Source organism: Rhodococcus sp. IEGM1339, from assembly GCF_050321925.1.
In the GTDB taxonomy this organism is placed as follows: domain Bacteria; phylum Actinomycetota; class Actinomycetes; order Mycobacteriales; family Mycobacteriaceae; genus Rhodococcus; species Rhodococcus pyridinivorans.
Genome location: NZ_JBNQFT010000004.1, coordinates 229,566 through 325,140, shown reverse-complemented (window position 1 = coordinate 325,140; position 95,575 = coordinate 229,566). Strand labels below are relative to the sequence as shown.

The window sequence follows — 95,575 nt, the reverse complement described above, 5'->3', positions numbered from 1 at the left end:
GACCCGCCCACCAGACCCATCCTGCGCCCACCGAGCCGAGACCGTCACGCCCATCAAGGAGTCAGACCAACCGGTCCACGAGATCCATAGTGAAGAGCCTCTTTGCCGTCACCGGCGTCCCGATGAACAAGAGACTCGAACCAGTTTCCGTCCATAACTTCGCGAAGGAACGATTCGTTAATTACGTCCGACATTCCGAGAGCAGCCGCCAAGATATGAACCCCGAGCCGTGGCGGGATCGCATTGCCGATCTGTTGCGATATATCGCTTCCTGACCAGGGGAAATTCATGGGAAAAGTTTGAAGGCGGCCGGCCTCAGCCATCGTGAAGCGATTTATCTCTGCGCCATCTCCACCGATAAGCCGATTCCGCGAGACCTTTCCAGTGACGGTGAATGCCGGTTCATCGGAGCTGCGACGACCTCGCGCTTTGGGATCCCCTCCCGTCCCATAATTGGAAACGACGGAGAACTCGTATCCTCTCGTTGAGGACAACGCATCACCCATCGTGTTCCAGGGCAAAAGATCGGAACAATCCTGGTCACGAACAGCACCCTTACGGTACGAGCGATGCGTAGCTGCAGGAAGACGCACGTCGCTGCCGTAGCGTGCCAACAAAATAGCGCGACGACGTGTCTGTGGGACACCGAACTCCTCGGTTCTCAAGACGCCGACCGCGACGGTATAACCGAGTCCCTCGAGCGCTTCACCCATGGCTTCCCAGACGGGCAACACCGCAGGAACCTGTTCAAGGACGACCGCTTCGTACGGACGTCCGTCTCTGTACGCACCGAGGGCCCAGCGCAGAGGTTCCAGAACAAGACCCGTGCGCTCATCGTCGAAGCTTGCAATATGGTCTTGGACATCTTCGCCAGCACTCATTGACTTAACCAACCGAAGCACACGTTCGAGTGCCATACGGCCCGCGCCTGTCCCGGCAACCGTGTACGTCTGACAGGGCGGACCCCCAGCTAGCACGTTTGCGTCAGGGAAGAGATGCGGCCCGAACTCGCGCACGTCACCCTCACGTGTGTCCAAGCCCGCAGCGCGTCGCGTCGCGCACGCGTTTGGGTCCCACTCAATGCCCGTGACCGGCACACCCAGCCAGTGTGCGGCCACGTCGAGCCCGCCGGGACCCGCAAACAGATCAATGATTCGGGGGTTCATCACTCGGACGGAGGTGGACGCATGCTTCATAGGGCGAAAGTCTATTGGGAAGGTCCGACAGAGATCTGGCAGCCTTGCGAGCTACAACTGATTCTTACTCGGGCGGGCGTGAGCACATCCCTCCAACGCCGCTCGTGCTGCCCCGAACGAGCCTTCGTGCTGCCCTCGAAGAGCATGGAGATTCGCCCGAGCTCGTCTGTCGCACGGGAAGAACAGTAACTTCACGGGATACAAGCCCCTTATCCGAGGTCAAGCATGGACGGAAGGAACCAGAAGGCCCGTGGAGGGATCCGCCCCGCGTAACTCGGACAGATCGAAGCGCATCTAATGTCCAGACGGAGACTCCACAGCTCAGGCAACGAGTACGGACGGAGTCGATCCCTACGCGCGATGCAAGACTCGACTCCCGCGAACAGTGCCGCAGACCTCGATCTCATCCCTCGTCGTATGCGGCCCACACGGGCTGGGTTAGAGCTACGAACACGAATCGGCGTTCTTCCGTCGCCCGGGGATGGACGAGGCAGCGAGTGGCGGACCGATATCATTTCCTTCGACGCTACTACGAACGGCAGCGTTGATCGTGACAACGCGCATGTCCTGGGGGGCGAATGGCAACCGACGAGATCTCTGACGAGCAGATCGAGCAGCTCTACGAGGTGTTCCTCAAGTTCACCGAGTCGATGACTCCCCATGACGCCGTGAAGAACCTGAGGTTGTTCCACGCGGACGAAGCAGTGATCAAGCTGGTGCGTGAGAAGCATGAGGCCGAGAGCCTTCGGATTCGTGAACTCGACGAGCCGCCGTCCGTGTTCCTCCACGGACGCCCCACTTGGTACACGGGTCCGGACATGGACAAGGACAAAAATTGGCCTGCCCTTCTCGGGTCCATGCGGAAAAAGGACTTCGGGGAAGAGAATATCCGATCGGTTGACGAGTCGTCGACCAAGGTTGTCGCCCTGCTCGACCACCCGAAGCAGGACGAATTTCGGACTCGGGGGCTCGTGGTCGGCTTCGTTCAGTCCGGCAAGACAACCAACTTCACCGCCGTGATGGCCAAGGCTGCCGACCGGGGTTACAAGTTGTTCATCGTGTTGTCGGGCATCCACAACGCGTTGCGCCGCCAGACTCAGATTCGGCTTGTCAAGGACCTTGTCGACTCGAACCCGGGACAATGGCACCAGGTCACCAGCGAGACGCAAGACTTCGTCCCGCCGCCGAATCCGAAAGCGTTCTTCGCCGCCAAGGGGCAGTGTCTACTGCTGGTTGTCAAGAAGAACCCGGTGGTCCTCCGCAAGCTCAGCACATGGCTCGGCTCGGCTGGGGAGTATCTAGAGAAGTGTCCGACGTTGATCATCGACGATGAGGCCGACCAGTCGACGGTCGCTACCCCAAAGATCAACCCGCTGCTGTTCGACGTCCTGAACAAGTTTCCGCAGGTCGGATATATCGGGTACACGGCGACGCCGTTCGCCAATCTGCTCATCGACCCGTCTGTCGAGGAGGATTTCTATCCTCGCGATTTCATCGTCAACCTGCCCCAGCCGGACGGGTATCACGGTACCGAGGTGCTCTTCGGTCGTGAGCTCCTCGCCGGTGAGGACCCTGAGGACCTTCCGGGGGGCTGGGACATGATCCGGGAGGTCACGGAGGACGAAGTCGACGACCTCAAGCCGAAGAACAAGAAGGAAGCGGTCTACTTCGAACCGGCCATCACTCACTCCCTCCATGCTGCGGTGGAGTGGTTCTGGCTGGCGACGGCGGCTCGCAGGGTTCGCGGTGGTGGCAACCCCCACTCGACCATGCTCGTGCACACGACGACCGAAACGCGCGTGCACGATGCATTCAAGGAGCCGCTTCTCAATCTCCGTGCTCGGACACTGGCGCGGTTGGACGCTGGCGACACGGCGTACATCGAGCACCTGCGTTCGACATGGGATCAGGAGACAGCTCGTGTTCCAGCGAGCGACTTCGGAGAGGAGAAGGTGCCGTTCGAGCAGGCGCTCGGCGAGCTCCGAGACGTCGTCCGAGATACCCGCGTCATCATCGACAACTACCGCAGTAAAGACCGTCTGAACTATGAAGCTGGCCCGGTAACGGCGATCGCCGTCGGCGGCAGCACCCTCTCCCGGGGTCTCACCCTTGAGGGGCTGGTCTCGAGCTTGTTCGTCCGCGCGGTTTCCGCCTACGACACGCTGCTGCAGATGGGCCGATGGTTCGGGTACCGGAACCACTACGCGGATCTGCCTCGGATATGGATGACCGACGAGCTCGCCGGATGGTTCAGACACCTCGCAACAGTTGAGGCGGACATGCGGCAAGACATCAACCGCTACATGACATCCAACGAAACCCCGTTGACTTTCGCCGTCCGTCTTCGCTCCCACCCGAAGCTGAGCATCACCTCCAAGGCGAAGATGACGAGCGCGGTCCTCGCCCACGCCGCGTATGGCGGACAACTCGTGGAGTCGCGTTTCTTCGACGTCTCCGACACAGGGCGTGAGTGGCTGGCCGGCAACGCAACAGCCGCCCGGACCCTCGTGGCGGCTGCCGCCAAAGACGGTGTCCGCCACGAGGCCGTCAGGAAGCAGACGGCGCTTTTCACTGACGTTCCTTACGACGACGTCATCAACTTTCTTCGCGCCTACGAATTCCATCCGGAGTCGTCGGACGGCGACCGCGATCGTCTCGTCAGCTACATCACCAAACGGGTCCGGGCCGGGGCCCTGCTGCGCTGGAGCGTCGCAGTAATCGGAAACGGGCGGGACGAGACCAAACCTTGCGACATGAGTGGCGGGGTCTGCGTACGAATGGTCAAGCGCGCCCGATTGGGGCAGAAGGACCAGGTCCTCGGTGGTGTCGCCGATATCAAGACCCTGAGCAGCCGGCGCGACGAGACTATCGATCTCGTTCTCGACGGCCCGGTGCCAGCGACGCACAAAGAGATCCTCGAGCTGCGCCAGAAGCAACGCCCCGATCAGGGCCTCCTGCTGATCTACCCGATCGAACCCGAGTCCGACACCGGCGACAAGGTCGGTCGTCGCCCGCTCGCCGCGCCGACTGACGACGTCGTGGTGGGTGTCACCATTCTGTTCCCCGAGCCCCGCCCCGGGAGCAGAGATTCCGACGTCGAGTACTGGAGTGCCGACTTGTCCAATGTCGTGGTCGAGATGGAAGACGACTCCGTGCTCGAGCAGGACGACGAATCCTGATGACTGTCAATGGTCCGCAGCTCCAGCACCTCTGGACCGCAGTGTCCGCGCAGCCGGCTACGAAGGCGTTCCGGACAGCCGAGATCGGCGTTGACTCCATCCGCGGCCCATTGCTCGCCGCGGTTGACCGCTCAGGCCGACGCGCGCTGCTCGTTCCGATCCTGACGAAACAGACCCTGCAAGAGGACCTCGACGGTCAGGCGGTTGTCCTGCGCAGGCGGACGTTGGAGGACGAGCAGAGCTATCGCACGTACGCGTGCCTGGAGTTGGTCGACGCAAATCAGGCTGATCTGTTCACCGCGTTGTGTGTCGAGATCATCGAGCGGGTCGCCGCGCACCCGGACAAGGCCGTGGCCGCGCTTCGGAAAGTGCTTTCCGACTGGAAAGCTCTCCTCGCCGGTGCCCGCGAGACGCTCTCGCCGTCCGCCTTGGCCGGGCTGTTCGGTGAGCTGTATGTGCTGCGCGAAATGCTCGGGCAGGACCCGGGCGCAGTCACCTTCTGGACCGGCCCGCAGCGGACTGCACAGGACTTCCATCTCGGCGTCGACGCCGTCGAGGTCAAGACTACGGTGGCCGCAGAGGGACGTCGGGTGCAGATCAACGGCGCCACCCAACTCGAGCTCGCAACGCCGGGACGGCTGATCCTCAGATGGTTCCGACTCCGAACGGGCCAGGGCATCTCGGTACCCGCACTCATCGACGAGATCATGGAACTGTCGGACGACCCGCCCGGATTCAAGAAGCTCCTGCAAGAGTACGGCTATCGCGAACCCGAGCGTGAAATCTACGCGCGGCAGTTATTCGAGGTCCTCGAACACCGTGCCTACGAGATCGGACCGGCCTTTCCCCGGATCGTTGCAGCCAGCTTCGTAGGACACGCAGTGCCCACCGGCGTCGAAGACATTGTCTATGTTGTGGATCTGGATTGCGCCCCTGCGGCCGCGGCTCGTCTCGACAGCGAAGAACTCGCACAGTTTATGAGGCAATCGTGACGACACCGCAGTGGTGGTCCCAGCCCTTTCCTCCAACCGGCGCGATTGCGTCGGAGGGCATCCGCAATCAGCTCGGCCGCCCACCGGTGGACCCGCTGACGGTATTTGTCCGGGAGACCGCCCAGAACTCCTGGGATGCACGGCTACCCGGAGTGCCGACCACCTACCGGCTCGAGCTGACGACTGTGTCACCGACTCACCGGCCTGCCTGGGAGCGGTTGTTAACTCCGCCCGCGCAAGCACAGCCCTTTCTTCCGGTCCGTCAGGCCTTGCGGGCCCCGACCCTCAGACTGCTGTCGGTAGTGGACCGGGGCACCAAAGGCCTCGGCGGACCAACCCGTGCGGATGAGCTCGCGCGAGACCGTCGGGATTGGGTCTCATTCGTGCTTAATGTCGGCGAGAAACGCGATACCACCCAGGGCGGTGGCACATACGGCTACGGCAAGGCGGTGCTTTATCGACTCTCACAAGTCGGGACGATTCTGGTCTACACCCGGACCGAGATTCCCGGCGTCGGGCTGACCTCTCGGCTCATCGGCATCGCGCTCGGCGACTCCTACGACAGCCGTGAGCGCGCCGACGCGCATGCCCGCCCGTACACCGGGCGCCACTGGTGGGGCGACGTCCAGGGAGAGCATGTCGAACCTCTGGTCGGCAACCACGCGGACAGCATTGCGCGGATGCTAGGACTACGTCCCTTCGCCGAGCACGAGTCGGGCACCACTTTGGTCGTCCTCGACCCGGATCTCGAGGATCTCGACGACATCGATTCCGCGGCACAACACCTCGCCGACACCATCGCCTGGCAACTGTGGCCGATCATGCTCCCGGAGCGGGGTGACCACCGCCTGATCCCGGAAGTCGTCGCAGGCGGACGGACGTACACTGTGCCCGATCCGGCGAAGACCTATCCCCTGCGGATGTTCGTCTCCGCGTACCGCCGTCTAGCATCCGATCGTGGGGTGGCATTGGAATGCAAGAGCCCCCGCAAATTATTGGGCCGCCTCGCGCTCGAAAGAGCCGTTGTTGTTCCACTGTCTCCCGATTCGGTGCCGTTGGCCGCCAGCTACGCGGGCGTGGACGGGGACCCCCATCATGTCTGTCTGATGCGCTCGCCCGAGCTGGTCGTCCAGTACTACACAGGCCCCGAACCCGGGTCGGTGAACAAGGCATACGCGGGCGTCTTCCGAGCCGATGACGAGCTTGATCAAGTGTATGCCGCTGCCGAGCCACCGACGCACGACCACTGGGTACATGAGCAGCTGACCGGCCACTCCAAAACCTTTGTGAAGGTCACCTTCACCAGGATCAGAGAACAACTGTCAGCGTTTCGGACTCCGGCAACGACGACAACTGCAACCACTAATGGAGTCGCGTTAGGCGCCGCGAGCAACTTCCTCGGCGGTATCGTCGCGGCAGCGTTCGCCACCGAACCCGACGGATCGAACGCTGGCAGTAACGGTGGCGGGATCGGCGCCCGGGGTGCCTCCGGCACCGGTCGAGCAGGTCGGTCGTCACAGAATCCTCGGGATCGCGTCCGTGTCGGCGCTGTCGGTGAGCCCCGTGCTGAGGAGCGCGACGGTGGTGTCGTCGTTATCCAACGTTTTGCCGTAACCGGCCCCGGCCCCGTTCGCCTCCATGCGCGCCTCGCCGTAGTCACATGGGAAGGCCGCGAGGACGACGCACCGGCCAGAGCAGCTCACCCTACTGTTCGCTGCTGGGTCACGCCGACCGGCGAGGAGCACGCCACGAGCTGCATCGTCGATAGCCCAGCCGAGGTCGACCTCGTTGTCGATCCCGTGCCGGACACGGTGACCGACATCGCCGTCGTCGGTTCCACTGTCGGGGAGGGTGCTAAGTGAGTCGCGCGTTTCCGTTCATGCGTCCGCCGGCGGACGTCGTCGTTGCGGGACTGTGGTCACGCGTAGTCACCGACGGCACCGAGGAACTTCCCCGGGAACTGCCGGACTGGGATTACGACACCGTCCTCTCGATTCGCCGGCCGATGCAGGTCGACGGGTTACGCGCACGCCGACTCAGTGGACTCACCGACGATGCCGAACTCGACCTGACCGTCCGCTGGGCGGCGTCGAACTCCGCGCTGCGAGGGAGAGCGTGGCGCACCGGGGTGCCGCCACTCGATGGGGTCGAGTTAAACATCGAGTTCGACCTTGACGGCGATGAGCTCGGTGGCATCCTCGAGCTCATCACCGTCCTCACCCTGCGTCGGTCCACCGACGGCGCCTCTACGGCTGCGGCCCGCCGCCCAGGCAGTGTGCTGTGGAACGATAAGTTCTCGATCCAGTTGCAGGGTGACGCGAACTTATTCCCACTCGCGATCGCCGACTTCCATGACCTGCCCTACCCGACCAAGGCCGGCTGGTACCTCGAGGTCGGCGAGGACCTCGAGGCCGCCGCACTCGGATCCATCCTTCTTCTCGCCAACGAGCGGCGAGAGCTTGTAGTCAACGCCCTCGCGGTCGCGGGCTCGCCCACTGACGCCGACCGCCGAGTTCTTTCCACGCTGCGCACCGATGTCCAGCGCACCCTGATCGAGCGAGCACTCACGCACGAAGACTTCGACGACGACGTCGACTACCCGACAGGGTCACTGGGCGCCCTGCTCACAGCCATCCTCCGCACGACCTTCCCGGCTTTCACTCTGGAAGCGCTGCGGCGCGAAAGGAATTACGAACCGGCGTTGTTCACAACCCGTATCCAAGACGCAACGAATTTCTTGGCGGGGCCATGACCAGTGTGCTTTATCCGCGTCTCATCGACGGAGCGGCCCGCGAGCTGCACCAACAATACACTCACGCGGACCTCGACCAGTTGCAAGACCGTGCCGCGTTCGCTCACCGGTCCGCGGTGTTCGCAGCGACAGGTGGGCGACGGGTGACCGAGGACGAGCTTCGAGATCTTAGAAATCGCATCGTCAAGGCTGCCGAGAACGCCGGATTCCCAGGCGAGGGACGCCGTGCGGATCGCGCGAGTTTCGACCTGGAAGTCGCCCAGCTCCTTCACGAGAGATCCGGGTTGGTGGCAGCCGAGGCGTCCGTTCGTTCGATCTGGGCGTTCCTCGCTCTCGTTTTACTTCCCGACATCTCATATTGGCGCTACCCCAGCCCGCCGCCAGACCGAGTCATCGGCACGGACATCACGCGGCACGTCTGGGGACGACTCTGGTGGCGTGCACATCTTTTGGCTCTGCCCCAGCAAGTGGAACGCTATCGACTCCTCGACGTATTCGGTGAAGCCGCATTCGACCAGATCTTTGCCCGACGAAAATCACTCGGCGGCAGCCGTGCGCTTGTTCGGACACTCGCCGAGGTCTGGCCCAGTACCGACCGCGGGGGAGTGAATGACCGTCAGCTCCTCCGCGATGTGCTCAAGCGACTCCTCCGGACGAGCGTGGTCATCGAGTTCGAAGCGCTCGACGAAGACGAACTACGACGACAGGTCTCCGAGGCAGCGGCCGAAACGGTGGCTATCCTCTCCGAGGACGGGTCCCTATCCGAAAGCCACCGTGCTCGTATCGACTAGGACGTGTCCCGCGAAGACCCGGAGTTCGGCTACCGGTTTCTGGTCGACGAAGCAGGTCCGGATCGGCAGATTTGACGCCGTCGACTTCGGGACAACCATGACCACACCAGCCGCACAAGCTCCGTGACGCTATCTGTCGTCTGTTCGTGCAGCAGTACCCTACGTCACAGTGGCTGAATCAACGCCTCTCCTATTCTCCGCGCCATTAAAGGTGGAACTGCATTTCCAACTTGACGCCCTCGTGATGTCAAACTCCCTTCGAATCGAAAGCGTCGCGAGAAGGTCTGCAGGCACGCAGCCTCACGTAGCGAAATTGCACGGTCTTGCTCCGGGTGCCCAAACCGTCCGTTAGAGTACGATAAACAACGAGTCGTGAGTCCGGTAGCCGGACGGTCCCACCACATCCGACCATATGCATCAGTATGCCCACCGTGTACTACATGGCAGTCGGGAACAAGCGACGAGTCCCAGTCACGCCGATCCCCGCCCTCTGGCGTCGCCTGAATACGTATCTGGTTCGCCTCGGATAGCTTCATTGCTGCATGGTCAGGATCGCGCTCATCAACCTCGCCCGCACGGATCGGAGGCAGATTTCCAATTGCTTGCCGAACCGTTCTAGCCCTTCTCTTCCCCACCGCGTGAGTCGGCGGCGGGAGAACCGGATAGCCAATCCTGGAGGCTACAATCACTAACCGCCGACGTTCTTGCGGAACACCGTACTCCAATGCGCGTAGTACCCCAACTTCAAATGAGTACCCCTGGGATGAGATGCTCTTAAGGAACTCCTCCAAAGGCCCCTTCTGAACTGGGGATTGAAGACCCGGGACGTTCTCCACGACAATGAGATGCGGGCGGAGATGGGTCACAAATCTCTGAAATTCTCCCAACAGATTTCGCCGAGGGTCATTCAGAGAACGATGACCATTCTGACGCGAGAACGGCTGGCAGGGCGCACATCCAGAAAAAAGTGTAATTGCTTCACTGGGGATCAATTCAGCCACCTGTTCAGTTGTCACCGTTTTGATGTCCGCTTCAATAAACGAGGAACCCCGGAAGTTCCTACGAAACGTAGCAGCTGCGTCATGGTCGGAGTCGATCCCAGCAACGATATTCATACCGGCAGTTTTAAAGCCAGCGCTAGTTCCTCCACATCCGGAAAAAAAATCAATTACCGACACTTCACTAGCTCTCACGCTACAACCCCCCGTTGAAAATTATCGACAATTTTCCTGATACCTTTTAAAACTTCATTTTCATGCGTTAACGAATTTAGATCAATTCTCTGGAGTACGAAGATCTCGTCCCCACTCGGTTCGGCTCCTAGTCTTTCTTGAGCCATGGAGCGCCAAGCGTTCTTGTAGTCGGACTCACAGCTACGCCCTAGCTCCTTCCAAATAAATTCTTCTGGCGTTATACATGGAAGGAAGTCGACGTAAAGTCGACGCCATTCGAGGGCGCGTTCCACCGCCGCGGCCCTATTCTGCGCAGAGTCTGTCTCACCCTCACCATAAGGTAACTTTGGTTTGGTGCTGTTGAGCGATCTTTGCAGTTCAGCCTCACGTTCACTTAAAGGTATGTCGTTTGACGGTCGAGGATTTTCACATTGTTGATCCCCGTCCAGCAGGAGTAGCAGATTGCGCCTACCTTCATGTGCCCACATCGGGAGGTAGTGAGACCATAGTGTTTGAGCGCCACCTGGTATAAACCGTATATCAACAGAACTCGCGATGGAGGTTCCATCCAACGCCTTTTCGACGAGCGCCCGAGCTAATTTATCCTCCACAATTACTGTTGGGCGCTCATAGGACGCGCCTATAGTTTCGAAAGCCACACGCGGCGATGACGATTGTGTTGGGATGTCAACGGTGCCATCATCGTCTCGGATTGTAAGGACTTTAATTGCGTTAGGAGGCAAGTCTCGGATCATGTCCGGAGAATGCGTCGCGTATATAATTTGGTGCTTCAGGATCTTTGCGGCGAAAGAAAAAAAATTCAACGGCGGTTCTCTGCGCGGCAGGATGCAATGATATCTCAGGCTCGTCCAGCAATATTAGCGATCCCGGGGGAGCGGAGAGCACGCGATTGACGAGCATAACGGCAGCGAACTCGCCAGAACCTGCGAACGCTTCGGAATATGAGAGATCATTAGATCGCAGCAACACAGTCCAACCGCCCGACGGCCGAAAGTACCTGTGTTCGATTATTCGAATTGAGCTGTAAGACCGTCCGAGCAGCCTTTCAACCCATTTCTTCTTATCATCTTCAATCTCTTGCACAGGCCTCATGATACGTTCAATGCCGTAGTAGTCGTCACTGCTCAGCTTCAAGGAAACCGCTCTTGCCAATCTCAGCGATCTCCGACGTATCTTATCTTTACGCTCCCGCAAACCCTGGAGAACGCTCATTTTCGCGCTTCCCGCGCTTTCCGCTTGATAGAAGAACCAATCAAATGCTGAAATTTGGTTACGGAAATCTATATACTCGACGTTTTTCTTAATTGCATTCCAGCGGGTCTTCGACCCGTCTGGTGGAGGATTTTTCTCGAAAGGGTACCTTTCCATATTGTCTGGTGGCATCAACAAAGGCCTGCTGGGCTCAAACAAATCTGGGTCAATTTCTTTGGTTGACCTCGCGCTTCGAATTCGTCCGATTCTGGTCTTTACGACTTCCACTTCAGGAATACTCGATTGGGACCGTCGCCCGTAGATGAATCGGTGCCTTTCATCTGAGGAAATCTCGTCCATCGCAGTCCCGAACCAATAATTCCCAAGGTCATTTCCGTGTGGAGCACCTTGCAGTGCCCGCAAAATCGCGGTCTTATTACAACCATTCGGACCAATTATCGCAGTTACCGGGTAATCAAATTCGATCCGAAGGTCTGTTGCGAGATTTTTGAACACCGGAAATCGAATGTGGTGGATACTAGGTTCGAATATTCCATTGTCCCACATGGACTGAAGCTTCTTGTGGTCCGCTGTGCTCATCTCCGCCCCCAATGTGAGTCCGACCTACTCGTGGTAGCCCGTCCTAGTTATCGTCTCCACCTCGATCTGAGGATAGAGGGTGTAGCACTTTGCTTGCCGGACAGGGTGTCTGCGTACCGGGTGCCCTGGATCACGGGACCAAACGACACAGCTCGCACTCGAGTTCGTTCAGCAGGGATTCGGTTCTGTCAGTTTCACAACGGAAAGCACGGCGTCGCCGTCACCGATCGGGACCCCAACCCCTGGGGTCTGTCCAACAACGACCCAGTTCGCGTCGAGTACCTGGTTCCGGCCCTTACCGGTCGCGTCGGTACTAGGCGAGTAAAGGATCCCAAGTTCTTGAATGAGGTTCTGCGCATCCTGATGATTCATACACATTACGTTCGGCATCGGCACCGTCGACACAACAGATACGGCCGACGACGTGGTGGTTGACGGTGCGACCACGGGAGCTGGAGTCATCGCGGTAGTCGACGAGCTTGCTGGCGATGTCGTCGACGGAGCTACGGACGCAGACGTCTGGGTTGTTGTGAACGGCTGGGTGACCGAGGCACCGGTTTCCGATTCCCAGCTACAAGCCGGCGGGCCTACTACCAACGCAGCAGCCACCAACACGGTTCCTGCAACGCGACCACGAGCACCGAGGCTCCACGACATCATCTATCCCCTTCGGAATACCGGTACTACGAACCGGTCGAAAGAGGGATCGTCGCGAGCAACTATGTCGTTACGGAAACTGAAATTCGACTCAAGATTCTCGGTTGCACAGGAGAACTACACCCGACCTGTCGAGTGCAAGCGTTGCTTCACACCCACACCCCCCGCTGTGCCAAAGTCCATCTCACCGGATCCAAGCACCGGAACGGTGAGATCCCGTTGTGGTGCAGCCGATCCCCCACCGGCGACTCCCCTAGCGCCGAAACCGCAAAGAACCTACTGTTCAGCGCCGCGCCGGTATGCGGTTGATCCACCGCCATCACCATCGACTTCGCTTCCAGCTTGTCCAGCAGGCTCCGCACCTCCTCGTGCAGCAACCGCCCGTCCATCTCGTTGTACGGCGCGTACTGCAGGCTCGGGTCGCGGGAGAACGCCGCGCCCGGGTGTCCCATGATCTCGCTCCAGTCGCTGCCCTCGACGTTGTGGAGTGCTTGCAGCGCATCGAACTTCGACAACACCACCGCAAGGTTCGGTGCTTCGTCTCCGATGATCGACAGCACCGTCCTCAGCACCGACCGCGGGTCGCCCCCCACCCGTTCCTGCACGGGGACGAGGTCGTGCAGCTGCTCGCGCACCGATTCGACGCGCAGCGGATCGAACATGAACACCACGCCGTCGGCGTGCGCGAAGAATCGCATGTGCTGAACATGCACGTTGTTCGGGTTCTCGAGGTCCTCCCCCGCGACATCCCGCAGGACAAGGAACTGGCGTCGCCCGTTCCACATGCCGAGCGAGAAGATCAGCGGCTCGCGCTGATACTGGTTGCTCGTGTGCGCAGCCGGCGTGGGTTCGAGGATGCCGCGTTCCACGTACAGCGGCTTCTCGTACAACTCCCGGTACACCATCTCGGTCTCGGAGGTCACCGGCTCCACAACGCAGTTGAGGCGTTCACCGAGCAGTTGCAGCGCTTTGACGAGAACCGCGATGTAGACGGTCTTTCCGGTCGCACGGGCACCGGCCATGGCGATACAGGTGGTCTGGGCGCCTCGCAGCCCCACGGGCAACTTGTAATGGCACGTCGGGCACGCCTCCACGGCCGGGCCGCCGGCCTTCTCCTCGACCACGTCCATATCAGGTGCCCAGTCGTCACCCGCTGCGGCCGGCCGGTCGAGGTACACGACCTTGCCGGATCGCACCGGAGTGCCCTGGTACGCCGTTGCGACGGGATCGGGCTCCACTTCCGCCGGGGCGGTCGGCACCCACGCTGTTCGTTCGGCCGGAAGTTCGGTGAAGCACCGAGGGCATTTCGTCATCAGTTCGTACCTTCTTGCTGGGCACCGCTGGGCAATCCCGCCACCAGTGACTTCACCGTTCGAAACAGATCCTGTGGGTCGTCCAACCAACCGCGGTTCGCACGACCCGCACCGGCCGACACCACGCCTTCGTCCCCCGCGACCTGCTGCACCGATCCGTTCCCGGCCTGCAGGACGATCGGACGACGTCGAACGCCCGGCACAGGACCGAGCGCATGGTCCGCCGGTACGTCGTCGGTGATCGTGAATACCACGGTGGGTTCCGTGTACGACGAGCGATCGACGATGGCCGACCGGAATCCGATTCCCAGCCCGGCCGCATCGAGGGCGGACTGCACCGACTGCGCCGCGCCCCGCAACTCACCGATCGGCACCGGAGTCGCTCGGTGCCCGATCAAATTGACATGGAGTTCTTCTCGTCGTCCGATCACCGCGGCGATACCGGTCAGCAGGTCGACGACGTCGCGCACACTGCCGTCCTCGATGTGCGGCAGCATCGACATCGTGGTGTCGATGTCCACCTCGATCCGCACCTGCCTGCTCTCCGGCAAACGGTCGACGCCGAGGGCCCCGCGCGCAGCAGAGCGCGCCCGGGCACCGAGTTCGTTCAGCGGAACGTCCACAGCGGTCTTGCGGGCGTGAACAGCAAGGCGATCGCCGGCGGGTGCGATGGTTGCAAGTTCGACGTGGTGGAGTCCCGAGACGTCGAGTGGCGTCAGCTCTGCACGGTCCGGGTCCGAAGTGGCCGTATCGACCGCGACGGTCGCCTGCAGCACGGTGCCCTGCGGGAATCCGCGCTCATGACCGGGCATCGCCACGACGACGACCTCGGTGTCGACGCGCGGCAACACGAGGAAGCCCGGTTTGGGATGCAGTGCCGCCGGGACCTCTCCCCCGTCGGACGTGATCGCGCGAACCACCACAGGCACGTCGAGCGCGGTGACGGTGACCGCGAGTGGTTGCCTCGGCAACTCCACGCGGCCGGCCCCATCGAGTACGTAACCCGGCATCAGATCGATCCTCTCGGTCGGGAAGCTTCACGTTCGGCGTCGGCCAGCCGCCGGTCGAACCACCACACGACGAATGCTGCGTAGGCGTCGCACAACCGGTCGGCATCACGGTGTCCGTCTGCCAGGAATTGGGAACGGAGGGCCGCCTTGACGCGGGCGGGAGAGCCGAACCGCGACATCGGGAACAGGGACGACACCACGTCGTCGAGCAATCCTCGACTCTCCGAACCGGTTCCGATGACGAATCTTTTCAGAAGAGCCGGCGATTCGACCGCGACAGGCACACTCGACGATTGCGGAGAACTCAACACAGCGTTGGCAACCAGCCAATCCGGCTCCACAGCACCCGAATCCACGAGTTCCGCGAGGGCGTTCACGACGTACTCCGGCTCCGCGGCTACGGCGTCGGCCAGTGCGTCGACGTGGTCGGGCGGGAAGTCCGCAAGGGTCGACGCGTGACGAGACGAGCGGGCCAGCGCTCCCACCGTCAAGACCGCGATCCGAGCGAGAAGATCCGCCGCGAGGCGCGGTCCCCAGCACCTGCGGTAGTCGTCGAGCACCGGCGCACCGTGGGTCTGCCACGCATGGTCGAAGACGTAGCCGGTGACGTCTCTCCAATTTTCTCGCCGCCGGATCGCTGCCCAGCTCACTGCCAGCTCATCGACGGCGGGATTCCGACGCCACAACCCGGCCTGGTCGCCGCATCCGATCACGTGGCGGGCCAGCACATCGACATCTGTACTCCACCGCTCCCCGACCACCAGATTCATCAGGTAGCGCGGCGCGACAACCCTCGGATACGCCTCGACCATCCGTCGCCACTGACCTGCGGTCCAATTCAGTGCCGCGACAACCTGGTCCAATCCCTCGACCGGCGCCGATCCATCGTTGATCTCCGAGAAGGCCCGCCACACCGCTATCGTCGCGAGCTCGCTGCGCACTCGGTTGCCTTCGGCGGTGAGGGCGAAGACCCCCTCGGCGACCAGAATGCACACCGGACGTGCCACCACGGACAGGTCGTGAGCGAGTTCGTCGAACGGCGGCTGTTCTTCGAGGCTGCTCATGAGCCACCGGAAGACGGAAGGATCCAGCCGCCTCCCGAGCGGACGCGAGAAGAAGTCCAGGTGGGTCACCACAGCCGGTTGCAGGTAGTCGACGCTGGGCGTCTCACCCACGCGACCGACCTCCGCGACCACAGCGGACCCGGCAGCCGGATCACACAGAATGGGGACGACGCCGAGTTCGAGGATCTCGAACACCAGCTCGGCGCCGCGCGCACCGACGAGGTCGGCGCGCAGGATCGCGTCGAGTACTCGTAGTGCCTCGACGACAGCGTTCGTGTGCCCAAAACCGCTGTGCGTCCGCGCGCGGAGGTCGAGGAGCCGCTGTTCGGCGTCCGCGGCCAGGTCGGGGGTTCGGACGCAGTGCTCGAAGAGTGCGCGACGACTCGGATCGGCATGAGAAAGCCATGCGTGGTCGTCGAATGCTCGGTGCGCGAAGATCCTGGTCGCAAGTTCACGTACCGGTGCGGCAAGGGCGTCGTCCGTGACCCACCGGCCGAGTGCGTGTACTGCGTCTTCTGCGGTTTCGCCCAGGCCGGGGTCGACGACGTCGAAGATCAGCGAGGCAAGGTCCGTCCCGAGGACACCGGCCGGACTCTGCTCGAGCAGAACGGTTGTCGCTTCATCGAGCGCGTCGTGCAGTTCGCCGTCGGCAACCACCGCCATTGCGAGCGGCCACATCGGTGCGAGACCGTCGTCACCGACTTCCCGTGCGATCTCGTCCTGACGGGCGAGCGCCCGACGCGCGACGTCGGCATCGACGAGCACCGTCTGCGCGAGAAGCGACCACGGCCCGACCGGAACGAGGTCGCCGTTCGCGACGCAGTGGGGTTCACCGTCGAGCTCACCGAGGTCGGGTGATTCGAGTTCGCCGAACACGACGCACCCCGGCGTGTCACCGGGAAGGTCGTCGAGCGGGACGGCGATCAGGTGTGCGCCACCGGCGACGGCGTCGTCCACCGCGTGTAACCGGTCGAAGGTGGACCAGCCGAATCTGCGGCAGGTGCCGGGCGACATGAAGTGCGAGACGGCGGCGATCCAGTGCGCTGCCCTGTCGGTGTCCCGGCAGCCGAGCACCACCGGAGGTCCGCCTGCAAGGGCCCTTCCTACCGCGTCGAGCAGCACGCTGAAGATGCCGATACGCCAGGTGGACGGCTCGAGAAGGAAGTCCAGCACCGCATCACGCGAGGTGAGGTCAGTCGGCGCGGGTTCGACGGAACCGAGGTTGGACGTCGCCACCTCGTCGGCACCGTAGGGGGTGAGCCATCCCGGCGAACGCCACCGTTCGATAGCGCGGATCAACGACGATCCGCGCGGAGACCGATCGATCATGCTGTGCACGAAGACGTTTCCCGGACGTCCCGAGGCATCGGCGCCGGCCGGAACCGTGTGCCAGTAAAGGCCCGTCTTGCCCGGTCCTTTCGCATACATCAGTCGACGAGGCCGCTCGCGAAGCTCCTCGACGCTCGGGAACCTCGGCACCGGCGGGATCGCCTCGAACCTCGTGACGATGCCGGTACGCAGGAGTTCTTTCTCATCGCGGTCGAGGTCGCCACTGATGTCCTTGACCTGCCATCCGCCGCTCGCGGTGCCCGGGCGGTCGAAGGAGGTGTAGGTGAGCTGGCCGAACCGCGGGCGTTCGGCGTCCTCTGCGGTCATGTCATTGCACCTGGTCGCCGATCGGGAGCCGCTCGATCAGATCGAGGTTGATCTGTTCGACGGGCGGATCGAGCAACGCGATGGTGCGTGCCTTCTCCGGCCGCACGTCCGCGAATACGCGGATGAATCCCGACTTGTCGCTGACGTCGACGAGCCACGGCTGACCCCAATCGCTCCGGAGACCGCCGGGCTGGAAGTTGCGTGCGCCCGGCTCGGTGCCGCTCCCTCCTCGGATCTCCAGTGGCTGGCCGTCCCGCGCACTCAGTGGCAGTCGGGTCCGGTTGTGGATCACGACGAACGTTGGGGCGCTGGGCAGTTCGAACTGGGAGGCGAGGCGAATGGCCAGCACCAGACCGCCCGGAGTATGACGCGCTTCGACGGTGTACTGGATACGGAGAAGCCCCGGATAGACGACGCTGGCCGGCTGACCGACGATTCGTTCACCCGCGGTGTAGGCAATGGCCACCACGTGCACGGCACAGCCTTGCTCCGGAAGCTGATCGGCGAGGTGCAGCCCGCCGTCCCGCTCGTACTGCGATCGGGAAATTTCCGCGACCGGACGCTGTTCGACGGCGTGCTCCGCGGGTACCTCGGACGCGCTCACGTAGACGGATACGGAGGCCGCCCCGGCAGGCCACGGGAACGTCACGACCTGTTCGGTGCAGCGCTCGACGATCCGGACATCCTTCAGCGCGGCCAACGGGCGAGTCGCGATGACGGTCCGCCCCACCTGAACCTGTCCGTCGAGAACCGTGACGGGAGTGAAATAGGCGCGGACCCATCCGCGGGGCCACGACACGGTGGCCATGCTGTGCCTGCCGTCGTCTCCGACCACGACCGGGTGCACGAGTCGCGCAGACGCCGGTAATCCGCCCGAGACATCGAGCGCGGTGGCGTCCAGGAGCTCCCGGTCGATTCCCGCCCTGGGCGCGGATTCGGTGCGGTAGATGACCACGGCGCCGATTTCGGGCGGTGTCCATCGCAGATCGAACCGGAGGTCGTCGTCGTGTCCGTAGGTTGCGACCTCCAGATCGGTTACCGGTTCGAGGACTGCGGAAACCAGCACTTCCGCCTGTGCCGCCGGAGACAGCCGGGTATGGCCGTCCACCTCGATCTCGCAGATCGCGCGGAACAGGTAGCGATGCCCGCGCTGCGCGTCCCGGTCGACGAAACCACCGAAGTTGGGCTGGTCGGCAAGGATTCGGTGACGCGGATCGTTGGTCACCGGTGAACGTCCGTCGAGCGGAATCCGCAGCACCCGCACCCGGGACACCCCGGGCCACACCGACCATTCGCCGATGACCGTGCCGTCGTCCTCGATGACGACGAAATCCTGGACGGCGCTCAGTAGTTGGCCTTCGGCGACGAGGACGGGCTGCCGGGCTGCGGCGTCCCGGTCGTTGCTTCCGATGTGCGCCCACACCTGCAGGTAACGCACGGCAGCTGCGGACGGCGCGGTATCGACGATCATCGTGCCGCGCGTGACACCGACGAGACGCCCTGCCTCCGGTTTGTAGGAGCGATGGGTCTCCCCCGACACCACCCGGTACAGGACGGTCGAGCCGGTCCGCTCGGGTAACCCTGCCCATTCGAGTCGGTGCCCGCCGCCGGGTTCGGGAGTGATCGTGACGGGGCCGGGTACGACCTCCGACTCACCGTGCAGATATTCGCAGAAGTCTTCGGTACTCAGATCGACCAGGAATTCGCTACCGGGGAGCGGCTCGGGCGGCGCCGGCTCGGGGTCGGCCGCCGACGACGCAGGTTCGGTGGTTCCGACGGGCGCCTCCGCGAGCGCGGACGTGAGCGCCCCGACCAGCCCTCCCACCAGTGGTTTAGCGTGGCGGGGCAACATCGGCTCGATCTCGCCCACCGTACGTCGATCGGACCGGACGATCTGCTGCAGATGCGTGTCCTTGATCAGCCCCGGACGCAAGCGGCCCTCGTCGATCTCCTGCTGCCGCCACAGCTTCAGCGCTTCGAACACACCTTCCGGCACGGAATCCTCGCTCTCAGAAGTTGATGCCGTCGACGGCGGGGGCGACGTACGAGCCCGTCCCGGGCCGCTGGGCGGGAAGTTCCTCACGTTGCGCCGGACGCATCGCGAAGTCCGGAACTTCCGGGAGATCGAAGGGCGCACTCGTCGACGTAGTGGGACCTGCAAGATCCTCGGCAGAGATGCCCTCGGTGTACTGGGTGGTGACCGCGACGAGGCCGCATCCCACCCGGTTGATCGTCGGGATCTCGCCGACCACGGCGGACGCTCCCCGCATGGTCGCGGTGTCGCTGAATGCCGTTCGGTCGAGGAACCCACCCTCGGTCGGTCGGCCGACGCCGGCGAGGAACTCGTCGACTCCGGCGCGTCGCACGTTGCCGTCCACACGGAATTCGATGACGTCGAGCAGGTCTCGTGCAAGATTGGTGCGCGGGCCGGTCAGTTCGCCCATGGCGCGCTGCCAGATCACGGCGGCGCCGGTGGACTGCACCTGTCCGCGGTAGAACATCAGCGACCAGTCGTCGAGCGGTGATCCGGAGCCGGCACCCACCTTGGTGGCCAGCAGGCTCGGTTCGCGTTCGACGTCACGTGCCGATCCACCGAGTGCGGCACCTGCTCCACCCGAGACCGTGTCCCACGGTTCGGTCAACCAGCCGACGGTGAACAGATCCTGGCGCAGCTGATCCGCGACCCGCGCGATCTTGCCGTCGTCGGGATTTCCCGACCCGATCGCACTGTGCCGGGGCAGGCCCCACTCGACTCGCCGGTGGATGGTGAGCACATGCTCGGGCACACCGAGTGGCCGTGCGAGGAAGGCGCCGAGTGCGCGACTCCACGACAGGTACTGACGGTATGCGCCGGTCAGTACCTCGATCTCCCGAAGAGCAGCACGAAGATTCACGCGGTCGGCGTCGTGGGCGGCGGTGGCCGCTTCACGTTCGGCGAGCATATTCTCCAGATGCTGTTGCGAGCGTTGACAGATGAAGGTGACGGCCACGCCCCACCCGAGGACGCAGAGCGCGATGATCGGACCGCCCCACCACCACGAGATGACTTCCTTCCACGCCAGCACGCCGGCGACACCCCCGATCAGCACGCTGATGAGCGTGGCGATGTGCACGCGCCGGAACATGCGCTTCTGTACGTCGGCCGCTTCTTCGGCGGGATCGCGCAGGGTTTCCATGCTCTTCATCCGGGTGAGCAGCGTGCTCGCCTCCGCGATATCGGCGCTGAGACGAGCGGTGAGCATCGATCCGAAGGCAACGGCATAACTGTGGCGGGTCCGCCCCGCCCACGCCTTCACCGCCGCACCGGTCCGGCGCGCGTCCAGGCCGATCACCGGATCGTGCTCCAGTGCCTGCAAGCCTGTGCGGAACTCCTCGATGCCGAGGATGTCCGCGGCCTCGGCGATGTGGGTTTTGGAGGTGGCCGAGACGACGCCCGGAATGTCGGTGAAGTCGTCGCCCGGGCCGGGAACGATGTCCGCGGCCGACCGCAGCACCGCGCGGTGAGCCCCGACCTGCACCGGCGGCAGCCCCGCCGACCTCTCCGAAGCATCCGCCAGGGTGAGGGCACCACGCACGTAGTCCCGCCAGAGTGCCGAGAGGTCCGGAGCAGGCTGAGACGTTCCCTTGCCTTCGTCGAGTGCGGCCCCGATCTGACGTGACGCCGCTTCGTACGCGGTCCACGACACGCGATTTCCGTCGCCGTCGACGCCTCCGACCACCACGCTGAAGGCGGCGGGTGAGGACCCGAACAGCGCCCGCTGCGCTGCGTTGGCTATGGACGTCGAGGCCCGGAACACCACGCGGTCGAACAGAACGGACGGTGCGTTCTTGAGCACCGCAAGCAGGAACCGCCCGGTCATCTTCAGCGCATCGAACAGCGAGATCGCTCGCTGTTCGCGTTTCGGCGGAGCAGTGACCCGCGCGCTGGTCAGCAGATGTCCGTGCTTCTTCCACACGGCGTGCGCCATCTGCCGCGTGGCACCGGGAACGTCGTCGACGTAGAGGACGGCGGTGCCCGCATCGCGCGGCAGGGGCAGTTGACCGTCGAACTCGAGCAGTTCGGCATGCAGTCGATGTTCGGCGTGCGAGGTGTCGAGGCGTCGGTAGAACGATCGCACCACCCGGAGGGGATTACCCGGAAGCACGGGTTCGTCGTCGAACGGAGCGTGGTCGACGTCGGTCCACAGACCGGTGATGCCGGCAATCACCGGACCCGCCTGGCGTCCCACGTCCACCGGATCGGTCGTCGACACCAGGGATTCGTGTCCCATGCCGGGACCGCGCGAGTCCTCGGGCGCGACCAGCAGGTTGTGCCAGCCGGCGAGTGCCGCGGTGGCTGTGCTCGACTGATCGTCGGCAGGTCGCCGGAGCAGCACCCGCATGCGCACGCACCGCGCACCACCGGAGTTCGACGACAACAGTTCTGCGAGCATCGTTTCCGTGGCCAGACGGACCGGCACCGCATCCGCGCCACTCGGTACGAGAACGCACAGGCGCACCAGGTCGTAGTGGCGCGATGCGAGTACGTCCTGAAGGGTGATGGCGTGATCGACGCCGCGCTCGATCTCCGCTGCCGGGATCTGTGCGCCCGGTCCACCGACGTCGCTGTCCTCCAGCCACACGAACGACCCCACGAGGTCCGCGGCCGACAGATCGCGCAGTACGTCCCGCACGCCCCGGGCCGGACCCGGCGACGCGACGAACACCGTCAGTACGTCGTTGCCCTGATTGCTCATGTCAGAACTGCCCCATGTCCGGGATGCGGAAGGTCTGCGCCGGAGTGGTGGGTGCGTTCATCGTCGGAGCGGGTTCGGCGTGGTCCGGTCGCTCGGCGCGCATCTTGCACTCTTCGACAAGGTCGATGAGCTCACCGGCAGCCCAGTACACATCCTCCGCGATGTCGCGGAAAATCGGTGTCTGCGAAGCCTGGTCGCGCACGGTGATCGTGGAGAACACCCCACCGCCGGTCGCGCCGGCGCGGCCCGGAGCCACATAGTGCTGACCGGTGAGGTCGCGCACGGTGGTGAGCCACGAGATCGCGTGCTTCGCGCGGGCATCGATCGAGACGTCGGGGCCGGTGTCCGCGACCTGCGACTGCCATCCCGTGCCGGTGTCGCCGGTGCGCAGCCAGTCGGTGAGCACCCCCTTCGCCGACACCTCGAGGATGCCGCTCGCAGGCTTCTCCGCCGAGGCGTCGTAGATTGCGCGCAACGCGCGGTAGGGAGCCATCGAACTCATCACCGGCGACTCGTGCGAACGCGCCATCGCCAGCAGAACCGATTCGAGGACAGCGGGAAGCCAGTCGTTGTTCGCGAGGAAACGCGCCGGCGGAGTGAGCAGCGGGTTCGGGAAGTCGAGCCAGGTCGACGACGATCCGTCCCACACCCGCACGGGCTCGTTGTACGGCTCGGCCGGAAGACGCAGACGACCGGTGACGAGACCGAGGAACCACCCGGCGGTCATGGCGCGTCGTTCGCTCTCGTGCATCGGCAACGACGCGACGAGCGGCCGAGCGCGACGCCACTGCCAGAACGCTTCCTGCTGCGCAGGAGTGGAGTCGGCCCACTGTTTGGCAGCCGGGACGACGACGGAATCGTAGGCCAGCGGCGAATAGTTCGGGTACGAACCGAAGATGTCGATGCGGGTGAGCTTGTCCTCTTCGGTCAGCAACCGGTCGAACGCAGACCGCGTCTCGTGATCGATCATCGGGTTCTTCTGCAGCACCTGCGACAACGCATCGGCGACAGGAAGATTCAAGAACGGAATCGACGAGAACTTGTACCGGTACTCCACCTGCTGACCCGGATGCAACGCTTCCAGCGCCTGCTGGTTCACGCTGGCGAGCGGACGGGCGAGCGAGAGCGCCTCGACGAACTTGATCTGGAGACGATGACGCCGCTCTTCCAGGGCGTACTCGGGCACCGAGACATCCTCGATGTGCTCGCGCATCGACACCCGGCAGAAGCGGTCGAACGACTCCCCCGTCCTCGCGACGAACTGTCGCGCCCGCTCGAGCAGCTCCGAAGGCCGGACGTGCACGTCGTAACGTGCCGCGGACGGCACGAGGGGTTCCCGGGTGGTCGGATCGAACGGGAACGCGCGGCTGCGCCACGCCGACGTCCGCTCGAGCACCGGACGTTCCTCCCCTGGCGGGAGGCTGCCGTCGATGGTGGTCCAGATGCCGGTGACCACGTCCACCACGGCCCGTCGCACAGCGGTTTCGAACGGCGGGGTCCCCATGACGTCCGAGGTCACTGCCATCGGCAGATCGTTCCGGTACTGATCCATGAAGTCGGCCGACGGCGTCAGCATCACCTCGTTGTTCGCTTCTGCGAAACGCTTGGGAACACGGTCGCTCTTGTCCGCCGGCCACGCCCCGTACTGATCCGCGGACAGGCGCGCGAGACCCACATCGCTGGCCGGCTTGTTGCGGTCCTTGCGAAGCGCGGTCTGAGAATCGTTGAGCGCGTCCAGAAGCGGCTTGAGGATCTCCGGCACGAGCGCAGCCGCAACGTCGGATACCTTGCTGGACAACGAGGCATAGAGCTGCCGGTAGACGTTCTGACTGCAACTCGCGATGACCCGTTCGAGGATGTCGGCGTCGCTCTCGATGTTGCCCTTGAGCGCGGCGAGCATCTGCGCGGTGTCCGCGGACTGCGCGGTGATGTCTTCAGGGGCGTGTCGCGACAGTTCTTCGGCGCCGGCCCGGATCTGGTCCTTGAGCAGCACCGACAACCGGTTGGCCAGCGTCGTCGCGTACGGCAGGCCGAGGTCCGCGACGGCCTTCGCGATCGTCTGTTCGATGCGCTGCGCCAGCCCACGATGCCACTGGAAGGCGTGTCCGAGGGCGTGCTGGTCCGCCGAGTTCACGAGGGCCTGGCGCCTCATACCCAGCGCCCGGCGGATCTCGGGAACCCACTGCGCCGCGCTCAGACCGCTACCCGACGGAAGATACGGGCGCAGTTCGGCTTCCACGATCTGGCGGGCCATGCGCTGCCCGTCCTCGGACGAGAGCACCCCGGTCGTCAACCACGGGCCGACGCCGGCCTGCGCACCACGCGGATCCGCCTGCACCACAGGCAGTCCCATGTTCTCGAGCAAGGCCTGCCATTGGCTGTCGAGTGTCGCGTTGACCTGGTCCTCGTCCGACGAGACGTCCCCCGGGTTGCGGTGGCCGTCGAGGAGGCGATCCACGGTGCTGCGGGCGAGCCGCTGAGCGGAGTACTCGGCGTAGCGGTCGCGTCCCATGCTGAGACTGGAGAAGCCGTAGGTGCCCCAGGGCAGATTGTCCCATTGGCCACCCCAACCCATGTTCTCGCGCTGCCCCGAGAGGCCGGCGCCGTTGGTGAGGTCGTACTGGACGAACTGGCGGGTCGCCGCGCCGCTCATCATCATTCCCGCGAGACCACGGGCGAGACCGCGGTAGATCGCCTTCTGCGAACCGTCGCCGAAGGGTGCGCCCTCGACTCCGACTCGACGGCCGACGGGGAACACGCGCGCGAACGGCACCTTCTCGCCCTCGCCGGCCTGCTGACCGAGGGCGCGCAGGATCTCCACGTCGTGCTCACGTGCGGAGCCGAGCTGGCTCGCGACGATCTCCCCGAGCATCGCGAGCGCGTTGGCGCGCACGCCGGTGGTCGCGCTGCGGCCGAGACCGTCGAAAATGTCCGGGGTCACCATGAACACGCCCATCAGGCGCGGGTCGAGCTTCGGGATCAGGGTCAGCAGGCGGCACACGTCCAGGGCCATCGACGCGCCGGCGCCACCGGCCATCGACGAAACCACCAGAACGATGGGCGACTCCTCCTGCTCGAAGCTTCCGCTGCCGGGGATGTTCAATGCCGACATCTCGGTGGCCGTCTGCACGGTGAACAGCTGGTCCCATGCCTGCTGCAGCGTGTCGCGGATGCCGCCGGCCTTGCTGAGGGTGATCATGCGGCCGAGGGCCCGGTACTGTCCCGCACCCGAACCGATCGGAACCGTCACGGCCGACGGATCGCGCGGGGCCCAGGCCGCGATCTCGTGCAAACTGTTTCGCGCGCCGAGCTGATTGCTCAGTGCGTTGTCGAGGACCGCGTACGAATCGCCCTGCGGCCCACTGCCGAAGTAGCGCCACCCTGGTCGCGCACGTTGCCGAGACCGTCCGGGCCGGCCTCGGGGGCGGTCGGCACGTCGACGCTGACGAACTGCCATCCGCCGGGGATCTTGTCGATCCCGGCAGCGGCGAGGTCGGACCGGAGCTGATCCATCATGTACGCGAGGGTGACGGCACCGGATCCGCCGCAGCCCACTATCAGAAATCGCCTCATTGCGGTCCTTCCAAGAAATGCGAGAAAAGTGTCGTCTCGGGGCCGTCAGGCACCGGGCGGGCGGAACGGGTCGAAGGGTTGACCAGGGGCGCTCGACGGCGGTGGGCCGGACGGGCCGCCACCGAACGGCGGGGGTGCACCGAAGGTCGGCGCCCCGAACGGATCGAACGGCGAGGCAGCAGGCGCACCTCCGGCGACGGGCTGCGGTTGGGCCGGGTTCTGTGGCGTGCTGTCCGTAGGCGCCGATCGTGCACGCAGGCCGTCGACGAGGCCGCGGGCCCGACGACCGGCGTCGTCGACGAGACCCATCACCCGCTCGTTCGTGGCAGTCGCTCCCACGAGCAGCAACAGGGTCGCCTGGTCGGCGGGACCTTCGGGATCGTGCAGCAGAACCCAATTGTTGTGTACGGCCAGTGGCAGCCGGGCATCGCCGGTCCGACGGTCCGTACCGGGATTCGCCCCGGATGCCCCGAGCATTCCCGGCGCGCGCACGAGCACATAGCCCGCGCCCACAGGTGAGGCACCCATCTTCGTTTCGAGCCGAGCGCCGTCCACGTCGAGTGTGCGAGCAGGCTTGCCGAGATCGCGCACGATCTCCTGCAGATCGTTGTCGCGCAAGGCGAACGGTCGCCCGTCACGCAGCAGACCCGCATCGGAGATCGTCACGGCGAAGCTCTGGGTCTTGAGAGTCTCGGCGGGAATGCGCGAGGCCCACCACTTGAGTGCATAGAGGATCGCGAACGGAATGCCGACACCCAGCAGGAACACCGCCAGGAAGCCCAGCAGGAAACGTGCGCTGTCGAGAGGCTTGAGCAGGTCGGCCGTGAACGGCACATCGACGGGCATCGCACGGTCGGGCTCGCCTTCGGGGGCGATCATCAGACGGACCGCACCGTTGAAGGCACCGTTGCCCGCTTCGGAGACAGCGAGTTCGAGGGGCAGGGTGCCGCTCGTCCCTTCCTCGATGGTGAGGCAGTTCTCCGGCGAAGTTGCTCCGCCGACAGTGAGTGCGGTATTTCCGACGCCATCGGGAATTGCATCGATACGAACAGGCGAGGCAGGGTCGACCCACACGCACCCGGGCCCCTGGATCACGAGCTCGCCGGGGAAGGTACCGGCACCTTCCACCTGCCCGAAGTCGATCCGGCCGGGCACCGTCGGGTAGCCGATCGGCGGAGCAAGGTTCAGCGGCACGTCCACGTACTGCGGCGTGAGGTCGGTGCCGGGAGCGATCACAGAGCCCGACTCGTCGGTGGCGTCCGCGGTGGTCACTTCGAGGACGAGACGCAGTGTCGCCTCACCGGGCGCGACGTTCGTCAGGTCCAGCTCGATCGGTTCACCATCGCGTCCTTGGACACCCCGGACGCCAACGTGTGATCCACCTGCGCCGCGTCGGTGAGCGACACGCCCAGGTACGCGGATCCGAGAAGCTCGGACGGATCGATCTCCTCGCGGTCGGAGTCGACGATTCCCAGTCGGACCGCGGACGTGACCTCACCGGCGTGGATGGCGGTGACGTCCTGGCCGAGCAGCGCCGGGAACAGGTTTCCGGAGATGTGGATGTTCGACTTGGAGCGGGCAGCCGGCTCGGACCCGTCGGGGTCGACGAACACGAGAGCCCACATGCCCTGCCACTCGCTGGCGGCGTTCTCCGGCTGCTCCATCGTGAACGACACCGAGCGATCGGAGAGCCAGCGGTAATCGACCGCGACGCCGTCGACCGACGAACCGGACTCTGCTGAGGCGTAGGCCATGGGAAGCTCTTCGCCACTCGGGCTGACGAGCGTCGGCACCAGACCTTCGGCATCGGCGAATCCGAGAACCGTGACGGAGCCGATGGAGTCGTCGAGCACGAAGCGGTGCTGCGCCTCCTCGCACACCTCGTAGGCGCAGACGCCCGTCTCGTTCTCGAGCGGAGCCTGACCGGGGCTGCTGAAGGCGTCGAAGGCGAACAGCAGATCGTCGATGTTCTGCGCGAGGTAGAAGTCGCCCGGCGTGGGCTCGGTGCGCGCACCACACGCTTGACCTGCCACGGGCTCGCCTGTCGCGATGGAGCGCATCAGGTCGAAGTCGGCGGCCTGCGCCGTGCCGTTGGCGAGGCCCACCGCGAATGTCGCGATACCGGACGACCGCAGCTGGTCGGCGACGCCTGCGGGTCGGCAGATCGACTCGCCTGCCGCGCCGACGACCTGAGCGACACCTTCGTCGGTGGACAGCGAAAGACCCGGCGCATAGGGCTTTTCCCCATCGCGAGCCGTGAAGTCGAGTTTGCCGTCGGAGAACCAGGCAATGGCCTGGCACGACGTGGAGCCTCCGGACGAGTGCTCCGCCAGTGCGCCTCGGGCGCCGTCGAGCGCGAGCCAGTAGTCGGTGTCGAGCCCGGACGTACGTGAACGGAACGCATCGACCTCGGATTGCAGTCCGCCCAGCGTTCCGGGCTCCAGGCGGGTCCACGGCGCATGCATCGTGAACTCGGAGGAGAAGCCCGCCACGGCAACGTCGAGCGCGACACCGGCGGACGCGCCGAAAGAAGCAAGCTGGCCGAGAAGGTAATTCGCAGCCTCCACGCGGGCGGCGTCAGGGTCCGACTGCTGCAGGCTGCCCGACTCGTCGATCATCAGGAGCAGGTCACCCTCACGCTGCGACGCCAAGCAGCCCCCGAAGTCGGCCACCGCGGTCTCACGTGGTTGAGCAGACGCTGTCGGTGCGATCAGCAGGCAGCCGAGGAGAACGATGATGACGGTTGCAAGCTTCTTCACAGTCGACCGAACCAATCCGCAATCTGCCATGCGCCGAGGAGCACTCCCGCCGCCGCGCATGCGACGGTTACCCAATAGATGACCTGTGCCGCTTTCGACGGCTGATAGACCGGAAGGGCACGTTGCTTCGTGTCCGCGATCATGTACGTCGCGAGGAGCAGAGCGGCGATCGGTCCGGCGAGGGCCCAGCCTGCGACAGCGAAACCCGCGGAGCCGAGCGCGAGTGCGATGATCGCCAGAACCAAGCCCGCGACGGCGACCGCGCACGCCGCGACGACGCGCCCGACGGGGGTCTTGCCCTGCGAGAATCCGGACGAACGCACCGGTTGTTCGGAAGCGAACACATCGGTCGACGCGAACGCCGGCGAGGACGCTCCCGGCCCGAACGGGTCCGGGTGGGAACCGAAGGTCGGAGCGCTCCCCCATGCAGGTCCGCTCGGGGTCGTCGATGGTGTGTCTATCCCGTCTCGCGAACTCGAGTACTCGCTGAAATCGAACGGGTCGGACGGTGACTGCACAGGCTTCTCTCGGGGGCTAGCTTCGGACCGATTCCTGGGCGAGCGCATCCCGGCAGGTATCGGCGTTATTGATCCTTCAATCGGGGGACGCCCACAGCCTGTTACGAGTACCAATGGGATCGTTACCCCAACGTAATATCGTCCGCAGTTGGTCTCGCCGAGGCAGAGGATTTGGTCCCTACAGGTACTGAGATCCGACTGGTCCAACCTTCCTCGGAATCGTCGGTCCATGCCATACAGACGGAGCGGTGGTTGATTTGTCCGGGTCGAGTGGCACACTGTGCCGACCACACGAAGGAGAGTCCATGGTCCTACCTCTGATTCCGGCCGCGCTGATCGCCATCGGTGCCGTGACGGGCGGCGGCGGCGTCGCACTCAGCGGCAAAGGCATCGCCGACCGCAAGAAGGCCGCGGACCAACTGCGCAGGGCCCACGAGCAGTACACCAAGCGCCGCGACGCGATCGTAGAACGCGTCGAGAAGACCAACACCCAACTCGAAGCGCTGGGCGGGCAGCAGCAACAGGCGTTGACCGACGTTGTCATCCGCATGGCGGAGTTCTTGCGTCGACACGAGAAGCAGGTACGGGAGAACGAGCGGCTGCTGGCCGACGGTCTCCAGGCCGGCATCACGCAGGTCGACGGCCCGAACGGCCTCGACCTGAATCTGGGCGGTTGGCTCGGTGGAGCCATGGCATCGGTTGCGACCGGTGTCGGCACCGCATCCGCAGTATCGGCTGCCGCCACCAGCTTCGGTGTCGCAAGCACAGGGGCCGCCATATCCGGTCTCTCGGGAGCAGCCGCGCAGAGCGCCGCAATGGCATGGCTCGGTGGAGGCGCGCTGTCCGCCGGTGGTGGCGGTGTGGCACTCGGCGCGGCAGCGCTGAATGTGGTGACGATCGGCCCCGCTCTCCTTATCAGCGGATTCGTCATCAAGGGGCAAGGCCAGAAGGCACTCACCGAAGCAGCCGAGTTCCAAGCCAAGATCGACATTGCGAATGCCGAATTGGGCACCACCGACACTCTCCTGACCGCCGTCGACCACCGCATCGACGAATTGCGCTCCGTGCTCGGCGCACTGACCGTCAAAGCAGTCGCAGCCCTGGACGTACTCGAGTCCGAGCCCTTCGATGCGCGCGTACATGCGTCGCGCTTCCAACAGGCAATCACGCTGTCGAAGGCAGTCCGGGACGTCGCCGCGACTCCCATCCTCGACGGAGACGGCGAGCTGACCGAGAACAGCGCGAATTTGACCGTGCGGTACCGCCCGATGACCGAAGGAGACAACCGTGGCGCCGAACAAGGCTGACCGGAAAGTGCACGAGGGCGAGGTATTGGGCTCGGTGAAACGCAATATTGCTGCGGTCGACGGTTTCGCAGCGCTCTCGCAGCTGGTCACCGCCGCGCAGGAATGCATCGAGATCCACGCCGTCGAACAAACGAAACGCACCCGACTGCATACATACGCAACCGCGGAAGTTCAGCGCATCAAGTCAGCCGAGTCGATCGTCAGGGACTACTTCGAGCAGTCCTTCGCCGAACGCCGCACAACCTTCGATGCCTTGTTCTCCCGACTGGATCAGGCACTGGAGCAAGAGAATTCACAGGTGATCAGTGAGGTCCTGCGAGGGATCGTCGACATCGCCAAGACCTCTCCCCTGGCCGACCTCGGTGATCTCGGACAGATTCGCGCGGCGCTCGACGATCCCGATCAGGTGTGGGATCTCTGATAGGCAGCGTTCACCCAGACCGATCCCCACCACGTCATCACAGAGTCGAGTACACCTGACCTGGACAACGACCCCATCCCCTCACCGGCCGACATCCGCACACTCTCTGCCGACATACGCGTTACCGCAGGTACGCCCGAGTCCGCCGAAATGCTCGTCGAGTTCGCGATCCCGAAGTTCGACGCCCTCGACCCGGCCGACATTCAAATGATCGAGCCGTAATTGGGAACACTGTCGAACTCCGCCACAGCCGATGCGCTTGAAGTCGTAAGAGATGAACTCGCAGAGTCGTTGCGGGCACGCCGGAAAGCGCGTGAGCATAAAGCCTCAAAGGCGAACCAGACCGACAAGATGAACCCGAAGGCGAAGCCGGATGCGTAGACATCCGCAAAACGTGACGCGGCACGGAGGTCCGTAGCAGTTACTGTCACATCGTGACCGCTCCCGCCACGCCTGATGCACCCGTCGAAGCAGTCGAACCGCGAGGCTACCTCTCCGTCTTCGGCCTCGACTTCGTCGGCCTCGTCGTGGCCCTGTTCTTCTTCGCGTGGAGCCTGAGCCCCTCCCTCATCCCCCGCGAGTGGTACTTCCAGGGTCTGATCAGTGGCGTGACGAGCATCGTCGGCTACGGCATCGGTGTGCTCATCGCCTTCCCCGCGCGGCGATGGATCGCTCCGCGGCTCACGTGGCGGCGAGGCCACACTGCTCGGCTCATCGCCGAGGTGCTGGTCGCTCTCGTCGCGGTGGGAACACTTGCGGGAAGTCTGCTCGCCGCGGCGGAATGGCAGAACGAGGTCCGCGCGCTCATGGGCATCGAGACCACGACGGGCTTCGCGTATCTGCGGACCGGTCTGGTGAGCGTCGCAATCTTTGCCGTGCTCCTCTACATCGCACGGGGCTTGCGGTGGGTCGGACGACGCTTCGCGGAGTTCCTCGCGACCCGCCTTCGTGTTCCGGTCGCCGCGGCAGGCATCCTCGCACCGGTGATCCTCGTGCTCGCGGTAGTCGTGTTCGTCGACCAGGTTTTGCTTGCGAGCAGTTCTGCGGCGGCACGTGTCGTCTTCGCCGACGACAACAACAGCACCGACCCAGGCGTGGAACAGCCACAGGTTCCCGAGCGGTCCGGCAGCCCGGCGTCGCCGTCGTCGTGGGAGAGCCTCGGTCGTCAGGGACGCACGTTCGTCGCCGGTGGGATGGACGCCGAGGAGCTGACCGAACTGAACGGCGCTCCCGCACTCGAACCCATACGGGTATACGCAGGGCTCGAAGCCGGCGGCACCACCGATGAGCAGGTGCAGCTGATCCTCGACGAACTCGACCGCACGAAAGCGTGGGAACGCGAGATCCTCGTGGTCGCCGGCACCACCGGCACCGGGTGGGTGAACCCGTTCGCCGCCGACTCGATCGAGATGATCTACAACGGCAACTCGGCAATCGCAGCGATCCAGTACTCGTTCCTGCCGAGCTGGATCTCCTTTCTCGTCGACGGCTCCGCTGCCAAGGCCGCCGGCAATGCACTGATCAACGGGGTTCACGAACGCTGGTCACAGCTGTCGGAAGACCAGCGCCCGAAGCTCGTGGTCTACGGCGAGAGCCTCGGCTCGCAATCCGCCGAAGCCGCCTTCGACGACCTCACCGACATGCGCAGCCAAATCGACGGCGCGCTGTTCGTCGGGCCTCCGAACTCGAACCAGCTGTGGCGCAGCATCGTCGACTATCGGGACCCCGGCAGCCCCGAAGTCCTGCCCGTCTACGAAGACGGCGTCGCAGTGCGGTTCGCCTCCGACCTGCAGACGCTCGAGGACCAGCAGGGAACGTGGGACGAACCTCGGGTCCTGTATCTGCAGCACGCGTCCGATCCAGTGGTGTGGTGGGGACCGGGACTGCTGTTCGAGCGACCCGATTGGCTCGCCGAACCTCCGGGTTCGGACCGAGCGCCGTCCATGCGGTGGTATCCGATCGTCACCTTCGCTCAGGTCGCGGCCGACATCATGGTCGGTACGTCGCCGCCCGTCGGCCACGGGCACAATTACGAGGACCTCATCCCCTATGGCTGGGCCGCAGTCACGTCACCCGAGGGGTGGACGTTTGCCGATACCCGACGGATCGCCGAGGCCGTCGACAACCTCAACGACGGCGAGTAACTCGAAGCAGGCCTATCGATCGCGGCCGGGTCCGATCATCAGCCTTCTCCCTCGATCGCTTCCGCGGCACTCCGCATGGCGGACTCGAACGCTTCCCGGTTCCCAGGGTGGTTGATACCCGGCGCAGATAGGGACGCTCCCTCGATGATCTCGGCTCCTGGCACGCGGAAACCGCAGCGCTTCCAGCCCGACTTGGCCGGCACCCCGAGTAGTACGACAGCCTTCAGCTTGGGCAACAGACTCAACAGCTGCATGTTGTAGGGCGTCGCCCGCCTCAGTTCTTCTGCATTCGGCACCGATCCCACAATGGGGAAAGGACAGATGTTCCACGCGACCAACGACGAACGGTCGATCCCCTCCTTGCTGCATGCCTCGAAGATCCGTGCAGCCACGGGTCGTCGTTGTCGAGGCTGAGGAAACGAGCTCCGGATCGGCTCGGGTCTGCGTCGGCTTCGGGTGCTTTCAACATCAGAAGTACCGAGGCCTCTGTTCCGCCAAATGTTGGATCGAGGTACGGCAAGTTCTCGACCTGCCGCTCGTTGCTGATCGTGTCGACCAGCCTGTTGATCGGTTCGACATGGGGCGCATAGATGTGAGCGGCCCGATCAGCACGGACGCTCGGCTGTCTCATCGCACGAGGAAAGCGCGGAATCTGCACCAGCGCAGGATAGGGGTCACCGAACTCACGACGGTGCTCGGCCGCCGTCAGACGCTCCAACCCTCTATTCGATTGCGGACTGCGCGATTGCTCTGTCGGACGCCCAGGTTGCATGAGCCATTCGAAACCCCAGCTTCGCAGTCAAGTCGGGGTATTTCGTGGCGAGACTGTTGTAGGCAGACTTCATCCTGACCGAGTGGATGAGGCGCGAGATCATCAAGATCTCGAAGGCCGCTGCTTCGAACCAATCGACATCGCGTGTATAGCCCACGACCGCTTTGGCACCCGTGGTCTTGCAGAAGTCCTGCAGCACGCCATCAGGTGCTGCGAGAACCTTGCACGCGGCGAAGTAGAGCACCTTGCCGCTGCACTTGCCCGACAGGATCGCGGCGAAGTCCTCCAACGAAATATCTTCCTCGCCGAGATAAAGTGTCTCCGAACTGCCGTGAAAACCGAAGTAGCACAGGTTGTATCCGGACATCCCCTTAGTTCTTCCGAGCCATCTGTTCAGGTGGAACTCCAGTTCAACCCTCGTCGCTACGTCTCGATGCACCAGACGTAATGTGCCGCTCAGTTCCAGCAGTCTCAGTACCGGCTCGATGCTCACCCTGCCTTCCATCCCATCGAACCACTCCCCCTCCAGACACAAGACGCCAGGCAATTTCTTCGCACTCACGGTTGCGAGCATGCCAAAGGCTCCACGCTCACGATCAGCTTTTCGACCGACTGCACATGCTGCCGACCGCGGCAAGCGGACAGCACGACACCCTCCTGATCGTCTGCTGGTTTCTGTATCACGGCTTCGCATTCCGGCACCTCACCATGCTCTTCTGAGCCCGCATAGATCCGCATACGAAAGATCCCAGAAGACAACGTCTTCGGGAATCTTTCGTTGCTCGCGGACTACTGACCGCTGAGGTTACTGACGCTGTCGAGCCCTGGCGCCGGCCCATCCACCCGGCCCGCCGCGATTCCACGGCGCTCCAGCTCCTCCCACAGCCCGGCCATGGCCGCGACCGGGTCGAGGTAGTACTCCGATTCCCGGACCCGCCAGAACTTCCAGCCGCTACGGTGCAGTTCACGCTCCCGCTCCAGATCGGCGTTCTGCCGGTCGGGGCTCGTGTGCCACTGCTCGTCGTCGCAGGCGACTGCCAGCTTGCCTGCCGCCCCGGTCACGACGAGATCGATGAAGTGTCCGTTCACCTCGACCCGCGGGTTCACGTGATAGCCGCGAGTAGCGATGTCCAGGAAGACGTCCTGTTGGAAGAGGCTGTCGAATGCCTCGTGCCGCTCGTCGCGCGTCACGCCGGCGGGCATCGGCTCGGCCGGGCGCGGGGACGTCGTCCGCATGTGGGTGAGCAGCGAGTACCGCAGGTCGGTGCGGCGCAGCGTGTCGATCGTCCTCGAGTGGAACAGCCACAGCTGGTCCTGGGCACGCGAGGCCGCCACGTTGAAGCGTCGCTGGTATTCGGTCCGGGTCAACGCCGCGATGTTCTGTTCGGGCGCGACGACCATCGACAGGAACACCACATTCCGTTCGTCGCCCTGGAAGTCCGGGGGCGTGCCGACGCGAAGCCTGCGTTCCTCCCACTGCTCCGGGGTGAGCCGGTCCAGCAGTTCGTTCTGGATGATGTCGACCTGCAGCTGCCCCTGCAGCACCACGACACCGAAGGTCTTGCCGTCGTAGGCCGGGTCCTCGACGCACTTCACGAGCGTGTCGACCAGGGCATGTGCCTCGGCGTAGTTCGTCAGCGTCGAGTTCTGGCCGGTGACGGCCCCGTCCTCGACGAGTGTGGTGCGTAGCGGCTGCAGACGATCGGAGCCGTACTGCCGCATGGGGACCAGCGGGTCGTCGGCGTAGAACTGGTCGCTGGACCACGCGATGATCTCCGGCATCGACCGGAAGTGCTCGCGCAACCGGACGATGCTGCCGAACCTCGACCGTAGCAACGAGAACAGACTCGACCGCGGAGTGAAGCTGTCGCGCAGGTAGTTCGGGATGTCGGGCAGATACGAATCGAGGCGGCTGAACACCCCGTCGAGCGCACCGAGCGACACCGCGCTCGGTGCACATTGCTTGTCGTCGCCGACGACGATCACGCGCGGCGCCAGCCACAACAGGAACAGGCTGCTGATGTCGGTCTGGCTCGCTTCGTCGACGATGACGACGTCGAACGAATTCTGTTCGGGCGGAATCGAAGCCAGCACCTGCTGCAGCGGCATCACCCAGGCCGGCACCGCCCCCTGCGCGACCTGCATGGCCTCGCGTGCCGCGGCCCGATAGCGCTCCGCGTAGCGGCCGGTGCCCTTACCGATGCTCGCGATGTGATCGCGGTACGAATGGAGCGCCTGCACCTGCTCGGCCGTGGTGCGGTCGAGACACGCGCTCCATGCCTTCTCCTCGACGAGTTCGGTCGTGAGTCGCGCGATGTCCTTCTCGAGTGCGTCGAGGTCGCGTTCGAACTGTCCGTCGTCGCTGCGCTCGTGGAAGCGTCGCACCCATTCGTCGGCGCGTCGCCACGCCCACGCCTCGTCGATGTCGGCGAGACGAACCGGCCAAGCCAGGCTCAACGGATTCTCCGCGAGAGCCTGAGCGAGTGCGGGTGCTGCGGTGGTCAGGCGCGCGTGGAGGGAGACGAGTTCCAGTTCCTCACGCTGCTCCCCCGCCGCCCGGTCCCACGCATCCAGGGCCGCGTTGATGGCGTCGAAGTCGGCGTCGTGGAAGGCGCGGGCCAGCGCGCGTCCTTCGGGCGACGCTCCCCCGGAGATCTGACTCCGCACGTACATGCCGATGGATTCGAGCCAGTTCTTACTCGCTTCGGCGGTGCCCGCGGCGGCGATGGTCCGTGCCGACTCGGCGGTGGACCGCGCCTGCTCGATGCTCGTGATCCGCGGCGCCCCCGGATGAACCTCGCGCAGTGCCGTTTCGACGTCGTGTACCCGCGCCACGAGATTGTCGACGATGGCACGGTCGCGGTCGAGGAACGCGAGGGTGCCGACCGCGCGGCTGCGCGACTCGTCGAGTTCGATGTCGATACCGAGGTCGCGGAGGACCACCCGCGCGACCCGGATCGCCTCGAGCGCACGAAGGTGTTCGGCGACGATGCGCGCCGTCTGGGCGGTGGTGGCGGCGACACCCTCGACGGTCGCGATCTCACCGAGCGCCTCGACGGCGGATTGCTCGTCGCTGCGCCGGAACCGGGTGAATCCGCTGCGCCACGTGTCGCCGGCCTCGAGCTTGCGGGCGAGCGCGTCGTACGCCTCGAAGGCCTGACGTCCCGTCACGGAGGTGTCCACCGAGCTGGCACCGACGATCCGGTCGGCCTCCTGCGCGGCCTGCACGAGCCTGGCGAGCTCGGCGGTCTTCCCCCACAGGTGCTGGGCCCGGCCCGACAGGACGTCGTCGGCGACGCGTTGGATTCGGGCGTCGAGCCGGTCCGCGTCCTCGAGGGCACCCTGCAGTTGCTCGCACAGGTCGCGGATGCGGCCGAGTGCTTCGAGCGATGCACCCTCGAGGACCCGCAACAGCCCCTGTGTCTCGCCGTTGGTCGTGCCGCTCGACGCCTGGGAGACGGCGGCGCACGCGTACTGCAGTTCCCTCTGGGTGGGCAGGGACAATTCGGGGAAGCGCTGCTGGCGACGGCGCGCGCGCTCGACGCTCGACCGCTGATGCAACGAGTGAAGGGTGACGAGTTCGTCGACCGTCAGCGGTGGGGTGTCGGTGAGCAGAGGCGCGGGCAACCACGCGTACTTGGATTCGTGCGCGCGGACCCGCCGGACGATCGACGCGGCCGTCCCCTCGTAGCCGGCGGCGACATCGGCGTGGGCCTCGGTCTCCTCCGCGCGCGCCTGCCGGATCTGTTCCATCAGCGTCGCGCGACGCTCGAGTGCGTCGTTGCGTTGCGTGGTGAGCTCGTCGATACGTTCCTGCGCGCGCCGAACGTTGAATTGTGCCTTGCGGATGGCGATTTCGCTGACACTGCGAGTGAGTTCGACCGTGCCGCCGTGCACCGGGTCGGTGACGGCCACGCACAGTTCCTGCAGCTCGGACGGGAGCTTCTCCCGGAGCACACGCAGCGCCTGCGCCTTCTCACTGGTGACCAGCACACGCTGCCCACGCGCGAGTAGCGCCGCGACGATGTTGGCGATGGTGTGGGTCTTGCCCGTACCCGGCGGACCCTCGACCACGACACCGCTGTCGCCGGCGAGCCGGTCGATGATGTCGCGCTGTTCCTCGTTCGCGGGCAGCGGCAGCAACTGCTCCCCGGTGAACTCGGTCGAGGGCGTGCCGATGCGGTCGAGCCATGCGACGCGGTCGGCCGGTTCGATCGCTTCGACGAGCTGCGCCAGCCCGAGCGGCACCGGGTTCGACTCGTGGGCAGCCGCCTCGGTCATGCGGCTGTAGTACTCGATGAGCGCGTGGGCGCCGCGCTTACGCAGCACGAGGACCGGCGACGGCGTCACGAACGCATCCGACGACGACGCTTCGTCCGCACGATCGACGACGTCGACCGGCACGGTGAGCGCACGCTCGGCCCAGCTCTTCAGGAACGCGCGGGCTGCGGGGTCGAGGGGCGACGCGACCTGGGTAACGAGCGCGTCGTGCAGTTCGCGGACACTCGTGGGGTCGAAGACCTCCAGTCCGGTGAGGAGCTGGACGTCCTCGAGCGACGGTCCGGCGCTGGGACTCAACCGGACCACGAGGTCACCGGAGTCGCCCTCTCGCTCGATAAGCGCGGTCTGCGTGATCAGGTGCGTGTGGACCCGCGCGCCCGCCACACCCTCGGACAGGTGCAGCAACCCGGACGCGACGACGAGCTCCAGCGATTCCGGCTGGTCCTCGAGGTCGAGCATCGCTCGCTGCAGGAAGCTGTACAGATGCGAGGCGGCCTGCCGCTCGCGGTCGACGACCGCCCACGTCCGCCAGTCCGTCAGCCAGGCGTCGAGACCGTCGATATCGATGGCCTGCGGGTCGAGTTCGGGCTCGACGGCGGACTCCGCGATGTCTCCGTGCACGTATTTCGCGAGTTCGGCGGGCGGACGCGGGGGCTCTTCGAGCTGAGCGCGACGCGCGCGCAGAATGATGTCGCCCGACGCGGCATGGGCCCGCAGACCGGCCCTGATGTTTCCCTCCTCGAGGGACATCACGGCGCGGTGTTTGTCGACGACGCGGACGGGTGCGCTGCGGGCCTTGACGAGCTCGGCCAGGAAGGCAAGCAGGCGCTGCACGCGATCCCTCAATTCGGGTTCGCGCTCGCCTGACCCCACTCGCACTCCACTCACCCTTGCGGACGTCCTTCCGCCCGTCGACGGAGACGGGCATGTCCACCTTAGAAGTCTTGGTCGACATACGCGTTTCCGGACCCGGACGACGCGCGCCGCCATTTCCGCCGAGTCTCGCCGTCAAGATGCTGACCTGCAGGAATGAGCGAGGTCGACGTGTCAAGGGATGGTGATCGTGCGCGAGGCGCTCGGAGCGTGGTTGGTCGTGCCGAGCTCCCGTGCCGTCTGCCGCGGCGGCACATGATCGAGCGCCCACCGCTCGACCAGCAGCGTGATCTTGGTGATCATCTCGGTGCGCAGACGCTGGAAGGAATCGTCCGGATCGGTCCCGACCCACCCGAGGAGCACCCACCATGCCCACGCGACCGCGCCGGCGTTGGCCACGAAGTCCGGGATCACCGGGATGCCGCGGCCGGTGAGCACGGCTTCGGCGTCGGGCGTCGTCGCGGAGTTCGCGGCCTCGATGACGACCCGCCCGGCGACCCGGCCGACGTTCTCCGCCGTGATGGCGTAAGAGATGGCGGCGGGGACGAAGATGTCGGCGGGAATGCCGATCACCGCGTCGCGGGGCAGTTGCTCGACGTGCGACGGGACGCGGGAGCGGTCGATCTCCCCGTACTCGTCGCGGAGGTCGAGCAGTGCCGGGATGTCCAGTCCGTCAGCGCAATACAGTGTTCCTGCGGCATCGGCGACGGCGGTCACGCGCATGCCCGCTTCGTGCAGATACCAGGCGGCGCCGCCACCCATCGTGCCGATTCCCTGGATCGCGACGGTGGTCTCGACCGGTGCCCAGCGGTATGCGTTCGCTGTGGCGATGCAGGCCTGCGCGACGCCGTAACCACCGATCACGTCACCCAGCAGGAAGCCGCCGTAGACCGGCGCGTTCAGGGAGGTGCGTACCCGCTCCAAGGTGATCGCCGGGTCTGCCGCACGGTTGATCGCGGCGTGGAAGGACTGGTGCAGTCCCAGCCGCTCGAAGACCTCGTCGAGGAGGTGCTGGGGAACGCCCAGGTCCTCGGCGGTGACCCAGTGCGCGTTCAACCAGGGACGCATCGCCTGGCAGAAGCGCTGCAGCACATCGACGGCACGGGGGTCCTTCGGGTCGAAGTCGATCCCGCCCTTCGCGCCGCCCACCGGCAGGTCGAACACCGCGGTCTTCGCGGCCATGCCGCGCGCCAGGTCCTCGACCTCCGACATCGTGCACCCGGCCCGCATGCGGGTGCCACCGGTCGCCAGATCGCCCACCAGGGTGTGGACGACGAGATAGCCGTGCGCACCTGTCATCGGGTCCGTCCAGGTGAGACGCAGGAAGGGTTCGTCCCTGCGGGTGTCCACCGCGTCGACGCGTGTTGCCATGGTGGTCATATGCGGTCCCCCGTTCGTCAGAGCCGTCACTACGTCGATTCGGCCGGTGACGCCAGCGTGCCCGGGGGCGGCGCGGGGCGTCCAGTTACGAAACTCGAAGGTCGGAGTTCACGATTTCTACACAACGCGAGCTCACAGCGGTTGCAGGTCCCCGGGCGCGCCCTACGCTGACGGCATGGAGTTGTCCCTGCGCCGGTTACGGATGCTTCGAGAACTGCATCGCCGAGGCACCGTCACGGCCGCCGCACTCGCCCTGCATTACACCACCTCGGCTGTCTCGCAACAGCTCACCCAACTCGAACGGGACGTCGGCGCAACGCTTTTCGAGCGAAGGGGACGTCGGGTCCAGTTGACGGAGGCGGGCGTGCTGCTCGCCGAACACGCCGAGGAGATCCTGCAGTCGGTGGAGCGCGCGACGACCGCGCTCGAACAGACCCGCGACGGGGTCACCGCGCGCCTGACCGCCGGGGTATGGGCCTCCGTCGCATCCACTCTGATCCCCAGCGCGCTGGCATTGCTGGCCACCGAGCATCCCGGCATCGAGGTCCGCACGCGAGAGCTCGCCCCCGAGGAGACCGCCGGCGCCGTCCGTGACGGATCGCTGGACTTCTCGTTCGTCATCGAATACTCCGGCTACCCGATGTTGTGGGATCCGGAGCTGACCAAGGTGGTGATCGCGGTCGAGCGACTGCACGCCGCGGTGCCGCCCGGGACGGTGCCGGCGGGCACCATCGCACTCGCCGACCTCGCCGAGCATCCGTGGGTATTGGCCGGCCCGAACTCGCACTTCGGCCGCGCGGTGAGCCTCGCGTGTCAACGTGCGGGGTTCGAGCCGAGGATCAACCACGAGGTCGGTGAGCAGGCGACGGCGCTGGCGATGGTCGCCGCGGGGCTGGGTGTCACGCTCGTCTCGGATCTCGGGCTGACGCTGAGCCCGCCCGGAGTCGAGGTGGTGGCGTTGACCGAGCCGCTCTTCCGCACCATCTCCATCGCGCATCGCGGGATGGCGTCGGAACGGCCCCCGCTGCGCCTCGTGATCGACGCGGTGCGCACCGCCGCAGCAGAACGGGGACTCGCGGCGCAGTAGCCACGAGCCCCCGTCTGCCGTCGTCTACTGCGCGAGCTGCTTGCGCAGCACGTACTTCAGGATTCCGCCGTGCTGGAAATACTCGGCCTCGGCCGGGGTGTCGATGCGCACTGTCGCGTCGAACTCCGTGTCCCCCGCCTTCACGTGCACGGTCTCGGGGATCTCGTCGCTGTCCGCCAGACCGGTGATGGTGAATTCTTCCTCCCCCGTCAGGCCGAGGCTCTGCGCCGACTCGCCCTCCGGGAACTGCAGCGGCAGCACGCCCATACCGATGAGGTTGGAGCGGTGGATGCGCTCGTACGACTGCGCGATCACCGCGCGCACACCCAGCAACAGTGTGCCCTTGGCGGCCCAGTCACGCGACGAGCCCGATCCGTACTCCGCGCCCGCGAGCACGACCAGCGGCGTGCCGTCCTCCGCATACTTCTGCGCGGCGTCGTAGATGCTCATCTGCGCGTCGCTCGGCAGGTAGCGGGTGACGCCGCCCTCGACGTCCGGCACCAGTTGGTTACGCAGTCGGATGTTGGCGAAGGTGCCGCGGATCATCACCTCGTGGTTGCCGCGTCGCGACCCGTAGGAGTTGAAGTCGGCCTGCTCGACGCCGTGCTCCTGCAGGTAGCGACCCGCGGGGCTGTCGCGTCGGATCGCACCGGCCGGCGAGATGTGGTCGGTGGTCACGGAGTCGCCGAGCAGCGCGAGTACCCGCGCGCCCTCGATGTCGCGCAGCGGCTCGGGTTCCGACGACATGTCCTCGAAGTAGGGAGGACGTCGCACGTAGGTCGACTCGTCCTTCCATTCGAACACCTCGCTGTCGGGCACGTCGAGATTCCGCCACGTCTCGTCACCGGTGTAGACGTCCTGGTAACCGGTCTCGAACATCTCCGCGCGCACCGCGTCGTCGATGACCTCCTGGATCTCCTGCGTGGTGGGCCAGATGTCGCGCAGGTAGACCTCGTTGCCCTCGCTGTCGGTGCCGAGCGGGTCATTGAAGAGGTCGACGAGCATCGACCCGGCCAGCGCATACGCGATCACCAGCGGCGGCGACGCGAGGAAATTCATCTTCGTCTGCGGATGGATGCGTCCCTCGAAGTTGCGGTTGCCCGACAGCACGGCCGAGACGTTGACGTCGTGCTCGTCGATCGCGGCCGCGATCTCGTCGGGAAGCGGGCCGGAATTGCCGATGCAGGTCGTGCAGCCGTAGCCGACGAGATTGAACCCCAGCTTGTCGAGGTACGGTGTCAGACCCGAACGTTCGTAGTAGTCGGTGACGATCCGCGACCCCGGAGCCAGCGTGGTCTTCACCCACGGCTTGCTCCGCAGCCCCTTTTCCACGGCCTTCTTGGCGAGCAGCGCCGCACCGATCATCACCGACGGGTTCGACGTGTTCGTGCACGATGTGATCGCCGCGATCACCACATGTCCGTTGTCGAGTTCGAACTCGTCGCCGTCCCCGACCCGCACCGGGACCTTCTTCGACGGCGGCGCCGAGGTGTCGGCGTCGTCGGGCACCGGGTCGCGCGGCTCGTCGCGGGAGTCCTCGCTGCGCACCGACACCGGGTCGCTGGCAGGGAATGATTCGAGCACGCCCTCGTCGACACCCGAGTCCTGGACGCGGGAGACGACGTCGGGCACTTCCTCACCGTTGAGCAGCGAGGTCACGGCCTTCGGCACGAGGGCGACGGGGATGCGGTCCTGCGGTCGCTTCGGGCCGGCGACGGACGGTCGCACCTTCGACAGATCCAGTTCGACGACCTCGCTGTAGTCGGGTTCGCGATCGGGGTCGTGCCACAGACCCTGTTCTTTCGCATACGCCTCGACGAGGCGGATCTGCCCCTCGTCGCGACCGGTGAGACGCAGGTAGTCGAGGGTCGCGTCGTCGATCGGGAAGATCGAGATCGTCGAGCCGTACTCGGGGCTCATGTTGCCGATGGTCGCGCGGTTGGCGAGCGGCACGTTGGCGACACCGGGACCGAAGAACTCGACGAACTTGCCGACCACGCCTGTCTTGCGGAGCATCTCGGCGACGGTGAGCACGAGGTCGGTCGCCGTGGTGCCCTCCTGCAGTTCGCCGGTGAGCTTGAAGCCGACGACCTGCGGGATCAACATCGACGCCGGCTGGCCCAGCATCGCCGCCTCGGCTTCGATGCCGCCGACACCCCAGCCGACGACACCGAGGCCGTTGATCATGGGGGTGTGCGAGTCGGTGCCGACGAGCGAATCGGGATAGGCGACGAGCCCGCCGTCCTCGTCCTCCCGCGTGAAGACGACGCGGGCCAGGTACTCGAGGTTCACCTGATGGCAGATGCCGGTGCCGGGCGGGACCACCTTGAAGTCGTCGAACGCTCCCTGCGCCCAGCGCAGCAGCTCATAACGCTCGCGGTTGCGCTGGAACTCGAGGTCGGTGTTGATCCGAAAGGCGTCCTCGGTGCCGAAGACGTCGGCGATCACCGAATGGTCGATGACCAGCTCGGTGGGGATCAGCGGGTTGATGCGCTTCGGGTCGCCACCCTGCTGGGTCATGGCGTCGCGCATGGCGACGAGGTCCACGACGCACGGCACGCCGGTGAAGTCCTGCATGAGAACGCGTGCCGGGGAGAACTGGATCTCAGGGTTGTGCGTCGACTTCGGATCCCAACCCGCGACGGCCTCGATCTGCTCCCGGGTGACCAGTCGCCCGTCCTCGGTGCGCAGCAGGTTCTCCAACAGGACCTTGAGGCTGTAGGGCAATCGCTCCGAGCCCGGGACCTTGTCGATGCGATAGATGCGATAGTCGGTGTCGTCGACCTCCAGGGTGTCGCGCGTGCCGAAACTGTCGTCACTCATGAACGTGCCTCCCGACTGCGATGTTTCCGGTGGTTACCCGAATGGGTAGCCCGTTCCGCCGTGCGGCAATCACATGGGTTCAGCTGGTGGTGCGTGCGACCTCGTCGGTGATGAGAGCGATGCCGTCGGGCGATTCCGTGACGCCGACCAGGACGGCCTGTGTGATGCCGTTGCCGAGTGCGACGAGGCGTAGGGCTTCCGTTCGCGCTTTGTCGGGTGGCATGCCCAGTTCTTCGAGGAGTCGCCGGGCCTCCTCTGTTGTGCCTCTTGTCGACTCTTCCAGGAACGCACGGATCCAGGGGTCGCTCGCGGACTTGGCGAGGTAGGCATACCAGACGGACACCCCGAGACGTCCGGCTTCGTCCGTCGGTACAGGTTGAGCGAGAAGCGCGACGAGCGCTGCCTTCGGATCGGATTCTGCTCGTTCGTAGCGCTTTTCGGCCTCGGCGACCATGAATTCGGCGCCCGTACGGATGAGGTGTTCCTTGGAATCGAAGTAGTGCTGGATACGGCCGATCGACACTCCCCCGGCGGCCGCCACCGCCTGGAAGGTCACGCCCTCGATTCCTCGCTCGTGGATGACCGCCCACAGCGCGTACACGATCTCCCTACGGCGTTGCGCATGGTCGACGACTCTCGGCATGATCCCACGATACAATATGAACATATTGCAACGTCGACGATCAGAGGCTCCCGATGACCCAGCGCACTCGATCGAACAGATTTCTTCGACGCGCCGGCACCGCGATACTCGCAGCCGTCGGCCTAGTTGCCTCCTATCAGTTCTTCGTCGGCGCGCCGGGAGTCGGCCACTTCCGCAGTGATTCCGGTCGGGCCGGTTACGTCGCTGCCCACGAGAGAGCGATGTCTGCACTGCCGCCACCTTCTGCAGTTCACGACGTTCCTACTCGGTTCGGCACGGTCCGCGTCTACGAATGGACGTCGCCTCGGACGGTCGACTCGGTGCCCGTCGTTCTCGTCCCGGGCCGCGCGTCGGGTGTGCCGATGTGGGGCGAGAACCTTCCGGGCTTCCTCCCCGAGCACCGCGTTCTCGCGTTCGATGCTCTCGGCGACGCAGGCTTGTCCGTCCAGGCGGCACCCCTGACCTCCACGGACGACCAGGCGCTGTGGATCGATGACACGCTCTCAGGTCTCGGAGTGGAGACCGCTCATGTCGTCGGACATTCCTTCGGCGGGGCGAGCGCAGCGTCCTACGCGAAGCAGTTCCCCGAGAAAGTCCGGTCGCTGACGCTGCTCGAGCCTGTGTTCACCTTCGGCTATCCCCCTGCCCGAATGTTGTTCTGGGCGTCGGTGTCGACACTGCCGGGCCTTCCGACCGATTGGCGGGACACGGCACTCGCGAAGGTCGGGGGTGTCGACGACTACGACTCCGATGACGCCATGGCGACGATGATCTCGGAGGGTTCGGAGCATTTCTCCGCCGCACTACCGACCCCGTCGCCCCTGAGCGACGACGAGCTTGCGGCTTTGGTTATGCCCACCTATGTCGCTATCGCGGAGCGTGATTCACTCGTCGGAAGCGAGAAAGCAGCCGATCGAGCACGGCAACTTGCTGATGCCGAGGTTCTGGTCTTTCCCGACACGACGCACTCGCTCCCCATGCAGGCAAAGGATCGACTGAACTCGGAACTACCCGAGTTCTGGCGCGGGGTCGAGCAGGGCTGACGCGGTAGCGGAGCGGTTGTGTTAGCGTCTGCCCGACAATCGATCGGGGGGTCGCATGGGCAGGTGGGGAATCGTCACGCTCGCAGCAGTCGCGGCAGTCGCGACGGCCTGCAGTCCGAGCGCCGCGGACGATGCCACAGGAGACGAGACGACGACGTCGACCACCCGCACCCCGCGCATCACCGATGACTCCGGTCGACCGCCCGTCACCTTCGACCCCTGCTACGACATCCCCGACGACGTCATGAACGCAGCTGGGTACGACGCGGCGAAGAAGGAAGTCGCGGACATGCCGATGGGGACGCATACCTTCCTCGGTTGCACATACAAGAAGGAAGATCTTGTCCCCGGAGTCAGGCGGGGGTACAGCCTGAACATCTTGTCGGGAAACGTCAGCCTCGACGAGGAGTTGAAGAAGAACGGGCATGTAGCAACCAGCGCGACCATCAACGGCCGATCCGCGCTACTCGAGGTGGATCCCGAAAACCGGGATGCATGCACTTATGTACTCCAAACGGACTTCGGCGTGGTCTTCGTCACAAGGCTGTACAACACAGACCATCCAGGGCCGGCGCCCCAGAGCGAATGGTGCGCGGGCATGGAGGAGTTCGTCGGCTCGATCGAACCGCACATCGCGAACTGAAGAGGGTGGTCATGTCGAGTTCCACCAGGCTCGAACCCAGCGTCATCGACGAACTCGTGAGGATATGCAACACAATGCTCACGGAGTTCGAAGACGCGCGAACGACCGCAGAATGGCTCACCAGAACCGAAGGTTTCGGCGACTTCGACTCAGCACAGCAGCTCGCGGCGGGGTACCGACGGAAGGCTGCAGGCACTCCGGAATCAGCGAAGGAGCGTGTCGAGCAATTCATCGACGCACTTATCCAGCTCCGCGACGCCTTCGCCACCGGCGGAGCAGCCTTCCTCGACACCGAATCCGACTGGGCCCGCCAACTCGCCATCACCGACCCCGACAGCGGAGCGGGAAACGGTCATCAGGGCGCGCAATAACGCGCACCTCTGACCATTTCGCGCTCCGGAGCAGTGCCCGGGACGGTTGTGTTAGCGTCTGCCCGACAATCGATCGGGGGGTCGCATGGGCAGGTGGGGAATCGTCGCGCTCGCAGCCCTGGCTGTCATGGGGACGGCGTGCAGTCCGGGTTCAGCGGATGATGTCGCTGTAAGCGACGAAACCGCCACCACGACAACCCGAACCCCGCGCATCACCGACGACTCCGGCCGACCGCCCGTCGCTTTCGATCCCTGCTACGACATACCCGACGATGTCGTGAACGCAGCGGGGTACGACGCGGCCCAGAAAGAAATCGCGGACATGCCGATGGGGACGTACACCTTCCTCGGCTGCACATACGACAACAGGGACCACATCCCAGGCGTGCGCCGTGGATACGGCCTCAACATCCTGGCTGGCAATGTCACTTTGGACGAGGAGTTCCAAAAGAATGCACATGTCGCCAGCCAGACAAGCATTAACGGCAGACCGGCGCTCCTAGAAGTAGACCCCGACGCACGAAACGGCTGCAAGTACGCCCTGCAGACAGATTTCGGAGTTGTACTCGTCACCCGAGTTCTCTACACCGACCACTCGGGCCCTGCACCTCAAATCGATTGGTGTGCAGGCATGGAAAACCTCGTCGCCTCGGTTGAACCCTTCATCGCGAACTGACATCGAACAGGACGAACATGCCGGAGTTCAGCAGGCTCGAGCCTCACGTCGTCGCAGAGATCCTAAGGATCTGCGAAACCATGCTGGATGAGTTCGACCAGTCGTACAAACACACTTTTAGGCTCACCGACGTCCACGGCTTCGGTGATTTCGACTCCGCTCAACAACTTGCTGCAGGCTATCGACGCAAAGCTGCAGGCACACCCGAGTCGGCCAGAGAACGGATGCAACAGTTCATCGACGCCCTCACCCAACTCCGCGACGCCTTCGCTACCGGCGGCGAAGCCTTCCTCGACACCGAATCCGACTGGGCCCGCCAACTCGCCGCCACCGACCCCGACAGCGGAGCGGGAAATAGTCATCAGAGCGGGCAATAACACGCGCCGATGACCATTTCGCGCTCTGCAGTGCTCTGTCGATCCCCACCCGCGCGACGAAGCAGAGATCAGTCGTCGACTTCCACCCCGTACCGGCGGGCGAGGGCTGCGAGGTCGTCGTCGTATCCTTGTCCCACCGCGCGCAGCCGCCACTTGTCGGCTCGGCGGTAGATCTCGGTGAGCACCATGGTGCGTTCGGTGGTGCCGACGTCGAGCACGAACGTCGCAGCGGTGCCGGTCTCACTGTCGACCGCGACCGATACCGCGCCGAGTTCGCCGAAGGTGCGGTTGCCGTCGATGGCCGCTGCGATGGCGATGCGTTCGCATTCGGCGGGAAGTTCCGCGAGGTCGACGCGGATGCAGTGCTCACTCGAACCGTCGATGGTCAGTTCGATGACGCCGTCGTCGTAGAGCGGATTGTTGTAGAAGACGAAGTCGTCGTCGGTGTCGACCTTCTCGTCGGCGCCGAGCAGGAAGGCGACGATGTCGAGATCGAATTCGTCGCCGACAGCTTCGGCCTTCCAGGCGACGTTCACGGCCCAGCGGTGACTGTCGGACGGCAGGTCGATCACTTCACCGCGGGACAGCACCGGCGCCGTGAGCCGTGACTCCACCCGCATGTGCGGGGGCATCACTCCGTTCTCCACTGCGGCATCGACGTCGTCGGGTCGCAGGACGGGCAGCTCACGTGCCGCGACCCGCGTCATCCGCTTGTCGGCCTCTCCTCCTTCGAGGACCAGCACGTCGGTGACGGTGGCCGTGAAGTTGAGGGCCGGGCGGGCACCGAGCTGGGTGAGACGCGAGCGCATCATGACGGCCTGCAGGTGCGTGCCGCCGAGCAGCAGTACCTTACGTCCGGTCCACAGCTTGGGCTTCTGCCCGGTCGGCGGCCGGACCGGGGGCACCACCGCGACCTGCGGTTCCGGTGGCGGGATGATGTCGACGACGGTCGCAACCTTCGATTCGCCCGGACTCACCCGCGTCAACAGCTCCTCGAGCTGCTGTTCGCTGATCACGGGAATGCCTTCGGCCATCGCCTTGCGGACCTTGGCGGTCTGCACGGTCGGGTCGTTGCACACCACGACGCTGGTCTGTTTGCTCGCGTTGTTCATCACGTCGAGTCCGGCGTCGGTCAGCCGGTTCGCGAGTGCGACCCGCGGAGTGACGGTGTGGCGCCGTCGAGAATTTTGGCCAGTTCACCGGCGATGTCCTCGAAGCGCGGCGACCCGGTGAGGCGCTCCCGCGTGAGGTTGTGGATGTGCACCGGTCCCGGGTCGCAGCCGGGGTCGACGAGGGTCGAGAACTCCTGCTCGACAGAGCCGTCCTCGCGCAACACGAGGGCGGCCACGCTCAGGACCCTGTGGGCGTTGGACCGCACACCCGAGGTTTCGACGTCGACCACCACCCATCGATGGTCGCGGGGCAACGTCACGGCGCCCTCCGCGGGTGCGTGCACTTCGATCACGTCATCCTCCGATCGCTTTCATCCCCCGACGAAAACCGACACGGTCGGACATTGTGGCCCTTGTTACCGACACTGTCGTCACCGCCCCGACATCGAGCCGATCCCGTAGGAGACGGTTGTCGTAGGCGTGTGCCACCATGGGCGCGATCGAAGCGAGAGGGAAGCTGTGTCGACTGCCGACCTGTACCGCCTGACGCGGCTGCGCGATCAGCACGCCGCGTGGACGCTGCTGCGCGCCGACCACGCCCCCGCAATCCTCGAGATGCTGGGACGACACTTCGATCGGGGAACCCGGCGACTTCCCGCCCCCGAACTGTTCGCCCGCCTCGACGCAGACCTGCAGGACCTCCGCGACCAGGGGTTCGACCTTCCACGCACCGCCCAGGCCTACTGCGCAGATTGGGTGCGCGCCGGATTTCTGCTCCGACGTGCCGATACGGGCTCGCGCGAAGAGACGCTGGAGCCGACCGAGTCCGCATTCGTCGCACTGAATTTCGTTGCGCAACTGACGACCGACACCAGTTCGATCACGGAATCACGACTGACAACCCTGTCGAGCCAGTTGCAGGCGCTGGCTCGCGATTCGGACCCACGGAGCGAAACCCGTCTGGCAACGCTGCGGGCCGAGCGCGACGCACTCGACCGGCAGATCGCAGCGGTGGAATCCGGCGACTTCCCTGTCCTCGATGGCCCACGGGCCGCGGAACGCGTGTCGGAGATCCTCGCGCTTGCCGGCGAGATCCCCGGGGATTTCGCACGAGTACGGGCCGAACTCGAAGGGCTCAATCGCGAGTTGCGCGCACGGATCCTCGACGACGAAGGCGACCGCGGCGACACTCTGGGCGAGGTCTTCCGAGGTGTCGACCTCATCGGCAGTTCCGATGCAGGACGCAGCTTCACCGGGTTCTACGACATGATCATCGATCCTGAACGGTCTGCACAGCTCGACGACTGGATCGAGGCGGTACTGACTCGTCCGTTCGCCCGAAGCCTGTCTCCCGAGCAACGTCATCGGTTCCGATCCTTGCTCACCGAGATGGAGGACGCAGGTGGCGAAGTGCATGCGACGATGACGTCGCTGTCACGCTCACTGCGGCATTTCGTGCAGTCCCGCCATTACGAGGAACATCGCCGATTGCAACGTCTGTTGCGCTCGGCGCAACAGCACGCTCTGCAGGTGGCACCCCACCGCAAGCCTTATGAACCGCTCGACCTCGACCTGGTGCGGATCGGCATGAGTATCGAATCGGTCGCGGCATTACAGTTGCACAATCCCGCAGACGATCTGGTGGCCGAACCGGTGGTGTCGCAGACGCCAGGTGAGGTCGACCTCGACGATCTGCGGCGCATCGTCCGCGAATCGGAAATCGACATGGACGAGCTGGTCGGTAGCATAGCGGCCACACTGCGCGTGCGCGGTAGCGCGACGATCGGCGAGGTCCTGCGCGAACATCCCGCAACCCAAGGGTTGGCAAGCGCCATCGGGCTTCTGGTTCTCGCCGTCGAGCACGGACACCGCGTGGAGGGCGATGAGGAGATTTGCTGGAGCTCCCCATCCGGCGTCGAACGGGTGGCCACGGTACGCCGGCATCTGTTCGATCCCACCGATCCTGCCTTCACCACCTTGGAACAGGACAGCCTATGACCGACACCACGACCGGGCTGTATCCCGGCGACACCGGCGAACTCGAACTCGACACCCGGCGCGCATTGGTCCAGCTCCTCAAGGGTCCGCTCATTACCGCCGGCAAGCATCCCGAGGTGTGGCGGACGGTGATCCGCGACGAGCGCGTGCTGCGTTCTCGGTTGGCCGATGTGTTTCTCGATCTCGTCGTCGACGAGGACGAACAGCTCGCATTCACCCGTCCCGCCGAAACCGGCGATCACAAGGCCCCCGCAGTGTTGCGCACCGAGCGATTGACATTCATGGACACCGTGATGCTGTTGTCGCTGCGGCAGCTGCTCCTCCGCGCACAACCCGGTGATCGGGTCATCGTCGATTTCGACGAAATGGCCGGGCAGCTCGAGATGTACCGTGCGGCCACGAGTACCGACCCGGCCGGTTTCCGGCGCAGGGTCAACGCTTCGTGGGAGAAGTTGAAGAAGTACAGCCTTCTCGCGTCGACGTCGACGGAGGGGCGGATGGAAGTCTCTCCGGTGTTGCGGCAGTTGTTCGATGCCGATCAGGTTGCTGCTGTGGAAGCGGAGTTCCGGCACATCGTCGCGGAGAGTCAGCCGTGACGGCCACCCCTCCCCACCCGTCCCAGTTCCGGCTTGCCCGCGTGCAGGTGGTGAATTGGGGAACCTTACACGGTCACCACGACATTCCGATTGCGCGCAAGGGTTTCCTGATCACCGGCGCGTCGGGATCCGGAAAATCCACTCTCCTCGATGCGATCTCCACGGTGCTCATGCCGGGCGGCAGTGTCCGATTCAACGCGGCCGCGCAGGAATCCGCGGCCGGTTCCGGGCGCAACTTCGTCAGTTACATCCGCGGTGCGTGGCGGCGCGAAGCCGATGTCGATACCGACTCCCTGACCGCTTCCTATCTACGTACGGGCGCCACCTGGAGTGCCGTCGCGCTCACCTACCGCACCGGCGACGGTGCCGCGCCCGTGACGCTCGTCAAGCTCATGCACCTGCGGCGTGGAGCCAACGCGAACAACGATGTCTCTCACCTGCATCTGATCTTCGATTTTGATTTCGACCTGATCGATCTCGAGCCGTTCGCCGGCCGCGGTATCGACACCCGGGGCATCCGAAAGCGTTGGCCCGGGGCTACTGTCAATCCCAGTTACACGGCGTTCGCTCGCGCCTTCCGCGCGAAGCTGGGCATTTCGTCGGAGGCGGCCCAACGGTTGTTGCACCGAACACTGTCGGCCAAGAGTCTGAACAGTCTCGATCAGTTGCTGCGCGACTACATGCTCGACGAACCCGACACCTTCGCGATGGCCGATCGCGCGACGTCCCAGTTCCGCGACCTGCGCGAGGCGCACCGTGTCGTCGTCGACGCGCGTCGGCAAGTCGAGGCACTCGATCCCCTTGTCGGTCTCGCGGAGGTTCGCCGCCGAGGCCTCCAGCAACAACGCGAACTACAGGAAGAGAACGACCACCTCGACGCCGTGCATGCCCGGATGACGGTGGATCTGCTGCGAGAGAAGCTCGACGAGGCCTACGCACAGATCGGACTGTTGCAGACTGCCGTCGACAAGACCTCGGTGGAAGCCGAGCGCGCGGCCGAGCGCACCCTCGATCTGCGGGTGCGGCTCGAAACCACCGACGGTGGACGGTTGTCCACTCTCAGGCTGCAACGCGACGCGGCGGAAGCCGACCTGACTCGGACCGTACAGTCACGGAGCAGGTTCGACACCGCCGTCGGATCGTGGGAAGCAGAGGCACCGACCACCGCTGAGGAGTTCGCGCATCTGCGAGCCCAGCTCGAAACGGAGTTGCGTGAGCTCGACGCGACAGTCGGTACACGCAGAAACGATGTGTACGAGGTGGTGCGAGCACTCGGCACACTGCGTTCCGAACACCGACAACTCATCGCCGACCGAGAGCTGCTCGCCCGGCGACGCTCCAATCTCGATCCCGCTCTACTGCGGATACGCGAACTGGTCTGCACCGCAGCTGGTCTCAGCGAAGACATGTTGCACTTCGCGGGCGAACTCCTCGAAGTGCGCTCCGAGCATGCCGAGTGGACCGGCCCCATCGAGCGCGTACTCGGCGGGCTTGCTCGCACGATGCTCGTACCCGACGAATATTATTCACGCGTTGCAGCAGTGGTCGACGCGCAGCATCTCGGCACCCGGTTGGTGTACCGCCGGGTGCGTACTCGTTCCGGCCGGCCTCCCACCCCGGCGAGCGGTGATGAATCGCTGGTTCGAAAACTGGACGTGCGGCCGGGACCGCTCGCAGCGTGGCTGCAGCACCATCTCGCCGAGCGTTTCGACTATGCGTGCGTGGCGACCGTCGACGACCTGCGAGGTGTGCCGCGCGGCGTGACCCGGGCCGGTCAGGTCAAGCACGGCGGCGAGCGGCACGAGAAGGACGACAGGTACCGCGTCGACGACCGCAGCCGATGGGTGCTCGGGTTCGACAACGAAACCAAGCTCTCCGATCTGCGTCGCCGCATCGGCGAGGTCGAATCCGAGATCGCCCGCCTGCAACGTCGGCAGGAGTTGCTCGAGCACGCAGAGTACACGGTACAGCAGCGTCGACACGCGGCGGAGATCATCCTCGACACGACCTGGGCCGACATCGACGTCGAAGCGGCCGAGGCAGCGGTTGGCGCGATCGAGCATCGACTCGAGGGATGGTTGCAGGGCAATGCCGAGTACGCCTCGCTCACGCTCGATCTTGCCCGTGCGGAAACCGAGGAGAAGGAGGCCCGCGCAGCGTATACCGCAGCCGGATCCGGTCTCGAACGCCACCGTGGCGATGTGGAGCACACTCGGCAGCGGCTTGCAGAAGTGGAAGCACACGCCGATTCGGCGGTTCCCGACGGGATCGACAAGCGCATCCGCGCACGCTTCGATGCTGCCGCACGTCGACCGACGAGCGAGAACATCGACCGGTTGCTGCATACCGTGGGACGAACCATCACGGACGAGCACCGTGCGGCGCTCACGAGAACCACGGACGCCGAGCGGCGCATCACCGCGATCCTCACCGCCTATCTCGCCGAATGGGAGTCACGACGCGCCGAGATGCGCTCCGACGCAGAGTACGTAGACGATGCTCTCGCGGTGCTCACTCGACTGCGCAACGACGGATTACCCGCATACGAGGACGAGTTCTTCCGGCTACTCAACGACCAATCGAGCCGCAACATCGGAGAGCTGGCCCGCGCGATCCGCAGGGCACCGGGCGAGATCCGTTCCCGTATCGAGCCGGTGAACGAATCGCTCCGGCGTTCTCCGTTCGACACCGACCGGACTCTGCGGATCGATGTGAAGGATCGGCGTTCGCCTGCCGCGGCCGATTTCCTCGCGGAACTGCAGCGCATTGTCAGCGGCTCGTTCAAGGAAGAGGACCGGGTCGCCGCCGAGCAACGGTTCGAACAGATGGAGCGGATCCTCGAACGCCTCGACTCGGGCGAACCCGCCGACCGGCGCTGGCGGCAGTTGGTACTGGACACCCGCCTGCACGTCGGCTTCATCGGAGTCGAGGTCGACGGGGAGGGCGTGGACGTCAATTTCCACGACTCCAGCTCCGGCCTGTCGGGTGGGCAGGCCCAGAAACTGGTGTTCTTCTGTCTCGCCGCCGCCCTGCGCTATCAGCTGGCGGCATCGGGGGAAGAGTTGCCGCGCTACGGCACGGTGATCCTCGACGAGGCATTCGACCGTGCAGATCCTGCGTACACGCGGCGAGCACTCGACGTGTTCACCCGATTCGGTTTCCATATGGTGCTCGCGACGCCGCTGAAGTTGCTGCAAACCCTCGACGATTACATTGATGGGGTGGCCGCGGTGAGCATCAGGGACAAGAAGTACTCGCAGCTGGCCTTGTTGCCGATCCGCAGCGCGGAGGAGCCCCGCGAGTGAGTACAGTGTGCGTGCCGCCGTCAGCCGTAAGTACCAGGGCAGAGACGGCCTACCGGAATCGTCGCAGCAAGTGGGTGGCCGATCCAATTGCAGCCGAATCCGATTCACTGTCGATTGCGTTGCACCCACCCTCGGAACGGCAGGTCGCGGAGGATCCCGACGCCGTGGTCGCATGGGTGCGCGCCTGGCAGGTGCACCGCGGAATCGGTCGCGTGCACTGGGAGACGCGGCGCTGGCCGAGCTTCGGCACGCAGGATGTGCCGGTGCGGGTCGTGTTTGCAGGTCCCGGTGAGATTGCCGCCGCGGCAGGCCGGATGTCCGAATGGCACAGGCTCACCGCCCGGCGGGTGCAGTTGGTGGAGATTCTGGCACCCGGTACCCCCGCGCTTGCCGACGCGATCGGCTCGACGCTTTCACGGTGGCTCGAACTCGGCGAAGCCGACTTCGTGCGCCTTGTCGGCGTGGTCCGGTGGCTGGCCGACCATCCGGCTTCGGACGTTTTCATTCGGCAGCTTCCGGTGCCCGGTGTGGATACCAAGTGGATTTCGCGGCATCGCGGACTGGTCGAGGTACTTCTCGAAGGCGCTGTGGGGAATCGTGACCTCGGTGTGCGTTCGGTGCCTCGATTGTGCGAAATTGCGGTTTGTGACCGCACCTTGCTACCCACGGCACCGCGACATTGTGCAGCGCCGCTGGACGAGCTCGCCGAGCTGCCGCTCCACCCGGAGCGCATACTGGTCCTCGAGAACAAAGAGGGCCTCCATGCGCTGCCTGATCTGCCGGGCACCGTGGCCGTACACGGCAGTGGTTACGCAGTGCACGAACTGGCCGCACTATCCTGGCTCGCCGACTCGGATGTCGTTTACTGGGGTGATCTCGACACGCACGGCTTCGTGATTCTCGACCGTTTCCGCGCTTACCTGCCTGACGTGCGCAGTTTCCTCATGGACCTCCACACCCTGGAAGCGTGGAGTGCTCTCGCGGTAGAGGAACCGTCCCCCAGCTCGCACGTGCCGATGCGACTGACGCCCGCGGAAAATGAGGTCTTCACGCGGTTGCGCGTGGAACGACTCCGCCTCGAGCAGGAGCGGATTCCGTGGCCGCACGTGATGGAGGAACTTGCCCGCGCCTTCACCGGCGCGATCGGACATGATCGAGACTCGACCAGGATGGATCCGACCGCGCTCGGAGAAGGAGTCTCATGACCGAACCGGCCCTCCGCTCACCCCTCGAGATCGTGGCGCGACTGACCGTCGAGGAGAGGGCGTCGCTCACCAGCGGCCTCGACTTCTGGCACACCGAACCGGTTGCGCGCGAGAACATCCCCTCGATCATGCTCACCGACGGGCCGCACGGTGTGCGGAAGCAGACCGCCGAGGGCGACCATCTCGGTCTGCACTCGTCCGTGCCCGCGACCTGCTTCCCGCCTGCCGTCGCGCTGGGGTGTTCCTTCGACCCGGAGTTGCTCGAGCGCGTCGGCGCGGCGTTGGGCGCGGAGGCCCGTGCACTGCAGGTCGGTGTCCTGCTCGGGCCCGGTATCAACATCAAGCGCTCCCCATTGTGCGGCCGGAACTTCGAGTACCTGTCGGAAGATCCGCTGCTCTCGGGTGTTCTGGGCGCTGCGCTCGTGCACGGCATGCAGTCGCAGGGTGTCGGTGCGTCACTCAAGCACTTCGCGGCGAACAACCAGGAGACCGACCGGATGCGGGTCTCCGCCGACGTCGACCCGCGGCCACTGCGGGAGATCTATCTGCGGGCCTTCGAGCGGGTCGTGCGCGACGCGCAGCCGTGGACGGTGATGTGCTCGTACAACCGGATCAACGGGGTGTACTCGTCCCGTAACCCGTGGCTGCTCACCGACGTCCTGCGCGGCGAGTGGGGTTTCGAGGGTCTGGTCGTGAGCGACTGGGGTGCTGTCGACGACCGCGTCGCGTCCCTCGCGGCAGGTCTGGATCTCGAGATGCCGTCCACAGGAGGTCGTACGGACGCCGAGATCGTCGCGGCGGTACGGGCGGGCACGGTCGACGAATCGGTCCTCGACACGGCAGCCGCGCGGGTGACCGAACTGGTGCAGAAGGCCGTCGCTGCGTCAGATCCCGGCGCGACCTTCGACGCCGATGCCCATCACGCCCTCGCACGCGAGGTGGCCGCGCAGAGCATCGTGCTGCTCCGCAACGAGAACGACCTGCTCCCCCTCGCCACCGACGCGAACATTGCGGTGATCGGCGAACTGGCCCGCACGCCGCGCTACCAGGGCGCCGGATCGTCCCGGATCGAACCGACGCGCCTCGACAACGCGCTCGACGAGATCCGGTCGCTGTCCGGTCGGGACGTTCCCTTCGCCGCCGGTTACGCTCTCGACGGATCGGACTCGGCCGAACTCGTCGATGAGGCAGTGAAGCGTGCCGCAGACGCCGATATCGCGGTCGTGTTCCTCGGTGTACCCGCCGAACTCGAATCCGAAGGTTTCGACCGCGACGACCTCGAACTCCCGCAACGTCAGACCGCGCTGCTCGATGCTGTGCTGACGGCGAACCCGAACGTCGTCGTCGTGTTGTCGAACGGCGGTGTCGTGCGGCTCAGCGGCTTCGCCGACCGTGTTCCGGCGATCGTGGAAGGGTGGCTGCTCGGGCAGGCCGGTGGCGGCGCCGTCGCCGACGTGCTCTACGGGCACGCGAATCCGAGCGGCCGCCTCGCGGAGACCGTCCCGATCCGGCTCGAGGACACCCCGGCGCACACGAACTTCCCGGGCGAACACGGCCACGTGCGGTACGGAGAAGGATTGTTCGTCGGATACCGCTCGTACGACGCGCGTCGCCTCGACGTGTCCTTCCCCTTCGGTCACGGCTTGTCGTACACGACGTTCGAATACTCCGATGCCGCTGTGGAATCCGACGGCGATCTCACGGTGCACGTCACCGTCACCAACACGGGTGGGCGTGCGGGCGCCGAGGTCGTGCAGGTGTACGCCGGTGCACCCGGTTCGTCCGTTGCTCGGGCGCCGCGAGAGTTGAAGGGCTTCACCAAGGTCCGTCTGGATTCCGGCGAATCGCAACGTGTGGCCGTGAGTATCCGACGCGACGACCTCGCCTACTGGGACACCCGCGTCGATTCCTGGGTGGTCGAAGGTGGCACGTACAGCATCGACATCGGTGCGTCGAGCCGCGACATCCGGCAGACGCTCACCGTCGACATGACGGGCGACGCGGTGCGAATTCCGCTGACGATGGAATCGTCTCTCGGAGAACTGTTCCAGAACCCCGCGGCCGCCGAGATCGTCCTGCAGGCGTTCGGTTCGCTCGGCGGCGAGGTCGGGGTCGACGAGAGTGTTCTGAAGATGGCAGCGTCGATGCCGCTCGGTCGCCTCGCCGGATTCGCTCCGGGGGTCGAGTCGGAGCAGATCCAGCAGCTTCTCGATGTGGTCAACCAGCAGGAGTGAAGGCAGAGCCGGTCACGAACCGGCGGTGAGGAGCACCTTCAACGCACCGGTTTCGCCGGCGCGAGAGAACACGTCGTAGGCCTGTTCGAACTCGTCGAGCGCGAACCGGTGCGTGATCATCGGCGACGTGTCGAGCTGACCACTGCTCACGAGACCGATCAGTGTGGGCGTCGAGTAGGTGTCGACCAGGCCGGTGGTGATCGTCAGGTTCTTGATCCAGATGTCCTCGAGGTGCAGGGTCGCAGGTTTGCCGTGCACGCCGATGTTCGCGACGTGTCCGCACGGCCGAGCGAGCGCGACCGCCTGTTCGAACGTCTCCGGATAGCCGACGGCCTCCATCGTGACGTCTGCGCCGAGACCGCCAGTGAGATCGCGAACGACCGTCGCGACGTCGTCGCGACCGCTGTTGACCACGATGTTCGCCCCGAATGCCTTCGCCGCGTCGAGCCGGCTGTCGGCGAGGTCGACGGCGACGATGCGGCTCGGACTGAACAGTCGTGCGGCGAGGATCGCAGCGAGCCCGATGGGGCCGGCTCCGATGACGACGACGACGTCGGCCGGTCGAAGACAGCCGTTGAGTACGCCGACCTCGTAGGAGGTGGGCAGAATGTCGGCGAGCATGAGCATCTGCTCGTCGCTCACGCCGTCGGGAATGCGGTGGGTCGAACTGTCGGCGTACGGAACTCGGACCAATTCGGCCTGGGTGCCGTCGATCAGGTGCCCGAGGATCCAGCCGCCGCCTCCGAGGCACTGCCCGTACCGGCTCTCGCGACAGAAGCGGCACGTACCGCACGCGGTGATACACGAGACGAGCACTCGGTCGCCGGGAGCGAGTGTCTGCACTCCGTCCCCCACCTCGACCACGGTGCCGACGGCCTCGTGGCCGAGGATCCGGCCGTCGGTCACCTCGGGCACATCCCCCCCGAGGATGTGCAGGTCGGTGCCGCAGATGGTGACCGCGTCGACCCGCACCACCGCGTCGGTACTGTCCTGGATGGTTGCGTCGGGAACGTCCTCCCAGGATCGCTTCCCCGGCCCGTGGAACACCAGTGCCTTCATGATCTGACCTCCGTACACGGATTCGGCCCTGTTCCAAGGATGACATGAGGGACACTGCGATCGGAATCGTTCGGAGGGGGTGAAAAATTCACCTCGACAGCGGGACATGTCCGGATTCGTGACACCACCACAGAGTCCCCTGCTCTTTCGGGGACCACCGATCCCGAAAGCAGACGATCGATGAAGACACTCGCAACCTCACTCGTGGCGGTGGTCGTACTGGCCGTCTCGGCGTGCAGTTCCGACACCACCGAGCCCGAATCCGCGACGCCCCCTGCCTCCTCCGAGGAGGCCGGGCCCGAGTATGTGGCGGAGGTGGAATCGACCGTCGACCGGTTGATGCGCGACAACGCCATTCCCGGCGCGGTGATACAGATCAGCTCCCCCGACCGCGGTGACTGGACCGGCACGTTCGGCACGTCCACCCTCGACACCGACGATCCGATCTCCGCCGACGATCATTTCCGGATCGGGAGCAACACGAAGACGATGACCGTCACCGCCATCCTGCAATTGGTGCAGGAAGGTCGCGTGTCGCTCGAGGACCCGATCTCGAAGTACATCGACGGTGTCCCGAACGGCGACACCATCACCATCGCGCAGCTCGCCGAGATGCGGAGCGGCCTGTACAGCTACACCTTCGACCCGGAGTTCAATGCGACACTGGACCGCGAACCCGAGAAGGTGTGGACGCAGGAGGAGTTGCTGCAGATCGCGTTCTCTCGGCCCGTGAACTTCCCGCCCGGGGAACAGTTCGAATACAGCAACACCAATACGGTGCTGCTCGGGCTCGTCATCGAGGAACTGACGGGCATGCCGGTGGCGGATGCGTTCGACGAGCGCATTTTCGCTCCACTCGAACTCGGGAACACCTCGTTCCCGGCGATCGAGGATTCCTCGATCCCGGATCCGCATCCGCGGGGCTACATGTTCGGCACCAACGTCTCCACCATCGATACCTTCGAATTGCCGGACGACCAGCAGGCCGCAGCGCTCGCCGGAACACTGAAGCCGAATGACGTGACCGACGACAATCCCTCCTGGGCGTGGACCGCGGGCGCCGCGATCTCCACCGTCGACGACATGACCACCTATGTGAAGGCACTGGTCGGCGGCGGTCTGCTCGATGAGCAGATGCAGAATACCCGGCTCGACAGCGTGCAGTCGGTGGGCGGGGGAACCGCCGGATACGGACTCGGCATGGCGCAGTTCGGTCCCCTGCTCGGGCACGACGGTCAGCTTCCCGGCTTCATGACCTTCATGGGACACGACCCCGACACCGACCTGACGATCGTCATCGCCACGAATCTGTCGACGGTGCCCTCGGGTGAAGGTTCGGCGCTGACCCTCGTCAAGGGCATCCTGCCGATCTTCTACGGCTCCGATTATCAGGCGCCGAGCGATCCGGCACGCGCTCCCGGAGCGGAGGAAAGCACTCCCGTGCCGACGCCGGGAGGCTGATCGTACCGGCGTCCGGTGGGCGAGCACGGCCGCGTCACGTGGTTGTCCACAGGCATTCGTGTTCTCCACAGACCGAGGCGATCGGAGTGCGACGGCCCCGGATCGGGTCCGGCCGTGCCCGATGATCGGTCCATGACCCGACAGGTGTGGACGAGGGCGATGCTCGCCGAGGCCGGCATATCGGATCGTGCGGTGCGCACACGACTCCGGCACGGCGAGCTCGTCAGGATCGCTCGCGGCACGTACATGACACGAGAGGACGTCGACGCCCTCGGCCCCGTGGGAGTTCACCTCGCCTGGGCACGCCTCGTCGGCTCTCGTCTCGACGCCGACGAGGCGCTCAGTCATGTGACGGCCGCGGTCGTCCACGGCCTCGACGTGTGGGACGCGCCGCTGGGACGGATCCACGTCACGCGCCCACCGACGCGCAGCTGCCGGGTGAGCGACGACCTGCACATCCACACCTCCGACCTGGACGGCGACGTAGTCGACGTGGACGGTCTGCGCGTCACGTCGCTCGCTCGTACCGTCGTCGACGTCGCACGCACGCTGTCGCGTCCGCGTGCTCTCGTCATCGGCGATTCGGCGTTGCGTGCGGATCCGACGGCGCATCTCGACCTGCCCCGGATCCTTGCTGCATGTCGAGGTAGGACCGGGATCGTCGCGGCGGAGTCGGTCGCGCGCCTCGTCGACGGCCGGAGCGAGAGTGTCGGGGAGTCGCTGTCGCGGCTGCACATGATCGAGGCCGGTCTACCGATGCCCGACCTGCAGCACGAGATCGTCGTTCGTGACGGACGCCGGTACCGCGTGGACTTCTTGTGGCGCGAACTCGGCATCGTCGGCGAGTTCGATGGTGCCGGAAAGTACACCGAGCGCCACGATCTGCTCGCTGAGAAGGAGCGCGAGGATGCGCTACGGGATCTCGGGCTGGAGGTGATCCGCTGGAACTGGGCGGAGCTGTCGCGATTCCACGTCGTCGTCGATCGGTTCGAGCGCGCACGTCGTCGGCAGCAGGCACGTCGGGCTGCTCTGGAGCGCGAAACGGTCATCGGCGCGCGCTACAACCCGCTCCGATGACCGCTTCGCGCTCCGCTATACCGTCTTCAGACCGAGCGAGTCGCGCAGGGTCGAGCCGGGATATTCGGTCCGGAACAGGCCGCGACGCTGCAGTTCCGGGACGACGAGGTCGACGAAGTCGTCGAGGGAATCCGGATAGGCGGGGCACATCAGATTGAAGCCGTCGCAGGCGCCCGCGGCGAACCATTCCTCGATGCTGTCGGCGACGGATTCGGGAGTACCGATCATCGTCGCGTGACCACCACCCGCGGCAAGGTATCCGAGCAGTTCACGCAAGGTGGGGCGGCGGGTCTCGATGATGCGCTGCACCGTCGCGTAGCGCCCCTGCGGCCCGGTGAACTCCTCAATGGGTGGCAGGTCGTCGACGGGAGCGTCGAGGTCGTGGCCGGTGTATTCCTGACCCGTGAACACGCCGAGCTGGGTGATGGCAGCATCGACGTCGAGGAGCGCATCGAGTTCCGCCTTCTTCGCCCACGCCTCCTCCTCGCTGCGACCGACGTAGGTGACGAGTCCGGGCAGGATGGCGACCGTACCGGGATCCCTGCCGGCCGCGGCGATCCGCGCGCGCAGGTCGGTGGCGTACTCGATCGCCGCGGTCATGTCCCACGCGACGGAGTAGACGGCCTCGGCGTGGCGGGCCGCCAGGTTGCGCCCGGTCTCCGACGCCCCCGCCTGGAACAGCACGGGTCGGCCTTGCGGGCACCGCGGCACGGTCAGGGGACCGTCGACGCGGAAGTGCTTGCCCCGGTGATGGATCGGACGGATCGCGGAGGAGTCCAGGAACCTGCCACCCGACCGGTCGACGAGAACACCGCCGTCATCCCAGGAATCCCACAGCGCACAGAGCACCTCGATGAACTCCTCGGCCCGCGCGTACCGTTCGGCGTGCGGTGGCAGGGAGTCGAATCCGTGGTTGCGGGCTTCCTCGTCGAACATCGAGGTGACGATGTTCGCGCCCACCCGTCCCCCGCTGATGTGGTCGAGCGAGGCGAGCATCCGCGCGGCGTGGAAGGGCGTGAAGAAACTCGCGGAGACGGTGGTGACGAGACCGATGCGCTCGGTCGCGCGCGCCATGGCCGCCAGTGCAGTGAGCGGTTCGAGGAACCAGGTGGTGCCCGCTGTGTACTTCGGGTTGACGCTGTGACCGTCGGCGAAGAACACCGCGTCGAGACATCCGCGTTCGGCGGTGCGTGCGAGTTCCTCGAAATACGTGATGTCGCCGATGCGTTCGGCCGCGGAGTCGGGATGCCGCCATGCCGACGAGTGGTGCCCGACGCCGTAGAGGAAGGCGTTGAGGTGGAGGGTGCGTGGTCCGGGCATCAGTTCATCACCAGTCCCCCGTCGACCACCAGGTTCTGTCCGGTGACGGCCCGCGACCAGTCGGATGAGAAGAACAGCACCGCGGCCGCGAAATCCTCGGGGGTGGTGACCTTCCGGAGCGGCGTCGACGACGCGATGAGGTCGAACACCGCTTCGGGGGTCGCCGACGATGCGTCGGTCGTGCGCAGCAGACCGCCGGAGACCATGTTGACGCGGATCCCGTCGGGGCCGAGGTCGGCGGCGAAGGTGCGGGTCAGCGACAGCAGCGCGGCCTTGGCGGCGGTGTAGTCGTGGTACGGGACCACCGGATGCTGGAACAGATTGGTGCCGATGTTGACGATGCTGCCGCCACCGGCCTCGCGCATGCCCGGCAGCGCTGCCTGGATGATGTTGACCGCGCCGCCGACGACGCCGTCGAACTGGGCTCCGAACCGGTCGTATCCGATCTCGTCGGCCTTGGGCCGGGCGTCGCCGTTGAAGGAGAAGTCGGGCAGGGCGTTGTTGACGACCGTGGTGACGGGACGCCCGAAGTGCTCGCGGGCCCGCGCGAACAGCGCTTCGACCTCGGCGCGGTCGGTGACATCGGCCTTCAGAGCGACGGCCCGCTCGGGTCCGATCTTGTCGGCCAGTTCGTGAGCGCCCTCGCCGCTGCGCCGGTAATCGAGGACGACGGCGGCTCCTTCGTCGGCGAACGCCTGCGCGATTCTGTGGCCGAGGCCGCGCCCGGCACCGGTGACGAGGACGACCTGGTTCTGCAATGACATCTTCTGTGCCTTCCCTGTGTGGTGAAGGGTGCGTGAGGGCGACAGACCTGTGGCCCGGCGCCGGCTCGGCATCCCTTCGCTCGCATAATCGAGATCAGGTTCGGCGGGTGTTCTCTCAGCCGTGTCCGGCACCCCGTGTCGAGTCCTGCGCACAGGTTACACCTCGGGATCTCGACCCCGTCGAGACCGTCGGCGTCGGCATTCATCGGATCGTCACATCACCGACCCGGGAGCTTAGCTCAGATCGGCGTTAAAATGAGCCTTTCCTGTCCCGACCCGCGAAAGGAGATTCCGACGCACACGCCGGCCCCCCACGACGCTCCCTACGTCTCCGTTTCCCAGCAGGTCGGAGACGCTCCGCCGCTCGGCCGTGCCACCGTCCGCGGCCCCGCGAGGCACGAGGAAGTGGTGTGGTTCGAGGATCGCTACGCCATCCCGATCACCACCACAACGCCCGACGAGGCTCGGATCGAGGACGTACTGCTCCTGCGCCGCGTCCTCGACCGGGCGCACATCGACTACCTGCTCGTCCGCGACGACGGCGACCGCCCGATCCTGGCGATCGACCGTGCCGACCGGAAGAGGCTGCGTGCCGCGCTCGCCGAGGGATGCGCCGACGAGCCGTTCTACTCGAAGGCTGTCGGCTCCAAGCGACGCCCGGTTCCGGTGTCGGACGGACGGCTCTCACGCGACAGGAAGGACCGCGTGTTCCGGCTGTTCCGCCCGCGCGTCGAACTGACCAGCGGGATGCGGTACGGCGCGTCGAACGGAGTCGACATCGAACTGTGGACCTACACCGACGACGAGGTGATCATGCCTCGCCCGAACGCCCTCACCCGCACGATCGCCCTGCGCGACGAGATGCGCCGGACGACGGTCGAGCGGTACGGACAACTGTGGCCCACGATCGAGGGCATGTTCGACCGCCACCCCGGCGACATCCCGTTCGAGATCGACCTCGTGTTCTCGTGGGTGGACGGGTCGTCGAAGTCGTTCCAGGCCGCGCGCGCGAAACTGATGCAGAACTACGTCGTCGGCGAAGGTGACGACTCGCCGGCGCGCTACCGGCAGATCAACGAACTCAAGTACGCCCTGCGTTCGGTCCACATGTACGCGCCGTGGGTGCGGCGGATCTTCGTCGCCACCGACTCGCCGCGACCGGCGTGGCTCGCCGACGATCCGCGTGTGACGTTCGTGCGGAGCGAGGAGTTCTTCGCCGACCCGTCGGCGCTGCCCACCTACAACTCGATGGCGGTCGAGTCGCAACTGCACCACATCCCGGGGCTGTCCGAGCACTTCCTGTACTCGAACGACGACATGTTCTTCGGTCGCCGGGTGAGCCCGAGCCTGTTCTTCTCCGGCGGGGGTGTCAGCAAGTTCATCGAGTGCGACGTGCGGATCGGGCTGGGTCGGAACGACCCGTCGCGCAGCGGATTCGAGAACTCCGCCCGCATGAACCGCAAGCTCCTGCAGGATCGCTTCGGGGTCACCATCACTCGGCATCTCGAACACACCCCGGTCCCGTTGCGCAGGTCGATCATGGCGGAGATGGAACGCGAGTTCGGGGACGAGTTCGCTGCGACGGCGGCGAGCCCGTTCCGGGCGGCCGACAACATCTCGGTGACGAACTCCTTCTACCACTACTACACGCTGCTGACCGGCCGCGCGGTGCAGCAGACCACGGCGAAGGTGGAGTACGTCGACACCACTGTGAAGTCCGGTCTGCGACATCTGGACACGATCCTGGCGCGCCGCAATCTCGACCTGTTCTGCCTCAACGACGGCAGCACGCCCGAGGTCGACCTGGAGCTGCGCACCGCGAAGGTCACGCAGTTCCTGGAGCGGTACTACCCGATCCCGGCACCCTGGGAGACCGGCCACCCGGGCCGACCGGACGTCGGTTAGATCCGAACGGTGAGGTCGGGGTTCTCGGGGATGCGGATGCCGGCTTCGGCCAGACGCCGCGCCGCGTCCTCGGCCGTGTGGGGCTGCCCGGCGGTGGCGTAACTTCCGCTGGGCACCACGGAGTGCACGATCGTGTCGGGATAGACGTGCACGAGGTTGAAACCCTGCGCGCCGTCGTGCCCGCGCTGCGAACCGACCGGGACGTTCAGGTCCTGCGTGTAGCAGGTCGACGAGGCGACGGACACCGGGATGCCCGCGAACGTGGCCGAGGTCGAGTAGTGCAGGTGACCGCCGAGGATGGCGCGGACATCGGTGCCGCGCAGCACTTCGGCGAGACCGGCCTGGTCGCGCAGTTCGACGAGGACAGCCATGTCGAACACGCTCGGCACGGGCGGATGATGCAGTGCGAGAACGGTACCGAACGGGACGGGTGTCGAGAGTTCGTCGGCGAGCCAGGCGAGCTGGTCGTCGGTCACCTCACCGTGGTGATGGCCCGGGACCGAGGTGTCGAGGCTGACGATCCGAAGTCCGCCCACGGTGTGGACGGCGTCGATCGGTGCGCCGAGAGGCGCTTCGTCGAGCAGCTCTTCACGGAAGGTCGCGCGGTCGTCGTGGTTGCCCATCGCCCACACGATCGCGGCGTCGAGCGCTGCGGCCAGTGGTTCGACGAGTCCGCGGAGCTTGCGGTAGGCGTCGGGCTGGCCGCGATCGGCGAGGTCGCCGGTGAACACCAGGGCGTCGGGTCGGACCCGGGAGGCACGGATGTCGTCGAGGATCAGGCCGAGGCGGGTGTCGGCGTCGACGGTGCCGTAGAGGAGTTCGTCTCCACCGACGAGGTGGGTGTCGGTGAGGTGGAGCAGCGTGTGCGAAGGTCTGGGGTATTCGGCAATTCGTTCAGGGGCCGGAGAACTGCCCATGATTTCTCACTTCCATTCGCCCGTTTCGGGGCACTTCGTCGCTTTCAACGGTAGCGAGTGTATTTCTACGGCTCCACGACTTCCGGCTCACATAGAGACCCCGAACCTGCGGCGAACAGTCCGTTACTACGTGGTGACCTGCGGAAACGAACAATCCGACCTTCATCGGTGATCTGAATCACAATTCTGATCGACAGGAGCACCGGTACCCAGCGCATCCCGCAGCACGGTGTCGATCTCGTCGCTCGGGTACATCGGGAGGGTGTGAGGGGTACCGGCGGTGAGGGTGCCATCCGAGCAGATCGTCGAGCAGGGAATCCACGAAGAGCTGGTGCGTCGCAGCGGCCGCTATGCGCGGTTCTGGGAGACGTCGGTCGGGGTGGCTTCATCGATCCGCGCACAGTGAGCGAACACGGATACTCGGCAGAACCTCGCCCGCCGAACCGTACTTCACCCCGCCTATAGCACGGGCGAAGTACGGTTCGGCGGGCGAACTGCTGTAGGGCACGGGTTCTCCACAGCGGAAGTATTCATCCACAGAATGCGCCTGTGGACTTTCTGCGGCGCTTCGGCACCCGCACGGGCTGCGACGATCGACTCATGGGCGATCCACCTATACTCACGACCGCGACACTGACGGAATCCGGCATGTCCGACAACGACATCCGCAGAGCAACCAGGGCCGGAGACCTCGTCCGCCTCGGACGCGGTATGTTCTTGCACCGATCGGACGTCGAGGCGCTCGGCGAGGTCGGGGTGCACCGGGTCCGGGCACGGCATCTCGGTCGGCAACTCTCCGCAGGATCGGTCCTGAGCCACGTCTCTGCGGCGTCCCTTCATGGGCTGGATCTGTGGAAGGCCTCGCTCGAACACGTACACGTCTCCAGGCCACCGCACCGGCACGGGCGGATGACGTCGCAGATCCATGTGCACCCGACCGAAGTCGGTGACGACGTCGTTCTCCTCGACGGCCTGCCGGTGACATCGGTCGCCCGGACGGTCGTCGACCTCGCCCGGACGTTGCCGAAAGATCAGGCCGTCGTCGTGGGTGACTCGGCTCTGCGACTGTATCCGGACGCCGCGGCGGACTTGCTCCGGGTGCTCGCCGGATCCGGACACAGGCACGGTCTCGCGAAGGCCCGCGCCGTCGTTCCGTTCCTGGACGGTCGGAGCGAGAGTGCAGGAGAGTCGCTGTCGCGTCTACGTATTGCGGAGGCGGGCCTCCCGCGGCCGATCCTCCAGTACGAGATCGTGGGTGGAAACGGTCGACGCTATCGCGTCGACTTCTTCTGGGAGAACGGCATCGTCGGAGAGTTCGACGGACGGATCAAGTATTCCGCTCCGCGCGACGTGTTCGACGAGAAGCTCCGGCAGGACGCGATCCGCGACGCGGGCTACGAGGTGGTGCGCTGGACCTGGGCGGAACTCGAGCGGTTCGACGTCGTGGCGGAGAGACTGCGGCAAGCTGCGCGTCGTGCTGCGAAGCTGACGCGGTGAACCGGGGCTCGCCCCGCGTGTTGCGGTGGCGAACCCCGGTTCGGCGCGCGAACTACACCGCAGCCGGCTGCTTCACGGGGACTACGACGGGCTCCGGCGCCGTGATCGCGGGAACCGGGCTGCGCACCAGCGCCACGGTCACGTACGCGACCAGCGAGACGAGGAAGCCGATGAAGGTCGTCCAGCCGTCGACGCTCGAGGTGACCAGAGAGTTCGGGATGTACAGCAGGGTGTTGTCGACGCCGTAGATCGTCGGGGTGAGGACGAAGAAGCCGGCGCGCACCGTGATACCGGCGATCGCTGCGGCAGCCACAGCGCGACCGTCACCGCGCGACCAGAACAGTCCGAGGATGAACGGCACTACCAGCGAGGCGAGCAGCAGGTCGAAGGTGAGGGTGAGCAGGATGCCGGTCTGCGGGACCCGCAGCGCGACGAGGGCACCGAAGGCAGCCATCGGCAGCATGAGCAGGCGGGTGGCCTTCATGACGTCCGACGACATCGCGGCGTTCTCGCCGCCTACGCGGAAGACGTTGCGCACCAGAACCGTCGCGGTGGACAGCAGCACACCACTGATCGTGGTCAGCGAAGCCGTCACCAGACCGGAGAGCACAAGGATCGACAACCACTGCGGCGTGTACTCGCCCAGCAGAACGTAGAGGATCGGGGCGTCGGCTGCGCTGTCACCGACGATCGACACGGCAGCAAGGGCCACGAAGGACAGCGGCACACACAGGACGAGAATGCCGGTCGCCGCAGAGAAGCAGGCGCGCTGCGCAGCGATCGGGGACTTGGCGGAGAACACGCGCTGCATCAGGTCGATCGCGACGAGGTTGCCGAGACCGAGAGCGACGATGGTGGCCCAGTTGACCGCGGCCCCCTGCGCCGGATCGGTGAGCTGTCCGAGATCGCCGATGCCGAGGCCGTCCCCGTGTGTGAAGCCGGGTCCGAAGGCCGTCCACACGAGGAGCGAGACGATGCCGACGGCCATGATCGCGAACTGGACCATGCCGGTGTAGACGCTGGCGAACATGCCGCCGGCCACCGTGTAGGCGAGCACGAACGGGATGATCACCAGCACCGCCGCCGTGTAGTTCAGGCCGAGGAAGTACTGGAGCAGGTAGCCCAGGGCGACGAGGTTGCCGGCGAGGAGGATGCCGAAGCTGCCGACCGTGAGCACGGACGCGGTGATCTCGGTGCCGCGGCCGAAGCGGCGGGCGAAGAACTCGGGCAGGGTCACGACGCCCGTCGCGCGTAGGCGCTTCGCGAAGAACAGTCCGACGAGCAGCACGCTCGATGCGACACCCAGCGGCATCGCCGCACCCGCCCAGAATCCGAATCCGGCCGCGAGGTCGGCGGAACCGAGGGTCGCGTTGGAATCGATGACCTGCGACATGAGCAGGACGGCAAGGACAGGGGCACCGAGCGAGCGACCTGCGAGAAGAAAGTTCCCGGCCTGTCCGCGGACCTTGCGGGTGGAGTAGAAGCCGGCCCCGAGGAGAACGACGAGGCACACGGCGACACCGGTGATGATCATGGCTGCTCCGTATGGAGAGGGTCAGACGGCAGGAGCGCTGCGTTGGGCTTCGCGTCCGAGCGAGTAGAGGGGGCGTGCATTGTCGGGAAGGGTGATCTCGCCCGCGGCGAGCCGCTTGCGGAGATAGGTGAAGCTCTGGGCCGTCTGGGCGAACAGGTGCTCGCCGGCAGTGACTCCGCCGTAGCGCGGTCCGTCGGCGTCGACGAACCTCTCCAGCGGGTCGACCCGGGTGTCGTGATCGACGTTGAAGAACAAGGGGAACGAGTAACGTTCCTCGGCAACCTTACGCACCCGATGTGACGTCGCTGTAAATACTCCGTTGGTCCAGATCTCCAGCAGGTCACCGATATTCAGGACGAAGGCATCCTCGCGGTAGGGCACGTCGATCCAGTCGCCGTCGGCGTTGAGGACCTCGAGTCCCGGTGCCGTGGGGAGCAGAAGAGTGAACACCTCGTAGTCGGTGTGGGCACCGATGCCGGGACGGTCCGAGGCGTCGGGATCGTAGGGATAGTGGATCATTCGAAGCTGAGCAGGTGGCGTGGTCACATAGCGGTCGAACCGATCCGCCGCCTCGCCGAGTGCTTCGGCAAAGGCACGCAACAACACACGTCCCAGAGCGAAGACGGATTCGTAGTACGCATTCACGGGCTCGTCGAAGTCCGGCAGGTCGGGCCACTGGTTCGGGCCGAGCAGCGGGTTGCCGGCGAGATATTCGGGATGATCGGACGGAAGGTCGATCGACAGGTCGAATGCTTCCTTGTGGTCCGGTGTGGCTCCGGCGAACACTTCCTCACCGGGCGGCACGTAGCCGCGGTGGTTGGTGGAATTGCCGATGTACACATCCATTTTCGCGTCGTCGGGAAGAGCGAAGAAGCGTTCGGCCGCGTCCTTCAATCCGCCGACGAGGATGGGGTCGACTCCGTGTCCGACGATCTGCGCGAAGCCGACTTCTCGCGCGGCGCGCCCGAGTTCGGCGACGACGGCGTCGCGTCCGGTTTCGTCGCCGGACACCAGCGCATGCACATCGACGATGGGAATACTCGTGAACGTCATGTGTCACTCCTCGGGGTCGGGTGGACGGAACGCCACCGACGGGTGATGGACGTTCCGTCGAATGTTGTGTCTCGGGTGCGGATCTCGTGACCGAAGACGGGGTGGAGATTGCGCCCGCTTCGGTACGGGAGGGTCGATGCGGAGATGGTCCACCGGCTGTCTTCGATGCGACCCACCGCGATCTCGCAGTCCAGCAACGCTCGGGCATCCGACACCGTCGCTGCGCCGAGGATCTGTTCGACGAGGGGTTCGGATCCGATCGCATGATCGCGACTCCGCCCGAATGCGAAGCACTCTCCGACCCGCACGAGCACTGCGGTCGCTCCGGTCTCGACGTCCTCGAGTAGGTACTCCTCGATGTCGGGCGAGACATCCGTGATGCGCCAGTGCTCGGTGTACTCCTCGAACACACCGTGTTCGACGAGGGTGTCGGTGTCGAGGGCCCCCAGGGTGCCGGCGTCGGGTGTCGGTCCGAGCGGGTGGAACGACACGGCCCGTTCCCATTCGACATGGTTGCTGCTGTCGAGCAGTCGGCCGGCGAATCCGTCCTGGCTCGCGAGAGCGACGAGGTCGTCGATCTCCATCTCGGCGAGAGTAGAGGCCGTCACCGTCGGCAGTGTCGCCGGTCGTCGCAGGTCGCAGTACAACCGCTCACCCTGCAGCCACGTGACGCGGGTGGTGGTGTCCGGGATTGCTCCCGGCCGAGCCAACAGTGTTCGCTCGAACCGGGTTCCCACCGGACGGATCCGTTCGGCGGCCGTCATACGCCGTCGGCCTTCCACCGCGCGCGTTCCTGGCCGAAGGCGACGGACTGCGTCGCCTGGAACCCGCTGATCGAAGCAGCGTTGTCCGCGAGGAACTTCCGGTGCTCGGTCAGGGAGAATGTGCCGTCGGTGATCTCCACTCCCCCACCGCGACCCGCAGCGAGATCCGCTCGCAGATCGAGCAGTTCGTCGGGATCGACGGGGTACCACGAGATGCGGTCGAAGAAGCGCAGCAGCCACGGGGTGCCGTCCTCGAACGGGCCGGCCGGCTGCGGGTGCCGGTGGTTCCACACCTGGGTGGTGCGGCCGACGAACTGGTAGCCGCCGGGGCCTTCCATGCCGTAGATGCACAGGTAGGCGCCGCCGATGCCGACGGCGTTCTCGGGGGTCCAGGTGCGCGCGGGGTTGTACTTGGTGGTGACGAGACGGTGCCGCGGGTCGAGCGGCGTCGCGACCGGGGCGCCGAGGTAGACGTCGCCGAGGCCGAGGACCATGTAGTCGGCGGCGAAGACCGTGTCGAAGACGTCGGCGACGGTGTCGAGGCCGTTCATGCGGCGGATGAACTCGATGTTCCACGGGCACCACGGGGCGTCGGAGCGCACGCCGTGCATGTAGCGCTGGATGGCCTCGCGGGTCGCCGGGTCGTCCCAGGACAGCGGGAGTCGTACCTGCCGGCTGGGGACTTCGAGTTCGTCGCTGTCGCCGATGGTGTCCTCGACCTCGCCGAGCAGGCCGAGCAGGGTCGGCACGGGCAGGACGTCGGGGTCGACCTTGACCTGCAGCGACCGGATTCCCGGGGTGAGTTCGAGCAGACCTGCAGGACGGTCGGCCTCGAGGCGCTGGTGCAGCGCGTGCACGCGGGCCCGCAGCGCCAGGTCGAGGGTCATGTCGCCGTACTCGATGAGGACGTTGTCGTCGCCGCTACGGCGGTAGGTGACGGCGGTGTGGCCGTCACGGCGGGTGAGCACTCCGTCGTCACCGTCGCCACCGGCCGAGGTGACCAGCGACAGTCCGGCGCGACGCGCGACGCCGAGTTCGCGGCGGGACGCGGTGTGCTGCGACTTCACGGGCACGAACCGGACCGTGTTGCCGGGAGCGAGTTGGCCGAGCTTCCAACGGTCGGCGGCCACGACGGTCACCGGGCACACGAACCCGCCGAGGCTGGGACCGTCGGGGCCGAGCAGGATCGGGGTGTCGCCGGTGAAGTCGAGTGCGCCGACGGAGTAGGCGTTGTCGTGGATGTTCGACGGGTGCAGGCCCGCCTCGCCACCGTCGGTGCGCGCCCATTCGGGCTTGGGGCCGATGAGCCGCACGCCGGTGCGGTCGGAGTTGAAGTGCACCTCGTAGTCGGTGGCGTAGAGGGCATCGATGTCGGCACGGGTGAAGAATTCCGGTGCGCCGTGCGGACCTTCGGTGACCGCGATCTCCCAGCGCGTGCTCAGTGCGGGCACGTGCTCGGACGGGACCGGGGCGCTCGCGCCGGGAGCGTTCTCCCCGACGACGAGGACGTCACCCTCGCGCAGTGTGCGCCCCTCGTGACCGCCGAACGTTCCGAGCGTGAAGGTCGCTGCGCTGCCCAGGAATTCGGGAACGTCGAGACCACCGCGAATGAGGACGTAGACGCGCAACCCCGGCCCGGAGACAGCTCCGACGTCGAGCAGGCCGCCCGCCGGGACGGTGACCGGGCGCCACTGCGGGACGGCGGCCCCGTCGACGCGCACGGTGACGGGCGCACCCGTCACGCACACCTCGGTTTCCTCCGTGAACCGCAGGGCAGGGCCGGCCATGGCGGTCTCGAGACCGGGGGTGCCCTCGTCGTTGCCGAGCGCGACGTTGCCGAGGCGGAACGACAGGTCGTCCATCGGGCCCGAGGGTGGCACACCGATCTGCCAGTAACCGGTGCGTCCGGGATAGTCCTGGACGGTCGTGAGCATTCCGGGACGTTCGACGGTGATCTTCGTGGTCATGACTACCTCATTCCCCGCGGGTGACGATCATGCGGACCGGCGTGGGGTCGAAGCCGTTGCACGGGTTGTTGATCTGAGGGCAGTTGGAGACGAGGACGAGCACGTCGCGCTCGGCGCGGATTGCGAGTCGCTTGCCGGGTGCGGACAGGCCGTCGACGATGCCGAGGGTGCCGTCGGCCTCGACCGGCACGTTCATGAAGAAGTTGATGTTGGAGACGAGGTCGCGCTTGCCCAGTCCCCACTTGGCGCCTTCGATGAGGAAGTTCTCGACGCAGGCGTGCTGGTGCTTGGTGTGGTGCCCGTAGCGGAGGGTGTTGGACTCCTGCGAGCAGGCACCGCCGACGGTGTCGTGGTTGCCCACCTCGTCGGCGACGAGCGTCATCAGCGGCTCACCGTCGGCGTCGCGTAACACCGAACCGGTGGAGAGGAAGAGGTTCTGCTGGGCGGCCACGGTGGCAGCGGCACTGTAGCGGCGGGTGTGGTCGGCGGCGTCGTAGACGAGGGTGTCGACCGCCTGGTTGCCGTGCAGGTCGACGATGGTGAGTACGTCGCCGGCGGCGACGACGGCCGACCACGGGCCGCGGAGTCCGACGATCTCGTCGAGGACGACGCGGCCGGGAACGAGGGCGAGGTCTGCGGTGTCGGCGGTGATGGTCATCGGTGGATCTCCGTTTCGGACGTGGCGGCGGCCCAAGCGTCGTCGGTGTTGAGCACGGCGCGCTGGCACTCGGGGTCGGTGTTCGGCAGCGAGTTCAGTTCGCCGGGTGCTCGCCAGGCGAGGACTTCGAGGCTGCCGGTGGTGAACTCGGGATTCGGATCGAGCGGGTGTGCGGTGTTGGCGATCAGGGCGATCACCGGCAGGTGGATCAGCAGGTCGACGCCGGCACCGGGACCGGCGTTGCCGGTGCTGACGAGGCTGCCGTCCTCCTCGACGCGGACACCGTGGAAGAAGGACAGTGAGGGCGGCAGGTCGCGCGGTTGCAGGTCGTGCTTGGCGGCGGCGACGGTGAACAGTTCGCGACCCGCAGGAGAGCTCGAATGGAGCGATCCCTCACCGTATTTCGCAGTGTTCCCCGCGACGTGGGTGGTGCCGCACAGCGCGTCGTGGCGTCCGGAGGTGTCGGCGACGATCGTGGCGAGGACGCGGCCCTGATCGGAGAGCAGTGGGTGCCCGACACCGAGATAGGCCTGCCACGGCACCTTCACCGTGTCGGCGACGTTGAGCCGCTCGTGCGGGGCGTCGGCGCGGAACAGGAGGATGTTGGCGCAGGCGGTGCCGTGGACGTCCCGCAGGCGCAGGCGGGTGCCGCGGGCGAGGACCTTGCTGGTGTAGCGGCCACCGGGGACGGTCTCGGCCCAGGTCATCGACGCTGCGCGACCGCTGGGCGGAGCAGGCCACGACGATGCCGGGACGATCGGCATGGCGTCGGTGACGGTTCCTGCCTGCGCTCGGGCATGGGCACGAGCAGCGTGCGTGGTGGCGGTCGCGAGGGTCTCGGTCATGGTGCTCCGATCGGCGGTCCGGGGAAACTGTCGATCGACAGTTTTCCCATCGCGCATCTTCGGGGAATGTCCATGGCGTAACGAGTCCGTGACGCGTGTTTCGTACGTGTGACGAAAACTTCACGCACGAAGACGGTGGCGCTGCAGCACCTTTCGTCGTGTCACAGTGGAGGCGTGACCCATGCAGGACCAGGACGCCCCCGCCTCCACGCCCCGCGACGGCCCGGGCCGACCGCGCGTGCCGAGATCCTCGACGCCGCCGCGGAGCTGTTCACCACCCGCGGGTTCTCCCCCACATCGACACGCACGATCGCCGAGGCCGTGGGGATCCGGCAGGCATCGCTGTACAACCACTTCGCGACGAAGAACGACATCCTCGTCGCGTTGCTCGAGGACACCGTCGAACCGACCCTCGACTTCGACGACAATCTCGACCCCGCGCTGCCGCCCGAGGTGCGCCTGTGTGCGCTCGCCTGGTTCGACACCGCCCAATTGTCCGCGGGAAGATGGAATCTCGGTGCGCTCTACCACCTTCCGGAGGTTCGCACCGAACCGTTCGATCGGTTCCGGGAGGAACGTCGGCACCTGATGGAGCGCTACCGGACCCTGGCGGCGCAGATCGTGGGCGACGGCGATCCTCGCACCCATCTGCCGTTCCGGGTCGTCGAATCGGTCATCGGCATGCGAGCCGACGACGGCGACGTCGACGCCGGGCTCCCCGAAGCGCTGGCGACGGCATCGCTGACGGTGCTCGGTGTCAGCGACCTTGCGGCAGTGACGAGCGCGGCCCGGGCACTCGTGGTGGGGGTTCCCGGCTACCTGCTGGGCTCGATGAACCCGCCGGCTCGGCCACCCGCGTGAAACGCAGGGCGGGATCGTCGACCGGTTCGCGGCGCAGCCGTCTGCGGTCGAGATAGTAGTTCTGCTCCATCGACCACGGGCCGCCTTCCCCGGATGTGGGGAACACGTCGGCCGAGCGCCGGAGATAGTTCGACGTGAGGTCCCAGAACGGCCCTCCGCCGACGGCCGGATCGTCGCAGATCGGGGTGACGACGTCGTAGCCCTGGTCGTCCACGTGGTCGAGCAGCCGGCACAGATGATGGCCGGTGAGGTCGACCTTGAGGGTCCACGACGAGTTGGTGTAGCCGAACGCGAAGGCGAAGTTCGGCACGCCGGTGAGCATCGTCGCCTTGTAGGTGACGCATTCGTGCCAGTCGACCGGGACGCCGTCGACGTCGACTTCGATCCTCCCGAACGGCACCAGTTTCAGGCCGGTCGCGGTGACGATGACGTCGGCCTCGATCTCGCGCCCCGATTCGAGGGCGATCCCCGTGGGCGTGAACCGGGCGATCCGATCGGTGACCACCGACGCCTCGCCGGTGGCGATGGCGTGGAAGAGGTCACCGTCGGTCGCGACGCACAGGCGCTGATCCCACGGGTCGTAGGACGGGTTGAAGTGCACGTCGACGGGATAGTCGTCGGGCAGCACGCTCGTCATCCGAAGGCGCAGGAGACGGCGGAAAAGGTTCGGCGCCCGGCGACTCGTCCGGTACATCTCGTGCAGCATCCGGATGCTCAGGGAACGGACGGCGCGGTCGGCCGCCGCTGTCGGGAGTGCACGTCGCAGCGCGTTGGCGACCTTGTTCTCCTTCGGCCACCCCAAGACGTAGGACGGGGAGCGCTGCAGCATCGTCACGTGCTCGGCGACGCCGGCCAGGGCGGGAATGAGCGTCACCGCGGTGGCGCCACTGCCGATGACGACGACGCGTTTGCCCGCACAGTCGAGAGCCTCGGGCCAGTGCTGGGGATGGACGATCGTGCCGCGGAAGTCGTCGCTGCCCTCGAACTCCGGGCTGTACCCCTCGTCGTAGTCGTAGTAGCCGGTCGCGGAGAAGAAGAACGAGCAGGTCACCGTAAGCATGGTGTCGTCGCTCGTGCGCAGGAGCGTGACCGTCCACCTGCCGGTATCGGACGAGAAGGACGCGCCGACGACGCGGTGCCCGAGGTGCAGGTAGGGACGGAGTCCGTGTTCGTCCACCGTCTCGTGGAGATAGCCGAGGATCTCGCCGCCTCCGGCGTACGCATGCTTCTTCCGCCACGGCTTGAACTCGTACCCGAGGGTGTGGAGGTCGGAGTCGGAGCGCACGCCGGGATATCGGAACAGGTCCCACGTGCCACCGAGCGCGTCACGCGCCTCGACGATCGCGAAGCTCGTCCCCGGTCTCTTCGTCTTCAGGTGGTAGGCCGTGCCGATGCCGGAGATACCGGCACCGACGATCAGGACATCCACCTCGGCGGGCACGCTCCCGCCGGGTTCGACTGCGGTCATGTTCGCTCGACTCCGTCCTTCGGCGGGGTTCGTTCGATGCGCGGAGCTATCGCGGTCGATCACTCCCGGGGGCTGTCGCCCGGCGTGCGGTCGGCACCTTCGAGCACGTTCACCTCGTGCTTGTCGCTGCCCGGGCCCACGTGCGCCTCGGCACGCATCCGCTCGACCATGTCGGGATAGTGCAGCTCGAAGGCGGGACGCTCCGAACGGATCCGCGGCAGCTCGTAGAAGTTGTGCCGCGGCGGCGGGCAGGTCGTCGCCCATTCGAGCGAGTTGCCGTAACCCCACGGGTCGTCGACCGTGACGACCTGGCCGTAGCGGTAGCTCTTGAAGACGTTCCACAGGAACGGCAGCGTCGACGCGCCCACCACGAAGGCCCCGATCGTCGAGATGGTGTTCAAGGTGGTGAACCCGTCGGAGGGCAGGTAGTCGGCGTAGCGACGGGGCATGCCCTCGTTACCGAGCCAGTGCTGCACCAGGAAGGTGGTGTGGAAACCGATGAAGGTCAGCCAGAAGTGCCAGCGGCCGAGCTGCTCGTCCATCATCCTGCCGGTCATCTTCGGGAACCAGAAGTAGATGCCGGCGTAGGTCGCGAACACGATGGTGCCGAAAAGCACGTAGTGGAAGTGCGCGACCACGAAGTACGAGTCGTGCAGGTGGAAGTCCAGCGGCGGGCTCGCGAGGATGACACCGGTCAGGCCACCGAAGAGGAAGGTCACGATGAAGCCGACCGCGAACAGCATCGGCGTCTCGAAGGTGATCTGGCCCTTCCACAGCGTGCCGATCCAGTTGAAGAACTTCACACCGGTCGGGACGGCGATCAGGAAGGTCATGAACGAGAAGTACGGCAGCAGCACGGCGCCGGTGGCGTACATGTGGTGCGCCCACACCGCGATGGACAGCGCCGCGATGGCAATGGTCGCGTACACGAGGCCGCTGTATCCGAAGATCGGTTTGCGGGAGAAGACCGGGAAGATCTCCGAGACGATGCCGAAGGACGGCAGCGCGATGACGTACACCTCGGGGTGACCGAAGAACCAGAACAGGTGCTGGAAGAGCAGCACACCGCCGGTCGCGGGGTCGTAGATGTTGCCGCCGATCACCCGATCGACGAAGGCACCCATGAAGGCCGCGGCGAGCAGCGGGAAGACGAGGAGCACGAGGATCATCGTGATGAAGATGTTCCAGGTGAAGATCGGCATTCGGAACATGGTCATGCCGGGCGCGCGCATGCACACCACGGTGGTGATCATGTTGACGCCGCCGAGGATGGTACCGAGACCCATGACGATCAGGCCGAGGAACCACAGATTGCCGCCGATCCCCGGCGAATGGATCTCGTCGGCGAGCGGCATGTAGGACGTCCAGCCGAAATCGGCAGCGCCGCCGGGCGTGATGAATCCGAAGGCGACCGTGAGTGCGCCGAAGAGGAAGAGCCAGTAGCTGAAGGCGTTCAGGCGCGGGAAGGCGACGTCGGGGGCACCGATCTGCAGCGGCAGGATGTAGTTCGCGAAACCGAAGACGACCGGCGTGGCGTACATCAGCAGCATGATGCCGCCGTGGTTGGTGAACAGCTGGTTGTACTGCTCGTTCGACAGGAACTGCAGCCCGGGCACCGCGAGCTCCGCGCGCATCAGCAGGGCGAGCAGACCACCGAACAGGAAGAACGCGAACGAGGTGAAGATGTACATCAGCCCGAGCGTCTTCGGGTCCGTGGTGGTGATCAGGTCATGGAGGACCGCCCCCTTGGACTTCGCTCGCGGTGGATAGGGCCGCGTGGGCTTGACGGGAGCGACAACCGCGTTCATCGGGCCTCCTCGAGCCGCCGTGAGGCGGCAACGGTGCGGCGCGGACGGGATCGACGGCGCACGGCGATCACCACCCGCGATGCTGCAGGTGAACTCAGAGTAGGCGTTCCACCTCACACGCGCACCGGGTTCGCGGACCGAATTGTGACGCGACGACGAGCGACCCGAACGACTCGTGTACGGCGAAGAGAACGTGTTCTCCATATATCCGAGGTAGCCATGGCAGAGACCGTCCAGCAGGCACTCCGTGACCTGTTCGAGAACAACACCGCGGCCGTCGTCCACGCGATCGCCGGGGCCGGGCTCGCGGGCTTCCCGCTCGTCGGCCTCAACAACACCCGACGCGGTGAGGGTCTGGCACGCGACATCCTGCGTGCGGACTGCCAGATCCTGCTGACCGATGCCGAGCACGCCCCTCTGCTGGACGGCCTGGATCTCGGCGACGTCGCCGTCTTCGACGTCGCGAGCCCCGAGTGGCGGGCGCTCGTCGACGGGGCCTGTCCGCTCGAGCCGTACCGGAAGGTCGGGCCCACCATCCGTTCATGTTGATCTTCACCTCGGGGACGAGCGACGATCCGAAGCCGGTGATGCTCGCCCACATGATGGTGTTGTTCTCGGGCAGCACGCTCGTCCCGCAGTTCTCGATCACGAGCGACGACGTAATCTACCTGTCGATGCCGTTGTTCCACTCCAACGCGATCCTCACCGGGTGGCCTACAAGGACGCGGACGGCTGGATCTACCTCGCCGGTCGCACGGCCGACTGGATGCGCGTGGACGGCGAGAACCTCGCCGCCGCCCCTATCATGACCGCGATCGTGCTGCGCGACGAGACGTCGCTCGTACCCGAGGAATTCGAGAAGGAAGGACCCACAGCGGGCGACGGCGTGCTGTGGGTCCGCGAGAACGAGAAGTACGTCGTGGCCTGACGTTGAGGAGCACGAAACGGTCTTCGGCGCGGGATGTTTCGCGCTCCTATGACCGTTTCGCGCTCTGCTGTGTCAGTGCCCGTCGAAGCCGGGCAGTCGCGCCGGCTCCTCGACCACCGAGTACTCGCTCGCGTCGCCCTGCACGACCCTGCTGCGCGAGCCGTCGACGCCGACGGGGATGTCGCCGGCGAGGGTGATGCGATGCAGGCGGCGGGTGTGGTCGCCGAAGTCGGCGATGCCGTAGTGCTGCGTGGCGCGGTTGTCCCAGATCGCGACGTCGCCACTCTCCCACGACCAGCGGAACGTGTTCTCCAGCTTCGTGATCCGACTCTGCAGCAGCTGGAGCAGCGCGGCGGTCTCCGACGGCTCGAGACCGACGAACTCCTTGACGAAGTGACCGAGCAACAGGGTGCGCTCACCCGTCTCGGGATGGACCCGCACCACCGGGTGGATCGTTTCGTAGGTGTTGCGACGGAACTCGTCCTGGTAGCGGCGTCGCTCCTCGGTCAGCGCCGGATCGGAGCTGCCCGCGTCGAGCTTCTCGGCGTAGTCGTAGAGATTGGTGTGCAGGGCCCACAGGTTGTCGACGAGCGCCTTCAGCGCATCCGGCAACTGCTCGTAGGCCGCGGTCGTGGAGGCCCACGTCGTCGCACCGCCGTACGGCGGCAGGGTCACCGCCCGCAGGATCGACGCCTTCGGAATGCGGTCGACGAAACTGACGTCGGTGTGCCAGCTGTTCGCAGCACCCTCGATGGGCAACAGCCGCTTACCCTTCGAGTGGACCGTGGGGTGCGACTGGGTCTGCGTGCCGAGCAGGCCGGCGAAGGCCCACTGCTCCTCGTCGTCGAGGTGACGCTGGTCGCGGAAGACGATCGCCTTGTGCACGGCGAGTGCGTAGCGGATGGCCTCGACGGTCTCGGACGCCAACGAGCCGGACAACCGCACCCCGTCGATCCGCGCACCGATGTGCTCCCCCAGCTTGGTGACGACGATGCCCCCGGCGGTGTAGACGGATTCGGCGGTGGTCGTATCGCGATCGAGTTCGGTGATGGTCATGCGATCTCTCCTTCGATGATCTGGACCTGGCGTTGTCGCTTGCGCCGATTCAGTTCACCGCCATCCGTCGGCAGAGTCGACGGTTGTGGTCAGCGAGATCGAAACGAGCCGAGCTCGCTCACGGGAGATCGAAACGAGCCGAGCTCGCTCACGGGAGATCGAAACGAGCCGAAGCCGCTATCGGGAGTGCGTTCTCACTCGAGGATCTCGCTCCGCCAGAAGGTGTCGCCGTCGGGGACGGTCTCGTGGTCGTCGAAGAAGGTGACGAGCGCCTGTGCGGCTGCCGCGGCGTCGGGGAAACGACGCCCCTCCATCGGTCCCCGGTTGATCTCGAGCGTCCCGGACACCAGATCGACGCGCCCCTGCACGCGGTATCCCCCGATATCGGCGACCACCGCGAGCCGTCCGTCGTCGGTGTCGGGTTCGACGACCGCCGGTGTGGCCGGACGTGCTACGCGGACGGCCGCTGCCGGCACCGGCGCCGCGTCGTGGTCGGGATCCTTGACCGCGTCGAGACCGAGCAGATCCCAATGATCTTGACCGTGAACGACATTGCTGCGCTGAATCGGGTGACTGCCGGTCGGTGTCCGGCCGGGGCGGTCGGCGAGCCAGAGCGCGACCTCCTCCTCGATTCCCCCTTCGATGTCGTCCGCGTCCACCACATGGAACTCCGGTAGCTCGGGTGCGAGATCGACGAACACCCAGTACGACACGCCCGCACCGTCGGCGGCGGGAACTCCGTCGCGGCGTCGCGCGAGCCACGGATCGCTCGCCGTCGAGCACACCCGCACCACACGTTCGGATCCGTCCGCGCCCTGTACGCGGACGTCCCGCTGTCCAGGGATCAGCTCGGCCCGGCCGCCTCGCGCCAGAACCTCGGCCACGAAGGCCGCGACTCCCTGTCGAACGATGTCCCCCATATCGACTCCTCTTCTCGGTGCGCACATCGAGCAGTGAATCGGGATCGACGCGCGATGTGCCCACGTCCTGCGCGGTCTCATCGAGACCGGAGGTCTGGTGCGACCATACGTGGCTACGAGCAGAAGAAGAACTGCATGTGACCGATCACCGGAAAGCATCACCCTTCGTGGTGAGCGCCTTGACCCGTTCGACGATGCGGTCCTGAAGTTTGGACGGGGTGCGCCAGCGCATCGCGAGTTTGTCGTAGTCCATGGCGTGCTCGGCGATGATGTCCTTGAGTTGTTCGACCCCGAGGGTCGACAGCCTCTCCCGCAGAGTCGCCTCACCGCTCTCGCGGAACACCACGAACGGGTCGAAGGCCCCGGGTGCGCGACGACTGCGACGCGCAGACGTTCGGGCCGCGGCCGGGCGCGTAGCAGGAACGGGAGCAGGGGTCGGGGCGCTTGCGTCCGAGGTAACCGAGAGCGCTCCCGCGAGTGCCCTCGCGAACCGCGGCGTGCGTGCCGCCTCATCGGCGATCACCTGGACGAGAGCGACGAGCGCGCCGGCCGTGCCGGGTGCCGCCTCGTCGAGACGGAGCAACGCCGAACTCGCCTCGCCGATGCGCACCCGCAGACGCGCCTGTGCCATGTCGGTATCGGGGTCGGGATTCGTCACAGGTACACCTGCGCATTCATCATGATCGTCTCGGTGAGGATTCGCAGTGCGTCGTACTGGCCGGTGTTGCCGTACTTTCGCTTGAGCGTGCCGTAGGGCACGAACTCGGCGGACGCCGCGATCTGATTGGCCTCGGGCACCCAGACGGGAACGACGCTCGCAATCCGGGGGTCGCGCTGGAGCTGTTCGATGATCGTGCGGTGCAGATTCGAGGCACTACGGTACTTCGTGATGACGAGACCGATCTCCCGCACGGTGTGCCCGGTCCGTGTCGCGAATTCCTGGATCTTCGTCTGCAGCGGCGGAATTCCGTAGGTGGACAGGATGTCGGGAATCGTCGGGATGAGATAGCCGTCGGCGAGACGCAATCCGTTGAGGGTGAGGATCCCGAGATTCGGCGGGCAGTCGATCAGGATGTAGTCGTACCGGTCGGCGATGGGCCGGACAGCGGAGAGCAGCACCTCGACGGGACGGTGCGAGCCGGGATCGGCGTACTGCTGGTGGGTGAGCCCCTCCTGGATGTCCATGAGATCCAGCGACGACGCGAGCAGGTCGAGATCACGGACCGCTCGCACGGGCGAGACGTTCTTCTGGACGGCCTTCTCGATGTCGAACGCGTCGGCGTGGGGCGTGATCGCCTTACGGAAGAGCGTCGCGAGGGTCAGACCGAGTTCGTTCAGTTCCTGCCAGCGTTCCTCCCCCACCATCATCGTGGTGAGGTTGGTCTGCGGGTCGAGATCGATCATCAGCACCCGCTGCCCGAACTCCGCCGCCATGAACTCGCCCAGAGCGGCCGTCGTCGTGGTCTTGCCGACGCCACCTTTCAGGTTGATCGTCGCGATTACCCGTGCCACCCCACACCTCTTCGGGAAAGAAATTCATTACTCGATATCGCGAGCAAAACTACCCGAAGGCGGACATACGAGGCAGCCGGGTGACAGCTACCGGATCATCGGCCCCTCGACTCGACCGCGAGACGGGGCATGCCGGCGAGTTCGTCGGGCGTGACGTACGAATCGGAGGTCGCGAAACCGCTCAGGTACAGCGGCGGCTTGCGGTCGGCGACCGCGCGCACGATCTGCCCCTCCGAGACGAAGACGATGAGCCCTTCGGCATCGGATCCCGGCATGTTCCGCCAGGTGACTCCGGGGGTGTGCATCACGCGGTTGAGTTCGCTCATCAGCACCGGGACGCGGAAGTAGTACATCCGGTCCCACGACTCGACACCCGCTGCGGCCGCGACCTCCCCGAGCGTGCGGGACTGTCCGGAGACGAGCACCGATTCGAACTCGGCTTCGAGCTGCGGGTCGTCGACGACGGACACGGTCGTCGCCCCCGAACAACCCGAAACCCCCAGCACCGCAGCGACAGCCAGCGCGAAACCCGTACGCACGAACCGCGACGCCACCGCACCCCCCTGTGTATCGACCCCCGATAGGACGCGAGGAAGCTACCACCGGTTCGGACGAATACACCAGTGAAGACGGTCACTTTCCACGAGTTCGGGGATACGACCCGAAACGCAGCCGAATCGATGTGACAGATGACAGTAACTCCGAGTTACTCCTTTGCGGTGAGCTCGGCGATGTCCGTCCACAGAGCACTGCGGAGCGCGACCATCGGTTCGGCTGCGGCGCCGAGCTGGTCGCCGACGAAATCGGTGTTCTCGGCGGACAACTCGCGCGCACCCGATCGGCCGATCAGGTCGTCGATCCGCTGGTCGAGACTCGCGGTCCGCTGCGCGATGTGTGTGAGATGCAGATGGCCCTCCGCGCGCGTGAGCAGGTCGCCGATGCGCGCGAGCGCGGTGACGCGCGCAAGGATCTGGTCCCATACCGGTTCGAGCGCTGCCACCCGGGATTCGAGACCGGACCGCGCCTCGGGCGCCGATCGGATCGCGGACTGCAACTCGTCGAGCAGGTCGCGCAGGGCGACGGTGTCCACCGCGATCTGGGTGAGCTCCTCGGCGAGATCGAGCTGGGCTCGTTGAACCTCGAAGTACTCCGAACGCCACGCCGCCGATGCCTCGACGCGGTCGTACAGGGAACCGGCGAGGAAGAGCAGGGTGTCGTAGCGGTCGACGAAGCGGTCGTCGCCGGAGGGCACCTCGCGTCCGAGCCGTTCGGCGACGCGACGCCCCGTCTCGGCCAGCGGGGTGCGTTCGGACCAGCGACCCACGCGGTCGACGGCGACACCGAGCACCACTCCCCGGGCCTGCTCGACGGGCGTGACGGGCAGGGGCGCCGGGGTGCGTCGCAGTGCAGCGAACAGCGCCTCGCGTTGTTCGATCTCGAGATGCAGCCCGTCGCGTCGGTCGCGGCGCACGGCGCGGACGCCCTGGGCGTAGTGCAGCGGCGAGTGCACGACGGTCTGTCGCGCCGCCCGGATGCGTTTGCCGAGCTCGTTGGCCCGGTATTCGAGTGCGAGTCGCGCAGCGCCGGGACGCAGGCCGTCGATCCGTGTGCGGAGGCGGGCGTGCTCGTCGGACAGGCGGCGCAGCTCACCGAATCCGTCGAGGGTGGGCAACCGGCGCCCGACGCGCCGGCGGTTCGCCAGCACAGCACGTGCCGATTCGTCGAGGTAGCCGGCGGCCAGTGCGACCGCCGCGGCGTCCGACAGAGGAGCGTGCCCGCCCTCGATACTGCCGGTCTCGCACCACCGGCGGACCTGCCCGGCGATACGTGTCCGCCGGTCCACCGACGGGATGTCCCGGCCGGGCGCGTCGTCGCGCCCCGGGAGGTGGGGTCGATCGGCTTCGGACACGGGGATCCTCCTCGCGGCTCGTCCGCAGGCATGCACCGTCCACTGTTCCAGATTCCGCGCGGGCTCGGAGAAATGCCCGGTAACGGCCCCGATCCCGGGCGCTCGACGGGCACGATCCCACACGTCCACGGCCGCGCTCCGGTTCGGTTGAGACCTTCACCTTTTCGCCCTTCGTGACGGATGTCACAGCATTATCGAGGTAGCTCCGAACGATTTGCCCGATCCCGGATCGCGCCCGAGACGGCGGCGCGCGAAAACCGTTGCATACCAGCAGAAGCGAGAGGACGCCGGCGACGGGTCCCTGACCCCTCAGGAAGTTACCGATCGGTGTTACTGCACAGTACCGGCAGCCTCCGGGACCGGAGACCCCCTCCCCGACACCCGTTCCCGAGCGAAATCCTCTGCGCGCGAATGCCTGTGAGAGAAGTCGGCCACGAGGGCGCCGCCGATCGCCCCGCATGGAAGCAAAACGTGACAAACCCTCATGTTTCCTCCATGCTGTAATCCGAACGGAGCCTTCGCCCAGGGGGACGTGACCGTCGCAACCGACGGCCGTAGCTGCGGAGACCTGTTCGAAACGGTCCTTCGGACACCGCGGATGTTGCCCGGTGGATCGACGACGAACACGCATGCCCATGCCAACCACGAGGAGCCGACCGCTACATGTTCCCGCTCGCGTCGCCAACACGAGGCGTGGAAGGTAGGACCGGTTAGTTTGACTTCCTCATTGGGGTGGAGCTTCGAGACGCGCGCCCGATGCGTGCACAAACCATGGAGAACGGTGGCAACGAGTATGTTCAAGCGGATCGCAGTGGTCAATCGCGGTGAGGCGGCCGTACGCCTCATCCGGGCAGTCCGGGAGCTCAACTCCGAGCACGGCTACGACATCAAGACGATCGCTCTGCACACCGATGCCGAGCGACGGGCGATGTTCGTCCGTCAGGCCGACGAAGGAGTGACCCTCCGGCCGTCGACGACGGCGGCGACCCCCTACCTCGATCATGCAGAACTCGAGCGCGCGCTCCTCGAGGCGAAGGCCGACGCCGTCTGGGTCGGCTGGGGCTTCGTCGCCGAGGACCCCGCCTTCGCCGAGCTGTGCGCCCGCCTCGGGATCACCTTCATCGGTCCCTCCGCCGACGCCATGCGTCTGCTCGGCGACAAGGTCGAGGCGAAACTCCTCGCCGAGAAGGTCGGCGTTCCCGTCGCACCGTGGTCCGGTGGACCCGTCGATTCCCGCGCCGACGCGCGCCGCCACGCGCAGGCCATCGGCTACCCGCTGATCATCAAGGCCCGCTCCGGCGGCGGTGGCCGTGGCATCCGCAAGGTCTACGCCGAAGACGAGCTCGAGCTCGCCCTCGAGCGCACCCAGGGTGAGGCCGAGCGTTCCTTCGGCGACCCCGTCGTGTTCATCGAGCGTCTCGTCACCGACGCACGCCACGTCGAGGTCCAGGTCATCGCCGACAAGCACGGCAACGTCTGGGCCCCGGGCGTGCGCGACTGCTCGATCCAGCGCAAGAACCAGAAGGTCATCGAGGAGTCCGCCTCGCCGCTGCTCATCAAGGAGCAGTCCGACCACCTGCGCACGGTCTCGGCCGATCTCGTCCGCGCCGCCGGCTACGCCGGTGCCGGCACCGTCGAGTACCTCTACCAGCCCGACCTGAAGATCTTCACCTTCCTCGAGGTCAACACGCGTCTCCAGGTCGAGCACCCCATCACCGAGGCCACGACCGGCATCGACCTCGTCAAGCTGCAGATCCTCGTCGCCTCCGGCGAGAAGCTTCCCGGCGAGTGCCCCGGCGAGTTCGGGCACGCCGTCGAGGCCCGTCTGAACGCCGAGGACGCCGCCAACGGCTTCGCACCCGCTCCCGGCACCGTGCAGCTGCTCAAGTTCCCGCTCGGCTCCGGTCTGCGTGTCGACACCGGCATCGCCCAGGGCGACGTCATTCCGCCCGACTACGACTCCATGGTCGCCAAGATCATCGCGTGGGGCCGCGACCGCGACGAGGCACTCGCCCGCCTGCGCACCGCTCTGCGCGAGACCACCGTCGTCCTCGACGGCGGCACGACGACCAAGTCGTTCCTGCTCGACCTGCTCGACCGTCCCGAGGTCATCGACGCCTCCGCCGACACCGGCTGGCTCGACCGCACCGGCGCCGGCACCGAGACCGGTCCGTCCAAGATCGCCGACGTCGCTCTGATCGCGACGGCTGTCGACGTCTACGACACCGACGAGGCCCACGAGCGCTCCGCCTTCCTCGCTTCGGCCCGCGGCGGTCGCCCGCGTGCCGGACACGCCGTCGGACGCAAGATCGAGCTGAGCTACCAGGGCCAGGCCTACGAGCTCGTCGTCGGCCAGGTCGGCCCGCACCGCTACCGGGTCGACACCGGTTCCGCCGAGTTCGACGTCGACGTCGAGCGGCTGGGCGACTACGAGTCGCGCCTGACCCTCGGCGGACGCCGCCACAACGTGGTGTCGATCGCCGGTCCGGCCCACTTCCTCGTCGAGGTCGACGGCATCAGCCACCAGATCAGCCAGGACGAGGCCGGCGTGGTGCGCACCCCTGCCCCGGCCGTGGTCGTCGCGGTTCCCGTCGCCGTCGGTGACGAGGTCGAGTCCGGTCAGACCCTCGTCGTGCTCGAGTCGATGAAGATGGAGACCGCGGTCCGCGCTCCCTTCGCCGGCAAGGTCCGCGAGATCCTCGCCGTCGTCAACGCGCAGGTCGACGCGGGCGCCCCGCTTCTGCGGGTCGACCAGATCGTCGAGGAGGTCGTCACCGAGACCGTCGAGCGCGTGGAGTTCGCTGCACCGGCGCCCTCGCTCAGCGACGATGTCGCCGCCGACGCACTCGCTCGCCTCGACTCGCTCGCCGCTCTGGTCACCGGATACGACGTGTCCGCCGAGCGCACCGCGGCACTGCTCGCCGAGTACGAGCGTCTCTCCGGCTCGGTCGACTCGTGCGCGCTCGTCCGCGCCGAGCTCTCGCTGCTGACGACCTTCGCGGACGTGTGCGAACTGTCGCGCAACCGTCCGACCGAGGAGGAGAAGAACAGCGACGACCGGGTCCACAGCCCCCGCGAGTTCTTCCACGGCTACCTGCAGTCGCTCGACGTGGAGGTCGGGGGTCTGCCCGACAGCTTCCGCGCGCGTCTCGCCCGTGCCCTGCGGCACTACGACGTCCTGGAACTCGATCGCACCCCGGAGCTCGAGGAGGCCGTCTACCGGTTGTTCCTCGCGCTCGAGCGCATCGAGGCCCACGTCCCCGTGGTCACCTCGCTGCTCGACCGCTGGGTCGAGCGCGACGACACCGAGGTGGGGATCTCCCACGAGCTCAACGAAGTCCTCGACCGGCTGATCGTCGCGACCCAGGTCCGCTTCCCGGTCATCGGCGACACCGCCCGCAACCTGCGGTACCGCTACTTCGAGGAGCCGGTGATCCGCAAGGCCCGCGAGCAGGTCTACGACGGGGTCCGCGGTTCGCTCGCGTACCTCGCCGAGCATCCGCAGGCGACGGACTACGCGCAGCGCATCGATTCGCTGGTCGCCACACCCGAGCCGCTGATCGACCTTCTCGCACAGCAGATCACGCGTCCGGAGACCGTTCCGGGCCCGCTGCTCGAGGTCATCGCTCGCCGGGCGTACAAGATCCGCACCCTCGAGGACGTGTGTTCGTGCACCGTCGGCGGACACCAGTTCGTCACCGGCAACTTCGATCTGCGCGGCACGCGCCTGTACCTGATCTCCGCCGAGGCCCCGCAGGCCGAGTTCGCGTCGCTGCTCGACGCCGTCGAGGAGTCGGCGGCCTCGGTTCCCGACACGAAGAACCTCGTGATCGACCTGTACCTCGCGTGGGACGACGCTCCGGCCGATGCCGACGCCCAGGCCGACGCGCTGCGCGCCGAACTCGCCGCACGCCCGGTGACCGGCGTGGCCCGTCGCGTGACCGTGACGGTCTGCCACACCGACACGGCCGAAGAGCACGTGTTCACCTTCCGCCCCTACGAGACCGGATACGCGGAGGAGACCAACATCCGCGACATCCACCCGCTCACGGGTCAGCGTCTGGATCTGTGGCGCCTGAAGAACTTCGACGGCACCCGCCTGCCCGCCAACCCGGACACCTACCTGTATCACCTGGTGTCGCAGGACAATCCGTCCGATGAGCGGTTCATCGCCCTCGCCGAGGTGCGCGACCTGACGCCGCAGCGCGACGAGTCCGGTCGCATCGTCGGACTGCCGGCCTTCGAACGCGCTCTCGCGAGCTCGCTCGACGGCATGCGACGCGCCCAGGCCAACCGCGGCGGGCGACGTCTCGACGCGAACCGCGTGGTGCTCTACGTGTGGCCCGCAGTCGATCTCGACATGGAGGACCTACGCCGCATCGGCCGCAACGCCGCGCCGCTGACCGTGGGTGCCGGACTCGAGGAGATCACCGTCATCGGGTCGTGGCGTGATCGCCAGGACGAGCCGGCACGCGAGGTCGCCCTGCGCTTCTCGTACCGCTCCGGTGCGGGCGTCATCGTGCGGGTCACCGAGCCGCCGAAGGAGCCGCTGAAGCCGCTCGACGAGTACACCCAGAAGGTCCAGCGGTCCCGTGCCCGCGGCACCGTCTACCCGTACGAGCTGATCCCGCTGCTCACCGGCGGCGAGGGCACCTTCGTCGAGTACGACTTCGACGAGCAGGGCACCCTCGTGCCCGTCGACCGCCCCTACGGCCGCAACACCGCGGGTCTGATCGTCGGCGTCGTCCACACCCCGACCCCGCGGTACCCCGAGGGCATGAAGCGCGTCACGCTGTTCGGTGATCCCACCAAGGCGCTGGGCACCGTCGCGGAGGCCGAGTGCTCCCGTGTGGTCGCCGCGATCGACCTGGCGGAGAGCCTGAACGCTCCCGTCGAGTGGTTCGCGCTGTCGTCCGGCGCGACGATCTCCATGGACTCGGGCACCGAGAACATGGACTGGGTGTCGCGCGGTCTGCGTCGCATCATCACATTCACGCAGAACGGCGGCGAGATCAACGTCGTGGTCACCGGCATCAATGTCGGCGCGCAGCCGTACTGGAACGCCGAGGCGACGATGCTCATGCACACCAAGGGCATCCTCGTGATGACCCCGGACAGCGCCATGGTGCTCACCGGCAAGCAGTCGCTCGATTACTCGGGTGGCGTCTCCGCCGAGGACAACTTCGGTATCGGTGGCTACGACCGCGTCATGGGCCCCAACGGTCAGGCGCAGTACTGGGCCCCCAACCTCAGGGCCGCCATCGAGACGCTGTTCGCGCACTACGCCCACGCCTACGTCGCGCCGGGCGAGCGCTTCCCGCGCAAGGCCGCGTCCACCGACCCGGTCGACCGCAACGTGTGCGTGTACCCGCACGTGCATCCGTCCAGCGACTTCACCACCGTGGGCGACATCTTCTCGTCCGAGACCAACCCGGATCGCAAGAAGCCGTTCGACATCCGTACGGTGATGCGCTCGGTGGTCGACCAGGACCACGCTGTGCTCGAACGGTGGGCCGACATGGCCGACGCCGACACCTCGGTCGTGTTCGACGCGCACCTGGGCGGAAACCCGGTGACGGTCATCGGCATCGAGTCCCGCGCGATCCCGCGCAAGGGCTGGTTCCCCGCCGACGGACCGGACCAGTGGACCTCGGGCACGCTGTTCCCCAAGTCGTCGAAGAAGACGGCACGGGCGATCAACGCGGCGAGCGGCAACCGTCCGCTCGTGGTGCTCGCCAACCTGTCGGGCTTCGACGGCTCCCCCGAGTCGCTGCGCAACCTGCAGCTCGAGTACGGCGCCGAGATCGGCCGGGCCATCGTCAACTTCGACGGTCCGATCGTGTTCGTCGTGGTCTCCCGCTACCACGGTGGTGCCTTCGTGGTGTTCTCGGGCGCACTGAACGAGAACATGGAAGTCCTTGCCGTGGAGGGTTCGTTCGCCTCGGTGCTCGGTGGCGCTCCGGCGGCTGCGGTGGTCTTCACCCGCGACGTCAACAAGCGCACCGCGAGCGATCCGCGGGTCGTGGAACTCGAGGCGCAGCTGCGGGCCGCCGAGGACGGCGACAAGGCACGACTGGGCGTCGAGCTCACCGCTCTGCGCACCGCGGTGCGGTCGGAGAAGCTCGGTGAGGTGGCAGCCGAGTTCGAGGCGATCCACAACATCCAGCGCGCACAGCAGGTCGGCTCGGTCGACGCGATCGTGCCGGCAGTCGAGCTGCGGCCGCAGATCATCGCGGCCGTCGAGCGCGGCATGGCACGCACGCTCGCGTAACCCACGCAACGAGAGCGAGACCCCACCGGAACACTTCCGGTGGGGTCTCGTCGTCGTGGGGCCGTCGTGCGGGTCAGTCGTCGTGATCGTCGTCCCGGTCGTCCCGGTCGTCGTCGTGCACATCGTCACAGCGGTCGTCCCACGCGTCGTAGAAGTCCTCGACGTGGTCCGGCACCGTGTCGTCCCAGTCCTCGAACCACGCGTCGCAGCTCGTGACGTCGATGTAGGGGATGTCGGTGGGCAGGTCACCCGGCCCCGCATCCCGGGCCGGGTCGACGCCCGCCCGAACAGTTCCATCCGGGCCGCCGGTCGTCGTCTCGTCCACCACGCGGGCGACGGTGAACGACGACGGTTCGGAGGGAGCGGACTCACCTCGGTTCGCCGACACGAAACCGACGGTGCCGGCCGTCATCGCGACCGCTACAGCGGTCACGGCCCATGCGGTGCGGCTCATCGCCATGATCGTTCTCCTCGACTCGGTGTTCGTCCTGGTCACCGGTAACTTTGGCGCACGACGATGAGGGGTCGATGAGCCGAAGATGACGAAACCTTCATCCGAGACGCGTACGGATCCACTCGACCAGGATCCTGGCTACCTCGTGAGGAGCCTCCGGGACGAGGGCGTGCCCGCAAGCCGGCACGACGGCCGTGGAGACGAGTTCGCTCCCGAACTCGTCGACGAGCTCACCTCGGGTCTCCGCGGGCCGGAAAACGTCCTCTCCTGCTTGTACGTCGAGCAGAGGTGACGGCGCCACCGTCCACCACGATTCCTTGTCGGTCGCGGCCATCGCTGCCCGCTGCAACACGATCGCGTCGGGCCACCACCCGTCGAGCCACACCGCCGGATCGTGTCCTGCGGCGAAGAAGACGTCGCGCAGGTGCACGAGTCGTTCGTGGTCGGGAAGCGAGAGGTCGGAGCACTTGGCGACACGCTCGGTCAGCGAAGCCGGAAACCGGCGGGCCCCGGCGGCGAGCACGGCGACCCCCCGGACGAGTTCGGGCCGGTCGGCGGCGAGTACCCGGGCCACGTAGTGCCCGAACGCATGACCGGCCACAACAGCGGGTGCGGCGTCGAAATGCTCGATGACGGCGGCGACGTCGCCCGCGAGATCGTGCAGGTCGAGACCGGCCATGGGTCCGCGGCTGCTGCCGATACCCCGGGGTTGCGGTCGCAGAGCGGTGAATCCCGCTGCGGCGAGGTCGCTCGCGATCGGATCGAACTCGTAGGAGTCGCGCCCGAGGGAGGGCAGCAGGACGACTGCCGGCCCTTCCCCGTCGAGACGTACCTCGAGCTCGGCCACCGGTGTTTCGACAAGACGAGTGTTGCTCACGGGGCCATCCTCTCATCGCCGGAAAGACCTGCGCTTCGCCACAACGACCCTCTGTAGTGTCGAGAATCACACCGACGCCAGGTGTGGCGCGTTTTCGAACGGGGAATACCAACGAGCTCGTCTTGGTCGAGCTTCGGCGGCACGGAGTGCGCCTCTCCCCGACAGGCGTCAAGCGACCGCCCACGGCAGGAAATCGACCCCGAATCCCTTCATCTGCAATTACTTTCGGGACCGTGCGCGAAACACGTTCGCGTCCACGCCATGTGCACACGGTTGTACCTGACTCCCCGGTAGCACGTTGTGCCATTCTGGAGCAGTCCGATTCGTGCAGGCTGTACGTCCGGATGGATACGAACATTCAGCATGTTCGTACCGTGGGGTAACCCTGAATCTTCGTCGAATATGATTGTGCTCCAATGCTTCTCGAACGATTTGGACAAACTGACGAAATTCGAGACTCGAATTGTTTCTGGTGACAACATCATCGAGGTGGTGCATGATTGGTGCCGCAGGGAGTTATGAGCCGATGAAGGCTCGTTTCAGGGGACACGCGTTCGAGTCAGGGGGATTCGAAACGTGCTCCTCCACAGAGAAATCAACGCGCAGGGGGCGTTTGTGCGACGTCGGCGAACAGCCGCGCCCGTCGCCCCCTCGCACAGCGAGGAGATCAGCATGACCAGCACCATCGAACCCAGCTCGCAGATCGCTGCCGGCGGAAACAAGCTCCGCGGACGCGTCGCCTTCGTCACCGGCGGCACACGCGGCATCGGTGCGGCGATCAGCCGCAGCCTGGCGAGCCAGGGCGCCACCGTCGCCGCAGGCTACGGACGCAACACCGCCCAGGCGGATCAGTTCCTCGCAGACCTGAACGAGACGGGCCGCAAGGACGTCCGTTACTCCGTGCACCGCGGTGACGTCGCGAACGCCGACGACTGCCGACGCACCATCGACGAGGTCATCGAAACGCACGGCCGTCTCGACATCCTGATCAACAACGCCGGCATCACCATCGACCGCACGGTGCTGAAGATGCAGGACGAGGACTGGGACACCGTCATCGGCGTGAACCTCTCGGGTGCGTTCTACCTGGCGCAGGCCGCACTGCGCCACATGCTCGAGCGTGGCACCGGACGCATCGTCAACGTCTCCTCCGTCATCGGCGAGACCGGCAACATCGGCCAGGCCAACTACGCGGCATCGAAGGCCGGCCTGTTCGGTCTCACCAAGACCCTCGCCAAGGAAGCGGCCTTCTACCTGGCCAAGAACGACAAGCTGGACCCGAACGGCATCGGCGTCACCGTCAACACCGTCACCCCGGGCTTCGTCGCCACCGAGATGGTCGAGGCCATCCCCGAGAAGGTTCTCGCACGCATCACCGACACCGTCCCCGTGAAACGACTGGCCGACCCGCAGGAGATCGCCCGGGTCGTGCACTTCCTCGCCGCGGACGCCTCCTCGTACATCACCGGTCAGGTATGGGGCGTCAACGGCGGCCTGGACATGTGATCCGGTCTCCCCACCCACTACTTCGAATCGAACGGTCCCCTCGCACATGCAGCCATTCGAGCTCAATCGGCACGGCCGAATTGTCTTCCCCTCCAATTTCGTTCCCGAACTCGACTTCTCCACGCTGAGCAGCGTCGACCACCTCGACGCCGTCATCCGACGCGACTTCGACACCAAGGCACCCACGGTCTCGGAGATCCTCTCCCGGCACGAACTGGGCAAGTACGCCTCGAAGTTCGAGATCATGCGGGACATGGCCCTGAACGTCTTCTGGGCCGACCGATTCCCGCTGATGATGTTCGAGCGGCGCGTCATTCGCTGGGGCGACGTTCCCCGCAACCGCGACGACGTCTACATGCCTCGTCTGACTCCCTGGCCCGAGGCCGAAGAGCGGCTGGGGGCGGTCGAGGAGGCCTACCGCGCTCTCCCCCGCGCATGGGACAGTGCCGCCGAGGACCGCATCTTCGATCGACTCTTCGCGGTCTTCGGTTCGCGTCGTCACTTCGCCGGCGACCTGCCCACGGTCAAACCGACCGTGCCACAGCTGATCTCCGATCCGGAGAACATCACCCTGCGTGTTCGCCACTACGATCCGAACCACCCCGTCTTCGGATACGACGAGATCCTCGACTGTCACGAGGACGTCGCCGAACTCGAGGCACTGAGCCGCTGGTCGATGGTTCTGCACAACCAGCAGCTCTGGGACGGAAGCG

General features: G+C 65.8%; 70 protein-coding genes, 1 pseudogene and 1 riboswitch (1 of these 72 running past the window's edge). Of the genes and pseudogenes, 31 read left to right on the top strand and 40 right to left on the bottom strand.

Annotated elements, in window-relative coordinates:
- Positions 1-53: 53 nt before the first annotated feature.
- Positions 54-1,166, bottom strand: a complete 1,113-nt coding sequence (locus tag ACQR3U_RS08040; protein ID WP_230810175.1) for a DNA cytosine methyltransferase — start codon at positions 1,164-1,166, stop codon at positions 54-56.
- 608 nt (positions 1,167-1,774) lie between these two features.
- On the opposite strand from ACQR3U_RS08040, the gene ACQR3U_RS08035 reads away from it, so the two are divergent.
- From ACQR3U_RS08035 to ACQR3U_RS08015, 5 genes are read left to right on the top strand one after another with little or no spacing between them, the layout of a single operon-like run.
- Positions 1,775-4,375, top strand: coding sequence for a Z1 domain-containing protein (locus tag ACQR3U_RS08035; protein ID WP_230810165.1), 2,601 nt, complete (start codon positions 1,775-1,777; stop codon positions 4,373-4,375).
- Positions 4,375-5,367: a PD-(D/E)XK motif protein gene (locus tag ACQR3U_RS08030; protein WP_230810164.1), complete on the top strand. Its 993-nt coding sequence runs from the start codon at positions 4,375-4,377 to the stop codon at positions 5,365-5,367. The genes ACQR3U_RS08035 and ACQR3U_RS08030 overlap by 1 nt, the downstream gene beginning before the upstream one ends.
- Positions 5,364-7,229: a hypothetical protein gene (locus tag ACQR3U_RS08025; protein ID WP_230810163.1), complete on the top strand. Its 1,866-nt coding sequence runs from the start codon at positions 5,364-5,366 to the stop codon at positions 7,227-7,229. The genes ACQR3U_RS08030 and ACQR3U_RS08025 overlap by 4 nt, the downstream gene beginning before the upstream one ends.
- Entirely contained in the window at positions 7,226-8,119 is an 894-nt protein-coding gene (locus ACQR3U_RS08020; protein WP_269572331.1) for a hypothetical protein, read from the top strand. The genes ACQR3U_RS08025 and ACQR3U_RS08020 overlap by 4 nt, the downstream gene beginning before the upstream one ends.
- On the top strand, positions 8,116-8,910 hold the full coding sequence (locus ACQR3U_RS08015) for a DUF6339 family protein (protein ID WP_230810161.1): 795 nt from the start codon (positions 8,116-8,118) through the stop codon (positions 8,908-8,910). The genes ACQR3U_RS08020 and ACQR3U_RS08015 overlap by 4 nt, the downstream gene beginning before the upstream one ends.
- Before the next feature lie 164 nt (positions 8,911-9,074).
- Here the strand turns inward: ACQR3U_RS08015 and ACQR3U_RS08010 are convergent, their stop codons facing one another.
- The 11 genes and pseudogenes from ACQR3U_RS08010 to ACQR3U_RS07960 form a co-directional block, all read right to left on the bottom strand.
- Positions 9,075-10,088 (bottom strand): DNA cytosine methyltransferase, encoded by a 1,014-nt coding sequence (locus tag ACQR3U_RS08010; protein WP_269572334.1) that lies wholly within the window; start codon positions 10,086-10,088, stop codon positions 9,075-9,077.
- Positions 10,089-10,814: 726 nt separating this feature from the next.
- Complete coding sequence (locus ACQR3U_RS08005) at positions 10,815-11,894, bottom strand: AAA family ATPase (RefSeq protein WP_230810160.1); 1,080 nt, start codon at positions 11,892-11,894, stop codon at positions 10,815-10,817.
- An 806-nt stretch (positions 11,895-12,700) separates the two neighbouring features.
- Complete coding sequence (locus ACQR3U_RS08000; RefSeq protein ID WP_230810159.1) at positions 12,701-13,864, bottom strand: TRAFAC clade GTPase domain-containing protein; 1,164 nt, start codon at positions 13,862-13,864, stop codon at positions 12,701-12,703.
- Positions 13,864-14,874 (bottom strand): hypothetical protein, encoded by a 1,011-nt coding sequence (locus ACQR3U_RS07995; protein ID WP_230810158.1) that lies wholly within the window; start codon positions 14,872-14,874, stop codon positions 13,864-13,866. The genes ACQR3U_RS08000 and ACQR3U_RS07995 overlap by 1 nt, the downstream gene beginning before the upstream one ends.
- Complete coding sequence (locus ACQR3U_RS07990; protein ID WP_230810157.1) at positions 14,874-17,594, bottom strand: hypothetical protein; 2,721 nt, start codon at positions 17,592-17,594, stop codon at positions 14,874-14,876. The genes ACQR3U_RS07995 and ACQR3U_RS07990 overlap by 1 nt, the downstream gene beginning before the upstream one ends.
- Before the next feature lies 1 nt (position 17,595).
- Positions 17,596-19,590 carry a hypothetical protein gene (locus ACQR3U_RS07985; protein ID WP_230810156.1) on the bottom strand — a complete coding sequence of 665 codons (1,995 nt, stop codon included), beginning with the start codon at positions 19,588-19,590 and terminating at the stop codon, positions 17,596-17,598.
- A gap of 13 nt (positions 19,591-19,603) precedes the next feature.
- Positions 19,604-22,330, bottom strand: coding sequence for a magnesium transporter (locus tag ACQR3U_RS07980; protein ID WP_230810155.1), 2,727 nt, complete (start codon positions 22,328-22,330; stop codon positions 19,604-19,606).
- Position 22,331: 1 nt separating this feature from the next.
- Positions 22,332-25,903 (bottom strand): annotated as a pseudogene (locus ACQR3U_RS07975) (tubulin-like doman-containing protein).
- Between the two features lie 45 nt (positions 25,904-25,948).
- Positions 25,949-27,175 carry a hypothetical protein gene (locus ACQR3U_RS07970; RefSeq protein WP_230810152.1) on the bottom strand — a complete coding sequence of 409 codons (1,227 nt, stop codon included), beginning with the start codon at positions 27,173-27,175 and terminating at the stop codon, positions 25,949-25,951.
- Positions 27,176-27,219: 44 nt separating this feature from the next.
- Positions 27,220-28,662 carry a vWA domain-containing protein gene (locus ACQR3U_RS07965; RefSeq protein ID WP_230810151.1) on the bottom strand — a complete coding sequence of 481 codons (1,443 nt, stop codon included), beginning with the start codon at positions 28,660-28,662 and terminating at the stop codon, positions 27,220-27,222.
- Positions 28,659-29,006, bottom strand: coding sequence for a hypothetical protein (locus ACQR3U_RS07960; protein ID WP_230810150.1), 348 nt, complete (start codon positions 29,004-29,006; stop codon positions 28,659-28,661). The genes ACQR3U_RS07965 and ACQR3U_RS07960 overlap by 4 nt, the downstream gene beginning before the upstream one ends.
- A 479-nt stretch (positions 29,007-29,485) precedes the next feature.
- Between ACQR3U_RS07960 and ACQR3U_RS07955 the strand changes: the two genes are divergently transcribed.
- From ACQR3U_RS07955 to ACQR3U_RS07945, 3 genes are all read left to right on the top strand, one after another.
- The gene (locus tag ACQR3U_RS07955) at positions 29,486-30,487 is read left to right on the top strand and encodes a hypothetical protein (RefSeq protein ID WP_230810149.1); all 1,002 of its coding nucleotides are present in this window, start codon (positions 29,486-29,488) and stop codon (positions 30,485-30,487) included.
- Positions 30,468-30,908, top strand: coding sequence for a hypothetical protein (locus ACQR3U_RS07950; RefSeq protein WP_213931747.1), 441 nt, complete (start codon positions 30,468-30,470; stop codon positions 30,906-30,908). The genes ACQR3U_RS07955 and ACQR3U_RS07950 overlap by 20 nt, the downstream gene beginning before the upstream one ends.
- 434 nt (positions 30,909-31,342) lie before the next feature.
- A complete protein-coding gene (locus tag ACQR3U_RS07945; protein WP_230810148.1) occupies positions 31,343-33,052 on the top strand; it encodes an alpha/beta hydrolase in 1,710 nt (569 codons plus the stop codon).
- Between the two features lie 38 nt (positions 33,053-33,090).
- On the opposite strand, the gene ACQR3U_RS07940 is transcribed toward ACQR3U_RS07945, so the two are convergent.
- The 4 genes from ACQR3U_RS07940 to ACQR3U_RS07925 all read right to left on the bottom strand — a co-directional run bounded on the left by ACQR3U_RS07940 (position 33,091) and on the right by ACQR3U_RS07925 (position 40,358).
- Entirely contained in the window at positions 33,091-33,444 is a 354-nt protein-coding gene (locus ACQR3U_RS07940) for a hypothetical protein (protein WP_230810147.1), read from the bottom strand.
- Positions 33,445-33,774: 330 nt separating this feature from the next.
- Positions 33,775-34,386 carry a DUF6642 family protein gene (locus ACQR3U_RS07935; RefSeq protein ID WP_230810146.1) on the bottom strand — a complete coding sequence of 204 codons (612 nt, stop codon included), beginning with the start codon at positions 34,384-34,386 and terminating at the stop codon, positions 33,775-33,777.
- Positions 34,387-34,613: 227 nt separating this feature from the next.
- Entirely contained in the window at positions 34,614-38,984 is a 4,371-nt protein-coding gene (locus tag ACQR3U_RS07930; protein WP_372477547.1) for an AAA domain-containing protein, read from the bottom strand.
- A 168-nt stretch (positions 38,985-39,152) separates the two neighbouring features.
- Positions 39,153-40,358, bottom strand: a complete 1,206-nt coding sequence (locus ACQR3U_RS07925; RefSeq protein WP_230810144.1) for a glutamate dehydrogenase — start codon at positions 40,356-40,358, stop codon at positions 39,153-39,155.
- Between the two features lie 175 nt (positions 40,359-40,533).
- Between ACQR3U_RS07925 and ACQR3U_RS07920 the strand changes: the two genes are divergently transcribed.
- Entirely contained in the window at positions 40,534-41,445 is a 912-nt protein-coding gene (locus ACQR3U_RS07920; RefSeq protein WP_230810143.1) for a LysR family transcriptional regulator, read from the top strand.
- 24 nt (positions 41,446-41,469) lie between these two features.
- Here the strand turns inward: ACQR3U_RS07920 and ACQR3U_RS07915 are convergent, their stop codons facing one another.
- Both ACQR3U_RS07915 and ACQR3U_RS07910 read right to left on the bottom strand, forming a co-directional pair.
- Positions 41,470-44,268 (bottom strand): aconitate hydratase, encoded by a 2,799-nt coding sequence (locus ACQR3U_RS07915; protein WP_230810142.1) that lies wholly within the window; start codon positions 44,266-44,268, stop codon positions 41,470-41,472.
- Between the two features lie 79 nt (positions 44,269-44,347).
- Positions 44,348-44,911: a TetR/AcrR family transcriptional regulator gene (locus tag ACQR3U_RS07910; RefSeq protein ID WP_230810141.1), complete on the bottom strand. Its 564-nt coding sequence runs from the start codon at positions 44,909-44,911 to the stop codon at positions 44,348-44,350.
- A 320-nt stretch (positions 44,912-45,231) separates the two neighbouring features.
- On the opposite strand from ACQR3U_RS07910, the gene ACQR3U_RS07905 reads away from it, so the two are divergent.
- From ACQR3U_RS07905 to ACQR3U_RS07885, 5 genes are all read left to right on the top strand, one after another.
- Positions 45,232-45,954: an alpha/beta fold hydrolase gene (locus ACQR3U_RS07905; RefSeq protein ID WP_230810140.1), complete on the top strand. Its 723-nt coding sequence runs from the start codon at positions 45,232-45,234 to the stop codon at positions 45,952-45,954.
- A gap of 55 nt (positions 45,955-46,009) precedes the next feature.
- Positions 46,010-46,597, top strand: a complete 588-nt coding sequence (locus tag ACQR3U_RS07900; protein WP_006554872.1) for a DUF3558 domain-containing protein — start codon at positions 46,010-46,012, stop codon at positions 46,595-46,597.
- A gap of 11 nt (positions 46,598-46,608) precedes the next feature.
- Positions 46,609-46,968, top strand: a complete 360-nt coding sequence (locus tag ACQR3U_RS07895; protein WP_064851442.1) for a hypothetical protein — start codon at positions 46,609-46,611, stop codon at positions 46,966-46,968.
- A gap of 85 nt (positions 46,969-47,053) precedes the next feature.
- Entirely contained in the window at positions 47,054-47,644 is a 591-nt protein-coding gene (locus ACQR3U_RS07890) for a DUF3558 domain-containing protein (RefSeq protein WP_230810139.1), read from the top strand.
- Between the two features lie 17 nt (positions 47,645-47,661).
- Entirely contained in the window at positions 47,662-48,021 is a 360-nt protein-coding gene (locus tag ACQR3U_RS07885) for a hypothetical protein (protein WP_060651597.1), read from the top strand.
- 68 nt (positions 48,022-48,089) lie between these two features.
- Here ACQR3U_RS07885 and ACQR3U_RS07880 read toward each other — a convergent pair whose 3' ends face one another.
- Entirely contained in the window at positions 48,090-49,133 is a 1,044-nt protein-coding gene (locus tag ACQR3U_RS07880) for a TerD family protein (RefSeq protein WP_230810173.1), read from the bottom strand.
- Between the two features lie 20 nt (positions 49,134-49,153).
- Positions 49,154-49,486, bottom strand: a complete 333-nt coding sequence (locus ACQR3U_RS07875) for an exonuclease domain-containing protein (protein WP_230810138.1) — start codon at positions 49,484-49,486, stop codon at positions 49,154-49,156.
- 166 nt (positions 49,487-49,652) lie between these two features.
- Between ACQR3U_RS07875 and ACQR3U_RS07870 the strand changes: the two genes are divergently transcribed.
- The 5 genes from ACQR3U_RS07870 to ACQR3U_RS07850 are packed head-to-tail and all read left to right on the top strand — an operon-like array spanning position 49,653 to position 58,471.
- Positions 49,653-51,131, top strand: coding sequence for a DUF3375 domain-containing protein (locus ACQR3U_RS07870; protein WP_230810137.1), 1,479 nt, complete (start codon positions 49,653-49,655; stop codon positions 51,129-51,131).
- Positions 51,128-51,727, top strand: coding sequence for a DUF4194 domain-containing protein (locus ACQR3U_RS07865; protein ID WP_033097366.1), 600 nt, complete (start codon positions 51,128-51,130; stop codon positions 51,725-51,727). The genes ACQR3U_RS07870 and ACQR3U_RS07865 overlap by 4 nt, the downstream gene beginning before the upstream one ends.
- Complete coding sequence (locus tag ACQR3U_RS07860; RefSeq protein ID WP_230810136.1) at positions 51,724-55,032, top strand: ATP-binding protein; 3,309 nt, start codon at positions 51,724-51,726, stop codon at positions 55,030-55,032. Before ACQR3U_RS07865 ends, ACQR3U_RS07860 begins: the two co-directional genes overlap by 4 nt.
- Positions 55,029-56,237, top strand: a complete 1,209-nt coding sequence (locus ACQR3U_RS07855; protein ID WP_200359760.1) for a DUF3322 domain-containing protein — start codon at positions 55,029-55,031, stop codon at positions 56,235-56,237. The genes ACQR3U_RS07860 and ACQR3U_RS07855 overlap by 4 nt, the downstream gene beginning before the upstream one ends.
- The gene (locus ACQR3U_RS07850) at positions 56,234-58,471 is read left to right on the top strand and encodes a glycoside hydrolase family 3 C-terminal domain-containing protein (protein ID WP_230810135.1); all 2,238 of its coding nucleotides are present in this window, start codon (positions 56,234-56,236) and stop codon (positions 58,469-58,471) included. The genes ACQR3U_RS07855 and ACQR3U_RS07850 overlap by 4 nt, the downstream gene beginning before the upstream one ends.
- 12 nt (positions 58,472-58,483) lie before the next feature.
- Here ACQR3U_RS07850 and ACQR3U_RS07845 read toward each other — a convergent pair whose 3' ends face one another.
- Complete coding sequence (locus ACQR3U_RS07845) at positions 58,484-59,530, bottom strand: zinc-dependent alcohol dehydrogenase family protein (protein ID WP_230810134.1); 1,047 nt, start codon at positions 59,528-59,530, stop codon at positions 58,484-58,486.
- 180 nt (positions 59,531-59,710) lie between these two features.
- On the opposite strand from ACQR3U_RS07845, the gene ACQR3U_RS07840 reads away from it, so the two are divergent.
- Positions 59,711-60,991, top strand: a complete 1,281-nt coding sequence (locus ACQR3U_RS07840; protein ID WP_019288146.1) for a serine hydrolase domain-containing protein — start codon at positions 59,711-59,713, stop codon at positions 60,989-60,991.
- Positions 60,992-61,123: 132 nt separating this feature from the next.
- Positions 61,124-62,068 (top strand): type IV toxin-antitoxin system AbiEi family antitoxin domain-containing protein, encoded by a 945-nt coding sequence (locus tag ACQR3U_RS07835; RefSeq protein WP_230810133.1) that lies wholly within the window; start codon positions 61,124-61,126, stop codon positions 62,066-62,068.
- A gap of 15 nt (positions 62,069-62,083) precedes the next feature.
- On the opposite strand, the gene ACQR3U_RS07830 is transcribed toward ACQR3U_RS07835, so the two are convergent.
- Entirely contained in the window at positions 62,084-63,388 is a 1,305-nt protein-coding gene (locus ACQR3U_RS07830) for an LLM class flavin-dependent oxidoreductase (protein WP_230810132.1), read from the bottom strand.
- Positions 63,388-64,152: a 3-oxoacyl-ACP reductase gene (locus ACQR3U_RS07825; protein WP_230810131.1), complete on the bottom strand. Its 765-nt coding sequence runs from the start codon at positions 64,150-64,152 to the stop codon at positions 63,388-63,390. The genes ACQR3U_RS07830 and ACQR3U_RS07825 overlap by 1 nt, the downstream gene beginning before the upstream one ends.
- 54 nt (positions 64,153-64,206) lie before the next feature.
- A riboswitch (TPP riboswitch) is annotated at positions 64,207-64,298 on the bottom strand.
- A gap of 262 nt (positions 64,299-64,560) precedes the next feature.
- Here ACQR3U_RS07825 and ACQR3U_RS07820 point away from each other — a divergent pair.
- Positions 64,561-66,057 (top strand): stealth family protein, encoded by a 1,497-nt coding sequence (locus ACQR3U_RS07820; protein WP_230810130.1) that lies wholly within the window; start codon positions 64,561-64,563, stop codon positions 66,055-66,057.
- Here ACQR3U_RS07820 and ACQR3U_RS07815 read toward each other — a convergent pair.
- Entirely contained in the window at positions 66,054-66,974 is a 921-nt protein-coding gene (locus ACQR3U_RS07815; protein ID WP_019288141.1) for a phosphodiesterase, read from the bottom strand. The two genes, ACQR3U_RS07820 and ACQR3U_RS07815, sit on opposite strands and share 4 nt — an antisense overlap.
- 280 nt (positions 66,975-67,254) lie before the next feature.
- On the opposite strand from ACQR3U_RS07815, the gene ACQR3U_RS07810 reads away from it, so the two are divergent.
- Entirely contained in the window at positions 67,255-67,380 is a 126-nt protein-coding gene (locus ACQR3U_RS07810; RefSeq protein ID WP_269065428.1) for a hypothetical protein, read from the top strand.
- Positions 67,381-67,574: 194 nt separating this feature from the next.
- The gene (locus ACQR3U_RS07805) at positions 67,575-68,471 is read left to right on the top strand and encodes a type IV toxin-antitoxin system AbiEi family antitoxin domain-containing protein (protein ID WP_230810129.1); all 897 of its coding nucleotides are present in this window, start codon (positions 67,575-67,577) and stop codon (positions 68,469-68,471) included.
- Positions 68,472-68,523: 52 nt separating this feature from the next.
- Here the strand turns inward: ACQR3U_RS07805 and ACQR3U_RS07800 are convergent, their stop codons facing one another.
- From ACQR3U_RS07800 to ACQR3U_RS07775, 6 genes are read right to left on the bottom strand one after another with little or no spacing between them, the layout of a single operon-like run.
- Positions 68,524-70,005 carry a sodium:solute symporter family protein gene (locus tag ACQR3U_RS07800; protein ID WP_006550409.1) on the bottom strand — a complete coding sequence of 494 codons (1,482 nt, stop codon included), beginning with the start codon at positions 70,003-70,005 and terminating at the stop codon, positions 68,524-68,526.
- A 21-nt stretch (positions 70,006-70,026) separates the two neighbouring features.
- The gene (locus tag ACQR3U_RS07795; RefSeq protein WP_006550408.1) at positions 70,027-71,058 is read right to left on the bottom strand and encodes an isopenicillin N synthase family dioxygenase; all 1,032 of its coding nucleotides are present in this window, start codon (positions 71,056-71,058) and stop codon (positions 70,027-70,029) included.
- Positions 71,055-71,822: a hypothetical protein gene (locus ACQR3U_RS07790; RefSeq protein ID WP_064851414.1), complete on the bottom strand. Its 768-nt coding sequence runs from the start codon at positions 71,820-71,822 to the stop codon at positions 71,055-71,057. Before ACQR3U_RS07790 ends, ACQR3U_RS07795 begins: the two co-directional genes overlap by 4 nt.
- Complete coding sequence (locus tag ACQR3U_RS07785; protein WP_006550406.1) at positions 71,819-73,789, bottom strand: 5-oxoprolinase/urea amidolyase family protein; 1,971 nt, start codon at positions 73,787-73,789, stop codon at positions 71,819-71,821. The genes ACQR3U_RS07790 and ACQR3U_RS07785 overlap by 4 nt, the downstream gene beginning before the upstream one ends.
- A gap of 7 nt (positions 73,790-73,796) precedes the next feature.
- Entirely contained in the window at positions 73,797-74,447 is a 651-nt protein-coding gene (locus ACQR3U_RS07780) for an urea amidolyase associated protein UAAP2 (RefSeq protein ID WP_019288136.1), read from the bottom strand.
- The gene (locus ACQR3U_RS07775; protein WP_006550404.1) at positions 74,444-75,292 is read right to left on the bottom strand and encodes an urea amidolyase associated protein UAAP1; all 849 of its coding nucleotides are present in this window, start codon (positions 75,290-75,292) and stop codon (positions 74,444-74,446) included. Before ACQR3U_RS07775 ends, ACQR3U_RS07780 begins: the two co-directional genes overlap by 4 nt.
- Positions 75,293-75,466: 174 nt before the next feature.
- Between ACQR3U_RS07775 and ACQR3U_RS07770 the strand changes: the two genes are divergently transcribed.
- Positions 75,467-76,153 (top strand): TetR/AcrR family transcriptional regulator, encoded by a 687-nt coding sequence (locus ACQR3U_RS07770; RefSeq protein WP_082331773.1) that lies wholly within the window; start codon positions 75,467-75,469, stop codon positions 76,151-76,153.
- On the opposite strand, the gene ACQR3U_RS07765 is transcribed toward ACQR3U_RS07770, so the two are convergent.
- A complete protein-coding gene (locus ACQR3U_RS07765; protein WP_230810128.1) occupies positions 76,050-77,621 on the bottom strand; it encodes a flavin-containing monooxygenase in 1,572 nt (523 codons plus the stop codon). The genes ACQR3U_RS07770 and ACQR3U_RS07765 overlap by 104 nt on opposite strands.
- A gap of 59 nt (positions 77,622-77,680) precedes the next feature.
- A complete protein-coding gene (gene ctaD / locus ACQR3U_RS07760) occupies positions 77,681-79,429 on the bottom strand; it encodes an aa3-type cytochrome oxidase subunit I (RefSeq protein WP_230810127.1) in 1,749 nt (582 codons plus the stop codon).
- A gap of 219 nt (positions 79,430-79,648) precedes the next feature.
- Here ctaD and ACQR3U_RS07755 point away from each other — a divergent pair, with 219 nt between their 5' ends.
- The 3 genes from ACQR3U_RS07755 to ACQR3U_RS07745 are packed head-to-tail and all read left to right on the top strand — an operon-like array spanning position 79,649 to position 80,357.
- Positions 79,649-79,978 (top strand): hypothetical protein, encoded by a 330-nt coding sequence (locus tag ACQR3U_RS07755; protein ID WP_064060106.1) that lies wholly within the window; start codon positions 79,649-79,651, stop codon positions 79,976-79,978.
- The gene (locus tag ACQR3U_RS07750; protein ID WP_230810126.1) at positions 79,972-80,238 is read left to right on the top strand and encodes an AMP-binding protein; all 267 of its coding nucleotides are present in this window, start codon (positions 79,972-79,974) and stop codon (positions 80,236-80,238) included. The genes ACQR3U_RS07755 and ACQR3U_RS07750 overlap by 7 nt, the downstream gene beginning before the upstream one ends.
- Positions 80,139-80,357, top strand: a complete 219-nt coding sequence (locus tag ACQR3U_RS07745) for a hypothetical protein (protein ID WP_006553967.1) — start codon at positions 80,139-80,141, stop codon at positions 80,355-80,357. The genes ACQR3U_RS07750 and ACQR3U_RS07745 overlap by 100 nt, the downstream gene beginning before the upstream one ends.
- Before the next feature lie 72 nt (positions 80,358-80,429).
- Here the strand turns inward: ACQR3U_RS07745 and ACQR3U_RS07740 are convergent, their stop codons facing one another.
- From ACQR3U_RS07740 to ACQR3U_RS07715, 6 genes are all read right to left on the bottom strand, one after another.
- Positions 80,430-81,413, bottom strand: a complete 984-nt coding sequence (locus ACQR3U_RS07740; protein WP_230810125.1) for a TauD/TfdA dioxygenase family protein — start codon at positions 81,411-81,413, stop codon at positions 80,430-80,432.
- 194 nt (positions 81,414-81,607) lie between these two features.
- Positions 81,608-82,333, bottom strand: a complete 726-nt coding sequence (locus ACQR3U_RS07735; RefSeq protein ID WP_230810124.1) for a hypothetical protein — start codon at positions 82,331-82,333, stop codon at positions 81,608-81,610.
- Between the two features lie 145 nt (positions 82,334-82,478).
- Complete coding sequence (locus ACQR3U_RS07730; protein ID WP_230810123.1) at positions 82,479-82,991, bottom strand: hypothetical protein; 513 nt, start codon at positions 82,989-82,991, stop codon at positions 82,479-82,481.
- Positions 82,988-83,845: a ParA family protein gene (locus tag ACQR3U_RS07725; RefSeq protein WP_230810122.1), complete on the bottom strand. Its 858-nt coding sequence runs from the start codon at positions 83,843-83,845 to the stop codon at positions 82,988-82,990. The genes ACQR3U_RS07730 and ACQR3U_RS07725 overlap by 4 nt, the downstream gene beginning before the upstream one ends.
- A gap of 95 nt (positions 83,846-83,940) precedes the next feature.
- Positions 83,941-84,399 (bottom strand): hypothetical protein, encoded by a 459-nt coding sequence (locus ACQR3U_RS07720; protein ID WP_230810121.1) that lies wholly within the window; start codon positions 84,397-84,399, stop codon positions 83,941-83,943.
- 152 nt (positions 84,400-84,551) lie between these two features.
- The gene (locus ACQR3U_RS07715) at positions 84,552-85,754 is read right to left on the bottom strand and encodes a hypothetical protein (RefSeq protein ID WP_006553959.1); all 1,203 of its coding nucleotides are present in this window, start codon (positions 85,752-85,754) and stop codon (positions 84,552-84,554) included.
- A gap of 793 nt (positions 85,755-86,547) precedes the next feature.
- Between ACQR3U_RS07715 and ACQR3U_RS07710 the strand changes: the two genes are divergently transcribed.
- Positions 86,548-92,025 carry a carboxyl transferase domain-containing protein gene (locus ACQR3U_RS07710; protein WP_230810172.1) on the top strand — a complete coding sequence of 1,826 codons (5,478 nt, stop codon included), beginning with the start codon at positions 86,548-86,550 and terminating at the stop codon, positions 92,023-92,025.
- Between the two features lie 73 nt (positions 92,026-92,098).
- Here ACQR3U_RS07710 and ACQR3U_RS07705 read toward each other — a convergent pair whose 3' ends face one another.
- Positions 92,099-92,479 carry a hypothetical protein gene (locus tag ACQR3U_RS07705; RefSeq protein WP_230810120.1) on the bottom strand — a complete coding sequence of 127 codons (381 nt, stop codon included), beginning with the start codon at positions 92,477-92,479 and terminating at the stop codon, positions 92,099-92,101.
- 97 nt (positions 92,480-92,576) lie between these two features.
- On the bottom strand, positions 92,577-93,356 hold the full coding sequence (locus ACQR3U_RS07700) for an alpha/beta fold hydrolase (protein WP_230810119.1): 780 nt from the start codon (positions 93,354-93,356) through the stop codon (positions 92,577-92,579).
- Between the two features lie 672 nt (positions 93,357-94,028).
- Between ACQR3U_RS07700 and ACQR3U_RS07695 the strand changes: the two genes are divergently transcribed.
- Both ACQR3U_RS07695 and ACQR3U_RS07690 read left to right on the top strand, forming a co-directional pair.
- Entirely contained in the window at positions 94,029-94,862 is an 834-nt protein-coding gene (locus tag ACQR3U_RS07695) for a 3-oxoacyl-ACP reductase family protein (RefSeq protein WP_230810118.1), read from the top strand.
- A 46-nt stretch (positions 94,863-94,908) separates the two neighbouring features.
- On the top strand, positions 94,909-95,575 hold the start of the coding sequence (locus tag ACQR3U_RS07690) for a 3-oxoacyl-ACP synthase III family protein (RefSeq protein WP_230810117.1). It continues 1,217 nt past the right edge of the window; only the first 667 of its 1,884 coding nucleotides appear in the window; it begins with the start codon at positions 94,909-94,911; its stop codon lies beyond the right edge, outside the window.

Bases quoted from the DNA above. Each gene is read 5' to 3' on its own strand.
- ACQR3U_RS07900 (WP_006554872.1), top strand. From the start codon at position 46,010: ATGGGCAGGTGGGGAATCGTCACGCTCGCAGCAGTCGCGGCAGTCGCG.
- ACQR3U_RS07980 (WP_230810155.1), bottom strand. From the start codon at position 22,330: ATGAGCAATCAGGGCAACGACGTACTGACGGTGTTCGTCGCGTCGCCG.
- ACQR3U_RS07710 (WP_230810172.1), top strand. From the start codon at position 86,548: ATGTTCAAGCGGATCGCAGTGGTCAATCGCGGTGAGGCGGCCGTACGC.
- ACQR3U_RS07795 (WP_006550408.1), bottom strand. From the start codon at position 71,058: ATGACGTTCACGAGTATTCCCATCGTCGATGTGCATGCGCTGGTGTCC.
- ACQR3U_RS07830 (WP_230810132.1), bottom strand. From the start codon at position 63,388: ATGCCCGGACCACGCACCCTCCACCTCAACGCCTTCCTCTACGGCGTC.
- ACQR3U_RS07890 (WP_230810139.1), top strand. From the start codon at position 47,054: ATGGGCAGGTGGGGAATCGTCGCGCTCGCAGCCCTGGCTGTCATGGGG.
- ACQR3U_RS08030 (WP_230810164.1), top strand. From the start codon at position 4,375: ATGACTGTCAATGGTCCGCAGCTCCAGCACCTCTGGACCGCAGTGTCC.
- ACQR3U_RS08005 (WP_230810160.1), bottom strand. From the start codon at position 11,894: ATGAGCACAGCGGACCACAAGAAGCTTCAGTCCATGTGGGACAATGGA.
- ACQR3U_RS07775 (WP_006550404.1), bottom strand. From the start codon at position 75,292: ATGACCGAGACCCTCGCGACCGCCACCACGCACGCTGCTCGTGCCCAT.
- ACQR3U_RS07780 (WP_019288136.1), bottom strand. From the start codon at position 74,447: ATGACCATCACCGCCGACACCGCAGACCTCGCCCTCGTTCCCGGCCGC.
- ACQR3U_RS07735 (WP_230810124.1), bottom strand. From the start codon at position 82,333: ATGGGGGACATCGTTCGACAGGGAGTCGCGGCCTTCGTGGCCGAGGTT.
- ACQR3U_RS07835 (WP_230810133.1), top strand. From the start codon at position 61,124: ATGACCCGACAGGTGTGGACGAGGGCGATGCTCGCCGAGGCCGGCATA.
- ACQR3U_RS07925 (WP_230810144.1), bottom strand. From the start codon at position 40,358: ATGACCACCATGGCAACACGCGTCGACGCGGTGGACACCCGCAGGGAC.
- ACQR3U_RS07845 (WP_230810134.1), bottom strand. From the start codon at position 59,530: ATGAAGGCACTGGTGTTCCACGGGCCGGGGAAGCGATCCTGGGAGGAC.
- ACQR3U_RS07895 (WP_064851442.1), top strand. From the start codon at position 46,609: ATGTCGAGTTCCACCAGGCTCGAACCCAGCGTCATCGACGAACTCGTG.
- ACQR3U_RS07955 (WP_230810149.1), top strand. From the start codon at position 29,486: ATGGTCCTACCTCTGATTCCGGCCGCGCTGATCGCCATCGGTGCCGTG.
- ACQR3U_RS08035 (WP_230810165.1), top strand. From the start codon at position 1,775: ATGGCAACCGACGAGATCTCTGACGAGCAGATCGAGCAGCTCTACGAG.
- ACQR3U_RS08015 (WP_230810161.1), top strand. From the start codon at position 8,116: ATGACCAGTGTGCTTTATCCGCGTCTCATCGACGGAGCGGCCCGCGAG.
- ACQR3U_RS07800 (WP_006550409.1), bottom strand. From the start codon at position 70,005: ATGATCATCACCGGTGTCGCCGTGTGCCTCGTCGTTCTCCTCGGGGCC.
- ACQR3U_RS07705 (WP_230810120.1), bottom strand. From the start codon at position 92,479: ATGAGCCGCACCGCATGGGCCGTGACCGCTGTAGCGGTCGCGATGACG.
- ACQR3U_RS07790 (WP_064851414.1), bottom strand. From the start codon at position 71,822: ATGACGGCCGCCGAACGGATCCGTCCGGTGGGAACCCGGTTCGAGCGA.
- ACQR3U_RS07915 (WP_230810142.1), bottom strand. From the start codon at position 44,268: ATGAGTGACGACAGTTTCGGCACGCGCGACACCCTGGAGGTCGACGAC.
- ctaD (WP_230810127.1), bottom strand. From the start codon at position 79,429: ATGAACGCGGTTGTCGCTCCCGTCAAGCCCACGCGGCCCTATCCACCG.
- ACQR3U_RS07755 (WP_064060106.1), top strand. From the start codon at position 79,649: ATGGCAGAGACCGTCCAGCAGGCACTCCGTGACCTGTTCGAGAACAAC.
- ACQR3U_RS08000 (WP_230810159.1), bottom strand. From the start codon at position 13,864: ATGACGAAATGCCCTCGGTGCTTCACCGAACTTCCGGCCGAACGAACA.
- ACQR3U_RS07825 (WP_230810131.1), bottom strand. From the start codon at position 64,152: ATGTCATTGCAGAACCAGGTCGTCCTCGTCACCGGTGCCGGGCGCGGC.
- ACQR3U_RS07995 (WP_230810158.1), bottom strand. From the start codon at position 14,874: ATGCCGGGTTACGTACTCGATGGGGCCGGCCGCGTGGAGTTGCCGAGG.
- ACQR3U_RS07765 (WP_230810128.1), bottom strand. From the start codon at position 77,621: ATGACCGCAGTCGAACCCGGCGGGAGCGTGCCCGCCGAGGTGGATGTC.
- ACQR3U_RS07840 (WP_019288146.1), top strand. From the start codon at position 59,711: ATGAAGACACTCGCAACCTCACTCGTGGCGGTGGTCGTACTGGCCGTC.
- ACQR3U_RS07880 (WP_230810173.1), bottom strand. From the start codon at position 49,133: ATGAACAACGCGAGCAAACAGACCAGCGTCGTGGTGTGCAACGACCCG.
- ACQR3U_RS07865 (WP_033097366.1), top strand. From the start codon at position 51,128: ATGACCGACACCACGACCGGGCTGTATCCCGGCGACACCGGCGAACTC.
- ACQR3U_RS07815 (WP_019288141.1), bottom strand. From the start codon at position 66,974: ATGGGCAGTTCTCCGGCCCCTGAACGAATTGCCGAATACCCCAGACCT.
- ACQR3U_RS07785 (WP_006550406.1), bottom strand. From the start codon at position 73,789: ATGACCACGAAGATCACCGTCGAACGTCCCGGAATGCTCACGACCGTC.
- ACQR3U_RS07750 (WP_230810126.1), top strand. From the start codon at position 79,972: ATGTTGATCTTCACCTCGGGGACGAGCGACGATCCGAAGCCGGTGATG.
- ACQR3U_RS07920 (WP_230810143.1), top strand. From the start codon at position 40,534: ATGGAGTTGTCCCTGCGCCGGTTACGGATGCTTCGAGAACTGCATCGC.
- ACQR3U_RS08040 (WP_230810175.1), bottom strand. From the start codon at position 1,166: ATGAACCCCCGAATCATTGATCTGTTTGCGGGTCCCGGCGGGCTCGAC.
- ACQR3U_RS07805 (WP_230810129.1), top strand. From the start codon at position 67,575: ATGGGCGATCCACCTATACTCACGACCGCGACACTGACGGAATCCGGC.
- ACQR3U_RS07695 (WP_230810118.1), top strand. From the start codon at position 94,029: ATGACCAGCACCATCGAACCCAGCTCGCAGATCGCTGCCGGCGGAAAC.
- ACQR3U_RS07910 (WP_230810141.1), bottom strand. From the start codon at position 44,911: ATGCCGAGAGTCGTCGACCATGCGCAACGCCGTAGGGAGATCGTGTAC.
- ACQR3U_RS07740 (WP_230810125.1), bottom strand. From the start codon at position 81,413: ATGACCATCACCGAACTCGATCGCGATACGACCACCGCCGAATCCGTC.
- ACQR3U_RS07990 (WP_230810157.1), bottom strand. From the start codon at position 17,594: ATGACCGCAGAGGACGCCGAACGCCCGCGGTTCGGCCAGCTCACCTAC.
- ACQR3U_RS07885 (WP_060651597.1), top strand. From the start codon at position 47,662: ATGCCGGAGTTCAGCAGGCTCGAGCCTCACGTCGTCGCAGAGATCCTA.
- ACQR3U_RS07850 (WP_230810135.1), top strand. From the start codon at position 56,234: ATGACCGAACCGGCCCTCCGCTCACCCCTCGAGATCGTGGCGCGACTG.